Genomic DNA, 115,343 nt, shown 5'->3' on the forward strand with positions numbered 1-115,343 from the left:
GATCGTGGCCATTACCGAGGGGGCGCGTCGGGAGCTGTTCCATTGGTGAGCGTAAACAGGCCGGGACGACCCTACCAAGGTCTATGGTAAAGTCACGCCCTTTCAAGATACCGAGATAGCGCAGCACATGTCCCCCCTCCTTCGCGTCCTCAACCGCACCAGCCTGGTGACCCAGATCGTCATCGGCCTGATCGCCGGTATTGTCCTGGCCTTGCTTGCGCCAGCCATCGCCCTCGACCTGGGCTTTCTCGGCAAGGTGTTCGTCAGCGCCCTGAAAGCAGTCGCGCCGGTGCTGGTGTTCATTCTGGTCATGGCCTCGATCGCCAACCATCGCCATGGCCAGGAAACCCACATCCGCCCGATTCTCTGGCTGTACCTGCTGGGCACCTTCTCGGCTGCGGTGGTGGCCGTTGTCGCCAGCATGCTGTTCCCTTCGCAACTTGCCCTGAGCGCCAGCGATGTGACCCTGAGCGCGCCTGGCGGCATTGGTGAAGTGCTGCAAAACCTGGTGCTGAGCGCCGTCGACAACCCGATCAACGCCCTGCTCAACGCCAATTTCATTGGTGTGCTGACCTGGGCCATTGGTTTGGGCGTGGCGCTGCGCCATGCCGGCGAAACCACCCGAACCGTGGTCGAGGACCTGTCCAATGGCGTAACCCTGATCGTGCGGGTAGTCATCCGCTTCGCCCCGCTGGGCATTTTCGGCCTGGTCAGTTCGACACTCGCCCAGTCTGGCCTCGATGCCCTGCTTGGCTACCTGCACCTGCTGGGGGTGCTGATCGGCTGCATGCTGTTCGTGGCGCTGGTGATGAACCCGCTGATCGTGTTCTGCAAGATCCGCCGCAACCCTTACCCATTGACGCTGCTGTGCCTGCGCGAAAGTGGTATCACGGCCTTCTTCACCCGCAGCTCGGCGGCCAACATTCCGGTCAACCTGGCACTGTCCGAGCGCCTGGGCCTGCATGAGGACACCTACTCGGTGTCGATCCCGCTGGGTGCGACCATCAATATGGCGGGCGCGGCCATCACAATCACCGTGCTGACCCTGGCAGCCGTGCACACGCTGGGCATCCCGGTAGACCTGCCTACTGCGGTGCTGCTGAGCATGGTGGCGGCGGTCTGCGCCTGTGGTGCGTCGGGCGTGGCTGGCGGTTCGCTGCTGCTGATCCCGCTGGCATGCAGCCTGTTCGGCATTCCAAGCGAGATTGCCATGCAGGTGGTTGCTGTGGGCTTCATCATTGGCGTGCTGCAGGATTCGGCAGAGACTGCGCTGAATTCTTCGACCGATGTGCTGTTCACGGCGGCGGCCTGCCAGGCGCAAGAGCGCCGTAGTGTTTGAGATAGCCAGGGCCGCGTAGCGGCCCATTCGCCGGCAAGCCGGCGCCCACAGACTGGCGATGAACTCAAGGCATGTGCAGTGCCCGTGAAAGCGGTTGTGTTGCTTGATTTCAAACCTTGACGCCATCCATATCGTGGGCGCCGGCTTGCCGGCGATGGGGCAGTGATTGCTTAAGCCAGGCGCTTTACCTACGCTAGTGGCCTTTTCCTCGCAATGAGACTTGGCCATGTCAGAAAATCAAACCGCAGACGAAGGCCGCTTCAGCAGTACCGAGATCCGCATTCTCGGCGCGCTGATCGAAAAACAGGCCACCAGCCCTGAAAGTTACCCACTGACCCTCAATGCCCTGGTGCTGGCCTGCAACCAGAAGACCAGCCGTGAGCCGGTGATGAACCTGTCCCAGGGCCAGGTCGGCCAGGCGCTGCGTGCCCTGGAAAGCCAGGGCATGACCCGGCTGCAGATGGGCAGCCGCGCAGACCGTTGGGAACAGCGGGTGGACAAGGCACTGGAGCTGGTACCGGCCCAGCTGATACTGATGGGCCTGATGTTCCTGCGTGGGCCGCAAACCCTCAACGAGCTGTTGACCCGCAGCAACCGCTTGCACGACTTCGATGACACCGAACAGATCCAGCACCAGCTGGAGCGCCTGATCTCGCGTGGTTTGGCACTGCATCTGCCACGCCAGGCCGGGCAGCGCGAAGACCGCTACACCCATGCACTGGGGGATCCGGCAGAAATCGAGGCGATTCTTGCCGCTCGCCAGCAGGAAGGTGGGGCGCGCAACAGTGGCGGCAATGTGTCGGAAGAAAGGATCGAAGCCCTGGAGGCCCGGATTGCCGCGCTGGAGGCGCGCCTGGCCGAGCTTGAAGGCTAAGCCACTCAGTGTTCCGGTTCAGGGAAGTTGCGGCAGCTTTTGCGCTCGGCCATTTCCCGCTCACTGGGGCGCTGGTCGACGAACACGGTACGGCCGTCTGCGTAGATTTCCAGGTAACCCCAGTGCAGGTCCTGCTCCTGCTGCCCGGGCTGGGGTGGCACTAGCCACCAGGGTTCGCGGCTGATCAGGGTCATGGCTTGAATTCCCGAGGGTGTCGGCAGTAAGCATAGACACCCCCGGGTTTCAGGTTTACGCCGGCGCCGAGGTGCGGATCAGGTGATCGAAGGCCGCCAGCGATGCCTTGGCACCCTCGCCCACCGCAATGACGATCTGCTTGTACGGCACGGTGGTCACATCACCGGCTGCGAACACGCCCGGGATGCTGGTCGCACCTTTGGCATCGACGATGATCTCGCCACGCGGCGACAGCTCGATCGTCCCCTTGAGCCAGTCGGTGTTGGGCAACAGGCCGATCTGCACGAAGATACCTTCCAGCGCCAGCTCATGCTGCTCGTCGGTGGTGCGGTCCTTGTAGCGCAAGCCGGTCACCTTCTCACCATTGCCCACCACCTCGGTGGTCAGCGCGCTGGTGATCACCTTGACGTTCGGCAGGCTGTGCAGCTTGCGCTGCAGCACGGCATCGGCACGCAGCTGGCTGTCGAACTCGATCAACGTCACCTGCGCGACGATGCCGGCCAGGTCAATGGCTGCTTCCACGCCGGAGTTGCCGCCACCGATCACCGCCACACGCTTGCCCTTGAACAGCGGGCCGTCGCAGTGCGGGCAGTAGGCCACGCCACGGGCACGGTACTCCTGTTCACCCGGCACGTTCATTTCGCGCCAGCGGGCGCCAGTGGCGAGGATCACGGTCTTGGCTTTGAGCGAGGCGCCGCCGGCCAGGCGTACTTCGTGCAGGCCGCCGTCGGTGGCCGGAATCAGTGCTTCGCCGCGCTGCAGGTTCATGATGTCGACGTCGTACTGCTTGACGTGCTCTTCCAGTGCAGTAGCCAGTTTCGGCCCTTCGGTTTCCTGCACCGAGATGAAGTTCTCGATGGCCATGGTATCGAGCACCTGGCCGCCGAAACGCTCGGCAGCGACACCGGTACGGATGCCTTTGCGTGCTGCGTAGATGGCAGCCGCGGCACCGGCGGGGCCGCCGCCGACCACCAGCACGTCAAAGGCGTCCTTGGCATTGATCTTCTCGGCCTGGCGGGCGCCGGCGTTGGTGTCGATCTTGCCGAGGATTTCCTCAAGGCCCATGCGCCCCTGGCCGAACACTTCGCCGTTCAGGTAGATGCTGGGCACGGCCATGATCTTGCGCGACTCGACTTCGTCCTGGAACAGCGCACCGTCGATGGCCACGTGGCGTACGTTAGGGTTGAGCACCGCCATCAGGTTCAGCGCCTGGACCACGTCCGGGCAGTTCTGGCACGACAGCGAGAAGTAGGTCTCGAAGGTGAACTCGCCTTCCAAGGCCTGGATCTGCTCGATCACTTCGGCACTGGCCTTGGAGGGGTGGCCGCCGACTTGCAGCAGCGCCAGCACCAGGGAGGTGAATTCGTGGCCCATGGGGATGCCGGCAAAACGCAGGCTGATGTCAGCGCCCGGGCGGTTGAGCGAGAACGAAGGCCGACGGGCGTCGGTACCGTCCGCGCTCAAGGTAATGAGGTTCGACAGGCTGGCAATTTCTACCAGCAGGTCGTGCAATTCGCGGGACTTCGCGCCGTCGTCGAGGGAAGCAACGATCTCGATCGGCTGGGTGACCCGCTCCAGGTAGGTTTTCAGTTGCGATTTAAGCGTGGCGTCCAACATACGGGCGATTCCTTTTTCAATCTTCGGATACAAAAACGCCCAGGCAATAACGCCCGGGCGTTTGGCGGGGCAGTGAGTACTTCAGCTTTGGCGGCTGCTCACCGCCCACGACTGGCGCACGGTCTTAGATTTTGCCGACCAGGTCCAGGGATGGCGCGAGGGTAGCTTCGCCTTCTTTCCACTTGGCTGGGCAGACTTCGCCTGGGTGAGCGGCGATGTACTGGGCAGCCTTGACCTTGCGCAGCAGCTCGCTAGCGTCGCGGCCTACACCACCGTCGTTGATTTCGACGATCTTGATCTGGCCTTCCGGGTTGATCACGAAAGTACCGCGGTCGGCCATACCGGCTTCTTCGATCAGCACGTCGAAGTTGCGCGAGATGACGTGGGTCGGGTCACCGATCAGCGGGTACTTGATCTTGCTGATGGTGTCGGAAGTGTCGTGCCAGGCTTTGTGGGTGAAGTGGGTGTCGGTGGACACACCGTAGATTTCCACGCCCAGCTTCTGGAACTCGGCGTAGTTGTCAGCAAGGTCACCCAGCTCGGTCGGGCAGACGAAAGTGAAGTCGGCCGGGTAGAAGAACACGACAGACCACTTGCCCTTCAGGTCGGCTTCGCTTACCTGAACGAATTCGCCGTTGTGGAAGGCGGTGGCGTTGAACGGTTTGACCTGGCTGTTGATGATAGGCATGAGAGACGCTCCTTCATGGGGTTGAAATCAGTTGACGGAGAGAATCCTAACCGCTGGTCGCCACGAAGGCTCATTGGCAAACCTCATGCTTGCGATTGGTTTTGGCTATAAGCGAGGTTTATTAATAGAAGGGATTGGGCTGAGCAAAGGATTGCGCAAGCATTTGAGGGGCCTATCACTGGCACACCAGGACACACAGGTACAGCGCCGAGCTTGAGAGCTGGGCCGTACCCGTGAGAGCCGGCTTGCCGGCGATAGGGTCAGTGAGGTTTAGCGCGTAACGGTCCGCATGGTGACGAACTCTTCCGCCGCCGTCGGGTGCACGCCAATGGTCTCGTCGAACTGCTGCTTGGTAGCGCCTGCCTTCAGGGCAACACCCAACCCCTGAATGATCTCGCCGGCATCAGGGCCGACCATGTGGCAGCCCAGCACCTTGTCGGTCTCGGCGTCCACCACCAGCTTCATCAGGGTCTTTTCCTGGATGTCGGTGAGGGTCAGTTTCATGGCGCGGAAGCGGCTCTCGAAGACCTGCACCTTGTGCCCGGCTTCCAGCGCCTGCTCTTCAGTCAGGCCCACGGTACCGATCGGCGGCTGGCTGAACACCGCGGTGGGGATGTTCTGGTAATCCACCGGGCGGTACTGCTCGGGTTTGAACAGGCGCCGCGCCACGGCCATGCCTTCGGCCAGGGCGACCGGGGTGAGCTGCACGCGGCCAATCACATCGCCAATGGCCAGGATCGACGGGGCGGTGGTCTGGTACTGCTCGTCGACGCGAATATAACCGCGGGCATCCAGCTCCACACCGGTGTTTTCCAGGCCCAGGCTGTCGAGCATCGGGCGTCGGCCGGTGGCGTAGAACACACAATCGGTGAGCAGCTCGCGGCCATCCTTGAGCGTGGCCTTCAGGCTGCCGTCCTCAAGCTGCTCGATGCGCTGGATATCGGCATTGAACTGCAAGTCCATGCCGCGTTTTTCCAGTTCTTCCTTCAGGTGGGTACGCACCGAGCCGTCGAAGCCGCGCAGGAACATCTCGCCGCGGTACAGTAACGTGGTGGCGGCGCCCAGGCCCTGGAAAATGCCGGCGAACTCGACCGCGATGTAGCCGCCCCCCACCACCAGCACCCGGCGTGGCAGTTCTTTGAGGTAGAACGCCTCGTTGGAGGTGATGGCCAGTTCCTTGCCCGGGATGTCCGGCACCTGAGGCCAGCCACCGGTGGCGATGAGGATGTGCCCGGCGCTGTAGCGCTGGCCTTGCACTTCCACTTCGTTGGCGCCGGTGATGCGTGCATGGCCTTCCAGCAAGGTCACGCCGCTGTTGACCAGCAGGTTGCGATAGATGCCGTTGAGGCGCTCGATTTCGCGGTTCTTGTTGGCGATCAGGGTACCCCAGTCGAAGTGGCCCTCTTCCAGGGACCAGCCGTAGCCGGCAGCCTGCTCCAGCTCATCGGCGACGTGGGCGCCATACACCAGCAACTTCTTGGGCACGCAACCGACGTTGACGCAGGTACCACCCAGGTAGCGGCTCTCGGCCACCGCCACTTTTGCACCAAAGCCCGCTGCGAAGCGTGCCGCTCGCACACCACCGGACCCGGCACCAATCACGAACAGATCAAAATCGTAGGCCATGTATTCAGTCTCCTTGGCTGGCGCTCAGCATACCGCCGTTGGCCGCCACAAACAAAAAAGCCACCCCGAAGGGTGGCTCGTCGACCTGTAGGGGCTTATCAGTAAGCCTTGCCGGTCTTGTAGTAGTTCTCGAAGCAGAAGTTGGTGGCGTCGATGTAGCCTTCGGCGCCGCCGCAGTCGAAACGCTGGCCCTTGAACTTGTAGGCAATCACGCAGCCGTTCTGTGCCTGCTGCATCAGTGCGTCGGTGATCTGGATCTCGCCGCCTTTGCCCGGTGGGGTGTTGCGGATGATATCGAAGATATCCGGGGTCAGGATGTAGCGGCCGATGATCGCCAGGTTCGATGGCGCGTCTTCCGGCGCAGGCTTTTCGACCATGTTGGTCACACGGAAGATGTCGTCGCGGATCATGTCGCCGGCAATCACGCCGTACTTGTTGGTTTCCTGCGGGTCGACTTCCTGGATGGCGATGATCGAGCAGCGGAACTGGTTGTACAGTTTGACCATCTGGGTCAGTACGCCGTCACCTTCCGGGTTTACGCACAGGTCGTCCGCCAGCACCACAGCAAACGGTTCGTCACCGATCAGCGGCTGGCCGGTCAGGATGGCGTGGCCCAGGCCTTTCATTTCGGTCTGGCGGGTGTAGGAGAACGAGCACTCGTTGAGCAGGCGGCGGATGCCGACCAGGTATTTTTCCTTGTCGGTGCCCTTGATCTGGTTTTCCAGCTCGTAGCTGATGTCGAAGTGGTCTTCCAGGGCGCGCTTGCCGCGGCCGGTGACGATGGAAATCTCGTTCAGGCCAGCGTCCAGGGCCTCTTCAACGCCATACTGGATCAGTGGCTTGTTGACCACTGGCAGCATTTCCTTGGGCATGGCTTTGGTAGCAGGCAGGAAGCGAGTGCCGTAACCGGCTGCCGGGAACAAGCATTTCTTGATCATAAACGTCCTTAAACAAAGGCAGAGCCTGTGGAATTCGGCGCAGTCTAATCAGGCGGCTGTCACCTTACAATGCCCCGCCTGCGGCCGACCGATGCCATGATAGAGATAACCCAGTGTAGATAGTTCCAAGGGATCGTAAATATTACGGCCATCAAATATCACCGGCATGCGCATCAACCCGCGCACACGGCTGAAGTCCGGCTGGCGGAACTGCTTCCATTCAGTCACCAGGGCCAGTGCATCGGCACCCTCCACGCAGGCGTAGGGGTCATCGGTCAGTTTCAGTTGGCCACTGGCCAGCGCCTGCGCATAGCGCTCGGCAACCCCGGCCAGCGCCACCGGATCGCAGGCCTGCACGCGCGTCCCTGCGGCCAGCAAGGCATCGAGCAGCACCAGGCTGGGGGCCTCGCGCAGGTCATCGGTGCCCGGTTTGAAAGCCAGCCCCCACACCGCCACGGTACGCCCGCGCATGAACCCACCGAAATGCTGCTGCAACGCAGTGAACAACAGGGTCTTCTGCTGATCGTTGCGGGCTTGTACTGCCCGCAGGATGGCAGGCTGATAACCTTGCTGCTCGGCGGTGCGGACCAGCGCGCGAATATCCTTCGGGAAGCATGACCCCCCATAACCACAGCCGGCATAGATGAAATGGCTGCCGATGCGTCGGTCGCTACCGATGCCGTGGCGCACCTGTTCGATGTCCACCCCCAAGTGTGCGCACAGCCCGGCCAATTCATTGATGAACGATATCTTGGTCGCCAGGAAGGCATTGGCTGCGTACTTGCTGAATTCGGCCGCACGCGGGGACATCACCAGGATACGTTCGCGATTGCGCACAAAAGGCGCGTAGAGGCGTTGCAAGGACTGCTGTGCTGCCTCGTTGTCCGTGCCGATGATGATGCGGTCCGGGCGCATGAAATCGTCGATGGCGCTGCCTTCCTTGAGAAACTCCGGGTTGCTCGCCACCTCGACGGTAAAACCGGCACTGCGGTCGCGCAGGCCCTGCATCACGTGCCGGGCCACGCGCTCTGCGGTGCCGACCGGCACGGTCGACTTGTTGACCACCAGGCAACTGCGCGGCAAATGGCGGCCAAGGCTGTCGGCCACGGCCAGCACGTGCTGCAGGTCGGCCGAGCCGTCTTCCAGGCTGGGCGTGCCGACGGCGATGAACACCACCTGAGCCTTGGCCAGCGAAGGCTGCCACTGGTCGCTGAAGCTCAGCAGCCCTTGGCCGATCCCAGATTGCAACAGTGCCTGCAGCCCCGGTTCATGGATCGGACACTGGCCCTGACGCAGTTGTGCCAGGCGCTGCGGGTCGCGTTCCAGGCACACCACCCGGTTGCCCATCCCGGCGAAACAGGCTGCCGTCACCAACCCTACATACCCTGCCCCGATCACACAGAGGTCCATGGCCGCGCTCCTTGAGTGAGATAGCGGACATTGCTACCCCGCAGGGGTTGCAAAGCGGTGACGGCCGGATGACAGAACCGTGAGGCCAACGGTGAGCGCGTCAGCTACCTGTTCCCTGCCCGATCAGCACCCCCTCGACCTTCTGCCCATACAGGTTGACCCCGTCGTTGGCATGGAACTTCAGCCGGGTCTTCTCGACAGAGCCCTCCACCAGCCGAGGGTCCTGCGGCCGTTCGTGGCGATTGACCCAGGCTGCCACATCCCACGCCTGCTGATCACTCAGGCTGCCTGGCCGGCCCAGCGGCATGTTGTGCTTGATGAAGGAGGCCGCGGTGTTGATCCGGTGCATGCCGGCACCCCAGTTGTAGGAATCCTTGCCCCACAAGGGCGGCATCACGTATTCGCCGGCCACTTTCTGCCCTTCACCATTGTCCCCGTGACAGATGGCGCACTGCTCGCGGTAGACCTGCTGGCCGCGCTTGAAGTCGTAGCCACCCTGGGGTTGTGGTACTTCAGGGTAGCCACGCCCGGCGATCTCCACACCGGTAGGCGCTTTGGTGGACAGCCAGTAGGCATAGGCCGACAGCGCAGTCATCTGCGGGCTGTCGGCGGCCGGGGGCTTGCCGTTCATGCTGAACTGGAAGCAGCCCTGGATACGTTCGGCGTAGGTGTTGACCTTGTCGTTCTTCTTGCGATAGGCCGGGTACATAGGGTACGCACCCCACATCGGCGCGGAGTTTGCCAGGCGGCCCTGGTCGAGGTGGCAGTTACTGCAGTTCATGCCATTACCCACCGCCTCGGGCATCAGTCGGCGGGTGTCGACGAACAGCGCATGGCCCTCGCGTACCATTTTGCCGAAGGCGTTGTCCGGCAGCTCACTCTCAGCGGGAGGCGCGAACTGCGCTGAGGCCTGGGCAGCAGGAACGTTCAACTGCGACTGGTCTTCCATGGCGATGGGCGCCGCAACGGCGTGCCCCATGGCCGACAGCAGCAACGCTGGCATCAATGCTTTCATGGCTTTCATGGCTTTCATGGCTTTCATGGCTTTCATGGCTTTCATGGCTTGACCTCCTGGCTGGCAGGGTTGGCAAAGAATTCTGCGATTGCCTGGACCTCTTGGTCGGTCATGGCCTTGGCCACACCGACCATCAGCTGATTGGGGTCGTTGCTGCGGCTGCCGTCGCGCCAGCCGTTGAGTTGCGCCACCAGGTAGCTGGCAGGCTGCCCTGCCAGGGGCGGAAAGTGCTCGCCGACACCACTGCCACCGGGGCCATGGCATTGCACACAACCGGGGATGTTGCGGCTCCAGTCGCCGTAAAGGGCCAGCCGGGTGGTGGGGTCGTCTGCGATTTGCTGGCGGCGCAAGCCGGGGGCCGGCTCGCCAGGCAGGCTGGCCAGGTAGTCGCTGACGGCCGTGATCTCATCCTCGGTCAAGGCTTTGGCCAGCGGCTCCATCACCGCCTGTTTGCGGCTGCCGGCACGCCAGTCATGCAACTGCTTGCTCAGGTAGCCGGCCGGCAGGCCGGCCAGGCGGGGGAACCCAGCGGCGGCTATACCCTTGCCGTCCGGGCCATGGCAGCCCAGGCATGCCATGGCGGCAGGGTTGGCGCCACCCTGGGTGAAGATTTTCTGGCCATCGGCGGCGTGCGCCATGGGCCAGGCCAGGATCAGCAGGCTGCCGACCAGGACTCGACTCAACGGGGTCATCACGAATCTCCATTTCTTTTGTTATAAGCTTAGGCTTAAAACACATAAGCAAATGGATACTAGCCCCGCCAGGGAATTGCCAACAACGCCAACCCGACCAACAGATGGCAATTGGCCTGTTAAGCGCGTTTTACTTGAGCCAGATCAACCGCCAGAGATGCACTTGGTCGCCGCCGTACGCACATCACCCAGGCGCAGCGGGAAGTTGTTCAAGCGTTCATGCAGCTTGATGCTGCTGCCGCTGCCACGTTCCTCGATGTCCACCAGTGCCGCTGGCCCGGCGCCGGCAGTCAACTTTTGCGGCACGATCAACCGCAGGCAATCGTCGCGCTGCTCTTCGACCAAGGGATCACGGGTGTTCGCCAGCTCTGCCTTGACACAGTCGGCATACTCGCGGGGCGTCTTGCCAGAGATCACATCCATCGTTTCGTGCGACTGCTCCAGCTCGGAAACGCTGACACAACCACCCAGCGTCAGGGACAACGCCGCCACCATCCACTTCATTTGGCACACCTCACCTATCAGGAATGCATCAGACCACGGCCAGGCACTTTTGCTCCGTGCTTTGGCAGATTTATCTAGCCCCATGCCATCAGGCGCGCCAGCCAATCCCGACATCGTGGTATCGTTCGCGTTTGCAGAACCCGACTTTGCGGAGCACCCCATGAAATTCGTACACCAGCGCGAGCATCTCAACGAGGACGACATCGTTGTCGTCGAGTGCTCTCAACGCTGCAACATCCGCCTGATGAACGACGCCAACTTCCGCAGCTTCAAAAATGGCGGCCGACACACTTACCACGGCGGCCACTTCGAGCGGTTCCCGGCCAAGATCACGGTACCCAGCACCGGTTTCTGGAACATCACCATCGACACCGTCACCACCCGTCCCATCTCGGTAACGCGCAAGCCGACCTTGACCCACAAGATCAAGATCATCCGTCGTTCGTCGTCCAAACTCAGATAAGACCGCCATGACCCAGAACATCAAGTACGTCATCAAATACAAGCTCGACGGCGAACGCCGCTGGGATTTCGCCGTCATGCCCGATGCCTCGCACGAGCAGGCACTCGATGCCCTGCGCAAGATCCACGGCGACGACGCCGACAAGATCAGCGACATCCAGGTCAGCAAGGCACTGTAAAACCGCAGGGAGGACTGCATGAGCAACTGGCCCGACCATCGTATTCTCGATCTGCTGGGCATCGAGTTGCCCATCCTCCAGGCGCCTATGGCCGGCGCCAGCGGCTCGCCCCTGGCAATCGCCGTGGCCAAAGCCGGTGGCCTGGGCGCCCTGCCCTGCGCCATGCTCACGGGCGAGCAGGTGCGCGGCGAGATTGCAGCCTTTCGCAGCGCTTGCCCGGGCGCCCCGCTTAACCTGAATTTTTTCTGCCACCAGCCGCCCACCCCAGACATCGACCGCGAAACGCGCTGGAAGCTGGCACTCAAACCGTATTACACAGAAGTTGGCGCCGACTTCGAGGCTCCCACTCCGGTTTCCAACCGTGCACCGTTCGACGAGCACAGCTGCCGGCTGGTCGAACAATTGCGCCCTGAGGTGGTGAGTTTCCACTTCGGCCTGCCTGAGGCTGCATTGCTGCAGCGGGTAAAAGCAGCCGGGGCCAAGGTGCTGTCCAGTGCCACCACGGTGGAAGAAGCGCTGTGGCTGGAGGCCAAGGGTTGCGACGCGATCATTGCCATGGGCAGTGAAGCCGGTGGCCATCGCGGCATGTTCCTCAGCGAAGACATCAACAGCCAGATCGGCACCTTCGCCCTGGTGCCGCAGGTTGCCGATGCAGTGGGCGTGCCGGTGATCGCCGCTGGCGGCATCGCTGACCACCGTGGCCTGGTTGCAGCACTGGCCCTGGGCGCCAGCGCCGTGCAAATCGGCACGGCCTACCTGTTCTGCCCCCAAGCCAAGGTGTCTGCGGCCCATCGACGCGCGCTGGACAGTGCACCGGCCAGCGACACGGCCCTGACCAACCTGTTCACCGGGCGCCCGGCGCGCGGCATCAACAACCGCGTCATGCGCGAGCTGGGGCCAATGAGTGAACTGGCGCCACGCTTCCCCCTGGCAGGCGGCGCGCTGATGCCGTTGCGGGCAATCACCGACCCGCAAGGCAACAGCGACTTCAGCAACTTGTGGGCGGGGCAAGCGTTGCGGCTGGGCAAGGCAATGCCGGCTGAACAGTTGACCCGGGAGATTGCAGAGAGGGCGTTGGCGCTGGTTGGGCGTTAGGAATTTATCTAGGGCACCGGCTGTGCCGGTGATTACCGGCAAGCCGGCTCCTGCAAGGATTGCAAGCCAGACAGCACCTTCCGGCTCGGGGCCTATCGCTATATAGTTACCGCTATAACGATAACCTGCACTCCTAGGGAGCTGTTTTCATGCGTATCCGCCTGCCCCACCTCACCGCCACTGCCCTCGCCTGCCTGCTATCACTCAACAGCGCCTGGGCAGACGAGGTGCAGGTTGCGGTCGCGGCAAACTTCACCGCGCCGATCCAGGCCATCGCCAAGGACTTCGAGAAAGACACCGGCCACAAGCTGATCGCCGCCTATGGCGCCACGGGGCAGTTCTACGCACAGATCAAGAACGGCGCACCGTTCGAGGTGTTCCTCGCCGCCGATGACAGCACCCCGGCCAAGCTGGAGCAGGAAAAGGACATCGTCCCCGGCTCGCGCTTCACCTACGCCATCGGCACCCTTGCGCTGTGGTCGGCCAAGGAAGGCTATGTTGACGCCCATGGTGAGGTACTGAAGAAAAACCAGTACAAGCACCTGTCCATCGCCAACCCGAAGACGGCACCCTACGGCCTGGCCGCCACTCAGGTGCTGGCCAAGCTTGGCCTGGCCGAAGCCACCCAGGGCAAGATCGTCGAAGGCCAGAACATCACCCAGGCCTTCCAGTTCGTCTCCACCGGCAATGCCGAGCTGGGCTTCGTCGCCCTGTCGCAGATCTACAAAGACGGCAAAGTCACCAGTGGTTCGGCCTGGGTCGTACCGCCCGAACTGCACGACCCTATCCGCCAGGACGCCGTCATTCTCAACAAGGGCAAAGACAACCCGGCGGCCAAGGCACTGGTTGAATACCTCAAAGGCCCAAAAGCTGCTGCGCTGATCAAATCCTATGGTTATGAACGCTGATGCCGCTGGACGCCAGTGACCTGGGTGCCATCTGGCTGACGGTGAAACTGGCCAGCCTGACCACCCTGATCTTGCTGCTCATCGGCACGCCCATAGCCTGGTGGCTGGCGCGCACGCGCTCTTGGCTGCGCGGGCCGGTGGGTGCGGTGGTGGCGCTACCACTGGTGCTGCCGCCGACGGTGATCGGTTTTTACCTGCTGATCGCCCTCGGCCCGCAGGGTTGGATAGGCCAGGCCACCGAGGCGCTGGGCCTGGGAAGCGTGGTGTTCAGTTTCACTGGCCTGGTGATCGGCTCGACGGTGTACTCCCTGCCGTTCGTGGTGCAACCGCTGCAGAACGCCTTCGCAGCAATCGGCCAGCGCCCGCTGGAAGTTGCCGCCACCTTGCGCGCCAGCCCGTGGGACACCTTCGTGCATGTGGTACTGCCACTGGCGCGGCCTGGCTTCATCACCGCCAGCATCCTTGGCTTTGCCCACACCGTAGGCGAGTTTGGCGTGGTGCTGATGATTGGCGGCAACATCCCCGACAAGACCCGCGTGGTCTCGGTGCAGATCTTCGATCACGTCGAAGCCATGGAGTATACGCAAGCCCACTGGCTGGCAGGTGCCATGCTGGTGTTCTCGTTCCTGGTGCTGCTCCTGCTGTACGCGGGGCGCCGTGGCAAGCCTGGCTGGAGCTGAAATGACCGGATCGATTGTGGCGCGCCTCAAGCTTGCGCGTGACGACTTCACCCTGGATGTCGACCTGCAACTGCCAGGGCGCGGCATCAGCGCGCTGTTCGGCCATTCCGGCTCGGGCAAAACCTCGTGCCTGCGCTGCCTGGCCGGGCTGGAACGGGCTGCGAGCGCGTACATCGAGGTCAACGGTGAAGTCTGGGAAGACAGCACACGTGGCCACTTCCTGGCGCCGCACCTGCGCCCGGTCGGCTACGTATTCCAGGAGGCCAGCCTGTTCCCGCACTTGTCGGTGCGCGGCAACCTGGAATTCGGCTGGCGGCGAATTGCACCAGGCCAGCGCAAGGTCAGCCTCGACCAGGCCTGCCAGCTGCTGGGCATCGGCCACCTGCTCGAGCGCAGGCCCGCGACCCTGTCCGGCGGCGAGGCCCAGCGTGTGGGTATCGCCCGGGCGCTGCTCAGCAGCCCGCGCCTGTTATTGATGGATGAGCCCCTGGCCGCACTGGACGGGCCGCGCAAGCGCGAGATCCTGCCCTACCTGGAGCGCCTGCACGAGGAACTGGACATCCCGCTGGTGTACGTCAGCCATGCCCAGGATGAAGTGGCGCGGTTGGCCGATCACCTGGTGCTGCTGGAGCAAGGCAAGGCCACGGCCAGTGGCCCGATTGGCCAGACGCTCGCGCGCCTGGACCTGTCGCTGGCCCAGGGCGACGATGCCGGCGTGGTGTTCGAGGGCCTTGTGGTTGGCCACGACCCGCAGTACGGCCTGCTGGACCTGCGCCTGGCTGGCCACGAAGCGCCTTTACTACGCATTGCCCACCCGGCACACAGCATGGGCAGCGCCTTGCGCGTGAAGGTTCAGGCCCGCGACGTCAGCCTCACGCTAACGGCAGATGGTACCTCCAGCATCCTCAACCGGCTGGCGGTGCGCGTACGCGAAGTGCACCCGGCGGATAACCCGGCGCATGTGCTGGTAAGCCTGGATGCCGGCGGCAATGCCCTGCTGGCGCGCATCACCCGCTTCTCGGCGGACCAGCTCGGCCTGCACCCGGGGCAGGCTTTGTTTGCGCAAATAAAGTCGGTAGCGCTATTGGGCTGAGCATCGCTCGCACGGCCGCTGTCCATTGATCAGTGACCTGAACGAGGCCTGCCGCCCATGCCTGACTGCAACTTGCCCGCCAGCCTGCATTACGTTGACGATAGCCAGCCCGGCCTGAGCCGGCGCCGCTGGCGTGACCGTTTCATCTATTTGGATGCCCAAGGCCAACGTGTGCGCGACAGTGAAACGCTGGCGCGCATCGCCGCCCTGGTGATCCCGCCGGCCTACACCGACGTGTGGATCTGCGCCGACCCGCAAGGCCACCTGCAAGCCACAGGGCGCGATGCGCGTGGCCGCAAGCAGTACCGCTACCACGCCCAGTGGCGCGAGCTGCGCGATCAACACAAATATGGGCGCATGCTGGCCTTTGCCCAGGCATTGCCCAAGCTTCGCGCACAGCTGGAGACACACCTGGCGCGCCCGGGGCTGGACCGGGAAAAGGTAATGGCACTGGTGGTCAGCCTGCTGGACCACACACTGATCCGCATCGGCAACGAGCGCTACCTGCGCGACAACAAATCCTACGGCCTGACCACGCTGCGCAACCGCCACGTCAAGGTCGAGGGCAGCACCATCCGCTTCCAGTTCCGCGGCAAGCGCGGCGTGGAACACAATGTCACCCTGCGCGACCGACGCCTGGCCAACCTGCTCAAACGCTGCATGGAGCTGCCGGGGCAGGCGCTGTTCCAGTATCTGGACGAAGAAGGCCAGCGGCACAGCATTGGGTCCAGTGAGATCAACCAGTTCCTGCAACAACTGACCGGGGCCGATTTCACTGCCAAGGATTACCGCACCTGGGCAGGTAGCAGCCTGGCGCTGAGCCTGCTCAGGCCGCTGGCCTGGGAGCCCGAGAGCGAGGCAAAGCGCCAGGTTGCGAGTATCGTCAAGCAGGTGGCCGCGCGCCTGGGCAATACCCCTGCCGTGTGCAGGCGCTGCTACATCCACCCTGCAGTGCTGGAGCATTACGCCTTGGGGCGCCTGGCAGAGCTGCCAGGCAGCCGTGTGCGCAAAGGCCTTGATCCCGAAGAGGTAGCGTTGCTGTTGTTTCTGCAGGCACTGGAGCAAGCGCAAGCCAATTGAGCGAACCTATGCCTGCAATCATGCAGAGAAATTTCCCATTAAGGCCGAAGCCCCCTATCCTTGCCACCGAGCACCTTCGCCGGGACGCTTACCGCGTTTTACAACGGCACCTGCAACTAAAGACACACAACAGAATTTGTCTGACGGGGAATTAATATCCGCCGAAAGCGTCTTTAATGAGAAGGAAGAGGGACAGGCTCCCACCACTGCGGCACTTGCCGGGTGGATTTTGATATCACCAAGGAGAACTACATGCTGATACTCACCCGTAAGGTTGGCGAAAGCATCGTCATCAACGATGACATCAAAGTCACCATTCTGGGCGTGAAGGGGATGCAGGTGAGGATTGGCATCGATGCACCAAAGGATGTCCAGGTGCACCGGGAAGAAATCTTCAAGCGTATCCAGGCCGGCAGCCCGGCCCCGGAAAAGCACGACGACCAACACTGATTGCGACACTTCAAGCCGCACGGACGCGCTTGATCGATTGGGTACACACACCGCAGCCCGAGCCTCAGGCGCCAAGCAGCTCGCGCACTTTGGCGATCAACTTGTCCACGTCGAACGGTTTGTCGAACGCCGCAGCGAACAGCTCCGGGCGTCCCTGGCTGGCCTGCGCGCCGCTCATGAGGATCACGGGCAGGTCGGGCAACTGCAACTCTTTGCGGATCGCCAGCACCAGCTCTTCGCCGTTGAGCACCGGCATCATGTAATCGGTGATCACCAGATCCACGCGTTTTTCCTGTAACGCTTCCAGGGCCTTGCGCCCATTGCTCGCCTTTTCCACCAAAAAGCCTTCGTCCTCCAGGGCAAAGCCCAGGATATCGGCGATCAGGTATTCGTCATCGACGATCAGGATAGTGTTCATCAGCAGGCCCTTCACCCGCTGCCTTGGGGCACCGGAGTACCCGAGAGCACACCGGATGAGCCCTCGAAAGTCTTGTCCAGGTGGATGCCCTGCGGCCCGATACGCAACTCATGCAGCGCGGGGTCGTGATGGCTGTCACGCACCTTGAGCACAGACAACATGCGCCGCAGTTGCGAATCCAGTTCGACAAAACGCATCAGCAAGAGGTTATCGACGATGCTCGACAGGTCGGGGGCCGGGGCGGTGATTTCCGAGCCGAAGAGGTCGCGCATCTCCCAGGTGAGCATGACGCTGATATCGCGTGCGCGCAGCTCGCCAGTCAAGGCGCGGAAGAACGCGTTGAGCCGTGCAGGATCAGTTGCCAGGCGGCTGAATGCGCCCAGGCTGTCTATCAGGACACGCTTGCTGCCCTGCTGCTGAACTTGTTCCAGCAGGCGCGCACCAACCTGGTCGAGCAAACCCTCGGTAGTCGGCTGCCAGCTCAGTTGCAAAGCACCTTGCCGTTCCAGCGCGGCGAAATCGTAACCCAAGGAGGTGGCCTTCAGGCGTAACCTTGCAGGTGTTTCATAGAAGCCAAAATGCAGCGCGGGGCTCTGGGCAGTTGCTGCGCCAAGAAAGGCCAGGCCCAGTGACGTCTTGCCAACGCCCGAGGGGCCCATCAACAAACTGACCGAGCCACTGGCCAGCCCGCCCCCCAGCATTTCATCCAGCGTGGATACGCCCGTGGTCACCTGGCTCAGCGTGGCCGAGCCCAGCTGGCTGGGGTGGCTGTACAGCGCCTCCAGGCGCGGATACACATGGATCCCGGCCTCGTCGATCAGGCATTCATGGCGCCCGGACAGCGCCCCACTACCCCGCGTTTTGCGCAGTTGCACATGGCGCACGGCGCGGCTGCCCAGCAGTTGTTCGCCCAGTTCGATCACGCCATCGACCATGGTGTGCTCGGGGCTGCCTTCATCGAGCCGGGCACTGGTCAGCAGCAGCACGGTACAGCCGGCAAAAGCGGCATGCCCCTGCAATTCGGAAACGAACTTCTTGGTGTCCAGTGCCGTTTCCGCGCGGACCCGGGCGTTGAGCACGCCGTCAACGATCAGCAGGCTGGCTTGCTGCCGGCCGATTTCCTGGCGGAGCAATTTGACCACCGCATCGAGCCCCTCTTGTTCAAGGGTATCGAAGGCGCTGACGAATTGGACCTGGTCACCGATCAGCGTCGAGTCGAAGAACCTCAAGGTCGCCAGGTACTGAAAAAGCCGTTCATGGGACTCGCTGAGCAAGGTGGCAACCAATACTCGGCCGCCGTTGCGCACATGACCACAGGCCAATTGGTTGGCGAGAATGGTCTTGCCGGCGCCAGGCGGCCCCTGAACGATGTATGAGCCACCTGCGACCAGGCCGCCCTTGAGTAGGGCATCGAGCCCTTCGATCCCCGTCAACAGCCGCTTGAGTGCCTGAACCATGAGGATTACCTGTGGAGTTGAGGGGCCGCAGCGCGCTCCGACGTTGGCAGGTAAAGGCGTATGCAGGTGCCCTTGCCGACCGTGCTCTGCACAGTGATTGCGCCGTTGCTTTGCTTGGCAAAGCCGTAGGCCTGACTGAGCCCAAGGCCTGTACCCTTGCCAAAAGGCTTGGTGGTGAAAAATGGCTCGAAGATGCGTGGCAGCACTTGGGGGTCGATGCCAGCACCGGTGTCGCGCACTTCAAAGCACACGAACGGGCCGTGCAGCCCGTCCACTTCGCCCGTCAGCACCACAGCATCAAGCGCAATGCAGATCGCGCCCCGCTCGCCAATTGCATCGCGGGCATTGAACAGCAAATTGAGCAATACCATCTGTAACTGCCCGGCATCCACTTCGATCACGGGCAAGTCAGGTTGCAGGTGCTCCTGCAACTCGACATCGCTCGGCAAGGCGTGCTCCAGCAAACTGCGCGTCGAAGCCAGCACAGTGGCGGGTGCGACCATCGTGACATCCATCTGCCGATGCCGAGCGAACGTCAGCAGTTGCTGAGTCAGCTGGGTACCACGCCGGCCCGCATCCACGATGTGCTCCAGCATACGCTGCACACGCGCCGGGTCCTGGCTATTGAGTGCCAACTTGGCCGAACTCATGATGATAGTGAGCAGGTTGTTGAAATCATGCGCCAACCCACCGGTCAACTGGCCCAGCGCCTCGAGCTTTTGCGCCTGGAACAGTTGGGCGCGGATGGCGTCCAGTTGCAGTGCCGATTCGCGCCGGTCTGTAATATCGCGCGTGACCTTGGCCAGGCCAATGATGTGCCCCAGATCATCGCGGATCACATCGAGGGCGGCCAACGCCCAGAATTGCGTACCGTCCTTGCGTACCCGCCAGCCCTCATCCTGCGCCACGCCCAGTTCAAGGGCTTGCTTGAGCAAATAGTCAGGACGCCCTTCGGCGCAGTCCTGGGGGGTGAAGAACAGCGAGAAATGCCGGCCTATAACTTCGTCAGCACGGTAACCCTTGATCCGCTCGGCGCCTGCATTCCACGACACCACATGGCCAGAGGGGTCGAGCATGTAGATGGCATAGTCCACCACAGCCTGCACCAACTGCTCGTAGCGGTTGGCGGTCATTACAGGCGAGGCGATGCAGTCGGCTGAAACCATGCAAACTCCACAGGCACAGCGGTTGGGCGGCAATGAGTTCGGCCAGAGTAGCCCCCAAGCATGGGCGGACGATGAACCCGTCAGCACGGTGAGGACAGGCTTGGGACATGGATGCAGCACTCATTGGATCCAGTCAGGAACGGCACAGTGGCCTAATGACAGTAAGGTGTCAATCGCCTGGGCCAAAGCCACCCCACTTCTTAGATCATAGGCGCTATAGTTGACTCAAATATAACAATGGGTTATAAAGCGCGCTTGATTGCCAGGGCCTTCTGCTTAGAAGCGTGCCGGCATCACGCGTGCGAGTGTGGTGGAATTGGTATACACAGCAGACTTAAAATCTGTCGGCGTGAGCCTTGCGGGTTCGAGTCCCGCCACTCGCACCATACTTCCAGGAAAGGCGCCCTTGCGGCGCCTTTTTGCTGCCCGGCGGAAATTCGCCATGCAGCTGCTAAAGTGGAGCTTGTCTGCATCCACTGGAATGCCACCATGCGCTACTCCCTGTTCGCTGGCCAACGCGACGTGATCATCCTGATCGCCCGTGTGTTATTGATGATCCTCTTCGTCATTTCCGGCTGGGCGAAGCTGACCGGCTTCGATGGCACGGTCGGCTACATGACCTCGCTGGGCGCCCCCGCGCCCATGGTTGCCGCAGCGATCGCCGTGATCATGGAGTTCTTCGTCGCCATCATCCTGATCCTCGGCTTCTACACCCGCCCGCTGGCCTTCCTGTTCGCCCTGTTCGTGCTGGGCACCGCGCTGATCGGACATCCATTCTGGAACATGGTCGACCCTGAACGGGCCGCCAACATGACCCAGTTCCTAAAAAACCTGAGCATTGTTGGCGGCTTGCTGCTCCTGGCGGTGAGCGGCCCGGGGCGCTTCTCGCTGGACGGGCGTTGAGTCAGTCTTCCAGGTCGTCGTGCCAGGCTGGGTGGTCGCGCTCGTCGTCATCGAGGTCATCCAGCAACGCATCGTCCTCCTCGACTTCATCCTCGGCACCCTGAGCGTCCGCTTCGGGTTCGAAGCCGTCGTAGAGAAATTCGTGGTCGAGCAGGTGATCGTGTTCAGGCTCGTGCAGGTCGTCTTCGTGGCGCATGATCGCTCCTGGGAAAGTGGCACGCCTGTATAAGCGCATCGGGTGGCATGGTCAATGGATGGGGCGGGGGTTAATGCTGACTTAACCGGTAACCTTCATCCTGCAAGCTCTCCCTTCAAACGTGACTTGCCCGCCTTAATGGCGGGCTTTTTTTGCACTGCCCTTCATCAGTGACAGACTTCTTCGATGGAACTTCTCCCCCACCTGCCACGCTCGCAAACCTTGCAGGACCCGGAATTTTCAAGGAGAAATCTCATGGCAGTAAACATCGACAGTCTCATCATTACCACTCCGGTGCCGAAATCCGCCTCCAACCCGGTCGCCTTGGAAGTCACTGGCGCACAGGCATTGGCTAGCCTGACCCACGTTGTTGCACGCCAGAGTGACGGCTCGATACGCATGACCGCGCCGACCAAGGGTGCTTCCAGCAAAAGTACTCACCGAACACGCTGCGAATGGAAAGAAGCCGTGTATTGGTCACTGGGCAGCGCAGCGCGCCACCGCAATCACCAGACAATGACCCTGGAGAAGGTAAATCTGGCGCGAAAGGTGGTAATTGCCCAGTTGCATGTGAAAGACAATAACAGCCCGCCAATCAAGGTGTTCTGGAACAAAGGCAAAATCACTGTCGGCTTTCGTTCAGATTTTAACCAGGCCACGCCAGTCAACAGCACCGTGCTGGCCGAGGTGCCGCTGGGTACGCGTTTCGATGTGAGCATCGAGGTGAGCGAAAGTGGCGCTTGCATGGTCAGTGCAAGCAGCAATGGCCGCAGCGGCACCACGACCGCACTGCAACTGGCGCCATCCTGGGCGACGCAGACGCTGAATTTTCACGGCGGCGTCTACAACCAGGTGGACTACAGCGATGACACGCCGGCAGAGGATGCCTCGGTGTGCGTGATCAGCGCACTTGAACTGAGCCATGAGTGAGCCAGGCATTACAGGCTAACGACATGCTCTTCACGAATTCATGACAAAAACCTTGGCACACTGACATTGTTTCTCACGTTCTTTGGGCCCGCCACTTGTTGGCGGGTTTTCTTTTTCTGGCGGACCAGTGCCGCCGGGCGCTCAATGCTAAGCGTCAAGCACGGTCACCCTTACACCCGTACCCACAATCTCGTACTCGGTTTCAGAAATCTTTTTCACATCCCCCCCGGCCTGCATTTCGAAATGCTTCAAACCCTCATGCCGAACCATGCCGTGCGGCGAGCGCTCAACGGTTTCGTCCTGATAAATGTTGATGACGTACCGCACGTTGTCCGTGCCGACGCCAATGATCTTTCCGACATATTTATCTGCCATGTCCGCATCCCCTTGATTACCTCACCGTAGCGGGTGCTCGTTGATCAAGCCACTCTGCTGGAGGAAGCAGCCGACTTTCAGACCACCGGGCGCCGCAGCGTGGGATCAGGTCGCGCACGACCCTTGGTCATCTTTTTGTACTAATCAGTACATTCCATGCGTAAAATTCCCCCCACTGGTAATTGCCCTACAAACCTACGATCTGGTTATGGAGTGTAGTAAGACGATGCAAACGGATTCAAATCGCCTGATGACCGCTCTGGAGCACAAGATGCTGCTTGAGAACTTCAACATCAGTTCGACCCAGGTTGAAGAGCAACTGAAATACATCGTCTGCGGGCAATCCACATCATGCGAGCTGGAGCGGCTGCTTGGCCCGTATGAGAACTGCGAGAGCCGGGGTGACTTGCGATTGCTTCGGTGGGCGTTTGTCTACACGGAGGGGGGGCTGGGCCTGAGCGACCCTCAAGTACTTACGGTGGCAATCGACGCAAAGGGCTGCGTAACTGATTTTGCCCTCGTCTAGCAGGCTGGGCCTGCTCAATGCGGGCCGTTGCTTTTTCGACCCGCAAAGAAAAACCCCGCAGACGTTAATCTGCGGGGCTTTCGAATGTGGAGGCCGAGGTCGGAATCGAACCGGCGTAGACGGATTTGCAATCCGGAGCATAACCACTTTGCTACTCGGCCTCAAAGTTCGGATCTAGTTGCTTGCGCTTCTATCTCCTTGAAACGTAGAACCTTTTTCAAAGTTTGCTGCGTTTCGATGGGCGCCATTATGTCTGCATTCCGCCAACCTTGCAACCCCCTGAACAGAAAAAATATTCAAGGGGTTCAAGGTGTTAGCGCAAGCGGCCAAGTTTGCTCCACAACCCTACCACGGCGTTCTCAACCGCACCGCTCGCCGCCATGCCGATTCGCTCCTGCAGGCTTTTGCGTTCGGCATAGTGCACATGGAACAGGCTGGCGTTGCGGGCGCGCTCGCTGAGGTACTCGTCGCTGGTCTGCAACTGATCCACCAGCTTGCGATTTAGCGCGGCGACACCCAACCAGACTTCGCCGGTGGCCACCTCGTCGATGTGCAACTGCGGGCGGTAGCGGGCGACGAAGTCCTTGAACAGCTGGTGCGTGATGTCCAGGTCTTCCTGGAACTTCTCGCGGCCCTTCTCGGTGTTCTCACCGAACACGGTCAGGGTGCGCTTGTACTCGCCGGCAGTCAGCACTTCGAAATCGATGTTGTGCTTTTTCAGCAGACGGTTGACGTTCGGCAACTGCGCCACGACGCCGATCGAGCCAAGCACGGCAAACGGCGCGCTGACGATTTTCTCGCCGATACAGGCCATCATGTAACCACCACTGGCGGCTACCTTGTCGATGCACACGGTCAGCGGGATGCCGGCCTGGCGGATGCGCGCCAGTTGCGAGGCCGCAAGGCCGTAGCTGTGCACCAGGCCGCCACCGCTTTCCAGGCGCAGCACGACTTCGTCACGCGGGGTGGCGAGGGTCAGCAATGCAGTGATTTCGTTACGCAGGCTTTCGGTGGCGGACGCCTTGATGTCGCCATCGAAGTCGAGCACGAACACCCGGCCTTTCTCTTCGGCCTTGCCTTTTTTCTGCTGTTTTTCCGCTTTGGCCTGCTGCTTGCGCAGGGCTTTGAGCTGGGCCTTGTCGAGCAAGCCGGATTCCAGCCGCTCGCGCAGCTCTTTATAGAACTCGTTGAGACGGGTGACCTGCAACTGCCCGCCAGCCTTGCGCCGCCCCTTGCCGCGCAAGCCGGCGATGGCAGACAGCACCACCAGGATGGCAATCACCAGGGTGGCGGTTTTAGCGAGAAAGCTTGCGTATTCGGCAAGAAACTCCACGTTGACTCCTTATGAACCTGCGCCTGTACGGCGCGAAACTGTAGCAAGCATACCGGTGCGCCCGTGGCGCTGCCAGCTGCGGTAAACGCTGGCAACACAGTTCAAACGACCTTTTCAAACGCTTGTATGTTTTTCGTTGACAGCCCGTGTGGCGCATCCTAACCTCGCAGCAACCTTCAAGCGGCCGGATACCTTCGTGGGCAACCTCTACCTCATCCGACATGGCCAAGCCTCATTCGGTGCCGACGACTATGACGTCCTGTCGCCGGTGGGTGTGCGGCAAAGCCAGGCACTGGGTGAACACCTCGCCCGGCTGGACCTGCGCCTGGACCGATGCGTGGCGGGTGACCTGCGCCGCCAGCAAGACACTGCGCGGCTGGCACTGCAGGCACTGCAGGGTAATGGCTGCGCAGTGCCCGCCATTGAGACCGACCCTGCGTTCAATGAGTTCGATGCCGACGGTGTTATCCGTGCCCTGCTGCCCGGCCTGCTGACCGAAGAGCCGCAGGCCCTGCACATCCTGCGCAATGGCGCGCAGAACCGCAGCGAATTCCAGCGTCTGTTCGCCCTGATGGTACAGCGCTGGCACGCCGGCGAACATGCCGACGACGGCGTGGAAACCTGGCAGGCGTTCACCACGCGAGTCCAGGGTGGCTTGCAACGTGTGCTGGACAGCGCCGGCAGTGGCGACAATATCGCGGTGTTCACCTCGGGCGGCACCATTGCCGCCCTGCTTCACCTGACTACCGGAATTACCCCCAGCCAGGCCTTCGCGCTGAACTGGCAGATCATCAACACGTCGCTCAGCCAGCTGAAGTTCCGCGGCCGTGACGTGGCACTGGCTTCCTTCAACAACCAGGCCCATGTGCAGCTGTTGAAGGTGCCGGAGCTCATTACCTATAGATGAGCCCGGCCTGTTGTGTCCCTGTTAGGGACGTGAAATCACTCAATAAGGAATGCGCCATGACCTCCGTAGCTGATGCCGTGAAAAAGATGCAAGAGAAGTTCAATCCGTCTGCAGCCGAAGGCCTTGACCTGGTGTTCGGCTTCGACATCACCGACGAAGGCAAGAAATACGCCCTGATCGTCAAGGACGGCACCTGCGACCTGCAGGAAGGCGAGAACCCGGACGCCAACTGCACCCTGGTCATGGACAGCGAAACCCTCAAAGGCATCGTCAGTGGCGAGACCGACGGCATGCAGGCGTTCATGGGCGGCAAGCTGCGCGTTGAAGGCGACATGATGCTGTCGATGAAGCTCAGCGAGCTGTTCCCTTCCTGAGTGATGGGCGCACCGCGCGAGACGAAAACCGAAGCCTGACCGGCTTCGGTTTTTTTTTGCCCGCCAGTGTGCATTCGGTGCAGTGATCGGCCGGCAACACCCAAACCTATATGGCATCTGGCACGCTTGTACCAGCGCATCGAGGCCATTAGATTAGCCAATAATCCTTGCGATCGATAATAAGGTAAACGCATGACGCTCACCGACCAGTCCACCCAGGTACGCCCCGGCGAAGAACTCGACGCGGCCGTCATCGACCCTTACCTCAAGGCCAATATCGCGGGCCTTGAAGGCGCACCGCGCATCAGCCAGTTCCCCGGGGGGGCTTCCAACCTGACCTACCTGGTCGCTTACCCAGGCCGTGAGTTCGTGCTGCGGCGCCCGCCTTTTGGCCAGAAAGCCAAGTCGGCCCACGACATGGGCCGGGAGTTCCGCATCCTCAACCAGCTCAACAGCGGCTTCCCTTACTGCCCCAAGGCCTACACCCACTGCACCGATGAAACCCTGATCGGCGGCGAGTTCTATGTAATGGAGCGGGTAAACGGCATCATCCTGCGTTCGGACATTCCCGCCGAACTGAACCTGGATGCCACCCGTACCGAGGCCCTGTGCAAAAGCTTCATCGACCGCCTGGTAGAGCTGCACCAGGTCGACTACCAAAGCTGCGGCCTCGCCGACCTGGGCAAGCCTGAAGGCTACGTGCAGCGCCAGATCGAAGGCTGGACCGGCCGCTACGAAAAGGCCCTGACACCCGATGCACCGCGCTGGGAGCAGGTCATTGCCTGGCTGCGTGAAAAGATGCCGGCCGACCACCCTCGCCCAGGCATCGTGCACAACGACTACCGCTTCGATAACGTGATCCTCGATGCTGAAAACCCCATGCGCATCATTGGCGTGCTGGACTGGGAGATGGCCACGATCGGCGACCCACTGATGGACCTGGGCAACAGCCTGGCCTACTGGATCGAGGCAGGCGACCCGGCGCCGGTGCAATTGATGCGACGCCAGCCGAGCAATGCCCCCGGCATGCTGACTCGCCGCCAGTTCGTCGATTACTACGCCGAGCGTGCGGGCATACGCCTGGACAACTTCGATTACTACTATTGCTATGGCCTGTTCCGCCTGGCGGGCATCGTGCAGCAGATCTACTACCGCTTCTACCACGGCCAGACCCAGGACAAGCGCTTCGCCCAGTTCATCCACATGAACCGGCTGCTGGAGCAGATGAGCTTGCAGGTAATGGCCAAGTCCACGCTCTGACGACAGACAACAAGGAAAACAGCATGTCCAAGACCCACCTGTTCGACCTCGATGGCAAGATCGCTTTCGTCTCCGGCGCCAGCCGTGGCATTGGCGAAGCCATCGCGCACCTGCTGGCCCAGCAAGGCGCCCATGTGATCGTCTCCAGCCGCAAGCTGGAGGGCTGCCAGCAGGTGGCCGATGCGATCATCGCCGCAGGCGGCAAGGCCACTGCAGTGGCCTGCCACATCGGTGAACTGGAACAGATCCAGCAGGTGTTCGCCAGTATCCGCGAACAGTTCGGGCGCCTGGACGTGCTGGTCAACAACGCTGCCACCAACCCGCAGTTCTGCAATGTGCTGGACACCGACGCAGGTGCGTTCCAGAAGACCGTCGACGTCAATATCCGCGGCTATTTCTTCATGTCGGTCGAAGCCGGCAAGCTGATGCGTGAAAACGGCGCTGGCAGCATCATCAACGTGGCGTCGATCAATGGGGTTTCACCGGGCCACTTCCAAGGTATCTACTCGGTGACCAAGGCAGCGGTGATCAACATGACCAAGGTCTTCGCCAAGGAATGCGCGCAATTCGGCATCCGCTGCAATGCCTTGCTGCCGGGCCTGACCGACACCAAATTCGCGTCGGCGCTGGTGAAAAACGATGCAATCCTCAACGCCGCACTGCAGCAGATCCCGCTCAAACGCGTGGCCGACCCCAAGGAAATGGCCGGCGCCGTGCTGTACCTGGCCAGCGATGCCTCCAGCTACACCACCGGCACCGCACTCAATGTCGACGGTGGTTACCTGTCCTGATCAGGCCTTGATCGCCTGCAGGGTGTAACTCAGCGGCAAGCGCTCGGGCTGCAGGTGCAGGCGCCATTCGCCGTCGGCGCCTTTGTCCATCTGCCCGGGTAACGCCTCCCAGGGGATGCTCTGGTGCTCGACCAAGGCCGTCAGTTGCAGCCCTTGCGCCAGCAAGGCACTGATGACTTCACCCAGGCCATGGTTCCACTCATGGGTTTCGGTCTGGGTGAGGCGTTGATCGCTGTCGACGTAGGTCTGGTCGCTGTGCCAAACCGTCGGTGCTTCTTGTTCGAAGTAGGGATACTCCAGTTGCAGCCGGTCCTGGTGGTCTTCATTGACGGCCATCAGCATCGGGTGCCCATCGCGCAGAAACAGCCGTCCGCCAGGTTTGAGCAAGGCCGCCACTGCACGGGCCCAAGGCTCGATGCGCGGTAGCCAGCACAATGCACCGATACCGGTGTAGACTAGGTCGAAGGTGCCTGCCTGCAGTGCCTGATCGGCCTGATAGACATCGGCTTCTACGTAGTCGATGGCCGTATTGCAACGCCCGGCAAGGCGCCGCGCCTGCATCAGCGAAGCTGCCGAATAGTCCAGGCCGCAGACCAGCGCGCCCAACCGCGCCAGCGACAAGGTGTCGGTGCCGATATGGCATTGCAGATGAGCTGTGCGCAGGCCTCGAATATCGCCAAGGCGTGGCAAGTCGAAGCGTACGGTCTCGGAAAGGTGCGCGGGCTGCTGGACCAGCAGCTCGACCTCGTAGTCCTTCGAGGCGGCATGCAGCGGCGCGCGCTCATCCCAGCTGGCGCGGTTGAGTTGATGCGATCGGTCCATGATTGTACGTCCTTGTTGTTTAGGTTGCGGTCCCCGGCCCCTTGGCGGGCTTGCCAGCGAGGCGCCGGCAAAGCCCCCAATAGCTCCAAGCGTTACAGGCAGGTGGCCGCCGCCGCCCGCCGCTGCAAGGCCACGCCGTCGTTCTTCTGCGCGTAGTAATCCACCCGCGTGCCACCCGCCTGCGGGTAGACATCCACGAACGACTCCGCTTCGCGGGTATACACCGTCAGCCCACCTTGCTTGCGCGGCTCCAGGTAGCCACTGGCGTCGTCCCCGAACACATCCTCCTTCTGCCAACTGAACTGGATGCATTGGGCCACCCGCTCCGGCGCCTTTTGCGAATCGAGCTGTGCAGTCGGCTTGCCGCCACGGGCCGTATCCATGGTTGCAGAAGCGCAACCGACCAACACCAACGCCGCAGCCATCGGCAGAATTGCTCGCATGTTCCATCCTCGGGGCAAAAAAGAAAGCGACTCTAGCACTGCGCAGCATTGCGAGTGAATTGTCACACGGGGGCTGTTGTCGCAGATAAGGCATGCCGCCAACAGGAGATTGTCATGAAAGTACCTCGTCTTTTGCCTTCGCTGCTACTCGCCGCCCTGCCCTGCCTGCCGATGATGGCGTCAGCAGCTCCCTCGGCTGAAGAGAGCGTTACCGCACCAGAAACTCACAACCGCGAACTCAAAGTGGGCGACAAGGCCCCCGACCAGTACAAACGCGACGAAGAAGCCTTGACCGACTGGAAGGCCAAGGGCCTGCCAGCACCGGAGAAAGAAAGCCATTGGGTACGCATGGGCGACCACTATGTGCTTGTGCAGATCACCAACGGCGTAGTGCTGGCCATCCACCCGGCGTCCTGACTCACCCGGCAGCGGTCAACGCCACCATGTGCACTGTGTTGCGCCCGGCTGCCTTGGCCTGATACAGCGCCGCGTCAGCCTGGGCAAGCAGGCTCGCGGTAGTGTCGTGCGGGCCAGGCACACCGCACCACAGCCCTACGCTGAAGCGCAGCGTGATCTGGTCACCGGCAAAGTGCGCCGGGCTGAGGGCAATGGCCTCCCTCAGGCCCTGCAAGGCCACCATCGCGCCGTCACAATCGGCGTGTGGCAATAGCAACAGGAATTCCTCCCCCCCATAGCGGCCGAGACTGTCGCCGTTGCGCAGGCGTTGCTCCAACTGACGCACGCAATGGCACAACACCTCGTCCCCGGCCAGGTGCCCGTACAGGTCATTGATACGCTTGAAATGGTCGAGGTCGATCATCGCCACGGCCAAGCTGCTGCGTTCGCCACGGGCGCGGTCTAGCTCGCAGGCAAAGCGCTCGAGAATCGCCCGCCGGTTGTAGGTACCCGTCAGCACATCGCGCAAGGCCAGGTGCTTAAGGCGGGATTCGCTGCGCTCCTTGGCCATCAGCACCAGGCCGATGGAGTACATCATCACCGTTACCGTACCGATGGCGACGGAAATGCTCTGCTTGAGGTTGCTGGTGTCGTAGCGCATTTCCACGGCCGTGCCATTGACCACTGCAAGCGCACGCATGCCCAGCCCGACCAAGCTGACAACGGCGCCAATCTGAAGCAACAGGTGCGCCCTGCCCGGCCGCTCGACGTGACGCCGCACCCAGTACAGGATCAGCGCGCACTGCAGCATCAGTACCAGCGTCGCCAGCAGCATCCGCGGCTCCAGCGTGTCGAGCAGAAGCATCAGGCCCACCAACATGCAGGCGGGAATGATGAATACTTGCCGCCACGGCACAGCCTGCTCACGCACGCGAAACAGGCTGGCCGAATAGAACGCCAGGGCCAGTGATAGCAGGCTGTTGCCCACCCCATAGCTGAGCCACAGCGGGGCATGCCCATAAACGGTGTAGCAAACGTAGGCCAACGCGTGGGCGAGCAAGCCGCAAGCGGTAAGCCAGAGATTGTCTTGGCGATTGGACTGGCCAACCAGCAACAGGCAGAACGCCAGGATGGTCGCGACCAGCGCAACGGCGGCGAACAGCGTGGGTGTATGGGCGATCATCATGATTCACCGTGTGGCAGATGGCCGTCTTCTTTGCGGCCTGTGCGCAAGTCTAAGCGCCCAACCGCAGGCGAGCCATGACCGAGCGGGACAGAACAGCAGCCGGCAGGCACGCCATTCATCGTCGGCGCAGCAAAAAAATGCCCGTTCAGGAAACCAAACTGATCGATCACAGTCTCAGAAAGTGCCCCGTAAACCTATGCGGATCAAGGACCTATATCGTGATGACCCGCCTTGCAAGCCTTTCTCTGATCGCCGCTTTTCTGTTAGTTGCCGGCTGCCACCATCATCGCTACCACGATGATGACGGCGGATGGCGCGATGGCGACCGCGACCACCGTCACCATCAGCGGCATGACCGCGACGATAACGATCGCCGCCACCGTGACCACGACTACCGCTGACACGTCTTTGCAACCCACTCTTAACCTGATGAATCTCCGAGGCTCCCTATCATGCGTCTGACTTTGCCTTCCCTTGCCCTTGGCCTGCTGCTGTGCCAAGGCGCTTTCGCCGGTGACGGTACCGCCGCCATTGGCGGTGGCCTGGGTGGCGTCCTGGGTAATGTTGTCGGCCAACAGCTCGGCGGCAGCACTGGTGCAGCTGTCGGCGCAGGCCTTGGCGGCGCCGCGGGCAGCGCGGTGGCTGCGCGCAAGGGCAACCGCACCGAAGCCGCCATCGGCGGTGGCCTGGGCTCGGCCGGCGGTTCGCTGTTGGGCGGCAAGGTCGGCGGTTCGGCCGGCTCGACCATCGGCGCCGGCCTGGGCGGCGCGGCCGGTGGTGCCATTGGCAACCACCTGGGTGACAACAACGGCAAGAAGCATCGCCGTCACCGTCACTGATTCAGCGCAGCCTTTGCAGGGGCCCGGCTTGCCGCCCCCTGCATCGACCCCGCAAGTTCCAGCCGCCTGAATAAGGCAGACTCGCTCCCCGCTGACCCTCATCAACACCCTCTTCACCACAAGCTGCCACACTGACTGCTACTGTCTTTCGTGCCCCCTTGAGTGAAGGAACACCCCCGCCCCATGAACCAGGAACTGCTCTGGGTCCTCGGCCTGCTGGCTGTCGTCATCGCCCTCTTCGTCATCAACCGACCACGCATGGACGTGGTCGCGCTGCTGGTGATTCTCGCCCTGCCACTGTCGGGCATCCTCACCGTGGAGCAGGCCCTGGCCGGCTTCAGCGACCCCAACGTTGTATTGATCGCTGCCTTGTTCGTGATCGGCGAAGGGCTGGTGCGTACCGGCATCGCTTATCGCATCGGCGAATGGATGAGCGACCGCGCCGGCAATAGCGAAGCACGCCTGCTGGTGTTGCTGATGGTGTCGGTGGCCGGACTGGGCTCGGTTATGAGTTCGACTGGCGTGGTTGCGATCTTTATCCCGGTGGTACTGAGCATTGCCGCACGCCTGCAGATTTCGCCAAGCCGCCTGATGATGCCGCTGAGCTTTGCCGGCCTGATCAGCGGCATGCTCAGCCTGGTGGCCACACCGCCCAACGTGGTGGTGCACAGCGAGCTGGTGCGCCACGGCGAGCAAGGTTTCAGCTTCTTCAGCTTCACGCCGTTCGGCCTGGTGGTGCTGGTGCTGGGGATTGGCTACATGCTGCTGACACGCCACTGGCTCAACGGCGAAGTACGCAAGGATGGCCGGGTGGAAAGCCGCCGTACCCTGCTCGACCTGGTATTGGACTATAAGCTCAACGGCCGGGAGCGGCGTCTGCGCATTCGCGCGCAATCGCCGCTGATCGGCCATACCCTTGGCGAGTTGGAGCTGCGCACCCGGCATGGCGCCAACGTGATCGGTATCGAACGCCAGCACAAGTTCACCACGCGGGTGATCGCCGCCGATTCGAGCACCGTCCTGCAGCAGGGTGATGTGCTGCTGCTCGACCTGTTCGCCAACCGCGACGACCTACGCAACCTGTGCCAGACCATGCAACTGGAACCGCTGCACTTCAAGGCTGCCTATTTCATCGACCAGTCCCAGGAGCTGGGCATGGCCGAAGTCTCCCTGCCCCCCGGCTCGCAACTGGTCGGCAAAAGTATCCTGGACCTCGCCTTTCGTACCCGCTACGGCCTTAACGTGGTTGGCTTGCGCCGTGAGCAGACGGCGATCGACGAGCGCCTGGTGGAAGAGCCGCTGCGCCTTGGCGACACGCTGCTTGTTGTCGGCCCCTGGAAAGCGGTGCGGCAGCTGCAAAGCCAGCCAAAGGATTTCTTGGTACTGAGCTTGCCTGCCGAGATCGACCAAGTGGCACCAGCCCGTACCCGGGCACCCTATGCCCTGATCAGCCTGGCGGTGATGGTCGGGCTGATGGTCAGCGGCGTGGTACCCAATGTGATCGCCGCGTTGATCGGCTGCCTGCTGATGGGGGCCGGGCGCTGCATCGACATGAACAGCGCTTACCGCGCCGTTCACTGGCCAAGCCTGATATTGATCGTCGGTATGCTGCCCTTCGCCCAGGCGCTGCAGCAGACCGGGGGTATCGACCTGGCAGTGGGCGGGCTGGTCAGCCTGCTGGGCGGCGCCGGGCCGATCGCCATGCTCGCCTGCCTGTTCACGGTCACAGCGGTGATCGGCCTGTTCATCTCCAACACCGCCACCGCCGTACTGATGGCGCCCGTTGCCATCAGCACGGCAACACAGTTGGGCCTTTCGCCCTATCCGTTCGCCATGACTGTGGCCTTGGCGGCATCCGCGGCGTTCATGACCCCGGTTTCCTCACCGGTGAATACCTTGGTGCTCGGCCCGGGCCAGTACCGCTTTGCCGACTTCGTCAAGGTGGGCGTGCCCTTCACAGTGCTGGTGATGCTGGTGACGGTACTGATGGTGCCATGGTTCCACGGTTTATGACGCCAGAGGATATTGGCCATTATCCTGCGCGATCTCGGCAGATTGACATTGAGTGGCCTGCGCAAACAAACTGGGGTGTTATTGCCCCAGGTGCCCACAGCCGTTGTCCTGGATTTCGTCTCCGCTTGTCGGTCGAGCCTATGGTTTTTCCAGCCCAGTCGCGCTTGTTGCCCTATTTCGCCGTGTTCGGCCTGACCTTCGCCCTGACCCTGGGCGGCATCCTGGCACGGCCAATCGAATCCTTGTCCCTGTTCTGGCCCGTCAATGCAGTGCTGGCCGGTGTGCTGTTGCGCTACCCGCGCCACGCCACCCCGGTGAGTTTCACCCTGGCCTGGCTGGCCATGATCGCCGCCGACCTGGCTTGCGGCAGCGCCTGGCTCTCGGCGCTGTGGCTCAACCTGTGCAACCTGAGCGTAGTGGTGACGGTGTGGCTCTTGCTGTCACGCTTACCGCGCCTGCACCGGCGCATGCGCAGCCCGCAGGGAGTGCTCAGCGTATTCGGTGCCTGCGCGGCCGGTGCCATGGTGGCGGCTTGCATGGCCTGCGTGGTGGCTGCCCCGTGGTTCGAGCAATCGCTGCGCACCACCTGGCTGGCGTGGTTCAGCGAGCAGTTCTCGACCGCAGTGCTGGTGCTGCCGGTGCTGCTGACGGCGCCATCGGCGCGCGCGCTGGTCCGCAGTGGAGCCCAGGCCGTAAGCCTGCCCCCCTTGCTGGTGCTGCTGGCCTCGCTGGTCTTCAGTATCGCCTTCGGCGGACCGGGGGCCATTGCCTTCCCGATCGCAGCACTGCTGTGGTGCGCATGGACCTACTCACCGTTTCTGGTTTCATTGCTGACACTGACTACCGGCAGTACGCTGATCGTTGCGGTGGCGCAGAACCTGATGCATTTCAGCGCGCCGCAAAGCGAGCTTGGGGTCACCACATTGATGTCGGCCCGTCTGGGCATCGCCATGCTGGTGCTCGGGCCGCTGGTGGTTTCTTGCGTCAGCCAGGCCAACCGTAGCCTGCTGGCGCGCCTGGCGCATCAGGCCACCATCGATCACCTGACCGGAGCACTGACCCGCAGCGCCTTCACCCGCCGCGCCAATGCCCTGCTCGACAGCCGCCAGCAACATGCCCAGGCATTGCCGCTGACCTTGATGATGCTCGACATCGACCATTTCAAGTCGATCAACGATCGCCATGGCCACGCCGTAGGCGACCAGGTGCTGCGCCAGTTCGCCCACACCCTGCAAGACCAGTTGCATGAAGGCGAGCTGCTGGCGCGCATGGGCGGTGAAGAGTTTGTAATCCTGCTGCCGGGCCTCGCGCCAGACCGGGCCAACTTCACCGCTGAGCGCTTGCGCAGAGCGGTCCAGGACCTACACCTGGCGCAGGGCGACGAGCGCCTGCAGATCACCGTCAGCATCGGCCTGGACGGCTGCGCCGGGCATGAACCGGCGCCGGGTCTGGACGAACTGTTGGCCCGTGCGGACCAGGCGCTGTACCGCGCCAAGGCCCACGGCCGCAACCGTGTCGAACTGGCAGAGGCACAGGGCGCCGGGTAATTTGACTCACCCCATCAGCAAATCCCAGGACAACTTGGCGATCAGCACGCACAGCAAGACCAGGAACAGCCCGCGCACAAAGGCTGCGCCCTTGCGCACGGCCAGCCAGGTCCCGGTCAGCGCCCCAAGCACGTTGCATGCGGCCATGGGCAAGGCAATGGCATAAAGCACATTGCCCGATGGCACGAAGAACACCAGCGCCGCGAGGTTGGTGGCGATGTTGACCACCTTGGCAGAGGCCGAGGCGTGCAGGAAGTCCAACGCGAAAAAGCGAATGAACAGGAAGATCAGGAAGCTGCCGGTTCCTGGCCCGAACAGGCCGTCGTAGAAGCCAATGGCGCCACCGATCAGTACCGCCAGGCATTGCTCCTTGCGGCCGATCTTCGCCGGCGCGTGCAAGGTGCCGAAATCCTTCTTGCAAAAGGTGTAGATCGCCATCAGCACGATCAGCACCAGCACTGCCGGGCGCATCACGCTGGGCGGCACCAGCGACACCGTGGCCGCCCCTGCAAACGACATGATGAACGCACTGAGCGCCGCCGGCACGATCAACCCCCAGTCCAGGGTGACCTTGCGAATGAACGAGCGCGCCGCGAAAGCCGTACCGCACACCGATGCCAGTTTGTTGCTGCCAAGCAAGGCCGCAGGTTGCGCCGTGGGCAATACGTTGAACAGCGCCGGGATCTGAATGAGCCCACCACCTCCTACCGCAGCATCGATCAGGCCGGCGGCAAAAGCGAACAGGGAGAGTACGGCGATATCCATCATGGCGCGGTTCCAGGCAGTGAAAGCAGACCGCAAGGCTAATCAAATCGGCGCGCCTGTGTTGAAATGCCATATTGCAAAAACTGCAACCAGGAGACCTTCATGGCATTGGACATGCTGCGCGAAATCCAGGCCTTCGTCAGCGTCGCGCACAAACGCAGCTTCGTCGCCGCCGCCCGCGCCCTGGGCCGCTCGCCCAGCGCCGTGACGCGGGCAGTACAGGCTTTGGAAGACAACAGCGGGTGCAAGCTGCTCAACCGCAATGCCAATGCGGTGACTCTCACCGAAGCCGGCGAGCGGTTATTGCCCCACGCCGAACGCTTGCTCGATGTGCAACGTGATGCCGCCGATGAATTGGCCGCACTCAGTGGCAGCGCACAGGGCTGGATCCGCTTCGGCGTGCCGCAATTGCTTGGCGAACATGTGCTGCCCGGTGTGCTGGCGGCGTTTTCCCGCCGCCACCCCCAGGTAACGCTGGACGTCCACTACCGTGACGAGGCGCTTGACCCTTTGCTGGGCAAGCTCGATTTCGTGGTCCGCGGTGCGTTTCCACAATCAAGCGAGCTGATCGGTTACCCACTGTGGCGCTACCAGCGCCATCTGTACGCCAGCCCGGACTACCTGGCGCGCCATGGCATGCCCAAGCGGCCAGAGGACCTGGCTGACCATTCGCTGATCCTGCATACCGCCCCGCGCATTCTCAAGGCCTGGCACTTTTGCCAAGGTGACCGAATCACCAGCCTGCGCCCCCATCCAAGGCTGCGACTGAGCTCAGGCGATGCGGTCTACCACAGTACACTGGCCGGTGCCGGCATTGCCCGTCTGGCCGACTGGGTGGGCGAGGCACAAGTCAGTGCCGGCCGGCTGGTGCGTGTTTGCGCAGATTACCGACTGACATCCAGTACCGGCCAAGACCCGCAAATGCACGCTGTCTATCCTGCCGGCGAGTTGCCAGCGCGGGTCCGTGAGCTGCTGCTGGCCCTGCGCCAGGCGGGCAATGGGGGCAACCGGCAGGCTCGCTGACATCTGTTCAAATTCTGCTCAATTCAACAGAAGCCGCAAACGGCTTGGCTTACAGCATTTTATCCACAGACCTACCCACGTTTTTTGTGGACAGATTTCCCCGCGTAAAGAAGGACTTATCGCACGCGCAGTAGCGCTGCATTCGCCGCCTTGACCAGCTCGATCCACTCAACCGCACTGATCACGCCTGATTGCTCAAGCGCATCGGCACTGCGCAACGCCTGGTCGTATTCATTTTCTTCGAGAATGCCTGCGGTCAGGAAGCGGCTACGCCACTCCAGCAGCGCTGAAGGGTCCTTCTTGCATTCCATCTATATATCGACTCCAAGGTAAAAGGCCGGCCCACTGCCGCGACTCATTATGACGCGAGCGGGAGAGTACACGAGGCCTTTTCACTTGAGAACGACTTGCAGCTACCGCCAGTCTAACGGTATACCAAGGACCACTGCCGCAACGGCACGACGCTGGCCCCCTGGCAAAAGAGGCGGGCCGGAGGGGGGAGTTTTGTCAGCCTGGAGGGATGGTGCCCAGTAGGCCTACCAAAAGGGTGAGCAGAAGAAAACCACCCAGAAATAGCGCGAGCTTGCCCATCAGAACCTCTTCAATGTGATAGCAGGGATGAAAAGCATTATCGGCGCAGCGCTGATACGGATACAGATTCAGGTTTGATGAAAAAAGGCGTATCAGATGCGATCGGCCACGCATCCAGCCAAGCGTGCTCACCATGTGGCAGTGGTCGTGGGAGGTCACAAGAGCGCGTTTGACTTGTCGACACCGGCATACAATTGCAACTTTAAGTTTCAGTGCATAGCTGGCCAGCCTGCCAGCAGCATGATGCCTCTTTCAACGGTCAGGTCATCACAGGCTCAGCAATTACGGGCATCAGACGCAAGCCTGATCTACACGAATAGAAACAGCCTCTAAATTAATTTGTAGGAAGTTCTCCCCCTTACTGTAGGCCGCATCTTGGTGCCGAGTACCTGCTGTATGAAACCTCAGTTTCCGCAGCAATATCGAACTGCTAGGGTCCATTTTTCCTACAACGGCACGGAAGCCTTCAGCATGAGGGAAACATGGACCAGTTCAATACTTCTGGCCTGGGTCTGCAAAAATGCCTGCTCGCATTACGCAAAGAGCGGGATCTTCTGAAAGCACAGGGCAAAGATGAGGAGGCGCAACGGCTTACGCGAAAAATTGCGGGGATGGAGGCTACGCTGGCAGGGATGCCCCTGGAGATGAAGCCGCCGACGCTGCAGTAGCACTGCCCTTCCCTGTGCCGATGTTCGCTCGTCAACCACTGCGGGCTGAATATCGATTTGGGGCCGCTTTGCGGCCCATCGCCGGCAAGCCAGCTCCCACAGGCACAGTGCAGACCTCAAGAACTGCATGGTATCTGTGTGGCCGGCTTGCCGGCGATTGGCTGCGTAGCAGCCCTGATAACGCTAACTGACAGGCATTACCCCTAGCGCTGCCTGCATCCAGAAATGCACTGCAATCGATCCTGATAATTAATTTGTGGCGTGTGCGGATCCTGCCTACCGTGTGTCATCACTCAAGCCTGGGAAAAAGGCCCGACCATGAATGACCGCGAGTTCATCAATGCCATCGACGCCGATGGCCTGCCCCTGCACATTGCCGTAAAGAACGGGCGCATCACCCATATCGGCCCGCAGCGCGCCAGTGAGCCGGCCCGCGAAACCATCGACCTTGAAGGGCTGCTGGCGTTGCCTGGGTTCGTCGATGGCCACATTCACCTGGACAAGAGTTTCGTCGGCGACCGTTGGCGCCCGCACCAGAGCGTGGCCTCCCTGCGTGAACGGCTGGCGGTGGAAAAGCGCGAGCTCGCCAGCGCCCCGCCTATTGTCGAACGCGCCGATGCCCTGATTCGTCAGGCCGCCGCCTTCGGCACCCTGGCCATGCGCTGCCATGTGGATGTGGACGCCACCACCGGCCTTGCCAATCTGCGCGCCATCCTCGAAGCCCGCGAGAAGTGGAAAGACCTGATCGACATCGAGCTGGTGGCTTTCCCCCAGGCCGGCGTGGTGACCTGCCCCGGCACTGCCGAAGTAATGGAGGCTGCCGTACGCGAAGGTGTGCAGGTGGTGGGCGGTATCGACCCGACCACCCTGGACGGTGACGCCGAAGCGCAGCTGGACATTGTTTTCGGCATCGCCGACCGGCACGGGGTGAAGGTAGATATCCACCTGCACGAGCCAGGTGACATCTGCATAGCCCAGCTCGAACGCATCGCCGCGCGTACCCAGGCACTGGGCATGCAAGGTTTGGTGGTGGTGAGCCATGCCTATGGCCTGGGTGATGTTGTCGACAGCGTGGTGGACCGCACCGCCGAAGTGCTGGCCGGTGCAGGCGTGTCGATCATGACCAACGCCCCGGGCGAGCACGCTTTCCCGCCCGTGCTGCGCCTGCGCGCAGGCGGTGTGCGAGTGTTCACCGGCAACGACAACATCCAGGACGCCTGGTGGCCCTACGGCAATGGCGACATGCTGCAACGGGCCATGTTGGTCAGCTATCGCTCGGGCTTCAACACTGACGAGGAACTGCGGGTAGCGCTGCACATGGCGACCGAAGCCAGTGCCGGGGTGATGGGTAAAAAGGGCTATGGGCTGAAGGTAGGCAACGAAGCGAGTTTTGTGCTGTTCAAAGCCCCGAATGCTGCCGCTGCGGTGGCGGCAGCGCTGCATGAACGGGTGATCGTGCGCCACGGCGCGTTCTGGGGCGGGCCTGCGCAGTTGCAACTCAAGGCGTCGCAGTTTGCTGCAGAACTTCGCCGCAGGTGATGTAGGTGATCCCAGGACTAGAACTCCACCTTGCCCCGACCCGCCTTGACATTGCTCCGCCTGGCTTTGCCTTCCAGGCGGCGGGTCTTCGAGCCGAGGGTCGGCTTGGTGGGGCGGCGTTTCTTCTCGGTCTTGCCGGCTGTGGTGATCAACTCGGCAAGACGCGCCAGTGCGTCAGCACGGTTCTGCTCCTGGGTGCGGTACTGCTGGCCCTTGATGATCAACACGCCCTCGCCGGTGATGCGACTGTCGCGCAGCGCCAGCAGCCGCTCTTTATAGAACTCGGGCAACGATGAGGCAGGGATGTCGAAGCGCAGGTGCACGGCGCTGGACACCTTGTTGACATTCTGCCCACCCGCGCCCTGCGCGCGGATGTATGTCAGTTCGATTTCGGCATCCGGTAGATGCACGTTATTGGAGATGGTCAGCATGACATGGCCCTTGTAATTGCGCCCATTATCACAGGGTTCTCCGTTCTCCCATAGAAAACCCCGGTTTCTGGATAGGTGTCGGCCGTGCCGGCTTTCCGGCGATGTGGCCCATACTGATTACAGAGCATTGGATTGCTGCCCGCCATAGGCTGACATAGACCGATCAAAACACCCACATCTTGAGCGCTGGAAACACCAGGAAATCAGATTTTCCCTCGTCCTTGTAGCCCATTTCCCAAACATACTCGCACTGCGCTTTTTTCCGTCGCGGCCACTGTAGCTGCGCTCCAGTCTCGGCATGTCGTTGCTCATCAACGATACAGCTTTGACAGGCTGTGACGGTAAATCCCACAGACAGTCTCAGTTTTATGGTGGCTGTGTGTGTGGGCACGCTTGCGTGCGCCGGAGTTTTTCGTGATTTTACCGCCGGTCTGTCAACCCACGTACAGCTGCCCCCCCCCGCGACGCAGATGCCCTCAGGAGAAGCGTGAAGATCTCCCGCAGCGTGCGAACCGCTTCGAGGCGCCTCAACCTAAGTAAGTGGTTGTTGAAGAACAGCGGCTTGCCCTTAGCCTTACGCTTCTTGTTCAGCAGACTCGGGGCAGCGATGTCAGCAATGCTGCACATTGGCGCAGTTCAGCATTACATCGCCTTGCAGGTACGCCATCACGCAGCCTCTCTTCCCCGAAACGAACGCCCTACGGCCTCCAGCTCGCCACATGCATCTCCCTGAGGTACCAATCGAATGTCCACCCGACGATTTTCTGCGCGACCATTCACGGTGTCGTTGCTGCTGACCGGTTGACTGGCGGCAACACCTTGGACAGCAAAGCAACTGTCCGGGATATCGCCCATACGCTGCATCCAGTCGCGAACAGCGGAAGCGCGGGCACGAGAAAGATCGAGATTCTTGGCTGCATCGCCTCGCGCATCCGCATGCCCGGAGATAACGATCAACCAGCCAGGCTGGGCCTTGATTCCAACCAGTGCATTGACCAGCAGCTTGGTTGAACCCGGCTTGAGTTCGGCACTGCCAGGATCGAACAGGTTCAAGCTGTCGAGTTGGATTGGATCGGACGTAGGGGGTTCTTTGGCTTGCCTGGATGACCACTCTTGCCAACCTAACCACCCCAAGCATGCAATAGTGACCATCAGCAGCAGCAACCACGGCAACACGACACGCTTCTGCGCCGGAGGCTCGACTACAAATGTGTAGGTCGAAGGGGCAGAAACGGCAGCAGCCATTTGAGGCGTGATGGATGGCTCAGCAATCGTCGCCCAGGATTGCAGAGGAAGCGGCATCGCCGCCACCCGGCCTCCTGGCATACGCTGCAGGAGGCTGGCCAGTTGGTTTCGGAAGACCTGCAGCGCAACCAAAGGTGCATGGCCAAGGCGTTCCAAGCGGTGCTCCAGGCGGTTCAACTCGACAATCAGTTCGCTCAACCCCGCCGAACTCGACCTGCCCCACGCCACCATGCGAACCAAGGGATGCAACTGAGTAAACAGCCATGCAATGAGATCGATGCGAGCTGACGCCTGCACTGGCCATACGCGCGGCCACTCATCGCTCAGTGTAGCGAGCAGCGCCACACCCTCGGTCAAGCCCGTCACACCCGTGCGGTAGCTACGCGCCAGTACGAACGCCACCGCCGTCTGCAGCTCAATCCCGTTCAGCTCGAAGAGTCGCAAAGACAACCCCTCAACTTTTGCCCAGTCCACATCGGGACAGGCGGGGTGCGTGAGCTTGGCCAGCTCACCGTGCAACACCTTGAACTCATCGAAGTTGCCTGGATCCCCACCCAAGCGAACACGCATCCCAAAAAGTGCCGTCATCTGGCCCCCTGTCAGTTCCATTGCACGGGAAGGTAGCCTTCCTGCTTGAGGTGACGCACCACAACCCTGCCTTCGGCGCCGAGTGTGGTCCCAAAGGACGCCCTGCCGCCGCCCTTGATGACCACGTCAAGGGCATAGTCAAGATGGCCAGGGCGAGACTGAGGTATCAGCTGAACGCTCACCTGCGCCAGCCGGGGCTCGTAGCGGCGCAACGTGCGGGCGATGTCGTTCATCAAGCCATGTGCTGAAGCCGGTAGCCCTTGCAGCACTGTGCCCATGTCCGGCAAGCCATAGTCGGGCAGATGCGAGAGTGATCCTGCACGGCTGTTGAGAATGCGCTGAATGTTGTCCAGCACCGAGAGGGTCAGCTGGTCATCTTCATTCACCTGGTCCAGCGCTAGCTCACCGCAAAAGTTCCGCAACAGGATTTCGTAAAGAGAAGGACTGGTTTCAGGCATGCAGTCAGCCCTCCACGCGCTGTCGGAGCGTCAATCGGTTATCACCCAGTTCGAGTACTCTGGCCTGATCCGGTTCGAGCTCGTCCCGCTGCAAGACAACGCGCCACGTATTTTCGATAACGTCTGGACTTCGGAACAGCGCAACCACAGCAACATACCGAGCGTCGCCTTGTAGAGGTGTACTCAGCTGCGCCGCCTCGCCGGGCTTTATCACCACCACGCGCTCATCGAGCAGATCATCGCGAAGCACTCGCTCACCTTGACTTACCAGTTCGTCATAGGTGGCGTTCTCCAACGCCTTGCTGTCCTTCAACTGGTAGACCCGCACCAGCACCGGCACCGACAATCCGCTCATCTCTTCGACATCGGTATTTATCGCTGACCGGCCGTTGAGATCCAGATGCAGCGTCTTTACTTGCTTGTAGAAGATCGCTTGGGCAGTAGACGCCGTACCGTCTGCAACCTTTTGTGCAAGGCCACACCCACTCAGTACTGCAACAAGTGTCGATGCCGTGAAGCATTTAAAAACGGTACGCCACATGCTGTACCTCCTTCCTGCAAGGGTTCGGCTGCAGACCTTGATATCGGCCCAGGTTAATCGTGATCGTGTCGTCTTGAGCCAATGCGAGTACGCCCTCTGCCCGCGTCAACACAGCGGTCATGCCAAGCATCGACCGAGTGCGTCCTAGTACAGGAGCCGGCACCATCTCACGTGGAATTGAGAGCTGCAGCAGCGCTGTACAACGCCACCCCAGATACACTTCAAGCAACACGCGCAGATCGGCTATCAGCCGGCCACCAGGAAGCCACTCACGCGCTTCATCCTGGTCCTCGGTATACAGCCGCAGGCGCAGCTGGCTGTTCGCGTCGTGCCCGACAGCGCCCAACGGCATGCCCTGGCCCAAAGTCACCGGACGCTCTGGTGCAAGGCTGGCGGGCTGCTCAAGCACAACACTCTGCGGCCAATGCCCGGTCACGTGCGTATCCGTGTGTGGCGCCAGCAACTTCACCAACGCACCAATCCCCTCCACGTTGCGCGTGGGAAGACGCATGACGCTAAGCAGGGCCAGAAAACGTGACATCGGTGTGGCGATACGCTCTGCCGTACCGGGAATGCCCAACCCGATCAAGCCCAATAAACACTGTGAAGTGGCATCGCGCCCACCCGGTTCGAACGTTGCCGGGTAGGAGTACTTGCGCCAGATCCGGTAGAACTGGGTGAATATTCGATGGTTGAAGATATCGAGGAAGTGCTCCAGCGCCTCATGGCCTTCGCGTCGCAGGGCGATATCGTCCAGATAGGCCGTGGGCAAAGGAGAGTCGACGCCATACAAACCCAGCAGCCGGGTGCGCACTGTCAGCGGTCGGTGTGGAGCAGACTCGTCGATTTCAATGGCCTTCAACTCGCCTGCTGGAAATCCCATTCCAGGATCTGGCCGTAACCTGATTAGGTCATCGCCGGGATGTGCAGTGCTGCCCAACGGTGGTTGTTCAGCCAGCACCTGTTCCAGCACTTGGCAGAAGCGGTAGACGTTAGCCGTCGACACCTGTTCAGCCAACACATGCACAATGCCCTCGGCCTTCAACCGGGAATACGCTGACTGTGATGTTCGCTCCATCGCAGGCACCTCCCCGTCGGCTGCAAAATCATCGTCAGTTGAGTGCACAAATGAATGTCCGCATACAGAGCGAAGAACCGGCTGAGCATTTCACCAAACAGGCAGATATCCCCCTCGCCTGAAAAGCCATTGCTATCGACCGTCACTTCGATATCCACACCTCGCAGCAAGAAGCCTTTTTCAAAGCGCTGGATCAGGTGATGCTTGACGTCGACAATGGCCTCCAGACGGCGGCGGTTGGTTTCGCTACCCGTCCACTCGTACAAGGCCAACGTGCCACGCAGTACTTCTGCACTGTTGAGCATCGGTAGAAAATTCGACCCCAGGTGACTGAGTACCCGCCAGTGAAAACGGTCGCGATTCGGCGGGTAGTACGGTAGGGTCGGCGCGGTCAGGTTGCGGACTCGCAAGCCTGCCTGTGTGGACTGCGCCGCAGCGTCGAGCAACGTACTGCGCAATGCTTTGCGCGGCAGCTGGCCATTGGTACCGGTCAGGCGCAACGACAGGCTTTTGCGATTGAGCAATACATCCTTGTCAAAGCCCTCCCCGCCAAGAATCAGCCAAGTGTCATGAAGACCATTGGCGCCGCGTCTCAGGCGGGTATGAAAATAGCGCTCAGGGGCCTCATCGCGAAGCATCCCCCCTTTGTGACGAAAGCTGCTGAACGGCACGTAATCCTGACGAACGCTGTCTTTCGCTCCAGAAACCTTGTCTACCGAGTAGATCTCTGTATGACCGTCCTGCAAGCGCATTGGGCGAAGCAAGTATTCATTCTGCAACGGGTCCAAGATGAGTGGATCGGCCTCTAGTGCAAATAAGTTGATCACGGGGACCGCGTGCAAACGAATGTGCTCTTGCGTCGGCGTAAACGTATGCGACCAGGGCTCACTGAGTACTACTTCAAGCTCGAACCACGGCGCGTGCGCAGGCAGCACGAGCGATTCCAGGCCGCAGAGCGTCACGAACATGAACTTCTCGCGGAACGTAAAGTACTCCAGCAACAACTGATAACCGCTGAAGGCGCTGTCGCCTTTAGGCCAAAGGCGATCATCGTCCGCAAACCCCTTTGGCTTGAATTGCCCCGCAAATGCCTTGCGCTGCGCCGCGCCTGGCAAGCGCACATGCAGCGCCTGCACGTTCAATGTCAGCGCCTGGTGCAACACACTGGCAAGCGCCGCGTCGGCATTCAGATACAAGGGAATGTGCGCAAGATCGAGTTGATCCCAGTCGGCCAGTGCTCCACGCGCGAAGCGTAGGCGTAGAACTGCACGTCCATCGGGCTCATGGTCAAGTCGCACGGTTTCCAGATTGAGCGGCCGTAGCGTCAAATCCTGCGTGGTGGAGTAGCGGCAGCGGGTACGGTGCTGCCCCACCGGCTGTGACAGCACCTGAAAGCCTCTTGCGACCTCCTCGCTGCCCTTCATCTGATTGACATCTGGCATCAGCTCGACGATGGCCAGCGATGGGATGGTACGCAGGTAATGCGGCCACAGCAGGCTGACCAGCCCCTCCGTCAGCTCAGGCAGGTCATCGTCCAATTTCTCACGCAGACGCCCCATCAAGAACGCAAAGCCTTCGAACAAGCGCTCCACATAGGGATCTTCAGCGCCGGGTTTATCCAGGTTGAGCTGCGCCGCCCGATCCGGGAAAGCTTGGGCAAACTCCTTACCTGCTTCCCGCAAGTAGCGCATTTCAGCGTCGAAGTAACGCAGGGTTAGGTTGTCCGTAGTCAAAACAGATTCCTGATCAAAGTGAATTAACTGCACAGGATTGCAGCGCGTACCGGGTCAATGGATACGAGTGCTGCCAACTGGTGTTCCATTTGCCGCGCCAGCGCAGGCCGGTCTGCGTCGTTGCGCTGGGCCTTCAAACGCAGCAGCTTGAGTAAACGCGCCTTGACCTCGAAGAGCAGGTCGGGCTCCCAGTCGGCAAATGTGTGGCGTTGCGCGGCAGCGTCCAGCTCAGTGAACAAATGAATGGCCAGCTCGGCCTTGCCGCACTGTTCGGCCACTCGCGCCATCAGCAAACGCAGTAACCAACGTTGCCGCCCGATCTGCACGTCTGGACGGCTCGCCAGCCACGCCAGCGCGTGCTCCACGCCATTAGCATCCGCTTGCGCCAGTGCCTCGGGCTCCAAGGCGAATATTTCGCATGCAGCCGCCGACGATGCGGGGGCCGCTGTGGGCAGCCATTGTTCTGGGCGATTACCGCTGACCTGCTGGTTGATCCACTCACGCGTGGCTTCATCGGCGAATGGCGAGCCATCGCTCCAACACAGTAACTCCACGCCCGGCAGGCGTTGCAGCAGCATGCCCAGATCGTGTTTGACCACATCCGCCCAGCTCTTGGAGGGTTCAGCTGATTTGCTCAGGGCCTGATGGAGATACCATTGCAAATCCAACCAGAAGTGGTTGACGCCTTCGGCATACATTTGCTCGACCTGATCAATCAGCTCGTTCCAGCTTTGCTGCAAGTGCAAGCGCTTGAGCTGAGCGCGATACTCGCCGCGAGGCGGTGCCAGACGGGTAACCCCCTGCGCAGTTTGCGGCGGCAGTTGATGCACGGTGTCCCAACGCAAACTCTTCATCAGCCGATGCGCCGCCAACCACCCTTCTGGTTGATCACGTAGATAGCTGGCTAGCCCTCTACCACTGTCCAGCAGATCTCGGCCCGACTTTATGGGTGTTGGGCTCGGGCCTGCCGTCCTACTGTCTACGGGTGAATCACTGCCAGTCTGAGGGACGATTGCATCGACACCTCCCGACACAGCGAGTCGGGCAGTGAGGGCACCGTACAACGCGTCCAGTCCTGGCCGTTGGTCTTCAGGCCAATGGCTGAAGCAGTGCTCCAACCATACCAAAGCAGCCACCGTTCGCTCGGTTTCAGCCTTGACCACCTGTGGGTACAGCGACAGGCTTTCCAGGACCCTGCTGCCGGCAAGCCACTCCAAGGCCATCTTGCGGCTGTTGCCACGCACAGGCAGGATGCCGTCGGCATAACGTTCCATTAACGCTGCCAACAAGTTCAAGCCATCCGCCAAGCCTGCCTCACCGTCCCGGTGCAAGCGTGCCCAGAGGTAGTAAGTGGCAACGCGAAGGTCTTTACACGAGTGCTGGAGCAGCTTCTGCCCCAGTTGCGCCACCAGCTCCACATCCGCCCCGGAAAGCTTGTTGACCTCCTCGCGCATACGCTGGAAGTCGTCGTCATAAACCGGATCCTCGCCTACGGGCGCGTCATCACGGATGGGGGTCAACCAGGTTTTCCAGCACTCGCTGTGCTCGCGCGCCACGGCCAGTGGCTCGCAACCGGGTAAACAGCTTTCGATCAGGCTTTTCAGACTCATTCGATGCCCCCATTCTGCGCGTACTGCGGCGTGTTACGGCCATCGACCAGAAAGATCTCTCGCGGCAAGCTGAACCCTCGCAATTTGAGCAGCGCAAGCGGGCCTTCCCCCAACTCGGTGCGCAAGTGCCAAGTGAGGCGCAAACCATCTGGCGCATCCAACACGATCCGGAAGCGGCTATCGCCGTCGTCCAACGCCGTGACATTGGCCTGCTCCAGCAGACGAATCAGTCCCCAGGTGCCCTGGTAGTCCGCAAAGAGACGTTCGCCGGTATAGACACTGCTCCACGTAAGGCTGATGCCGGGGTGGCCACCCTGCCCGGGCCAGTGAAAGCGTTGCCAGCTTTCTCGCTGGTTGAAGTAATGGTGCTTTTCACCATTGAGCACGAACGTGGTCTGCACCACATCACGCACAGGTTTGCCTTGCAGCTCGAAGCTCAAGCCCATACCGCCATCGGTGTACAGCACATCGGCCAGACGACTGAGCTGATTGATCGCTGTCAGAAAGTCCGGGTTGAAACGCAGCCCCTGGCTTTGCCGCGGGTCTGCCACCCAGCGGCTACCTTCTTTTCGTAGAAGCCCCGTGAGCTGCTGGGCCAGAAACTGTTCGATCCGCCCGGAGTCGGCGCGGATCATCTGCCCCAGCATGGGCAACGAGGCGCCACTGCTGGTGGCCGCGAAGGGATACCGGCCGCTGAAAGCACCCTGCCACTCGTCGACGATCGAGCGCTGCCACGCCCTGTTGAGGCCTGCCGACGACGGCTGCAGAATCTGTTGCCAGGCCTGATCCAGCGGCTGCACGAAGAGCGTATTGGCAGCCGCGCCCCAGTCGGCGCCCAGGCTGGCGGCGATCAGGTTGCCATAGGCCTGGGTATCGGTCAGGTCCACGCTTTTACCTTGGAATACCGTCTGCGCCAAGGCCTGGATCATTGCTTCAGGATCGGGCGCATTGACCACCTGCTGCAGCTTCAAGCGCACGCCGGTGACCCGCGTGAGGAAGGTTTGCAGGCTCAAACGGTCATCGCCCGATCGCCCTTCCGCCTCCTTTCCCAGCAACGCCATCAAGGGGCCAAAGGTGCTGTCGAGCGGGCCGTTTGGTGTTTGGGGAAGTTGATCGACTATCGGCGCTGCTTTTTGCCCCACCAACTTCTGTGCGGATTCAATCAGGGAATCGGCCAAGGCCTGGCCACGAACGCCTGCCTGGCCCTGGTAACTCAACGTGTTCATCAGGGCGATAAATGGCGACTGACGCACATCGCTCATCAGCGTCAACTGTGCAATCACATCGCTCAGGCCATGGCTCTGCTGCCAGCGCAGGCTGTTGAGGAAGCCCAGCCAGGCACTGCTGTAATCCTGGAAGTAGCGCGTGGTCAACCGCTCGCTGAGTTCGTCGGGGCTCAGCTCCTTGGCAATGTCGTTGGGGTTGTCGCTGAGCACCCAGTCGATCTCTTCGCGGCGCGCCTGCGCCGCCTCTTCAATGGCTGCACGTACCCGCCCTTCCCACGCTTGGCGGGTGAACACACCGGGGACCTGTTCAGCACTGGCGAACAAGGCGGTTGCATCGGTGTCGCCGACCATCTGCTGCAAGCCCAACGCCGGGTAGTGGTTCGCCGCGGTGTCGAGGACCTGCTGATACAGGCTGCTTTCGGCGTTTCGCTGGCCCAGTTCGCGCAGCAGCACGTGACGCGTTTGGGCGATCAACCTGGGGTCGGCCTTGATCGCCCAATCCGGGTGATCGGGCAGATGCTGGCCGTAGAACGTCCACAGTGCCGGTTCGGCAGCGCCCAAGGTCTCGGCCAAGAAAGCCGCATCGGCTTTTTCCGGGCGCGCCAGCATCAGATAGGCTTTGAGGTAGTTGTACGTCAGCTGGGCCCGCTTGGCGCGCTGGGGACTCGCCGGAGGTAAGTTGACCAACGCCTTGAGCCGTTTTTCCAGTTCAGAGACGGCGGGGTCACGGAGCAGTTGGTTATTGGCTTGCGTATAGAGCGGCCACACCGCTTCGCGCAGGTCGTGGGACCGGTTCAGGCCAAAACGCTGGTACCACGGTGCGCCGTGTTCTGATCGATAGTCCAGGCGGGAGAGTTCGCGTACAAGCTCGCCCAGTGCCTGTTGAGTGTCGGTGCCTGTTACAGGTTGCTGAAGCGCCCTGTACGCCACCGCTATCTGACCGACCTCGGCACGGTTGCTGGCAAACGACAACAGCAAGCCGATGCCCCAGATGGAAGCTAGGCCCAGCGCAGAAACGTAGGCGACTCTGCCTGGGTGCCAACCCAGTCGTCGGGCTCGGGCAGAGCGATCGCTGAGGATCCCTGACCATGCAGGGTCTTCTGGCCAGTGATGATCCACGCGAAGGTTGTTCTGGAGTCGCAGCGGTAAGCTGAACCACACTCCACGCAACCAAACGTCGCGTCGCCGGAACAGCGCGGACAATGCAGCGCTCCATCCGGAGACACCCTCGGTCGCAACATCGCGAGACAACCGAAGCAAGAAATCATGATCAGAGTCTTTTTGAAGCTGCGATAGACCCTGCTCACGTAAGGGTTGTGCGAGCATGCCTAAGTGGTCGGCGAGCCGCACTGGCGTTAATGGTACCGGGAGCATGCAGCCTACCGCTCCGATTTCGCGCGCGTGCTGCGGCCACATACTGTCGCAGACCTGCCACACATGCAGCAGCAATTGGCAGCGAAGGGTTTTGGCCAGATTCTGCAAACGACGAACGCTATCGTTCATCGCGCTCACGTTATTGCTTTGGTCTTTGTTCAACACCCAGACCACCCCATTGAGCGCACGGCTGCGACATAGGCCGCGCCACTGCAAAAGCAACGCGTCTTGCGGTTCACCTTGGATGCTGCCGGCCCACAGCAGCACGGTGTTTTGCCCTTCCAGCCAACGCTGCTCGCTCAACCCAGGGGCAATCGCCTCGATCTGCTCAGACTCACCGACCACCAACAACAGTCGAATTTTGCGCCGCCAGAAGAAGCCGTAGCGTCCATTCAAATGCGCCCTCAACTCGGGTACGCCGAATGGATCCTCAGCATTAGAAACCACGTTACTGCCAGTCGAACGAGTCCAGTTGACTCCGAGCTTTTGTCCCATCAGAGCAATAAAATCTCTCGCGCCCAACATTCGGATAGCCAATTCGCCGACGCCATCGAGAAAGAGAAATATCAAACAGCCGATCAACAACACTGCTGACCATTGCAAGCGTGCAGTCTCACTCCTCACCTGCACTACGGGATTATCGACCCAGATCAATACCCCACCCGCAACGAGCAAACACAGGATCACTATCCAGACGCTGATTCTCTTCTTTTTCACGATCAATCCCTATTTCAAGATCTCATGCAGGCCGGACAATAAAAATTTGAGCAGAGGCATCCTGTAGCAGGACCACCTGAGGACCGTCTTCTGCCTTGGCACACTCACTAGCAACGATTAATGCGACATTACCTACTGCACATCCCGGCAAACCAAACGAATCATCCAATCTATGACACCTGGCCACGTTAAAAGGGAAACGTGCTGCATTCACAGCGATACTTGTCTCACGTAAAACGTCACCAGGCACCTGAGCCTGCCAACTGAAGTACGTTTCTTCTCCGGCACGCAGTTGCCCCCAAAGAAATGCATCGGTAACTGCATCCTTGATCGAGCGACCAGGGCATTCAAGTTGGACAGGGCGATGAACCAGAGCGATCGAATCAATTTTTTGCGTGTTACACCACTGCGAAGAGCCCAACAACACAGCTGTCACGGTCTCAGCCTGTTCAGCAACGGGGTTTAGAAAAAGATTAATCTCGACGGACACTAACAATGGATGTCGTTCCGGCGCATCCAACCAAGCGTCCAGCCACATTATGCCATCATCGTCCATCGCAAAGACCACGCTATCAGTTAAACGGTGGTTGGTGGTAACTGCAGACCAAATGGACAGAAGCTCTTCATTGCAAAGTACTTTGTTATGCCTGATACGAACATCCACAGCAAGACTGCGCGCCCCCATCTCTAAATCAGACTCCAACCCACGTACAACTTGCTGTAAAAATCCACGTAAACGCTTAGCGTATTCGGACTTTGAGTTATTTTGTACCGGCGGTTTTAATTGGCTCAACCGCATTGTCAAGGCTTGTCCTTCCAGATAAATAGGTTGGAGAGGCTTACTACCCAAACGCAGGGCCTGAGCAAGTTTATTATTACCCGCCCCTGAACAATAGGACACGGCCAATACGGCAACCGTACGCTGGCCGCGCCGAATGAGTGACTGCTCCAACTCATCGCGGCTCTCATTCCAACTCCCTATATAATCTCGATGTTTCTCGTACGCCAACAAACGCAGTGCGTAGAACACTAACCCGGTAATCAAAGCGCCTAATAAAGCGCAGATCCAAAACCAAAATGATGTATGCCAACTGTCCACCCGCCAAAGCAGGACCATCAACCCGCCAACTACGAGCGAACAAAGCAAGATGACCACACCCCATCGCCAGTGCCGAGGTTGCCGGGGTAGCATTCGCCTCTCGGGTAATGAGCTCAGGTCAACTGCCATCTCACAGCCTACCTGCTTGAGGAAGCGACGTGATTAACTCACAACCACAGGAACAGCAATGACCGTCTAAAGCAATGGGCCGACCTTTAACTTTCGAACCTGTATCCCCCTCTGCTATTTCATTCACGCCGTGCCCAGGTATTGGACAAAAAACAGCATCACCTACGCAAGCGACATCAAGCTGCATAAATTTCAATCCACTGGTACCGGCAAGTACCTTGCCTCCCGAAGACAGTTTGTCGCCAACACGAATAACTCCGCGCATATAATTAATCACCAAATAATAAAATCATCACCCGCCTTTCAGGCAGCCTACATTTAAATGCTCTCTCTGAAATATAGAACTCACTACTACTCAATCCGCTTGTAACTATTAACAACACATCGAGCCGTTTTATCGCGCAACACAATCATTTTATGTTCAAATGCATAACCATGCGGATTCGCAGAGGTTCTGTGCACATTCACTCCTCCTCCCCAGCTTGGATTGGCATTTGCCTGACCACGTACAACTTTTGTATCCCGGCCAAAGTAGTCCTTGGTAACTGGTGTCTCCGGCCCCTGGGGGTCAATTTCAGGGGAGTACTGATAATAGTTTTCGTCATACCAATCCTTAACCCACTCCAGCCCATTATCCGACATGGCATAAAGGCCCAACGGATTGGGAGGAAACCTGTCTACCGGCAAGGGCGTAAGCACGCCCGTTCTCCACCCCATTTTTCTAGCAAACTCCTTACGATCTCGAGAAGTAGAAATGTTAATTCCTTTTGGCCCTCCCCCATCTTTAGTAAAACCATCATTTGTCTGCCTATAAGTACCGTCATCAGTGGCGACCATCAAAAACTGACCACGGCTGCGTGCCGCGTACTCCCACTGGGCCTCAGTGGGTAATGAGAAAGGAAGATTGGACACTTTAGCCAGCCAGTTGCAATAGCGGTCGGCCTCATACCAGTCCATATGCGCTGGCAAATTAGGTAAAGAATGAATGTTCTTCCAATCCTCCTGTCTATCCCCCTCCTCAAAAGAACGCAAATCAAGACCATTGCTTTTAAGATACATCTCAAATTCTTTATTTGAGACCTTAAATCTTGCAATAGAAAAGGTGCTCAACTTGACCTTATGTACTGGCCGACTGTCTTCATCACCATCATAAGACATTTGCTCCGCCCCATACTGCAAGCCATAATCCCCCATCAAATATTCACCACCCTCAACAAACACCAAGTCCCTTTTTACTTCTTCGACAAAATGCTTCATTTCTATCGAAGTTATCCTGACCTCCTTATAACCAACACCACTCGCCAACTGGTCACAGCCTGACAGACTAAAAAAAACCAAGAAAAATATAGGCGCCTTAAAAATCTTCACGACCACTCCAATTAGATTCCCTCAGACAACATCCGCACCACAAGGACCAAACTTGCAGCGTCGCGAATAATTCGGATTACGACCAACACTTAGCTTACAATAAACTGTATCATTCATAGCGAGCGCATAACCAGAAGAACTAAACTCTTTCAACCGATCATAAATTATGGCCAGTTCGCTTCGCTCATATTTTATTTTATATAATCCTCTATCTCGATCCTTCCCTAACTTAAGAAAGTCTACCAAGCTTCGCTCATGCCGCTCGACGGCCTCCAACTCAAAGTAACCTTATACCCTTAGCTTCAGGTGTGTAGCGCAACAGATCCGTTTCTCGCTCTATAATATTTTTAGCTAACAGATTCCTTCGCTTTGAAGCGTCAACATTCGTCTTCGCCTCATCAGCCGGCTCACGAACTTATTCAAATCCCCCTGAGGCACAGCCCTCATTACTGTTAAATTTGATCAGAACTATTAACAACACATCTAGCCGCTTTATCGTCCAATACAATCATGTCATGTTCAAATGCATAACCATGCGGATTCGCAGAGGTTCTGTGCACATTCACTCCTCCTCCCCAGCTTGGATTGGCATTTGCCTGACCACGTACAACTTTTGTATCCCGGCCAAAGTAGTCCTTGGTAACTGGTGTCTCCGGCCCCTGGGGGTCAATTTCAGGGGAGTACTGATAATAATTTTCGTCATACCAATCCTTAACCCACTCCAGCCCATTATCCGACATGGCATAAAGGCCCAACGGATTGGGAGGAAACCTGTCTACCGGCAAGGGCGTAAGCACGCCCGTTCTCCACCCCATTTTTCTAGCAAACTCCTTACGATCTCGAGAAGTAGAAATGTTAATTCCTTTTGGCCCTCCCCCATCTTTAGTAAAACCATCATTTGTCTGCCTATAAGTACCGTCATCAGTGGCCACCATCAAAAACTGACCGCGGCTGCGTGCCGCGTACTCCCACTGAGCCTCAGTGGGTAATGAGAAAGGAAGATTGGACACTTTAGCCAGCCAGTTGCAATAGCGATCGGCCTCATACCAGTCCATATGCGCTGGCAAATTAGGTAAAGAATGAATATTCTTCCAATCCTCCTGTCTATCCCCTTCCTCAAAAGAACGCAAATCAAGACCATTGCTTTTAAGATACATCTCAAACTCTTTATTTGAGACCTTAAATCTTGCAATAGAAAAGGTGCTCAACTTGACCTTATGTACTGGCCGACTGTCTTCATCACCATCATAAGACATTTGCTCCGCCCCATACTGCAAGCCATAATCCCCCATCAAATACTCACCACCCTCAACAAACACCAAGTCCCTTTTTACTTCTTCAACAAAATGCTTCATCTCTATCGGAGTTATCTTGAGCTCCTTATAATCAATATCACTCGCCAACTGGTCACAGCCTGACAAACTCAAAAAAACCAAAAAAAATATAGACACCTTAAAAATCTTCACGACCACTCCAATTAGATTTACTCAGACAATATCAGCACCACAATCACCAAACTTGCAGCGTCGCGGGTAATTCGGATTACGACCAACGTTTAGCTTATAATAGACCGTATCATTCATAGCGAGCGCATAACCAGAAGAACTAAATTCCTTCAGCCGATCATAAATTATGGCCAGTTCGCTTCGCTCATATTTTATTTTATAGAGTTCTCTATCTCGATCCTTTAATCCTAACCTAAGAAAGTCAACCAAGCTTCGCTCATGCCGCTCGACGGCATCCAACTCAGAGTAACCTTCTGATGGGCCGTGCCCTTGCGAATTGACACGAGACAATACTTTATGCCACTCCGGCTTGGTCTGAATACTTCTAAGCACACAAAGCACCGCTTCTTTTCGTTCACCGTAACGATCGAGAAATTCTATGTTCCCTGGATCTATATTATCCCATTTACCATGCCGCGTTAGAAGGTAAAGCAATATACCCTTAGCTTCAGGTGTGTAGCGCAACAGATCCGACTCTCGGGTGATAATATTTTTAGCTAACTGATTCCGTCGTTGCGAAGCATCAATACTCTTTTTCGTCTCATCAGCCAATTCACCAATCTTTTTTTTGAAATCATTTGCAACTTTTTCAATCGACCCCTTTGCGAATGAGTAATACTCATACACATTCTTTTCCACGACTTCCATTTGCATGACACAATACTTCGTATACACACTAAATGCGGCCTCATCCATTACTTTAAAAAAACCATAATCCCTTTGATTCAGTTGATAAATCAACCAAGCACCAAACTCCAGAAAAGTATTGCCATTCACCTCACAAATAAAGCCACCTTTGGCCCCCAACCCTTTGCATAGAGAGGCTGCAAAACGAAAACAAAACTTCCCATTAATAAAAGTACAATGAAAACTTAAGCCGGCACCCACCCCCGCCAACCCTGCAATACTGGGTCCTATTTTACAAAAATCGACGTACTCTCCAGTAGTCTCCAGTATACCGCCATTTGTTTCCCCTGCCGCTGTCGGCTTTAACCATTGCAGTGAGCCCGTCAGTGTTCCTTCCGCCCTCGCACCCGCAAAAGCTTCTGCGGAAAGTTTTATCCCTTCATCTTCACTATTCATCTGCTGATGAAAATCGTAAGCTCGGCTTCTTCTTTCACTGAAACGTCTCAAACGACCAGGTTGGCCCATGACGGTTTGCTGGTCACCACTACTGACTACCTGGAATTGCGCCTCCACCTGAAGCGTCGCTCCAATAAATGCGGCCAAGCGAACGTTCAAACTTAGGCGCATCATTCCTAAATCAAACGGGACCTCGTTCTCATCAGAGGGATTAACTGTAAGCGCCCATCCGATGCGATCCGGGGCGTAAATTGAAAAGGACGCTATGCCGGCAGCCGCAGTTAAGCTGCCGCCACCCTCTCCTTTGATGGAGAATTGTTGCTTACGTGGATCAACTTCAACATTTGCGCCGAAATTGGAAACAAAGCGCATAAACTGTGCTCCGCCCTCAAAATCAATATGATCCCCCCAGCTTGCCTCACCTTGTGCGGCAGCATTCCAGCTATCTGCCCAGTCAAAAAGTGAACAATCCCTACTCAGCGCCTCAGGATCAAAACCAAGGCCTGCCCATTTAACAACATCCTTCAGATCAATTTTTATTTTTGGCCAATTCAATCCGGCAAGTTGCCTTTGAAGCTTCTTGTCGTCTATGCGTCGAATTTTTCCATCACTGCGTCGTTCAAAGATACTTTCAGCGCCGCCTTTTTTGTCACGACTTTTCAACGACACAGTATGGAGTTTTCTGCCATCCTTGCCTTGACTGTAGTAACCTTTTTTTACATAAACTACAGGCGCTCGTTTCTCACCAGCTTTTCTTTTGGCAGACTGACCACTAACAGGAACAAGCTCCACAACATCATTATATTTCATGCCTTGGGTAGAAAACTCACCAATTTTTTCTTTTAACTCTTTCCGCTTCAACTCCAAATCTTCCTCAGCTCGCACTACAGCGTCATGAAATGACGCCTCAGGCGCTGCTGTGGTTTCTGCAGCAATTCCATATTTTTCAATTGCAACGGAGTAATTAATTTTTTCCTGATGAAAATCATTTACGCACTGCTGCATTTCCTTCCAATGCGCCTCAAACTCTGCAGCCTCACTATCAGCAATAAAAACCAACTCCTCGGTTTCCGGACAAAAATAACACTGTGCCGATTGATGGTGAGCCACTACAACGGGTTTACTTTTGCAAATCCTGCTCTCTGCTACTGAGATATCCGCATCGCTCATCGATTATCGCTCCGAAGTTACTCAAAGAATAACTTTATGCTTTGAAGATCAATTCCATAGTGGGATTGTGTATAACCATTCCCATCTGTCATGCCTCTCAGCACGCTGCCATCGGCAGCTTCAATTCGATACCGTACGTAAGGTTTTGGCTTGTCACTAACTTTATCTCTAACTTGAAAGCCACCTTGCATGGGACTGCTGTAAACAGGATCTTCCAGAATCATCGGTGCCAGGGCCTTTTCCAATGAGGCAGTGCCTCCCCAAGCGATATTGTCATTCTTGATATGCAGTTCACCCGGGGCACCGATCTCAACAGATCCGTCTTTTATCTTGATATAGGCACCTCTGCTAACCAGAGTGATGCCGTGTTGGGCATTGAGAACGATCTCGCCATTACTGCTATTTAAAGCGAGTTCCTTGTCTGCTTGTAACGTCATCGCATCGCTTTGTGCCTGAATGTCCACAGGGCCACGAGCCGCAATTAATCTGAGCCCTAACTTTTGAGCGAACAGACTGATAGCCTCACCTGCGGCTACGCTAAAACGTTTGAATAGGCTGAAGTCAGCACTGTCACCAGCCGTAGCTGTAATAGAGTTTTCTGCCGATAGTTGGATGTTTGCAGGTGTAACCATAGCTATCCCGGCAGGTGCCGAGGCAAGGAGTCCCGCATCTTTGAGCCGCGCCAATGCCTCCCGCAGGCTCTGTTGGGCCTGATTATCAGCTGGTAATGCTCCCGACACAGCTGCGCTTTGCGCCAGTGCGTTCACCAATGCCAGAGCGTTATTGAGCTGAGCCAACGCTGCTCCCATCTCCAGCATTGTCCCTTGGGCTTGAGGCTGAGCGTCAGCACTGATGAAGATGCCACTGCCGCCACGGATCGCGGCATGCCCATCAGTGCGCAGTTCCGCGCCCTCCCCGCGAGGCCGGCGCTCGGCATCGACCAGATGCCCGAGATTTAGTTGAGTCTTGCCACTGTGCTCCGTACTGAGCTTGATGTGCTCCTGCCCGCGGGCGTCGTCCATGCGCAGTTTGTTGTTGGCCGGGGTGCGCAGCACGTTGCGCTTGTCGTTGCGTAGGGTAACGTGGTCCACATGCCGGCTGTCGTGCAGGGCATGGGCGATGTAGGGCCGGTCCGGGTCCCCCTGTTCGAAGGCGATAGCCACCTCAGTGCCGGCGATAAGTGGTAAATGCAGGCCATGAGTGTCGCCGGCGTAGGGTCGGGCCAGGCGTAGCCAGGCACTTTCCTCACCGGCTTTCCAGCTGTCGCGATCGAACAGAAAACTCACCCGATAGCGCCCTTCCAGGTCGATATGCGCGTAGGGATCGTTAGCCTGTGGGCTGGTGACGCGGGCCGGCACCGTACCGGCGATCTGTGGCTTGCCCAGCAATCTAGGCCGAAAGCCTATCGACTCCGAATAGGGAATCGCGTCGAACCTGGCCTCCAAACTCCGGTCGCGTGCGGCCTCGACGGTCAAATGTGTAATGACCACCCCAGGCTCGAACACCTGTGGTGCCCCGTCAGAGACCGTCAGCACTTGCCCTGGGGCAAGCGTTACGCTGCTGCTGACGCCATTGCAACGCGTCTGGTCGTTGAGAAAGCGTTCATGATTCAGGCGCGCATAGAAGTAGCCACTTTCGCTGAGCAGGTCCTCATCTTGGTCAATGGCGTCACCCAGCGCGGCATAGGGTTCACCGTAGTGATAGCCTTCGCCGTAAGTAGTGGTGGCCCCCCGGCTGTGATCAACCTCACCATCCAGGAAAGCGGCCGCGTCCCGGTGGTGATAAGCCCGCACATTGATGTGCTGCTCCACCACCTGATGCTCAACTTGGAGCGCCCATACGCCCTCCTGCCCATTGCTGGTCAAACCCGACAGCGGGCGATGTGGCAGCGTGAGTCCAAACTGGTAATGGCGTTGATGGTCGTGAAACTCGACCACATCGATGGAAAGGCGATCATCGTGGGTAAAGCGATACCAAATGCCGACCTCCGCCAGCAGACGGCTGATGAAGGCCAGATCGCTCTCACCGTACTGCATGACCTGTTCACGCTTGGGATACTCGCGCGCCAGGTCAAACAAGAAGTGCTGCCCTTCGAACTGGTGGCGACTACGGAGGACACTTTCAACGATTTCCGGCACCGACTGATGCTGGTAGATCCGGTACTGCTTGCCACGCCCGAGCAATGCCAGGTGCGCTTCGAGTGTGACTTGGTAGCGGGCTTCATCCCGGGAACCGGAGACACGCTTGAAACCGGTGATCACGCCATGCAGCGTACGTGAAGCAGCGTTGATCATTGAGAGCTGGACGGTGGGTTGAGACTTGCCCAGATAAAAGCTGGCATCCTTCCCGAGGATCTGCGCAGCCTCGATATCCTGCTCCGGGGAAGTGAATGCCACGGTGTACTTGAACGGTTTGCTCAGCCACTCTTCACCTTTGAACGACAGTACATCAAGCTCAACAGCAAGCTGGTCGACTTCAAGCTGGTAGTGGTTATGGGTGAAACCCATTATTGGCTTCGACATCATCAAACCCCCTCGGCAGCCGCCACGGCTGCGTGGTGTTCATCTGCAAAGCTCAAGCTGATGCCGGCGTCTTCGCAGTATCCAAGCGTCACGGCTTGGGTTGGCTGTCCGAGCGCTTGGCGCTGGAGTAACTGCTGACTGAGCACCGGCAGGATCTGTTGATTGAGCAAGCTATCGATATTGCGAGCGCCGGTATCGGGCAAAAGGCAGGCAGCTACCAGCGCTTCGTAGAGCGAGTCATCAACCTCACATTGCAGGCCGTAATGACGCAGCAAGCGCTTGGCCACTTGATCGAGTTTGATGGCGACAATGCGCTTGAGTGCATCGGCCCCCAATGGGCGGTAGATCAATGTCTGGAAGCGTGCCAACAGTGCAGCCTGGAAGTGCTCGCGTAACACGGGACGCAATAGTTCATGCAGAGCAGCTTCCTCAATGTCTGGCTGCCGCTCAACCCACCCCTGCAGCAGGTCACTGCCCAGGTTGGAAGTCATGAGAATGACCGTGTTGCGAAAATCGATCTCCCTTCCTTCTCCATCACGCATGAAGCCCCGGTCGAACACCTGATAGAACAGGTTGAGCACATCACGGTGGGCCTTTTCGACTTCGTCCAGCAACACCACGCTATAGGGATGCTGGCGAACGGCTTCGGTGAGTACGCCGCCCTGGCCGTAACCTACGTAGCCAGGCGGCGAGCCCTTGAGTTGGCTAACGGTATGCGCCTCTTGGTACTCCGACATGTTGAGCGTGATCAAGGACTTCTCACCACCGAACAAACTGCTGGCTAATGCATGCGCCGTCTGCGTTTTACCAATACCGCTGGTTCCTACCAGCAGGAAGACGCCCGTCGGTGCACTGTCGTCAGTGAGGCCCGTTCGGGCGGCGCGCAACCGTTGTGCAAGTGCAAGCAGTGCTGGGTCTTGACCAACAATACGCTCGGCCAACTTATCTTCCAGGTTCAACAAGCTGGCGTGTTCGTCTTTGAGCAGGCTCCCAAGGGGCACACCGGTCCAGTCAGCAATCACCTCACCAACACTGCGGGCGCAAACGTCGAGTGACAGTAGCGGCCGACTACCCTGCACGTAGCTGAGGTCTTTTTGAAGCTGAGCGCAGGCGGCTGTATCAACCTGCTCTGCCTGACGAGCATGTAGCAGCTGGTGGGTGAGATTGAGCTCTTGCTGGTATTGCAGCTCCAACGCGCCTTGCTGACCTTCAAGTTGGACCAGTTGTGCATTGATCTTTACCAGGCGCGGCTCAGTCAGGCTGCCGGTTAACTGCGCATCCTCTTCCAGCGCCATTCGCTCGGCGGTCAGCGCCGACTTTTGCGACTTCAGCTGGACCAGTGCGTGAGGCTCACAATCCAAACTCATGCGAACCCGCGCACAGGCGGTATCAACCAGATCAACCGCTTTGTCTGGCAAGCGTCGCCCCGTCAGAAAGCGGCGAGACAAGCTGACCGCCGCCTGCACTGCGGCGTCTTGAACATGCACGCCGTGGTAGCTGGCATAACGGGCTTTAAGCCCTCGCAGCATCACACAGGCATTGGCATCATCCGGCTCATCGACCTTGATCATCTGGAAGCGACGCTCTAACGCCGCATCGCGCTCGAAGTACTGCTTGTATTCACTCCACGTGGTGGCAGCGATGGTGCGCAGCTCGCCACGCGCCAAAGCCGGTTTCAGCAGATTCGCCGCATCTGCGCCCCCTGCCTGATTGCCAGCACCGATCAAGGTGTGCGCTTCATCGATGAACAGCAGCACCGGCGTCTCTGACCGCTGGACGGCATCAATTACGTTCTTCAGCCGTTGCTCGAACTCGCCTTTGACCCCTGCGCCCGCCTGGAGCAACCCTAGGTCCAGAGTACGGATACACACCGGTTTCAAGCTATCGGGGACATCCCCGCTGGCGATGCGTAAAGCAAGCCCCTCGACCAGAGCGGTTTTTCCAACACCTGGATCGCCAACAAGGATAGGGTTGTTCTTGCGCCGACGGCTCAGCACATCGATCATTTGACGGATCTCATCGTCGCGGCCGAACACCGGGTCGATTTGCCCCGCTGCTGCCTGGGTAGTGACGTCATGGCTAAACTGATCGAGGACAGCGACTGATGCTTCGTCCCCCTTCAAGACGACTGCCGCCTTAGCCTCTCCTGACACTTCTGGCTTGAACAGTGATGTCTGCCCCGGTTGACGTTCTTCGGAGTCAAACTCAAGCAGCGTTTCCATTTGCTTGAACTGCGTCGGACCGACGCTCAATAGAGACCAGGCGGCGGAACATTTGAGCAAGTTAGGCGTTTCAAATAACGCCCCCAGCAAGTGAACGGATCGCAATTGCTCACAGTCACGATCCAGCGATGCCAACAACCAGGCATTGGTGATCAGCTGCTGCACCTCACCGCTCAACTGAGGTTTGCTGAGAACGCTGCGCGGCAATGTATGGAAGTGGTCAAGCAGCCCTTGCCAGATGGCATCCATATCCCACTCGTATCGGCGGGCGAGGACCACGAGATCGCCCTCGCCCTGCTCAAACAACTTCAACAGCCAATGTTCAACAGTGATATGACTGTGCCCGCGCGCCTGACAAAGTGAAGCCGCTGCCGTGAGTGCCTGGGTACAGTAGGCGTTTAGCCGGCGAAGCAGGCGGGTAGGATCGTGTGCCATACAGGGCATCCTTGTCGTCAATAATCAACATGCCGCCACAAGTGCGAGCGCATCTGAATAGCTGAGGTGTATTTGGCTGAACGCCCGCGCACGGACGCTCAACCCAAGACACTGGAGGCTGTCAACCAACCTCGGTTGACAGTCCGGTTTCATCCAGCGGCAGCGGCGCTAGGGCGCTCATTCCAGGAGTCTGAATGGATGATGTTCCCATCCTTGAATGCCCAAGTAATTTTTTCGTAGCGCAGCTCGACTAGTTCCAAGTGATTGTGTTTTTCTTTCGCCGGATCTTTGACATCGTGCATCTTCGGTGCAACTTTCACGACCTTTACGTTTTCCAGTTTGGTGTTGAAATACTCCACCTCCTGCCCGGCATCATTAATCTTGTACCATTTGAACTCCGCCTCTTTAAGCGTCTGCCCAGTCGTCACGGCCTTGTAGAGATAAGGAGAGGAGGCGTCTATCTCCTTGGTAAAAACAAAAGGCGTATGGATACGCGTACCCGTTAATTTGCCGGTATTGTTATCGGTAGGGATATACAAATCATGATCTTGACCGACTACTTCAACACTACCCTCACGGCCCTTTACATCCACCGAGCCTTTGATATCGGCTCCACCATCGTCTTTCAGCCACAGATAAACAGGAATAGCCATTTAGAAGCTCCTCATTTCAAACTTTGGGAGTCGCAGAGTGCGACTTGGGTTGCAGTCCTGAGGCCGTAGCCGAGGGCTGACAAGCCCCCGCCTCCGGCACCAGGCGAATTTCAACTCGGCGATTAGCCGACCGTCCTTGTTCCGTGTCATTACTTGCAACGGGCTCGCTTGCACCCAAGCCTTGAACTGCGAAGCAGTTGCTGGGTATGTCACCCATGTGTTGTATCCAGTCATGAACCGCCGCCGCGCGTGTTCGCGACAAACGCAAATTCTGTTCGTCACTACCCGTCGCGTCCGTATGGCCCGTGATCACGATCAACCAGCCTGGCTGGGCCTTGATGTCTGCAAGTGCATTCACCAAAAACTTGGTCGATCCTGGCTTCAACTGCGCGCTACCACTGTTGAAGAGCGACAGGCTGTCCAGGCGAACCGTGCGTGGCTTGTCAGCCACTCCCTGAGGCATCGTCGGGATGTGATGGCCGTTGATTGCGGCCAACAACGAAGGACGCAGCCTTTCGCCCTGATAGAGCCCAATCCCCAACGACCACGGTTCCCCTTGGCGATAGTAGCGGTCCAGTCGCTGCGCCTCCTGGCGAAGCACCATCAGTGCCTCCTGGCGTTGCGATACTTTGTCCGAATCGGGGCTCAGCGAAGCCGTGCTGTAGCGTCGCAAATCATCGGTGACCTGACGGATCAAGAGCGTGTTCTGCCTCGCCGAACTAATCAGCGCAACGCAAGCCGTCAGTACGAACAACCAGACTCCAATCACCACAGCCCTGCTTCGCCGACTGTGTGGAGTACTGCCAGGCAACACATGGAGCAGTGCATCAGGAAAGGGTAACGACGCGTTTGTATGTTTAGGCCCACTACCTGCGAAGGAAAGGCCAGTCCGCTCCTGTAGCCAACGGTGCCAGAGGTTGCCATCACGCGCGCCCTCAGACTTGGGACAAAATGCAACCGCAACGGCGTCCGCTGTTACGATCCCCTCGCGGGAATTACGTTTGCCAATTTCCGGCAAGCACGCTTGATTCAACCAACCCACAGCAGCGCTCAACTGCACCGTGGTTCGGAATCGATCAGCCTGGTTCTCAGGTTCTGTGCCCCTGCGCTCCCATTCGGCCAGCGTCAGGCACTCACCCACCTCACGCGCTCGCACACTTGATGCTTCAGTTTCCCAGCTGAACCAGGGCGACACCCCAACTGCGCTCGGGAAGTAGCCCACAATCAGCAGCGGCAGCGGTCTACCTCGCTTGCGCAATATCGCAACCTGGTGGCACAAGCTTTGTATCTGGTTCGCAAGCACTGCGCCGTCAGTATGGGCGCTGGGATTGACCAGCCACATGACACTGAGCTGCCCGTCCCACTCTGGCCGCTCCAGCAGCAGATCGGCCACGGCTGCGGACAACTTCAAGAGATCGGGCACTGGCACATAACACCCCTCCACTGTTACCCGTGGCGCCAACTGCTCAGCAGACGAGGCCCCAAACAGCTCAGCCAAGCAATCGCCGACCGCTAGAACGACAGGATGACGATACGAGCCAGCAGGCAGGCGGACACCGCTGCCCCACTGCAACGGTGTACGTTTCTTGGCAGTACGCTGAGTCCGGCGCCAACCCAACACCAGCAAGGCAGTGACTACCAGAGTAGCGATCGCTTGAACCTCTACAGCCAGCGGCAACGTGGCAATCAACAACCAGGACAGCGCACCGGCCCATAGCCAAAGCCCCTGTTTGTGTACCTGCGCCATTGCGCTCATCTCTGCACCGGCAAGAGCGAGGCCACTGCCTCACCTAACGCGTGATCAAGCGCCCACCAAGCACCTACCAAAAGAGCAGCTGCCATCACGATGTGAAGCAGAGGAGATCGCAACCAACCCCACATCGGCATCCGTGGGCCACTGCCTAACTGAACGACCAGCGACTGACTTGTATCCAGAGGCGGCACTTGCGCGGAGATGGCAGTCAACAACTGCTGCCGCTCCGGGTGGTTTGCCTCTCGGTAGCGCCCCAGGAATCCAAGCATCAGGACTCGATGAAATACTGTGAGTACGCAAGGGGACACAGAGGCTTCCTGCAGCGCAGAGCGCATATCTTCGTAGAGCGACTCCCCCGCCTGATGGCTGCTGAAAAACCTTGCCTGTAAGGTCTCCATCGCCCAATCCTCATGGGCACTGCCTTCGGCGCGGGCAAGTACTGTTTCGTCCAGAAGCGCACACTGCGCATGACTGATCAGATCGACGCTGCGGCGGTCCAGACCCTCCTGCTGAAGCATGGCTCGTACATGCTCGACATCAGCCACGCACCTTGACCACAGCTGCGGACTACTGTGCGCATCGGTACCGTGTCGCAACTCGACAACCAACAGATAGGTGTCCTGCAGCAACGCGTCGATGTCCACCTTGGCTGCGGTGTGCTTCTGCACTGTGCGACTCATGAGCGAAGCACCGCGAACAATTCGAGCTGGACACCCTGAAACACACTCGGGACATAGAGGGCACAGACCCCATCAGCCAGCATGGCGCGGCCCTTTGCATGGCTGAGATCGAGCGCGAAGTACTGATTCTCTAGCCGCAGCGGTATCGCGGCGGGCACATGGCTCAAAGGTTTCAGTGGAACGCCATCGAGTGCCGCATTGACGAGATGGTCCACATCATCGGGGCAACCGATCTTGCACAGCCGTGGGAATTGGCTTTGAACTTGTACGGCTGGCAGCCGGCAACGGACCGATAAATAGAAGTCAGCCCCTTCAGGCTCAAGCAGACGTGGATCGCTCAGAGAAACCTGCCAGCGGTTTGCGCTACGCGCCTCCAGGATCAGCGCCAGCACGCGGGACGGCAGGCTCGCCTCCAGCAATGTGGATAGGGTACGCATCAAGGGCGGGAAAACCGCCTCAAGGTCCGCGTGCTGGTAGGCGGGTATGTCCTCTATGTGCTGGTCTAACGAGAAGGTCAGCAGGCCACCTGCAAACTTCACCAACTGTTGATATACCTGCTCCGGATGGCGAGCAGGCTGCGCTTTTATGTCTGCCAACACCGGCTGATAAGTGTTCAGTGCGTTGAGCAACCAGAACAACGTGACATCTGCAACAGCGAAATCCGCCATTCGCTGGTTGCTCTCCCGGCGCATTCCCATCAAACGCTCACGCTTGGCGGACAGCTGGGTGAGCAGGTTGTCGAGTTGAAGCAACAACCCAGCATGAGCATCAAACTTCAGCAACGGCGGGATGTAGGTATCATCAATGCCCCACCCATCCTTGCCATCACGCAGCAAACGCCCCACCGGGCAGGTCAGATAATCCGCATTATCGTCATCAGCCAGACGCAAGCTCAGCGCATGTTCGAGCACGCTGATTGACTGTATTTCACTGGTGTAGAGATCCTTGGTATCACGCCATACCTGGTGATATCTGACGGGCCGCTCAGCGCTGCCACCCTCAAACAGGCAGTTGTTACCATTGGCCTGTTCCAGTGGCAAAGCGATCACAACCGTTGCCGTCTGGATATCTCCGGGCACTACCCGAGAGAGTTCCAGGGCACTGGGTAGTCGATCCAGCCGATCGGTGTCGATCAAAGTACCGTCTGGTAGGCACAACTGAAGCCGAGTGGCCTTCAGCTTACCCAACCTCAGCGCATCTGCATCAAACGCCACATTTTGGATGCCCCAAGGGTGGACCAAGCCCAGTGAGGCAATACTCTGGTTGGTCCACGATTCAAAGCGGGCCTGCTGTTGAAACTGCTGCGCAGACAACACCACTCCGGACGCCCATAAAGGCCGGTCGATTTTCACGACATACACTCCTGCAACCGCAATCAAGATTTTGCTTTGGGCATCTGCGAAACCAATGAGAGGTTGATGTCCATACCTTCAACCTGGAAATGCGGCACAGCGAACAACTTGACCCTGAAGAAGCCCGGGTTGTCATCAATGTCCTCGACAACCACTTTTGCCTCTCTCAGCGGGTGGGAAGCTTGCAAGTCATCTCCCGGATCGGTCATCTCGGTGACCAGGCCACTGACCCACCTATTGAGTTCCAACTCCAACAGGCGACGGTCTTTAGTTGTACCGATATTCTCCCGCTGGATAACCTTCAAATAATGTGCAATGCGAGAAAGCAGGAACACATAGGGCAACCTCGAATTGATACGACTATTTGCCGTGGCCTCCGCCGTGTCATAGATTGCCGGCTTGTGCGCTGAGTTGGCCGAGAAGAAACATGCGTAGTCACGATTCTTGTAATACGAGAGCGGAATCAAGCCCAAATTGGCAAACTCAAACTCTCGGGTCTCCGGAATCATAACTTCCGAGGGGATCTTGACTTGACTACCCGTCCCCATGTCGTACAAATGAATCGGCAGGTCGGTAACCGCGCCACCCGACTGTGGCCCTCGAATCTGCACGCACCAGCCATTGGCAATAAAGCTCTTGACCATGTTCGCCGCGAACGCGAATGTCGAGCTTACCCACAAATACTTGCTGTGATCCGGCCCCTTGACTCGCTCCACATAGTTGAAAGATCGCACAGGGTTCGTATCAGGCCCATAAGGCAAGCGCCCTAATGTGCGGGGTGTTATCCCGCCCGCATAACGAGCATCGTCAGTTTGCCTGAAGCCGTGCCACTTAATATACTCCGCACGATCCATGTAGTTACCGATATCTTTGATCGCGGACACTTCCTCCATGGTGTTTTTTCCGAAGAAGGCCGGACCAACCGAGTACAAAAACGGCATGTGGGATGCAGCCGCCACTTTCGAAACATTGCGCAACAATGCGATATCTTGCGCCCCTCGCCCAAACTCATAATTCGAAACTGCCGCCGCGATAGGCTCACCACCAGGCGTATCGTATTCCTGGGTATAGGTATGCAGATACAAACCGCTTTGCGCGATCTCCGGCGCGTCTTCAAAGTCCTGCGTCAGATGCTCCTTACTGATATCGAGCAGCTCAATTCGGACGTTTTGACGGAAATCCGTTTGGTCAATCAACGACTTCGCGCCGCGCCAGATTGATTCGACCCGTTGAAAATCCGGGTGATGCATGACCGCGTCCAGCTGGCTGCTGATCTGAGCGTCAATCGAGGCGATGTGCTCATCCAGCAGAGCCCTGTCCAGCTTCTCCACCTTGGGAGAGACTTGTTTGAGACGGTCCAGAAAAACGCTCACCGAAGCAGTAACGCGCTCATTAGCTGTCGCTTCTGACAACGCATCGATACTTTGGAACACCTCAATGCCACCCATCTGATCAAGCGGCTCAAGGTTTATTCTTTCAAACAGCGCGTGATAGACGCTCTGGTTTTCTTCCACCTGCACGGTGGCGCCACGCGATTGCGCAGAAGATTGTTCTTCGGACATTTATTAGCTTCCAGTCTGTCGAGATGATGGTTTTCTAGCGCTCGCTTGGCGGTGCAAGGGCAGCAAGTTCCTTACGCAACTCGTCACTCAGTGCTTCATCTTTAAGTATCCGCTCCAATTCAGCACGGAACGTTGCGTTATCCAGAAGATTGGCCTTCAATTCGCGCAGCAAATTTCGCATCGCCAACATTGCACGCAACTGAGGAATTTGCAGAGCAACCTGTTCTGGCTCGAAGTCCTTCATGCGCTGAAAGCTCAGTTCGACCGGTGTTTCCCCACCCTCGCCCGACAGCGTATCGTCAACAATAACCTTGAGACTCGGAGAGAGATCGGACAGCACGCTGTCAAAATTATTCTTGTTGATATTTACCTTCGGCCGCTCTGATAGCTGGCGCTTTTCCTTCCCGTTGCTGTAGTCTCCCATCAGAATGAGTTTAAGGGGAAGTTCCACCTTGCGCTGGGCGCCACCTGTATGCAGATCAAGCTTGATATTGACACGTGCCTTCGGCACTTCATTCTGAAAGCTATTTGAAGCCATACCACCTCCTGCGAACCGGGATTTCTAGCGGGAGCCAACGCCCAAATGAGCGCCACCGAACCCCAACAAAATTAATCAAGGCCAGTCGAACCACTGCGTACGACTACTTGGGCGGAAGCGCTACCCGGAAGTGCCTCCCCGATAACCATGGCGCATCTTTTGGCGCCGCGCCACCCCCTTTCTAAAATAAGGAAGCGTCCTACAAGGCATACCTAAGATGACAACAAATGTTCGAAGCCGCACACTAGAGCGCCAACATTGATGCATTTAATAAGAGCAACCCGACCGCCATCGACGCATTGACCCAAATCAACAAAAACAACCTCAGACGAAATAATGATCAACATGCATAAAATGCAAGTTATTTCCACCAAGCCGCACCAGAACAGAAAATTCCTACAAGTTCAAAAGCGCCACCCCAAACCAAAGCCGCAAATAGCAAACATGTACTAGCGCCGTGAGCGGTTAGTTAATTTTCTAACGAATATTGATATACTGTCTGCCTTCATACCTCGCCTGGTTTCTCGGATGCCCCGACCCATCGCTTCCTTTTCACTGCAACCTGCTGACGCCATTACGCTTCAACATTGGTTACGCAGGAGGACGCTGGAGCGAAGCCTCGGGCAACGGGCGCGGATACTTCTTTTACTCGCTGAAGGGGTGACCCCAAGGCCATCTGTGAGCAGTTAGAGATCACTTCAACCACAGTGTTCAAGTGGCGAAAACGCTACCTTTGAATCGACGGCTGTTTCCACCGGCAGCGCCAGTGCCGACCGATCAGCGACCGATGCCTGAATGAGCATGGGTACACACCGGATTGCGTCGCCCTGGGGCCAGGGCCTTGCCCGCAGCGACGGTCGCTTCGCCAAATTGATGGCCGGATACGCCAAGACTGACCTGCTGATCCTGGACGACCGGGGCTTGGCACCGTTTACCGCAGCGCAACGTCGCGACATGCTCGAACTGCTGGACGACCGCTACGGCAACAGCTCGACGCTGGTCACCAGCCAGATGCCGGTGGACAAATGGCATGCGTTGATCGGCTATCCGACCTTGGGCGATGCGATCCTCGACCGGCTGGTGCAAAACGCTTATCGGATCGAACTGAAGGGCGAATCGATGCGCAGGCGCGCAACAAAATTGACGGCGGCAGCGGCTTCAGACTAACAATTCAAACCTGCGTCGCTGCGCTCCGACTGCCTGTCCAAGCGAGCGTGGAATGAGCGTCCAAATGATCGTGGGCTGGGTGTCCAAGAGTCGTGGAATCCGCATGCAGCTGCCGACCGAGCCGCGTACCGTGCGCTAGGCCGTTAAGCCTGTTTCACCTGGGCGGGCGCTGTCGCCGGCACGCAGGCAAGCTGCCAAATCGCAGGCACAAAAAAAAGAGGCCCTTAGGCCTCTTTTTTGTGATCTCAGCGACGCACTGAGGATCGAATTTGGAGCGGGAAACGAGACTCGAACTCGCGACCCCGACCTTGGCAAGGTCGTGCTCTACCAACTGAGCTATTCCCGCGTCGTGATGGGTGCCATTCTAGCGATATCTAAAACGGCGTCAACCCCTTGATTCAAAAAAGTTTTATTTTTGTTCCGAACCTTCACGCAGGTGCGGCCAGGCGGCCAGCAGGTAATGGGCCATGGACCACAGCGTCAGCGCAGCGGCAACCAGCAGCAACCCGTAGCCCAGAATCACCCAGAAGGTCACCAGCGGCGGGTTGGCCAGCAAGATGATCAGCGCCAGCATTTGCGCTGCGGTTTTCCACTTGCCGAGGTTGGACACCGCCACATGCGCCCGCGCCCCCAGTTCAGCCATCCACTCGCGCAGGGCCGAAACGACGATTTCGCGGCCGATGATCACGGCGGCCGGCAGGGTCAGCCAGAAGTTGGCGTGCACCTGCACCAGCAGCACCAGGGCTACGGCGACCATCAGCTTGTCGGCCACAGGGTCGAGGAACGCGCCGAACGGCGTGCTCTGCTGCAGGCGACGGGCCAGGTAGCCGTCCAGCCAGTCGGTGGCGGCGGCGATGGCGAACACCGTGCTGGCGGCCATATAGCTCCAGTGATAGGGCATATAGAACAGCAAGATGAAGATCGGAATGAGCAGGACGCGTAGAACGGTGAGCAGGTTTGGAATATTCATCGGTACGACTGGCTGCGGGTTGAGCCCGCATTCTACTCGCTATGCAGGCTGGCATAAATCGACTCGGCAAGCTTTTTACTGATGCCGGGGGCTTTGGCGATTTCATCGATACTGGCGCGGTTGAGCTCCTGCAGGCCGCCGAAATGTTTCAGCAGGTCGCGACGGCGCTTGGGCCCTACCCCGGCAACGTCTTCCAGGCTGGACACACGGCGGGCCTTGCCGCGGCGGGCGCGGTGGCCGGTGATGGCAAAACGGTGGGCTTCGTCGCGGATCTGCTGGATCAGGTGCAGCGCCGGGTTGTCGCCCTTGAGGGTGAACTCGTGAGCTACGTCATTCAGGTAAAGGGTCTCGAAACCGGCCTTGCGGGTCACGCCCTTGGCCACGCCGAGCAGGGTCAGGTCGGTGAACGCCAGCTCCTGCATCACTTCGCGAGCCATGTTCAGCTGGCCCTTGCCGCCGTCAACCAGCAGCACGTCAGGCAATTTGCCCTCGCCGTCCTTGATACGCCCGTAGCGGCGCGTCAGGGCCTGGTGCATGGCGGCGTAGTCGTCGCCGGCGGTCACGCCTTCGATATTGAAGCGACGGTAATCGGACTTGAGCGGGCCTTCGGGGCCGAATACCACGCAACTGGCTACCGTCGCCTCGCCGCTGGAGTGGCTGATGTCGTAGCACTCCAGGCGCTGGGGCACTTCGTCCAGGCCCAGCACCTCGGCCAGGGCCTCGAACCGCGAAGCCATGTGCTGGCGGTTGGCCAGGCGGGCATTGAGCGCCTGTTCGGCGTTGGTCACCGCGAGTTGCTGCCAACGGGCACGGGTGCCACGCACGCGGTGGCTGATGGTCAGCTCGCGGCCACGCAAGGTTTGCAGCGCCTCGCTGATGGCAGCGAAGTCCTCGTGCACCACGTTGACGATCAACTCACCCGGCAATTCGCGCTCGGCATTGCCCAGGTAGTACTGGGACAGGAAAGCGGCCATCACTTCGGCCACCTCTTCTTCAATACCGACCTGCGGGAAGAAGTTCTTGCTGCCCAGCACCCGCCCACCGCGCACGCTGATCAGGTGCACGCAGGCGCCACCGGGGTTGACGAAGGCGGCGACCACATCCACATCACCAGACCCGCCTTCCATGTATTGCTGGTCCTGGACCCGGCGCAGCAAGGCGATCTGGTCGCGCAGCTCGGCTGCCTTCTCGAAGTTCAGGGCCATCGCGGCCTTTTCCATCTCGGCATTGAGCTCATTGCCCAACTGCTGGCTGCGGCCCTCGAGGAACATCACCGAATGGCGCACATCCTCGGCATATTCCTCTGCGTCGACCAGCCCCACACACGGCCCCTTGCAGCGCTTGATCTGGTACTGCAGGCATGGGCGGGTACGGTTGGCGTAGTAGCTGTCCTCGCATTGGCGTACCGAGAAGGCTTTTTGCAGCAGGCTGAGGCTTTCGCGGATGGCCCCAGCGCTGGGGTATGGACCAAAGTAGCGCCCCTTGGCTTTTTTCGCGCCACGGTGAATGCCCAGCCGTGGGAATTGGCCGTCGGACAGAAACACATACGGGTAGGATTTATCGTCGCGCAGCAGAATGTTGTACGGCGGCCGCCACTGCTTGATGAGGTTCTGCTCGAGCAGCAGCGCCTCGGTCTCATTGGCAGTGATGGTGGTTTCGACCTGGGCGATGCGCCCTACCAGCGCAGCGGTTTTAGGCGCCAGGCCGGTCTTGCGGAAATAGCTGGCCAGACGCTTCTTGAGGTTCTTGGCCTTGCCCACATAGAGCAGCCGAGTCTCGCTATCGAACATCCGGTAGACGCCCGGGCGAGCGCTACAGGTCGCCAGGAACGCGCTGGCATCAAAGACTTGGGACATGAGGTTCAGAGGCTTGCGTCGACCATACCGTGGCGAACGGCCAGCAAGGTCAGTTCGACGTCGCTGGTGACCGAGAGTTTTTCAAAGATCCGATACCGGTAAGTATTGACGGTCTTGGGCGACAGGCACAACTTGTCCGAGATGAGCTGAACCTTCTGGCAACCGACGATCATCAGGGCGATCTGGATTTCCCGCTCCGACAGGGCGTCGAACGGCGACCCTTGCGGTTGGAACGACTTGAGCGCCAGTTGCTGAGCAATCTGCGGGCTGATGTAACGCTGCCCGGCAAACGCCAGACGGATGGCCTGGACCATCTCGTCCAGCCCCGCGCCCTTGGTCAGGTAGCCGGCCGCCCCGGCCTGCATCAGGCGCGTGGGGAACGGGTCTTCTTCACACACGGTCACGGCCACCACCTTGGTGTCAGGGTGGCTGCGCAACAATTTGCGGGTAGCCTCAAGGCCACCGATACCAGGCATCTTGACGTCCATCAGCACGACATCCGGCTTGAGCTCCCGGACCAGCTTGAGCGCCGACTCGCCCGAATCCGCCTCCCCCACTACCTGCAAGCCGTCGATATCGGCCAGCATGCGTGTAATACCGGTTCGCACCAGATCGTGGTCGTCGACCACTAGGACCCTAATCAAGCAGACACCTCGTCAACAGGGCGATTGGATCCCGCCACCTTAACAAAATTTTTCAAGACGGGCCTAGCGTAAAACTTCCTTCGGAAATGTCCTACGCTCACGCCACTGTGGCCGCATCGCTTCACTGCGGCCTGCATCGCCCATCAGGCGCTCCAGCAAATGCCTAAACGCCGCTTTGTCGTCGGCCGCCAGGCGCCTGAACGCGGCCACTAAACCGGTTTCATCCGCCGTCAGGCTTTCCAGCGGCGCCGGGGTGCGCACACCGCTGAGCACATAGAGCGCGTCGACTCCTCTGGCCGTCAGGGCAGCCAGGTAATCGACCCTCGGTGTGCGCTCGCCACTTTCATATTTGCCCTGGGCATTGGGCTCGACGCCGCCGATATCACCAAACACCCGCTGGGTCATCCCCAGCCGTTCACGCTCTTCCCTAAGACGCGTACCGAGCCCATTCATACTGATGCTTCTCCTGCTTCCCTAGCCATCGTCGGATACTGCTCACAACCCTGTGGGCTCTTGCAGACTGCTCGGTCACTATGCCCATCGCACGCCGGGGTCGCAAGCCAGTATTGAGCCAGCACCTAGGGCCGCAAGCTCGATCAGCAAAGATCAGGCGACCACCTTCTGCATACGCACAAAACACTCATCCTCGCCCATTACGACAAACCCCTGGCGCCGGTACAGCCGCCGCGCCGGGTTGCTCTTGAACACCATCAAGCGCAGCAGCGGCAGCCTCTGCTGCGCCGCCTTGGCAGCCAGCGCTTGCAGCACCCAACTGCCAACCCCTTGCCCGCGATGCTCAGGCAGCAGGTGCAGCTCGCGAATGAACAATGCCTGGCGGTCCTTGCTGAGGCTGCAGAAGCCCAGCACGCGGTCCCCGTCTACGACCAGCCACTGCTCGCGCCAATCCCAGGCCTGATCGAACGCTTCTTCGATCCACAACAGATCGAACTCCCGGTAGTACGCCAGCATGGCCCGACGCGTGAGGTCACGGGCGAAGGTGCGGTGGGCATCGGTGGCAGGTATCAGCTCAATGGGCATCACACACCGTCCAGGTGCACAACCAACGGTGGCCGGGCAGCGCGCGCTTGCAGCGGATCATGGGGCTCTCCTGCCGTTGTCAGCTCACCTGGCCATGGGCCTTGAACTTGAGCTTTTCGGTATCCACACGGACGAACACCGAATCGGCGCAGACGGTCAGCACATCCCCCGCCCAGACCTCGCAGACTACCCGTGTCTTGCGTCCGACTTCACCTTCCACACGCGCCTTGAGCAGCAGCTCGACCCCCATGGGTGTGGGCTTGAGGTAGTTCAGGCCCAGGCTGCCGGTGACACAGTCGATACGCGGCAGGCTGCCGGGGGTACGCCCTTCGGCCCGGTGTTGGTAAGCCATGGCAGCCCAGTTGGAGTGGCAATCGACCAGCATCGCCAGCAGGCCGCCGTAGACGAGCCCCGGCCAGCCGGTGAAGGTGGTGTCGGGCGTGTGACGGCACAGCAGATGGATACCGTCGGCGTCCCAATGGCTCTGCACATGCAGGCCGCTGGGGTGGGCAACGCCGCAGCCGTAGCAAATGCCGTCGGGTGCGGCCAGCGCCTGCAGGGAGAGAGCTTGTTCGGTCATACGCTTCCTGTGCTTTTTGGAATGGGAAGGGATGCAAGCTGCATGGTAGCGCCGCGTTGGGCATGGGCCAATGAAAATGCGGGGCGCAAAGCGCCCCGCAAGGGTCAGGCAGGCTGCGCCACCGCCCTGGCACGCCGCTGGGTCAGCGAAACCAGCACGATGAACAACGTCACCCCGGCCGTCATCAGCGTCTCATAACGGTACGCATCACTGAACAGCATGTAGCCCAGTACCATCACGATGGTGCCGATCACCAGCCAGGTCAGCCAGGGGAACAACCACATCTTCAACTCCAGCGGCCGCCCCTCTCGATCAGCCCGGGCCCGCATGCGTAGCTGCGAGACGGCAATCACCAGGTACACCAGCAAGGCAATCGCACCGGTGGTCGACAGCAGGAAGCCGAACACCTTGCCGGGGAATACATAGTTGACGAAGCAGCCGGCAAAGCCTGCCAGGGTCGAGAGGATAACCGCCACCGTCGGCACGCCGGCACCGGAGATACGCTTGGTCATGCTCAGTGCCTGGCCGCGGGCACCCAGGGAATACAGCATCCGCGAAGCAGTGTAGAGGCCGGAGTTCATGCAACTGGTGACCGCCACCAGCACCACCAGGTCGACCAGCAGTTTCGCCCCGGGCACATTCAGCACCTCAAGTACCCGCTGGAACGAGCCCACGGCCTTGAGTTGCGGATCGTTCCAGGCCACCAGCGACACCACCAGGAAGATCGAGGCCAGGTAGAAGATCGCGATGCGGTACACCACCAGGTTGGTGGCGCGGCGGATCTTGTCTTTCGGGTTGGCGGTCTCGTCAGCGGCAATGGTGACGATCTCGGCGCCGAAGAACGAGAAGATGGTGATCAGCACGCCACCGAGCACCGTACCGAAGCCATTGGGCATGAACCCGCCGCTGTCCCAAAGCCGGCTCACCCCTGAGACTTCGGCCAGCGGCCAGAAGCCGAACACAGCCAGGCTGCAGACCACGATGAAGGCAATGATCGCGATTACCTTGACCAGGGCAAACCAGTACTCGAACGCACCGAAGTTCTTCACGCTGACCAGGTTGGTGCCCGACAGCAAGAACATGATCAGGAAGGCGAACAGCCAGGACGGTACCGCCGGGAAGTAGGCATGCAGGATGTCAGCCCCGGCGATGGCTTCGACCGGGATGATCAGCACCCAGAACCACCAGTACAGCCAGCCGATGGTGAACCCTGCCCAGGGGCCGATGGCCTCGGAGGCGTACGTGGAGAAGGAGCCGCTGTTGGGGTTGGCGATGGCCATTTCGCCAAGCATGCGCATCACCAGCAACACCAGCAGGCCAGTCATGGCGTAGGAGATGAGAATGGCCGGGCCAGCGGTGGCAATGGCGTTGGAGGAACCGATGAACAGGCCGGCGCCAATGATGCCGGCAATGGAAATCATCGACACCTGACGGGAGGTCAGGCCGTGCTGCAGGGAACGCTGCTTGTTTTCTAGCGAAGCCATGGAGAACCCTCGAATGGGTCGGCCGCCGCAGGGACGGCTGAAAAAGTTGGAGCAGAATTCTTGTAAGTGGTGATGCTCTTTTTTCTTGTTTTGAAGTCGCCGGCGGTGCACTTGCCTCCTCTTCGCAGTACCGGTTGTAATCGTTGATCCAGGTCAGTATTAATCTATAGGGCGAGGTCAACAAACGACCTTTTCGAAGCACATGATTCCAATATGGAATGAACTCCTTCCTTTTTTGCTCGGTACGCGCCTGCCATGTCCAAACGCCTGATGCCCTCGACTACCGCCCTGCAGTGCTTCGAAGCGGCCGCCCGCCACCTGAGCTTCACCCGGGCGGCACAGGAACTGCACCTGACCCAGAGCGCCGTCAGCAAGCAGGTCGCGCAACTTGAAGAAATGCTGGCGCACTCGCTGTTCCAGCGCATTCGCCGGCGCCTGCACCTGACGCCGGCGGGCGCCCTGTACCTGACCGAAGTGAACAAGATCCTTAACCAGATCGACATTTCCAGCCGCTACATCCTCAGCTATGGCGACGAAACCGAAGTGCTGCGCATCGCCACCCAGCCCACCTTCGGTGCGCGCTGGCTGGTGCCCAGGCTCAAAGGCTTCGGTGACCGCTACCCGCGCATCCACCTGGACATCCGCAACGAACTGGAGCCGTTCGACCTGGTGCAGGCCAAGGCCGACATCGCCTTCTTTTTCGGCCAGGGCACCTGGCCAGGGGCGACCTGCATCGAACTGTTCAGCGAAGAGGTGGTGCCGGTGTGTACCCCGCAGCTACAGACCAGGCACCGCTTCGACAGTGCCCAAGCCCTCACCGAACACCGCTTGCTGCAATGCGCATCACGCCCGGAGGCCTGGCACGAATGGTTTCTGGGGCTGGGCCTGCACAGCCAGAACAGCTACCACGGGCCGCGCTTCGACACGTTCTACCTGTGCATCCGTGCGGCCATCGCCGGTTGCGGCATCGCCCTGATCCCGCGCTATCTGGTGGCCGAGGAGTTGAGCGAAGGCAAGCTGGTAGTGGCGTGGGACCACCCGGTGGCGAGCAATGGCCGGCACTTCATCGCCCATGCCGAGCATGCGGCAGAGGTGCCGAAGATCAGGGCCTTCGTGCAGTGGATTGGTGAACGCGTGGCAGAGGGAGATTGACCAAGTTCGCGAATCCAGGGAATGAACGCAATCGAATAATTCGTTTGCGGAACGACACTTCGGCGCGCTTCGATATTAAGAAACTCGAACAAGGTCCGCGTGCCCATGAATCTGGAAAGTATCAGCCAATCCATTGCCATCGTTCATCCGATTACACTTTCCCATGGCCGTAATGCCGAAGTCTGGGATACCGACGGCAAACGTTACATCGACTTCGTCGGCGGCATCGGCGTGCTCAACCTGGGCCACTGCAACCCGGCCGTGGTCGCGGCCATCCAGGCCCAGGCCACGCGCCTGACCCACTATGCTTTCAACGCGGCGCCTCACGGCCCTTACCTGGAGCTCATGGAGCGCCTGCGCGCGTTCGTGCCGGTCAGCTACCCGCTGGCCGGCATGCTTACCAACAGCGGCGCAGAAGCGGCGGAAAACGCCCTCAAAGTCGCCCGCGGTGCCACCGGCAAGCGCGCCATCATCGCTTTCGATGGCGGCTTTCATGGCCGCACCCTGGCAACCCTGAACCTCAACGGCAAGGTCGCCCCCTACAAACAACGCGTCGGTGAACTGCCGGGGCCGGTGTACCACCTGCCCTACCCCAGCGCCGATACCGGCGTCACTTGCGAGCAGGCGCTCAAGGCCATGGACCGCCTGTTCAGCGTCGAGCTGGCAGTAGAGGACGTGGCGGCGTTCATCCTGGAGCCCGTGCAAGGTGAAGGTGGCTTCCTCGCCCTGGACCCGGCCTTTGCTCAGGCGCTGCGCCGTTTCTGCGACGAGCGCGGGATCCTGATCATCATCGACGAGATCCAGTCGGGTTTCGGCCGCACCGGCCAGCGCTTCGCCTTCCCGCGGCTGGGCATCGAGCCAGACCTGCTGCTGTTGGCCAAGAGTATCGCCGGCGGCATGCCGCTGGGGGCGATGGTCGGGCGCCAGGGGTTGATGGCGGCGCTGCCCAAGGGCGGCCTCGGCGGAACCTATTCGGGCAATCCGATTGCCTGTGCAGCGGCGCTGGCGAGCCTGGCGCAGATGACCGATGAGAACGTCGCCACATGGGGCGAGCGCCAGGAGCAGGCCATCGTCAGCCGGGTTGGACACTGGCAGCAACGCTTCCCGTTCATCGGGCGCCTGACAGGCGTGGGTGCGATGCGCGGGATCGAGTTCGTCAATGCCGACGGCAGCCCTGCCCCCGCTCAGCTGGCCAAGGTCATGGACGCAGCGAGGGCCAAAGGCCTGTTGCTGATGCCCAGCGGCAAGGCGCGACACATCATTCGCCTGCTGGCGCCACTGACCATCGAAGCCGAGGTGCTCGAAGAAGGGTTGAACATCTTCGAGCAGTGCCTGGTCGAGTTGAACTGAGGCTTACAGGCCCAGCTCTTCCGGGGTGAGCATGTCGGATTCGAAAGCGATCCAGCCGCCTTCGAGTTCGGCGTGGCCGTTGACGATCGGGCCGTAGTAGGTCAGGCCGTTCTCCAGCGTCACGCAGATATGCGTGGCCGGTTTTTCCGGGGCCGCCAGCGTGCCGACGAAATGCACCTTCTTCAGGGTTTCGGTCACGGCTTCCAGGCCAACACGCATGCTGGGGTTTTCCGAGGCCTCGATATCGCCCCCACGGTCTTCGGCGCTGATGGTGACGGTGGCGGTGTACGGGAACTGGGTGCTCAAGCGGGGTTACCTCGGTGTTGGATGCAGGCTTGCGGGCGCGTAGAGTACGGCAGCTGTGCGCAGTTGTCTCTAATGGCCTCCCCCGCCCTGATCTGTTAGGGTGCCCGCCGATGCACGCCACACCACACGAGGACACCGAGTGAGCGCCGAAGAACCCCTGATCGCCGACCTGTTCGAGGTCGACAAACGCCTGACCCTCAAGCCCGTCGTGGATTTCAACGCTTACCTGCGCAACGCCTTCGGCGAAGGCCCGTGCCGCTGCCACCGCTGCACCGAAGGTGGCGACGAAAGCACCTATACCCACGCCCACAGCTTCACCCTCGATGGTCGCCAATGGCACCGCCGTTTCGCCACCACAGCCGGCAGCGACGTGGCGCAGGTACTGAAAAAAGCCTGGCTGTCGTACACCAAGGCAGACCTGAACCCGGTCGGTGCCCTGGACCTGACCACCCTCAAGACCTTCACCGAAGCGGCTCTGCACGAGCGCCTGCTGGCCCTGCTGCCCGCCAGCGGCGTTGCCCGCGAAGTGGACGGCCAGTGGCTGCTGCAAGCCCAGGCCGACTGACGGCCCGGCGGTAAAGCAGGATTCTCCCGCTCTGCTACCTTGGGAGAATCCGCTCATCCGCAGGTAGTCCGTCATGGCCCGCACAACGCCCATCGAGCTGTACCGCAACATTGGTATCGTCGCCCACGTGGATGCCGGCAAGACCACGACCACCGAGCGCATCCTGTTCTACACCGGGGTCAACCACAAGATGGGCGAGGTGCACGATGGCGCCGCGACCATGGACTGGATGGCCCAGGAACAGGAACGCGGCATCACCATCACCTCGGCGGCGACCACGGCCTTCTGGCAGGGCTCGACCAAGCAGTTCGCCGACAAGTACCGTTTCAACATCATCGATACCCCCGGCCACGTCGACTTCACCATCGAGGTGGAACGTTCGCTGCGCGTGCTCGATGGCGCCGTGGTGGTGTTCAGCGGTGCCGACGGGGTAGAGCCGCAGTCCGAGACGGTGTGGCGCCAGGCCAACAAGTATCACGTCCCGCGCCTGGCCTATATCAACAAGATGGACCGCCAAGGCGCAGACTTCCTGCGCGTGGTCAAACAGATCGACAAGCGCCTGGGGCATCACCCGGTACCCATCCAGCTGGCCATCGGCAGCGAAGAGAACTTCATCGGCCAGATCGACCTGGTGAAGATGAAGGCGATCTACTGGAACGACGCCGACCATGGCACCACCTACCGCGAAGAAGAAATCCCGGACGAACTCAAGGCACTGGCCGACGAATGGCGTGCGCACATGGTCGAAGCGGCGGCCGAGGCCAATGATGAGTTGACCACCAAGTTTCTCGATGGCGAGGAGCTGAGCATCGACGAGATCAAGGCCGCCCTGCGCCAGCGCACCATTGCCAACGAAATCGTGCCGACCATCCTTGGCTCCTCGTTCAAGAACAAAGGCGTGCCGCTGATGCTCGATGCGGTGATCGACTACCTGCCCGCGCCCTCCGAAATCCCGGCAATCAAGGGCACCGACCCGGACGACGAAGAGAAACACCTGGAGCGCCACGCCGACGACAACGAGCCGTTTTCGGCCCTGGCGTTCAAGATCGCGACCGACCCGTTCGTCGGCACGCTCACGTTTGCCCGGGTGTACTCCGGGGTGCTCAGTTCCGGCAACGCAGTGCTCAACTCGGTCAAAGGCAAGAAAGAGCGCATCGGCCGAATGGTGCAGATGCACGCCAACCAACGTGCAGAAATCAAGGATGTATGCGCCGGCGACATCGCCGCCCTGATCGGCATGAAGGACGTGACGACCGGCGACACGCTGTGCGACATGGACAAACCGATCATCCTCGAGCGCATGGACTTCCCGGACCCGGTGATCTCCGTGGCCGTAGAACCCAAAACCAAAGCCGACCAGGAGAAAATGGGCATCGCCCTGGGCAAGCTGGCCCAGGAAGACCCCTCGTTCCGCGTGCGCACTGATGAGGAGACCGGCCAGACCATCATTTCAGGCATGGGCGAACTGCACCTGGACATCATCGTCGACCGCATGCGGCGTGAGTTCAACGTCGAGGCCAATATCGGCAAGCCCCAAGTGGCCTACCGCGAGAAGATCCGCAACACCTGCGAGATCGAGGGCCGCTTCGTTCGCCAGTCCGGCGGGCGCGGCCAGTATGGGCACTGCTGGATCCGCTTTGCGCCGGGCGATGAAGGCAAGGAAGGCCTGGAGTTCATCAACGAGATCGTTGGCGGTGTAGTACCCCGCGAGTACATCCCGGCGATCCAGAAAGGCATCGAGGAGCAGATGAAGAACGGCGTGCTTGCCGGCTACCCGCTGATCAGCCTCAAGGCTGCGGTGTTCGACGGCTCCTATCACGACGTCGACTCCAACGAGATGGCCTACAAGATCGCCGCTTCCATGGCCACCAAGCAGCTGTCGCAAAAAGGCGGAGCGGTGTTGCTGGAGCCGGTGATGAAGGTCGAAGTGGTCACGCCCGAGGAATACCAAGGCGACATCATGGGCGACCTGAGCCGGCGCCGCGGCATGATCCAGGATGGCGACGAGACCCCCGCCGGCAAGGTGATCCGTGCCGAGGTGCCGCTGGGAGAAATGTTCGGCTACGCCACCTCGATGCGCTCGATGACCCAAGGGCGGGCCAGCTACACGATGGAGTTCACCCGTTATGCCGAGGCGCCGGCGAGCATTGCTGACGGCATTGTGAAGAAGAATCGCGGGGAGTGAAGCCGCGAGGGCTATGCCGGCGATAGGGCCAGCACAGCCCCCGCAAGAACTCAGTGCTGCTCGCCTGCCCGCTTCAACAGTTTCTTGCAGCGCTCGGACAGATGCACCACCCGCAGCTGCTTGCCCGCCTTGGCATACCGCTCGCGCAAGGTCTTCAATGCAGCAATTGCCGAATAATCGACGAAGCTCACATGTTGGCAGTCCAAGGTAACCTTGGCCGGGTCACCCGCTGGGTCGAACTGGTTTAGAAACGGCGTGACCGAGGCGAAGAACAGCGTGCCATGCACCTGGTAATGCTTGACCCCCTCGGCGTCCTCATGGCTGTCGGCGTACAGCTCCCGCGCATGCTGCCAGGCAAAATTCACCGCCGCGATGACGATGCCGAACAGTACGGCCGTGGCCAGGTCGGTGAACACCGTGACCACCGTCACGGCAATGATCGCCAGCACATCGCTCACCGGCACTTTGTGCAGCACGCGCAAGGACGCCCACGCGAATGTCTGCTGGGCGACCACGAACATCACCCCGACCAGCGCCGCCAACGGGATACGCTCGATCAGCGGCGACAGGAACAGCACGAACAGCAGGATCATCACCCCCGCCACCACGCCGGACAGCCGGCCGCGGCCATTGGAGCTGAGGTTGATCACCGTCTGGCCGATCATCGCGCAGCCGCCCATGCCACCGCACAAGCCGGAAACCATGTTGGCCGCACCCAAGGCCACGCACTCGCGGTCCGGGTAGCCGCGGCTCTCGGTGATCTCGTCGGTGAGGTTCAGGGTCAGCAGGGTCTCCAGCAAGCCGACCATGGCCATCAGCACCGCGTAAGGGGCGATGATCTTCAGCGTTTCAAGGTTCCAGGGCACATCCGGCAGGGCCAGCGCCGGCAACCCACCGGCGATGTGCGCCATGTCGCCAAGGGTGCGGGTTGGCAGGTCGAGCAGGTACACCAAAAGGCCAACGCCGAGGATCGCCACCAGCGCTGGCGGCACGGCGCGGGTCAGCTTTGGCAGCACGTATACCACCAGCATGGTCAGTGCCACCAGGCCGATCATCAGCCAAAGGGGCGTGCCGCTGAGCCACTGCTCACCCGTTTTGAAGTGCTCCAGCTGGGCCATTGCAATGACGATCGCCAGGCCGTTGACGAAGCCAAGCATCACCGGGTAGGGCACCAGGCGCACCAGCTTGCCCAGGCGCAGCAGGCCGAACAAGATCATCACCACACCGCCCAACAGTACGGTGGCCAGCAGATACTGCGCACCGTGTTGCACCACCAGGGCGACGATCACCACCGCCATCGAGCCGGCAGCACCGGAGATCATGCCCGGGCGACCACCGAACAGCGCGGTGAGGGTACAGATGATGAAGGCGCCGTACAGGCCCATCAGCGGGTTGAGGTGCGCCACCAGGGCGAAAGCGATGCACTCGGGCACCAGAGCGAATGAAGTGGTCAGGCCGGCGAGCAGGTCGGCGCGAAGTCGGGCGGGTTTCATGGGTGTCCTGTGATGCAGGGCCAGGCGGCCGGTACTGAAAACAATCGAAGGGCGGGATGTTACGGAATTTGTCTGGCAGTGACCACCGCGAGCGGGCCAGCCCTAGCCGCGCGCCAGCCACTCGGCCATTGCCACATCCTCCAGCGCGTACTCGCCGCGATTGGCCTTCCACACCAGCTCCTTTTCCCGCAAGGCATCCAGGGCTTTTTGCACATTGGGTGTCGTGGCGTTGGCTTCGGCAGCAGCCTGTTCCAGCTTGCGATTGACGTCGATGAAGGTCTGTTCGGTGAAGGGCGAGAACGGCTGCCGGGCCCGCGTGCGCTCGGCCATCACTGCCAGCACCGCCTGTTGCAAGGCAGACAGCTCGTTCCAGGCACTTTCGTAGTCGCTCCACACCCCGGCCTGATGGTTCAGCGCACCGGTGCGCAGCAGCTCGCCAAGGTTGCCTGCCTCGCCCAGCCCGATACTCACCTCGGTGAGCAACTTGCCGAGCATCTCCGGGCGCCGGCCAACACGCTCAAAGGCATACTCCAGGTCCTCGGCCTTGAACTGGTTGCTGGCCGCCAGACGGCCATTCCAGACACCGGTCACGAAGTCGACGAAGTCCCGCCCCAACAGCGGAAACGCAGTGATGCTGGCGCCATAAAATGGCTGCTTGCTCTTGAGCACCAGATTGGCCAGCTTGTCCCGGCTGGACCCGGTAAACACCAGGCGCAGGCCATCGGGGCGGTCACCCCGGTTGAGGTGGTCGCGCGCCGCCTTGAGCGCGAACATGGCGTTCAGCCCACCCTCGCTGTTGAGGGCATGCTGCGCTTCATCCACCACCAGCACCACCATTTGCCCACACACCTGATGCAGCACCGCAAGTGCCTGGGCCAGCGTGGTACCGGCGGGCAGTTGCGGGCGGGTGAAATCCCAGCTGAGCGTACGCAGCAGGTTGATCTTGTCGATACCCGCCTTCTTCGCGGTTTTGGCCAAGGTACTTTCAAAACGCGCCAGAGCGCTGCCGATGGCACCGCTGATCAACTCGGCAGGGTCGGCATCACGGTCAGACCACAGGTCGACATACACCGGCAGCCAGCCACGCTCCAGGCAGGCTGGAATGAAGTCGTTATTCAGGAAGGTGCTCTTGCCCGTGCGCCTTGGTGCAGCGAGGAACATACCCGAGCTGTAGTCGACGAACGATTCGCCGGCCAGGTCCCGTACCAGGGCTTGAGCCAACTGTTCGCGGCGGAAGATCGGGCGGGCAAGGCTCATGTCAATATCCTTAATTATCCAGATGACTATAATTTATATCTTATAGAATAAAAGCAGGATAAAAGACACCTTGTGATGGACAACCGGCACGAGTCGCACAATTTTGCCATCATGTTGATTCCACCTGCGGAGATCATGGACATGGCGCTACGCCCCTTTCTAACTTCCCTGCTGCTGGCCGCCAGCCTGGCCGCCCAAGCCGCCACAGAAGTGCTGCCGCTGCAGCACCGCAGCAGCGCCGAACTGCTGCCCGCCGCCCAGTCGTTCATTGGCAAGGACGGTAGCGTCAGCGCCTTCGAGAACAAGTTGATCGTCACTGCCAGCCCCGAACGCGTAGACGACCTGCGCGCCCTGCTGCAACAGCTGGACACCGCGCCCAAGCGCCTGATGATCAGCGTCGACAACAACGACAGCAACTATCAGGACAACCGAGGCAATGCGCGCATCATCCATTACGGCACCAGCAACCGGGATGGTGGCCTGCAACAGGTCCAGGCCAGCGAAGGCCAACCGGCGCTGATCCAGGTCGGCCAGAGCATCCCGGTCACCAGTACCAGCACCGACGGCTATGGGCGCATCCAGAGCAACACCGAATACCGTAATGTGACCCAGGGTTTCTACGTGACCCCAAGCCTGATCGGCGAAACCGTTCGCCTGCAAATAAGCACCAATAATGACCGAATGAGCCATGAACGTGCTGATGTAGTGAAAGTACAAAGTACCGACACGACGGTCACCGGCAAGCTCGGTGAGTGGATTACCCTGGCTGGGTTCAACCAGCAGAGCCAGGCCGATCTCAGCCCGTCAAGCCGCACTTACAGCACCCAACGGGGTGAAAACATGACTTTACGTGTCAAAGTCGACCTTCTCGACTGATCCCAGGCAAATCAAGGCCTCGACCAAAGGCCTTGAAACTGACCAGCAAGTCGCATTAGACCAAAGATGTAGTAAGCCCAAAAAAGCACTACAAAACATTTGACAGGCTCTTTTTCCCAAGGGCATGATGGCCTCGCTCCCGCTAATCAGGGGCCCTGGCAAGGGCCTTCGAGGCGCCCTCCTCCCACCCTTGGAGGCACCTCGTGTCTATACGGCCCACAAGGCGGTTCGACGGGATTGCGACTGCAACGAAGAAGTTGTCCCGAGGGACGGAAGCGCATCACCGCAGTTCTGGCAATCGCGTAGCACCGCAGCAAGGCATCCACGAGCCGACCTGCCGGCGCATGCCCTCGCCCAGGCTGCAACTCCTTCCCCCTTCGAGCCTTCGCGTTCGCCGCCGCACTCCCCCGAACAGGACAGCCGCCACACCCCTGATTCGCTTCGTGAGCATCAGCACAATTACCCCAAGATCGATGCGACGAGGTTTATTTCCATGGCACTGACACGCGAACAGCAAATTGCAGCCCTCGAGAAAGACTGGGCCGAAAACCCGCGCTGGAAAGGCGTGACCCGTACCTACACCGCCGCCGATGTCGTTCGCCTGCGTGGCTCCCTGCAGCCGGAGCACACCCTGGCCCGCCTGGGTGCAGAAAAACTGTGGAAGCTGGTCACCGAGGGTGCCCACCCGTCCTTCCGCCCAGAAAAAGATTTCGTCAACTGCATGGGCGCCCTGACCGGCGGCCAGGCAGTGCAGCAGGTCAAGGCCGGCATCCAGGCCATCTACCTGTCTGGCTGGCAGGTGGCCGCCGACAACAACTCGGCCGAGTCCATGTACCCTGACCAGTCGCTGTACCCGGTCGACTCCGTACCGACAGTGGTCAAGCGCATCAACAACTCGTTCCGCCGCGCCGACCAGATCCAGTGGAAAGCCGGCAAGAACCCGGGCGACGAAGGCTACATCGACTACTTCGCGCCAATCGTGGCGGACGCTGAGGCCGGTTTCGGCGGCGTGCTGAACGCCTACGAGCTGATGAAGAACATGATCGAAGCGGGCGCCGCCGGCGTGCACTTCGAAGACCAGCTGGCCTCGGTGAAAAAGTGTGGCCACATGGGCGGCAAGGTCCTGGTACCTACCCAGGAAGCCGTGCAGAAGCTGGTTGCAGCGCGCCTGGCCGCTGACGTATCGGGCGTACCGACCATCATCCTGGCCCGTACCGACGCCAACGCCGCCGACCTGCTGACCAGCGACTGCGACCCGTACGACCAGCCGTTCGTGATCGGTGAGCGTACCCGTGAAGGCTTCTACAAGGTCCGCGCCGGCCTCGACCAGGCCATCGCCCGCGGCCTTGCCTACGCGCCGTACGCCGACCTGATCTGGTGCGAAACCGCCAAGCCGGACCTGGACGAAGCCCGCCGCTTCGCCGAAGCGATCAAGAAGGAATACCCGGACCAACTGCTGTCGTACAACTGCTCGCCTTCCTTCAACTGGAAGAAGAACCTGGACGACGCCACCATCGCCAAATTCCAGCGCGAGCTGTCGGCCATGGGCTACAAACACCAGTTCATCACCCTGGCTGGTATCCACAACATGTGGCACGGCATGTTCAACCTGGCGCACGACTACGCCCGCAACGACATGACCGCCTACGTGAAGCTGCAGGAGCAGGAATTCGCCGACGCCAGCAAAGGCTACACCTTCGTGGCGCACCAGCAGGAAGTGGGCACCGGCTACTTCGACGACATGACCACCGTGATTCAAGGTGGTGCATCGTCGGTGACGGCACTGACCGGTTCGACCGAAGAAGAGCAGTTCCACTGATAGTGGTTTGCTGCTGAAGAAAGGGCCCGGGGCTTGTGAAAGCCCCGGGCTTTTTAGTTCAGCCTGGTTGTTTTCAGAAAGTCGGTTTTCCCCGGCTCGAATGAGCCCACACAGGCCCTTCATGCCAGAGAGGTTTTGGCACTGCGCTGCAGCAGCGCCAAGAGCGATGACAGGTGCAGCAGGCGTTATGGGAGTGACGCCCGTCACATCGCACTGACTTTTCTTTCACTCAATTTTCACGGCGCCAAGCAGAGACTAAAGCCATCCCTACGTGATAGACGCTCCTTTGCCCGCCCCTCCCGGCGGGCTTTCTTTTGCTCACGATTTGCAGTGGCTTGTCTCATCGCCCATTGCACCGTCCATTTCAAAAGCGCTACCCATCGGCGCACCGCAATAACTGACAGATAGCCAAACCGGGCCAAAAATTTTTCAAATCTCTTTGCCAGCCGGGTCACACTGGCTGCCACTGAACCTTCGTGGCTTTCCGGGCTCAGTTGTGCAGACAACGCTTGCGCCATCTAGAAAGGGATTTGTAATGGGACATGCTCCAGCCGCCGCCCTCCCAAGGGTTCGCATCGAACGTGAGCTGAGCCTGCGGGCTGTGCTCACCGGCGCGATGCTGGGCGTTGTGCTCACGCCTTCGAATGTCTATGCCGGGCTCAAGATCGGCTGGTCATTCAACATGTCGATCATCGCTTTGCTGGTCGGCTTCGCCCTGTGGCAGGGTATCGCGGGCCGCAAGAAGGAGCGGCCCGTTTGGACGCTGCACGAAAGCAACATCAACCAGACCATGGCTTCGGCCGCCGCTTCCATCATTTCCGGCGGGCTGGTGGCACCGATCCCGGCCTATACGCTGCTCACCGGCCACCAACTGGACCCGGTGCCGATGATGGCCTGGGTTTTCTCCGTAAGCTTCCTGGGCATCTGGATCGCCTGGTATCTGCGCCCCGCCTTGCTCAACGACCATGACCTGAAGTTCCCCGAAGGCATGGCGACCCTGGAAACGCTGCAGCAGATCTACCATCATGGGCGCGAAGCCATGTCTCGCATCAAGGTTCTGTGCAGTGCCGCGCTGCTGTCAGGGCTGGTGAAGTGGATTGACGGCTTCGTCTGGGCGATACCACGCTGGGCACCCACGCCTGCGCTCGAGCGCCTGACCTTTACTGTCGATCCTTCGCTGTTGCTCATCGGCTTTGGCGGCATCATCGGAATTCGAGTTGGCCTGACGTTGCTGTTCGGCGCCGCGCTGGCCTGGGGCGGGCTAGCGCCGTGGCTGATCGACCACGCATTGGTAGTGATCGCCCCGAACGCCAGCGGCCCCCAGTTCGCCGCGCTGGTGGAGTGGCTGTTGTGGCCGGGCGTTAGCCTGATGGTCTGTGCGACCTTGACTTCATTGGCAGTTCGTCTGTTCCGAGTGTCACGGCGGTTGCCTGCAAATGCGCTTGCACATCGGGCGCCGCGCGCCAGGATACGGTTTTCGCCAGGGCCTGCATCCGGCCTGCTGCTATCCGTCGCTCTGGTCGTCGCCCTGCAGGCGCTGCTGTTCGGGATCGACTGGTGGATGGCGTTGTTGAGCATTCCTTTGGCGATTTGCCTTGCCGTCGTCGCCGCGCGCGTCGTGGGGGCCACCGGCATCGCACCGATTGGCGCCATTGGCAAACTGTCGCAGCTCGGCTTCGGCTTGATCGCCCCCGGCCAGGTGGCCATCAACCTGATGAGCGCCAACACGGCGGGGGGCGCGGCCGGGCAATCCACAGACCTGATGAACGACTTCAAGGTTGGCTTGGCGATCGGCGCGACCCCGCACAAGCAACTCGTTGCCCAATGCATCGGTATTTTCATCGGCAGCGCGGTCGGCGTGCTGGTTTACCTGATGCTGATACCGGATCCGCAGGCCATGCTGCTTACCGAGGAGTGGCCTGCGCCGGCTGTCGCGACCTGGAAAGCGGTGGCCCAGACGCTGACAGTTGGGCTGGGAGCGCTGTCGTCGGAGATTCGCTGGGCGATTTTGGCTGGCAGCGCTGTAGGCGTGCTGTTGGGCACGCTGGACAGCCTGCTACCGCAACGGGTGGCCCGCTGGCTGCCGAGTACCGCCGCACTGGGGCTGGCATTCATATTGCCGGCGTCGATCGCGATGATGATGGGTTTTGGCGCAGTACTTACCTGGCTGGTCAACTGCCGATGGCCGAGCGTCACGGAGCGCTTTGCGATCACAGCGGCAGCTGGGTTGATTGCAGGTGAAAGTATCACGGGCGTAGGGGCATCGTTCTGGGAGATGCTACGGACGCTGTAGCTGTACGAAACAGCGTCGCGAACACGGCATGAGGCAGCGCTTGTACCTTTGGCTGCCCTGAGTAAAGGTCAGTTCTGGGTCCGGCTGGTTTCTGTTTGTGTTCGGAAATCAGATTTTTTCCCTTTCTTGTAGTCCATTTCCCAAACATACTTCAGCCGCCTGTTTTCCGTTGCGGTCGCCCTGCTGGCGCTCTAGTCTCGGCCTGTTGCTGCACATCAGCGACATGGCTTTGACAGGCCGCGACGGTATTTGGCATACAGCTATCTTTATGGCGGCTGTACGTGTGGGCACGCTTGCGTGCGCCGGAACTTGCCAATTCCACCGGTCTGTCAACCCACGTACCGCTGCCACCCTTCTGTTTGACAGCAGAGAGGTCGCCGCACTTACAAGGAATTGGATAATGTTAAAGATAGTCCCCGATCCACCCCATGCCCTCCACGCTCTCGAAGACACTCTGATTCAGGCCGCAGACTTCGCTAACTGCGCGCTAGCCGTTACGCATCAGGCGATACTGGTTCAGCCGCGGTCGCCTGCGTCGGCCCTGATGATGGCGTCAACACATGAACTCGAGTCGCTGCGTGTGCTGCTCGAGGCGGCATTGATTCAGGTCCAGATGCCGACTGAGCCGCGAACGCTGCACTAAATCGACAAACCTGTGTTGCCTGGGCTGGCTCTATCGCCGGTACGCCGGCTGCCACAGGTGCGCGGCATTGAGTGAGGCCGGTGTCGCGACAAAGGGCGCAGCTTACCCGCGAAGGTGCCCGCCCAGGCCCTGGATGCTTGGGAGAGATCAATGACTAGCGATGAGCCGAACGTAAAAACCACTGTGGGCAAGACCACGTTCTTTCAAGGTGAGAACCAGACCCATCCACTGTTTCGCATCGAAGCCGGCATTCCCTGCCAGGATGCCCGGGAGCAAGCTTCGGAACTGATGGGTTATGTGCGGGAATTGACGGTCATCGGTGTGATGGATGAGAAACCGATGATGGTCTGGGCAGCGCATTACCTGAGTGCGTTGGCCAAGGCGCTGATGGATGATGCCGAGTTGGGGATGATGCGCTGATATCCTGATGTGCCAGGCGGTACGCCAAATGCGTCCGCCTCCGCAATGAAATGGCTGTATTGGCAGCCTCAAGCTCTGTAAATGAGCGTAACTGTAGATGCCAATGGATACCAGGCGCGATACCGGTTTGTCTTTGTGTCAGAAAATCAGATTTTTTCCCTTTCTTGTAGTCCATTTCCCAAACATACTTCAGGCGCCTATTTTCCGTTGCGGTCGCCCTGCTGGCGCTCTAGTCTCGGCCTGTTGCTGCACATCAGCGACACGGCTTTGACAGGCCGTAACGGTTTAAGCACATGGCTTTCCTTCTATGGTGGCTGTGCGTGGGGCACGCTTGCGTGCGCCGGAACTTTGCTTATTCCGCCGGTCTGTCAACCCACGTACAGCTGCCACCCTTCTGTTTGACAGCGGCGAGGTGACGGCATCCATAGAGGTAATAAGCGATGTTGAAGATGGTTCCCGATCCACCCCACGCCCTTCACTCTCTAGAAGATACGCTCATCCAGGCCGCAGACTTCGCTAACTGCGCGCTAGCTGTTACGCATCAGGCGATACTGGTTCAGCCGCGGTCGCCTGCGTCGGCCCTGATGATGGCGTCGACCCATGAACTCGAGTCGCTGCGTGTGCTGCTCGAGGCGGCATTGATTCAGGTCCAGATGCCGACTGAGCCGCGAACGCTGCACTAAGTCGACAACCCTGTGTTGCCTGGGCTGGCCCTATCGCCGGCAAGCCGGCTGCCACGGGTGCGCGGCATTGAGTGAGGCCGGTGTCGCGACAAAGGGCGCAGCTTACCCGCGAAGGTGCCCGCCCAGGCCCTGGATGCTTGGGAGAGATCAATGACTAGCGATGAGCCGAACGTAAAAACCACTGTAGGCAAAACCACGTTCTTTCAAGGTGAAAACCAGACCCATCCACTGTTTCGCATCGAAGCCGGCATTCCCTGCCAGGATGCGCGTGAGCAAGCTTCGGAACTGATGGGCTATGTGCGGGAATTGACGGTCATCGGTGTGATGGATGAGAAACCGATGATGGTCTGGGCAGCGCACTACCTGAGTGCGTTGGCGAAGGCACTGATGGATGATGCCGAGTTGGGGATGATGCACTGATTCCCTGACGTGCCAGGCGGTACGTCAAATGCGTCCGCCTCCGCATTGAAATGGCTGTATTGGCAGCCCCCAAACTCTGTAAATGAGCGTAACTGTGGATGCCAATGGATAACAGGCGCGATACCGGTTTGTCTTTGTGTCAGAAAATCAGATTTTTTCCCTTTCTTGTAGTCCATTTCCCAAACATACTTCAGCCGCCTGTTTTCCGTTGCGGTCGCCCTGCTGGCGCTCTAGTCTCGGCCTGTTGCTGCACGTCAGCGACATGGCTTTGACAGGCCGTAACGGTATGTAGGTAGGCAGCGCCTTCAATGGCGGCTGTGTGTGGGGCACGCTTGCGTGCGCCGGAACTTCCTATGTCCGCCGGTCTGTCAACCTGCACACAGCTGCCACCCAAACTGTTTGACAGCAGGATAGGTGCGCTTCCTTTGGAGATATAGGAATGTTAAAGATAGTCCCTGATCCACCCCACACCCTTCACTCTCTCGAAGATACGCTCATCCAGGCCGCAGACTTCGCTAACTGCGCGCTAGCCGTTACGCATCAGGCAATGCTGGTTCAGCCGCGGTCGCCTGCGTCGGCCCTGCTGATGGCGTCGACACATGAACTCGACTCGCTGCGTGTGCTGCTCGAGGCGGCATTGATTCAGGTCCAGATGCCGACTGAGCCGCGAACGCTGCACTAAGTCGACAACCCTGTGTTGCCTGGGCTGGCCCTATCGCCGGCAAGCCGGCTGCCACGGGTGCGCGGCATTGAGTGAGGCCGGTGTCGCGACAAAGGGCGCAGCTTACCCGCGAAGGTGCCCGCCCAGGCCCTGGATGCTTGGGAGAGATCAATGACTAGCGATGAGCCGAACGTAAAAACCACTGTAGGCAAAACCACGTTCTTTCAAGGTGAAAACCAGACCCATCCACTGTTTCGCATCGAAGCCGGCATTCCCTGCCAGGATGCGCGTGAGCAAGCTTCGGAACTGATGGGCTATGTGCGGGAATTGACGGTCATCGGTGTGATGGATGAGAAACCGATGATGGTCTGGGCAGCGCATTACCTGAGTGCGTTGGCCAAGGCGCTGATGGATGATGCCGAGTTGGGCATGATGCGCTGAGAAAGAGGCACGACACGAGATGTGTAGACAAAGCATTTCCCGCCTTTAACTTAAAGGCCCACGCCTATCGGCATCCCCAACCCCAGAAACGCAAAAGCCCCGAATAATCGGGGCTTTTGCTGAGAATATGGCGGAAGCGTAGAGATTCGAACCCTTATCCAAGGTACCCTTCCTCCAAGAAAACGTATACCTGACAAAGCAACAAATACGAAACCCTTCAACCCCCACGATTCCGGGGCTGCCTGGCAGCCCTTCGCTTTAGAGCCTAGTGCGCATCCGACTGCACACTAGGGAAACCTAGTAGAAACATGATCTTAGAATGAAACCTGGGTGTCCGACATCCCCCAAGGGCAATTTTAGCCCCTCATCGCAACTAGAGAACCTCATAAGCCAATCCTCAACTTGAGCCCAGACCTTCGACCAGGCTCACACCCGCATTCGTACCAAACCCTCCCCTGGATGACGATCGACGGAAGAACGCGACATCACACGAAAGCGCTCGAAGCCAGATGCGGCTAATGCCTCCTGCCGCCAATTGATTCCCTCGGATATTCTGCTTCGAGGGGCGATTCACCCATCATCTACGATGCCGCTCTCCAAGCGCTCGATGTATCACCCACACCTCATGATGTTTTTCCTCATGGCGTCGCGATGATTGGTGACTCGACTCGATGCGACCGAAACGGGCTGAGAGCATTTGCCATACAAAGCTTACACTTGGATCGCACAAGCACAGGCGGACTTCAGAATCAGTTGTACCGTGCACAACTGATGACCAGAAGCGAGGTACAGACACGTAGTTGGATAGCATAATCATCATGCCCCTTAACGGCAGGAGCAGTTCATCGCTTTCTCTTTGACAGCGATGACTAAAGAAAGGGCCGGAAGCGATCTAAAAGACAGTTAAATGGAGTGCATTGCCCAGTGGTGGCCACCAGGCACGAGTCCGTTTCTGAACGCAGGCACCAGAGAGGGGCCTTAGCCCCTCCCCTTGTAAATCATGCGTGCTCAGGCTCAGCCTTGTAAAACTTCACGGCGGATGGTGGGAGCTGACGACCGAGTATCATGTCAGCCGCTTTTTCAGCGATCATGATCGTCGGCGCGTTGGTATTCCCGTTGGTCACCTCGGGCATGACAGAGGCATCCACTACTCGCAAGCCGCGCACGCCTTTGACACGAAGCTGCCCATCGACAACTGCATCATCGCCGCTACCCATTTTGCAGGTACCGCAGAAGTGGTAACCGCTTTCCGCATGGTCACGAATAAAGTCGTTGAGTCCCTCATCATGCATCGCCGTCTTCAATGGCTTGAGCATTTTTCCACGGTACGGCTTGAACGCGTCCTGCTCCATTATCTCGATGGTCGAGCGAATGGCATTCCTGGAGTCAATCCAGTCCTGCTCCTTCGTCAACCAGTTTGGCTGAATGAGCGGGTAGTCCTCTGGATTTGAAGAAGCGAGATTGATCCACCCACGGCTCTGTGGCCGCTGAGGGCCGAGGTGCACCTGATAACTATGCCCCTCAGCGGCCATTCGGCCACTGTACTCCGCAGCAACTCCCACAAAGTGACACTGGACGTCAGGCCAAGGCTTATCAGGGGTAGATCGAAGGAAACCTCCTGCCTCGAAGAAGTTAGAAGCTCCCAACCCGGTGTGCTTTGCAAGCCACTCGGCACCGATCGCTGCCTGGCGATGCAGCTTCAGTTCCTTGTAGTAGGAAACCGGCTTCAAGCAGTCATACGCCACGATGTACTCAATGTGGTCACCGAGGTTTCTGCCAACCCCAGGAGAATTACATACCACTGGAATGCCGTGCTTCTTCAGCTCTTCCTCCGGGCCAACGCCGGACAGCATCAACAGCTGCGGGGACTGGATGGCGCCTGCCGAAAGAATGACCTCACGGTCGCATCGGATAACCTGCTCTTGGTTTTCGCTGCGCAGTGCAATACCAACCGCTTTATCACCGTCGAAAACCACACGACGGACGAGTGCGCCCGTGATCACCGTCAGATTCGGGCGGGTCATCGCCGGGTGAAGGTATGCGCGCGCAGCACTTTCCCTGACTCCGTTATGAATGGTCATGTCCATCCGTCCGAAGCCTTCCTGGCGATAACCGTTCTGATCGTTGACGTGTGCATGACCCGCCTCTTGAGCGGCCTCTACGAAGACCTGGTACAGCGGGCTTGCACCGAAGCCCTTGGTCACATGAAGCGGCCCCGAACCACCACGGTACTCACTCTCGCCCTGGTCGTAGGTTTCCGATCGCTTGAAGTATGGGAGACAGTGTGCGTACGACCATTGGGAAAGCTCTGGGTCAGTTGCCCAGTTGTCGAAATCCATCGCGTTGCCACGAATGTAGACCATCCCATTGATCGTCGAAGACCCACCTAGCACCTTGCCCCTGAAATACGGAACCCTGCGATTTCGCAACTCCGGCACAGGCTCGGTTAGGAACTGCCAGTTATAGGTCTTCCCGACCAGCGGGTACGTAAGGGCTGCAGGCATCTGTATGCGGAAGTCCCATTTCCGATCAGGCCCACCAGCCTCGATGACCAGCACCTTGACGTTGGGATCTTCACTTAGACGGTTCGCCACGACACAACCCGCCGAGCCGGCGCCTACGATGATGTAGTCGTACCCGCCACCCTTTACTGCGCTCATTTTGCTCACCTTTTGTTCGAATTTTGCAGCCGGATCCGCGTTGCTTGAGCAGTGGATCGATCCTGGTTGCGTCACGGTTACGCTGAAAGCGACGTCCAGCAATCAAACCCCGCATGGCCTGAGCCCGCTCGCCCAAGCCTCACAACGCTACTCAAAACTCACGAAAAACCTTGAATTTGCAGGATTTGATCAGGAAATCGCTCAGGCCTACCAAATTTTTTTTACGCCTGACCACCCCTCAAAGCTACCAAGCAAAAAAGGACTTGTCTAAAAATATTTGTGGACGTAGATTTAAAACAGGCTCAGGTACATCTGCGCTCCACAAGAATAAGAGGCATGAAAATGGCAACGATCACCGTCATCGCGGGCGGCGCATTGCAACCCGTTCAGCACGCTAGCCGTCAGAGCGAGCTTGGAGCGAGCCTTGCGCGCAGCGGCATGTGCGAAGAGTCGGTCAGGGATGTCCAACAGCACATCAATAAAACAAAAACAAGTTCTGCCAACCAATTGACCACGAAGGCCAACGGTTGCTACGCCATCGATTTTCTTCCCCTACTGCCCGGGCATTGGCTCCAGCGGATCAATCCCCTAACGCAACTGAACACCTGAACGGGCTGACATCCGCCGTACAGCGTCTTCATTTGCATTTAGCCCACACACCTTGGCAGCACCTCTGCGTAGACGGGGATAAAATCTATGAGTTATTCAGAACCTGCGGGACTTTCCATGACGTCCCAACAGCGGCAGCAGGCGGCACAACGGTTGCGCGGCAACCTCGGCACATTCGATATCGTCTTCACGGTGCTGGCTTACAACGCGCCCTTGACGATCATCATCGGCCTGATCCCAGTCATCATTGGCATGGGCAACGGCCTAGGCGCACCACTCACATATCTCGCAGCCGGCGGGCTGATGCTGCTGTTCGCCGTTGGTTTTACGACAATGGCCCGCCACGTACCCAACGCAGGTGCGTACTACGCGTACATCACTGCAGGTCTGGGTCGCTCGCTCGGATTGGGTAGTGCGTTCATGGCCATCCTGGCCTACACCTTCATGCTCATCGGGGCATATCTCTATGTTGGTGTTACCTTCTCGACGATCTCGCTGTCTTTCGTTGGTCTAGGAAAGTTGCCCTGGTGGCAATGGTCACTCGCGTTCGCCGTGATCGTTGCGGTGCTTGGGCACTTCCGGATTTCGCTTTCGGCAAAGGTGCTCTCGCTGGCACTGGTGTGCGAAGTCATCATCACTTTTGTTTGGGAGGCTGCCGTCTTGCAGGACGGCGGGGCCAAGAGCCTATCCATGTCCTGGCTGACGCCAGAGGTCATGACATCTGGCTCTATTGGCCTGGCAGTCTTGTTCGGCGTGACCTGCTTTGCCGGTTTTGAGGCGACGGCTGTTTTCCGGGAAGAAGCCCGTAACCCCGAAGTGACCGTACCTCGCGCGACCTACATTTCGATCATTGCCATGACGGTGATTTTTGCCTCCGCTACCTTCTGCTTCATTTTGGGATGGGGCCCAGAGGCAGCGCTGGACAAATCCATCAATGACCCGTCGAACGCAGGGATGGCGGTTATCGAGATGTACCTCGGAAACGTCGGCGTCAGCATCGTTCACACCTTGGTGTGCAGCAGCATCTTCGCTTGCGTGCTGGCTATCCATAACATCCTGGCGCGATATATCTACTCCCTCAGTGTTGACGGTGTGCTGTTCAAATCTCTGAGCGTGGTACATCCCGCTCACGAGTCGCCCTACAGGGCTTCCGGCCTCGTCGCCGTAATCACGATCCTCAGCCTCATTGCGGCCATCTACTCCGGAGTCGAACCCTACGCAGGGTATGCCTCGCTGATTGGCATTGCGGGTTACACCCTGTTGATCCTGCAAATCCTCACTACCGTAGCTGTCATCGTCTTCTTTATTAAGACACGCAACAGTGTGAGCAACATGAAGACCAAGGTTGCTCCAGCTCTGGCGCTCATCGGCCTGTCGGCAACCGCCTGGCTGGCGACCGAGAACATTGGTTTGCTGACTGGTAGCGAAAGCGTCGCCCACATCCTCCTGGCGTTCCTTTTTGGCTCCCTGCTGTTCGGTTGCGTATATGCGATCAGGCTGAAACGCTCCGCCCCGCAGGTCTACAAAGCTATCGGACGCCAGAACATTTGAGCCCTCGCGCCGGGCTGCGACAAGGCGCAGCCCTGTGCCCAATTTCTTGGAATGGATGTTTAGTACCATGCAGAAATATACGAAATTCTTCATTGATGGTCAGTGGGTCGCGCCGGCTATGCCCACTCCATCTCTGCTCACAGTTGTTGATCCAGCGACCGAACAACCGTTCGCGCAAATCGCGATGGGCTCGGAAGAAGATGTCGACCTCGCCGTTCAAGCGGCCAGTAAAGCGTTTCTCACTTTCTCCAACACCAGCATCGAAGAGCGCATTTCGTTACTCGATGGCATTCGACTCGGCCTGGTGGAGCGCCGTGAAGAAATTGCTCAGATCATCAGCCGTGAGATGGGCGCGCCCATAACCTTCGCTCGCGAAGCTCAGACCTATACGTGCATTGCCCACGTAGAAGCGATGATCGACATTCTACGCAGCTACAAATTTGAGGAAGCATTGGGCAGCACCAGGATCTTTAAAGAACCTATCGGCGTAGTAGGCCTGATCACTCCTTGGAACTGGCCTCTGAACCAGATTATCTGCAAAGTGATTCCGGCCATCGCCGCGGGCTGCACTGTCGTTATCAAACCCAGCGAGATCGCGCCGCTGGATGCCATCATCTTTGCAGAAATTCTGGAAAAAGCTGGCTTGCCAGCGGGTGTATTCAACCTTGTGAATGGTGACGGCCCGACGGTAGGTGATGCGATCTCTCGCCACCCCGGTATTCACATGGTGTCCTTTACCGGCTCTACCCGCGCGGGCATCCAGGTGGCCAAATCCGCTGCCGATACCGTTAAGCGAGTGACTCAAGAGCTCGGTGGCAAATCGGCGAACATCATTCTTCGCGATGCCGACCTCGAACAAGCAGTTGCTACTGGCGTTGCGGTCTGCATGAGCAACAGCGGACAGTCTTGCGATGCTCCTACCCATATGCTCGTTCCAGCCGAAAGCTACGAACAAGCATTGGTGGTAGCCGCAAAAATCGCAAACGAAGCAGTAATTGGCCTGCCAAGTGTAGCCTCGACAGAATACGGCCCACTTGCCAGCCGCATGCAATTCGACAAAGTCCAGACACTCATTGAGTCTGGAATTCAGGATGGCGCTCGCCTGGTAGCAGGCGGCCCGGGCCGCCCTGACCATTTGCCAGTCGGTTTCTACGCCAAGCCGACCATTTTCGCTGACGCGAACAAGGACATGGCTATCGTCCGAGAAGAGATCTTTGGGCCTGTGCTGGTCATCTCCCCGTATGATACCGAGGAGCAGGCGATCGCGTACGCAAACTCCGGCAACTACGGCCTGGCGGCTTACGTCCAGTCTTCGGACAAGGAGAAAGCAAATGCAGTCGCCAAGCAGCTGCGAGCAGGTTCAGTGTTCGTCAATTATCCGGACTGGGACGTCATGGCTCCGTTCGGTGGATACAAGCACTCCGGTAACGGTCGAGAAGGCGGGCCTCATGCGCTAACGGAGTACCTGGAAATCAAAGCAGTTGTGGGGTACAGCGCTTAAACGAGCTGCTTTTCCAGCCTCCTTCGCGAAGCTGGCCGGGGCATGGCGCGCTGGCATCGACCTCGGGCATGAGTTAGGTAGAATAGACGCTAGCTTTAATGCACTGCCTATGAGGACTCAATGATCAGTGGTGTCAACCATCCCCAGCGCTTAACAATGTTTGCTCTGCGTGCAGAGCAAACATTTGGCGTGGATTCCGTGATCGCGCGGCTGCGCACTGCCATCGATCTTGGTTTTCTCCAACATGGCGAGATGCTGCCCAAGGAAGCACTCCTGGCAAAGGAACTCCACGTCACCGCCTTCACGTTGAGAGAAGCGCTGGCTCAGCTTCGAGAAGAAGGCCTGGTAGACACCAAGCCTGGCCGAGGCGGCGGCACATTTGTGAATCACGCGACTAAACTGGTCAGGGAGAAAGCCACCAACCGACTAAGAGAACTATCGGCGGTGACGCTTAGAGACCTCGCCGACTGGAAGGCCATGCTACTGGGCGAGTCTGCCGAACTCGCTGCCAACCGTGCCTCTCCGGCAAACATTGCCCGCCTTCTTCAATACAAGACAAGGATCGCTGAGGCCAAGGATGCGTTGACTGCATGCCGTGCTCACGCGCGCTTCGACGTCGAGCTCGCCTCCGTTGCACAGTCTGTCCGTTTGAGTGCTGCTGCCCTGCAAGTCTATGAAGATTTTGGATGGCTTATGGCCTTGGCGCATGAGGAGCAGGAATACACCAATCTTTGCGCCAATACCGTTGGCGAAATTTTGAATAAAATCACTCAGGGCGAAGGTATCGAAGCCGGCAATGTGGCCAGGTCACGAACTCGGGTGTCTTTTGACAATATCGTACGCTTAAGGTTAAAGCTTATTGCAGAAAGCACTAAGCTCCGATTAAGCGACAAGTTAGAGACCGCATGATGCTTCAGCCCCTTGCGCAATCAGCCAGCACCGTATTCGACTCGACGTTCATTGAACTGGAAAAGTTAGCACGTCGCTTTGGAATTCTGGCATCCACAGCAAAAAAAAACCCAAAGGGCATATCCGAAACAGGCTTGGCAAAAATCCGCCCTGACATGGTTCGCTCGCTGGCAGCGCTCGAAAACTACGCCTATGCGCTGGGAATAGTTCTTGATGAAGACATCATCGACAATGCGCCATTTTGGTTGAACTGGATCGAGATTGACCGCGACGGGATTATTCAAGATGACTCGAACATCAAATACCCATGGCGCGGTAATTTTTACGAGTATCCAAACGCTGACTGGATGGTGATACCTAAGACCAAAAGGTGTCCCGTAATAGTCGGCCCATACGTCGACTTCGACAAACACATCATCACGCTTGCAACCCCAATCATGCTTGATGAGCAGTTCATTGGAGTCAGCGCCGCCGATATCCGCTTAAGTGATTTTGAGCGAATTGTTTCAGTGCCATTGTCCCTGGTAGAGCACGACTGCTTACTGTGCAATCACGAAGGCCGTGTAGTGGTCTCGAATACTGCCAACGCCCCTGTAGGCTCTTTGAACCACTCCTATCTTGAAGTCGGCGAACCTGTATCAAACACCGGCTGGAGAGCAGTTCTGCTCGACTGACACCCCTCCCCCTGTCCCACCTCCTCAGCGGCCCCAGGCTTGGGCCGCTTCGCGCTTCCCCCGATCGTAGAAGTCTGTTTGCCAATACCAATAATATGTGTTGACAAATATTTTGCCGCAGAGATACTGACTACCGGGTACGACAAAATACCTCTAGGTATTCATTGCGAGGTGAACCCTTGCAGCCCTGGGCACAGAGACCGCCCGCTCACTAGAAATCTGCCACAATCAAAATAATAGGATGCTACAGTGAAATACACCCTCAAGATGGCGGCGGCTGTGACGCTTAGCGCTTCGTCCAGCTTCGCGAGCGCTGTTCAATTAAATGATGATTTCACCTTGGCGCTAAATGCTGGGCTATTCAGCAATTACTGGTCACGCGGCGTCTCACAGACTAAGGGCGATCCTGCTGTACAGGGTTCTGTCACCCTCATACATTCGAGCGGCCTGTATGCGGGCATATGGTCGTCGAATGTCGACTTTGGCAACGGAAGCAAAACCCGACAAGAAATTGACTACTACGCTGGCTACTTTTGGCAGGCGACCGATCACGTATCGCTGGATGTCGCCTATTACAAGTACGAATACCCAAAAGAGTCGTCACTGAACTACTCGGAGTACTATGCCAAGCTGACAGCATATGGCTTTAACGTCGGCGGCTATTACTCAGACAACTTGTATGATGATCAGTCCTATCTATATAGCTTCGCCGGTTATACCCTAGAGCTCCCCTACGAAACTAAGCTTGATTTGAGTTACGGCAAGGTTGATTATAAAGACCCAGTATTCGTAAGTGGCAGTGGTCATACCCGGGACAGTTACAACCTCTGGATGGCCAAGGTAAGTAAACCGCTATTTGGCTTTACTTGGTCGGCAGCTTACGGGGACACGAACCTGTCACGGCAAGAATGCATGAGCTTCAATGGCTACGATGACATTTGCTCAAGCACAGTCATCTTCGGCGTTGAGAAATCGTTCTAAACCCTGAGAGGGCGTCGAAAGCGCCCTCCCCTCCTCCTGCGCTCTCAGCTAGAGCTCATGGGCAAGCGCCCAAAACGCCAACAAGGGCTTCGGCCCTTAACGCATCGCATGAACGATGTGTGATGGATTATATAGAGTGCCCCGATTGCCAGGAGAAACCCACTCTCCCTCGCCTTGACGGAACTCACCCTCGGAAACAACTAAATACATTTCCTTCGCGCGGTGACGGTGGTCGGGGTGCCGAACAAACGGTGCCAGTGGGCTCACGCCCACTCTCAGCTTTTCGGACAGCACTAACCCAGTAGGGCCATAAATCATCGCATTCACATGTCCCATGGGGAAATTATCCGATGCAGTCTGGGCGTAGCAAGGCATCTCACTGCGGTACCAAACCAAGTCTTCACCAATCCCCTTGAACGCCTCGCATATCTCTCTGATTTCCTCCTCACTCGATATTGCTGCCCGAGGTACGCGCACGCTGGCAAACGTTCAGGAACATCGCACGCGCGGCGTGGGCTTGTCTGAATACCTCTGAAGGCATCGGCCACAACCGCCGTGACCCGAGGATCCGTAGCAGATTTTTCAAACGCGCCCTGGAGAGCTCGGATGAATCTCTCCGTGGTAGCTGGGCAGGCCATATGAACACCTCCTCTGATCCAAAGTGGACTGCTCATAGAACGTAAAGCTCCTTTCCACTGCCCTCGGATGCTTCAGGTGATGAACCGTGCAAAAGCACCAAACCCAGTGGTATCATTTTTTGACCAACCGGTATGAGCAGATTAAAGCAGGCCCGCCGGCATCCGCAACCCAACGCAGACGAATCATGATTTCGCTGAAAAAGATTGAACTGAGACTCGGTACGAAAGTGCTGCTGCAGGACGCCAGCGTCATCGTTCACGCAGGCGAGAAAGCCTCCCTGGTCGGGCGAAACGGAGCAGGCAAATCCACCCTTTTTGCGCTCATAAGTGGAAAGCTCAAAGAGGACGCGGGGGAATTCGACATGCCCAATCAGTGGCGGATCTCCCAGGTTGATCAGAACATGCCTGAGACCACTGATAGCGCCACGGACTTCGTTCTGCAAGGCGATGCATTCCTTATGCAGGCCCGAGAACACCTGGTGGAGGCGACTTCAGGCGACGATGGGATGGCGATTGCCCAAGCGTACAGTGACCTGGCGGACGCAGGTGATCATGATGCAGTTGCCCGGGCGCAGGCACTTATCCTGGGACTTGGCTTCAGGCCAGAGGAGCTTGATCAGCCAGTGAATAGCTTTTCTGGGGGATGGAGAATGCGCCTGCAGCTGGCTCGCGCGCTGATGAGCCCTTCTGATTTGCTACTTCTGGACGAGCCGACCAACCACCTGGATCTCGATGCGTTGATCTGGCTTGAGGCCTGGCTGAAAAAGTACGAAGGAACGATGGTGGTCATCAGCCATGATCGTGAATTCCTCGACTCGGTAACCCAGGTAACTTTCCACCTAGAACATGCCCAGCTCCATCGCTACAGCGGCAACTACAGTGCCTTTGAACGCCTGCGTGCGGAAAAGCTTGAGCAGCAGCAAGCTGCCCATGAAAAGCAGCAGGAGAAGATGCAGCACCTCCAGAAGTACATTGATCGGTTCCGCTACAAGGCGACCAAAGCCAGGCAAGCTCAGAGCCGCATCAAGGCGCTGGATCGTATTGAGAAAATCACTGCGGTAGTCGCCGAAGCCGAGTTTACGTTCACATTCAGAGAGCCCGACCAACTCCCGAACCCCATGATCGCGATCGACGATGCAGACTTTGGCTATTTGTCGCCCAACGGCGACCCTGCTCGTAGAGTCCTCACCCGCGTTCGCAAAACCGTATTGGCCGGACAGCGGATTGGGGTCTTGGGTGCTAATGGTCAAGGCAAGTCGACTTTCATCAAGTCCATCGCGCGTGACCTAGAGCCTCTTGCTGGATCTATCACCGAGGGTAAAGGGCTGACGATTGGCTATTTTGCCCAGCAAGAGTTGGACGTCTTGGAACCTGAGCAGACCCCACTCCACCATATGCTGGAGCTTGCACGCCGATCAGGGCAAACGGGCCAGAGCGCCCGGGAGCAGGGGCTGCGGAATTTCCTTGGCACATTCAACATCAGCGGAGACATGGTCACCCAGACCGTAGGGACACTAAGTGGTGGCGAGAAAGCACGCCTCGTGCTTTGCATGATCGTCTGGCAGAAGCCAAACCTGTTGTTACTTGATGAGCCGACCAACCACCTGGATCTTGCCACTCGTGATGCTCTCTCCCTCGCACTCAACCAGTTCGAGGGAAGCGTGATGCTTGTAAGCCACGATCGGGCTCTGCTCCGAGCTGTCTGCGACGAATTCTGGCTAGTAGGTCGAGGAGACGTGACTCCTTTTGAGGGTGACCTCGATGACTATCAAGGCTACCTCATCGATGAGTCCAAACGTAACGCTGCGATTAAGCGGGCCGAGCATCCCGTTGCCGAGGCGCAAGGCAAACTGAAACGCCAGCCACACGGCGTAAACTCGAAGCGCCTGAAAAGCATCAAGCGAGAGTTGGAAGAAATAGAGCAGAGCCTGGCCCAAGCACAGAGGAACAAAGCTCAGGTTGAAGGTCGACTGTGCCCAATGTTGCCCTACACAGAAGTACAGACAATCGCCCTGGAGCTGGAGAGCATTGGCAAGCTCATTAGCAGTCTCGAAGAACAATGGTTATCCCTTCAAGACCAGGCTGAAGAGCTAAGCGCCACGGGCTAGAAAATTTATACGATCAAGCCGAAGCCGATAGACCTATAAGCCAATTAGAAATAACCCGTGCGCGCGGGGTTCGCCCCGCTCCCATGATCGTTGCAACCATTAGAAGAATCACGCTGCCGTTCCAGAATAACAAACACAGGGGCCAGAATCAGATGCTTCACAACCTTGCAATCAAAACAAAGATCACCTTAGCCTCACTAACAATCATACTGACCGTGATCATCCTGATCACTTCGATAGGTATTTCAAAAAACTCCGAGAACAACGAGCAGACCTACCGCAACAGCAACCAGATAATCACTAAGAATATTCAGCAAGTTCTAGAGTCGAAGTCAGCCGAACAGACCGAGAAAATCAGGGGCACTTTTAACAGCCAGATCAACCTCGTTGAGTTCCTGGCTCATCAAACCTCATCCATGCATGACCTAATCAACATCGGAGCTGACTCCCGAAGAATCCGGCAGCAGCAGAACGCTCTATTGAAGGAGCTATTCGAAGCCCACCCTGGCATTTTGGGCCTTTGGATTATCATGTACCCCAACCAACTGGGTGAGGACAGCAGCTTCATCAATTCCCTGACTGCGGGCTCCAATGAGGCTGGCAGGTTCTCAAGCTATTGGGTGAGACCTGAAGGGCGATCCGTAAACATAGCAACAAAAGAAGAAAGTATAATTAACTCTTCGGCCGGTGATTCTGGCTTTCCCGCCAACTACTACATGACCTGCCCAGAGAAGAACAGAAGCACGTGTGTTCTTGAGCCATTTTATGGTTCAGACTCTGGCACCAGGATTTTAATGACCAGTATTTCGACACCCATCATGGTGGATGGAAAGGTCATAGGTGTGGCCGGCATCGATGTATCACTCTCGTCGTTGCAGACGATTGCCGAAGAGGCAAAACGCCAACTCTATGATGGAAAAGGTGACCTGCTCATCACCACCGGAGAGGGGTTGATGGCCGCCAACAGCGCCGATGCTGCGACTGTTGGCAAGAAAACCCAGACCCTCAGTAGGCCTAACCTAAGCGCCCCTTCTTCTGGACAACCCGAGTCACTAAGGTTCATCAAAGACCTGAAGTTGAGTAGCAATGCAGCGTGGAAGATCAGCGTTGAGCTCCCGAGCGAGGTAGCCAGCGCTGACTCACTCGCGCTGAAGAAAGCCCAATCCGATCTCCTGCGAGACTCCACCGTGTTTTCGACCCTAATTGCCGTGATAGCGGCCCTGCTTGGTGCCGTGGCTATGTGGTTCATTGCAGCTGGGCTGACCAAGCCGATGAGCGGCGTGGCTGCCATGCTGAAGGACATCGCTGAGGGCGAGGGAGACCTGACCAAGCGTTTGCATTACACCAGTAAAAACGAGCTCGGTGACCTAGTGCGGTGGTTCAATCTCTTCCTGGACAAGTTGCAGCCCACCATTCAGAAGATACGATCAGCAACAGTCGAGACCCGCTCTACTGCAAGCCGGTCAAACCAGATAGCCAAAGAGACCAGCATGGGTATGCAATCGCAGCTTCGAGAGATCGAGCAGGTCGCTACTGCCTCCCACGAAATGAGCGCCACAGCGCATGAGGTAGCGGCCAGTGCAGCCAGAGCAGCGAACGCAGCCCAGGGTGCCGATGAGTCTGCCAAGAATGGCCTGCAGGCGATCGCTCGCAGCACTGAAGACATTACCGACTTGGTGGAGAACCTTTCTGCCGCCATGTCTGAAGCCCGGTCACTGTCAGACAACAGCGAAGAGATTGGAAGCGTGCTGGAAGTGATCCGAAGCATCGCTCAGCAAACCAACCTTCTCGCTCTCAATGCCGCGATCGAGGCCGCCCGAGCAGGAGAAAGCGGGAGAGGTTTCGCCGTCGTGGCGGATGAGGTACGGAACCTGGCCATGCGCACACAGGAATCCATTGAGCAGATCCGGGAGGTAATAGAGCGCCTGCAGTCCGGAACTGAGGGCGTGGTCAACTCAATGCAGAGCAGCTACAGCAAGGCCGAGGTCAGCCAGGAGACAATCCAGGCGACAGCGCTCTCATTCAGAACCATCAGTGATGCTGTCTCTGTCATCAGCGAGATGAACCTCCAGATTGCGGCCGCCGCTGAGGAACAGAGCGCCGTCGCGGAGGACGTCAATCGCAACATCACCAACATCCGGCAGGTTACCGATGAGTTGAGTGTCAGTGCCACCGAAACGGCGGCGATCAGCGAACACCTTAGCTCCCAAGCAGACCTTCAGTTCAGCCTGGCCGAGCAATTTAAATCCTGAAAATCCAAGGGCCCTGGCGGGCCCTTTCACACGGTGTGCTCTCGCGTCAGAGAGCTCACCCAAGACGTGACCCCCACCGCCACAACCACCAAGAAGATCGTCAACCAGAGTAAGGGGTTTAGGCCCAAGCCATCCTCTGCGTCGTGTGCAGTGAAGAAAGTCGCAATACCGAAACAGACGCCAAATTGGCGACAAGTGTTGAATACCCCGTTGGCCACCCCGACCACCTCTGAAGTCGCCTGCGCAAGCACGATCCCCGTGACGATTGGGGTGATGAGCGCCAATCCAAACGACACCAGCGAAAGACCAGTCATGAGGAAGACCAAACCACTGCCGAGGTTGAATAGGGTGAAGATCATCAGTCCGAAAATGGTGATCAACCCGCCGGCGCCGAGGAAGTGACTGAACCTGGATGGGGATGCGTACCGACCTGTAAGCATGTAGCCCACGATCAGTACGCCAGTACCTGGTAGCAATGCCAACGCGGTCGAGATGGGGGTTACGCTGGAATCACGTGCCAAGCTCAAGCTGAAGTAGAAAAGAACGCCATAGAAACTGAAGTTAATGACGGTTCCTGCGAAATAGCAGGCCAGGAGCGAAGGTTTGAAAACCAAGGGGCGGTGGAAAACCTTGATTGAGCCTCGGCTTTCTCTAATCACGATCATGAGGAGAGCTGTCAGAACAAGGGCGCACAACCAGTATGACGGCGAACCTCGATCAGTCAGCAATACAACCAATCCCCCCGTGAAAGTGACACATAGGCAATGCGTCACAGCATCGAAAGGAGCAACGTCCCTGCGACGCCTGGCCATTGGCAATGGTGCCAGCAAAATCAGGATGATGACGGATAAAACGACGTTCAAGTAGAACAGCGTGGCCCAATCCACATGGCTGAGCAAAAGCCCGGCGCACAAAGGCGAAAGCGCCATAGCAATGCTGCCGAATCCTCCCCACCATCCGATCGCCTTCATCTTTTCGCGTGGGCTTTGGAAAATGTCATTCAACAGTGACAGGGAGCCTGGGATCAACAAAGACGCCCCGACTCCCTGCCCTGCACGGGCCAGAAGCAGCAAAGAGAGGTCTTCGGACAAGGAAAACATGGCGGAGCCACCAGCGTAGAGCACCACACCAACAAGGAGGGCGCGCTTGGAGCCGATGTGGTCGCAAAGTGATCCCGCCAAAATCAAGCACGAGGCCAAGGCGACGTTGTATATGCTGACGATGTGGCGTAGATCCGTACCGCTTAAAACTAGGTCACGCTGAATAGCACCTAGCGCGACGCTGATGAACCCTGGATCCATGAGCACTAGGCCGTAGGCCAGTGAGCAAGCGATGAGGGTTGGAATCTGGTGATCGGAGCGCATCAATCGTCCTTTTTATGTTGCGCCTGCCAACCTGAGCGCCATTCCTTGCAACTCTTGTATTGAATCTTGAAGCTTATCGCCGCTAACGGTAGCGTTATTTATCAACTCATCGAGCATTGCCACGATAGCCTTTGCCGCAAAACGGGCATCTTGGACAGCAAAAATTTGCTTGGCCTGCCCAACAGCCAAGACCTCCCATAGGCGGGTAATTTTCTGATCCCTAAGTTCATTCAGGGTGGTGCGAACATCGCCGCCCAAGAGATGACCTTCTCTCCGGAACAGCATATGGTGCAGCCTATACTGCAGCCCACACCGCACATACGACTCCACGTAATTTGAGATGGCCTTTGGCACAGACATGTTTCTTGGGTTAGCAGCGCTAACCTCTTCTAATAGACTCGTGGCCGCACTCATGAACAAGGTGGCAAATACCTGCTCCTTTCCCCCGCTTACCTTATGAATTGACCCCTGCTTGATGTTAGCAAGGTCTGCAATCTGGCGAAGGCTGACTGAGGCGTACCCAAATTCCAGGAACAGAGACAGTGCTGCTTGCAATACTTCACTCTTGCTGTCCGACTCGCGCTCAGGCTCGTTGCGATCGACCAAATAGTGAAGGTATGCCTTCGGAAGAAAATGCATTAAAACCCCGTTCAAAAAAAATGGGCTACCTACGTCAACGAACATTAACGCAGGAGCCCTAAAACGAAGATAGAGACTAGCAGCGACAAGCAGAAGCCCAGTCTGTATGCTGGTACATAAGACAGGAAAAAGCCACAGACCAATACGCCAACGCAGTTGTGACGCATACCAACAATATCAATTAATATTTTTGTTAGTCAAGCTTATCAATCACAATTGTTCAGGCACCTTCGTACCGAGATAAATGTTTCTCATAACGCCCAACGAAGATAGTTGCAGGTACGCACACAGCCGCGTACATAAGCCCTGTCAATAACAATACTGACATATATTCAAAGGTTGCAGACCCAATGTCATTGGCGACACCAACAAGCTCCGGCAGCGCGATGGTGAAGCACAGCGACGTGGTTTGCAGGATCACTAAGGAGAAGCCGAGCAAGGGAGGGAGCGCAATTCTCAATCCTTGAGGAAGGATGATGATCCTCAATGCGTCCCAGCTACTGAGCCCTAGCGTCCGAGCCGCCTCTCTCTGCCCCTGGGGCACTGCCCCGAGTCCCCCACGAATAATCTCGCTGGTGTATGAGCCGGTGCTCCAGGCCAAAGCAAGAATCGAAGCGGTGAAAGAAGACAAGGTGAGCCCAGTCGTTGGCAATCCAAAATAGAAGAACTGCAGAAGAATCAGTACCGGCCCACCACGGCCCACCTCAATGAAGATGAGCGCGAGCGCACGATTAAGCCGCTTCTTCGACCCTACCCACAGCGCGAACAATAGGCCCAGTGGAATGCCGATCAGAAGGCTGACAGCGGTGACCTGCAAGCTCAGCCAATAGCCATCCATCAACTGAGGGAACCACTCAATCCAGCGGTCAATGATCTCCATTACCGTTCAACCTTTGCACGAAGGTGGATATCAAGCTGTCGCGACAACAGAGCCATAACGACACTGACAGCGAAGTACAGTAGGCCAGCGATGGCGTACACACTCAGGCCTCGGAACGTCTCCTGAGAGATATGGTTCGCTACCTGGGCTAGCTCAGACACGCCAATCGTGGAAGCGATGGCGGTGTCTTTGAGCAAGCCAATGCAATAGGTACTTGCCGCTGGAACCGAGATCCTGACCACCTGCGGAACAATCACGTGCACGTACTTCTGCCAAGTGCTCAAACCCAGCACCTTGGTCGCCTCGTACTGCCCTTTTGGCACCGCGCTCAAAGCCCCGCGATAGATCTCAGCCATGTTCGCGGAGGTAATCAGCGCCAGGCCGATGATCGCGGCCACGAACGGACTCAACTGAACCACGTACTGACTGAACGCGAAGAAAATGAAGAAGAGCCAGACAATAGGCGGAATTGAGCGCAGCGTCAGAATGAGCGCGATCGCGATATTTCGAAGGATCTTGTGCTTGGAAATCCTCATGGCGCAGATTGGAATGCCGAGAAGTGCTCCACCGACGAACGACCCGAACGTGAGCGCGATTGTCCAAGGTAAGGCGGCCAACATCGCCGCCAGAATTTGGCTCGTCTCCATCACCGATCCCTCACAGCGGTCAGGAACTGCTGAACACGGGGATGCTGTGGGTTACGCATGACATCGGCACTACGCCCTTGTTCGATGATCCCACCATCCGCCATCACGACGACTCGGTCAGAGACGTTCTCAGCGAAGCGCATCTCATGGGTGACAACGATCATTGTCATGCCCTCATTGGCCAACTCACGCATAACCGCGAGCACTTCCAGGCCTACCTCAGGGTCGAGTGCGGAGGTGGGCTCGTCGAACAGCATGACTTCGGGATCCAGGGCCAGGGCACGCGAGATCGCGATACGCTGCTGCTGGCCACCAGAGCACCGTGATGGGTACATGTTGGCTTTGGACGCCAGGCCCACGCGAGTCAACAACTGCATGGAGCGCTCGTCAGCTTCCTTGGCGCTGCGCTTCAGAACGCGGCGCTGGGCCAGACTCACATTCTCCAAGACGGTGAGGTGAGGGAAGAGATTGAAAGACTGAAATACCATACCGAGCTTCCGGTTCAAGAAAGCCAGCTGCTGCTTCGTTGCCCCTTTGCTCGCATTGATCGTTTGCCCACCAATGCAGATGGTACCTTCGGTTGGTGGCTCAAGCTGATTGATGCAGCGCAAGAACGTACTCTTGCCTGAACCGCTCGGGCCGATGATGGCAACCACTTCACCGGAAGCCATTGAGAAATCGACATTATGCAGGACACGAACGGAACCAAAGGATTTGCCCAGACCTTGAACAGTCAGGATTGGCGAGACGCTTTCTCGGCGACTCACATCTTTTATCTGCGCGACTTTAGTCATTTTTTTCTCTATCTTATTAACTGAATCTAAACGCCCGACCATAACCGGCGTACATCACGGCAGCACTGTAAAAGTAAAATTCCTGTTCGATATTATAGCGAAGCTATTATCGTATCTTTGATGCGGGGCATACCTGCCCCGCGTGCTAGCTAAAACTACTCAGCCACCAACTTCTTATAAAGTTCAGGCCTGCGGTCTTTCAGGTGTCGAACTTCCCCACGCTCCCGCGACAGTCGTAACGTGGCGAGATTGAGGTCTGCATGAATCAGCCCTTCCTCACCCTCGCTGAAGTCGGAGACCGCGTAAGTACCGTCGACCACATTCATCCGGTTATCGATCGGACACGCGATGAATGCCTCACCCGTACCGCAAACAGGGTAGTCGTTTGGAATACCCAGGTTGCCCACAAGTGGCGAGACGCACACGAAAATCTGGTTCTCCAGGGCTCGGGCGTGTGCGCTATACCAGCTGCGCCATGCTCCACGTTTTTCCGTCAAGGTCGGCACGAACAAGACTTCGATGCCTTCGGCCACCAACGCCTGGGTGAGCTCTGGGTATTGCACGTCGTAGCAGACGAACAGACCACATTTCACGCCATCGATCTCGAACGCCGACAGGGTTTCTCCACCAGAGCTCTTGATAGCGCGCTCGCCACGGGTCAGGTGAATCTTGTCCTGACGCAACTGCGACCCGTCCGGGCTGAAAACAAAGGCACTGTTGAGGCCCTTACCGTCTTCCTCATGCCAGAAGGTGCCGCCTACCAGATAAATGTCGTGTTTCTTCGCCAAACCAGACATCAGGCTCTGGAAGTCCGGAAGCATCGGGCTGAAGACTTCCCGGTAGAAATCCGACACCTTGGCGTTATCGATTTCAGCAGCAGTGGCATGAGTCCACAGCAAGCCCATTGCCAGAAACTCGGGCAACACCAGCACGCGGCTGCCTGCTGCTTTAGCATCGATAACAAAGCACTCAACGTGCTCAGCAAACTGCTCGAACTGCTGATAATGCTGGATGCGGAATACCGAAACAGATACTTTCAAGTTGTCAGACATTTGCTTTCTCCTTCCACATCTTCAACAGCACCTTCTTATCAATTTTCCCAGTGTTCCCGAGCGGCATTTCCGCAAGTGCAATGAACTCGCTAGGCACTTTGAATTCAGCCAGCATCAGACGGCAGTATTCAGCCAAGTCTTCTGGCGTGGGCTGAGCACCTTGCGCCGGCACAAAGTAAGCAACCGGCAGCTCACCGAACTTCTGGTCAGCAACGCCGACGACAGAAGCCTGCACGACTTTAGGATGAGACAGCAGCGCCTCCTCCACCTCAGCCGGGGCGATGTTGGCTCCGCCTTTGATGATGATGTCCTTGATCCGGCCAGTCAGGTAATAGAAACCTTGAGCATCGACATGCCCAAGGTCGCCGGTGCGGAAGAAACCGTCGATAAAGGCCGCAGCACTGACCTCAGGCGCCTTGTAGTAACCCGAGGTGGTAGCGGGAGCACGCACCAGGATTTCGCCAGTGACGCCTGGGCCAACCTCATGGCCATCACCGTCGACGATCTTGATCACAACGCATGGGCTTGCTTTGCCGATCGCGCCTGTAGGCACTGGAGTGCTATCCCCGGCAAATTTGCCAAAGACCGGGCGCACCTCGGTGAGGGCGTAATAGTCCTGGATCTCGACACCGAACTTGCTTTTAAAGCGGGTGCGCAGGTCACTTGCCAGAGGAGCGCCCGCCGAGATGACAGCGCGCATGGAGGACAGGTCAAAGTCCAGGCCGTTCTGCTCTGCGTACTCCAGCATCATGGAGAACATGGTAGGCACACCCTGGAATACGGTGACACCGTGCTCAACGAAGGCCTCAAGAGCCTCACGCGGGTGGAATCGACGTTGGATGATGGTCTCGCACCCGGCCTGCAGTGCCATGGAGGCAGCGGTCGAGAGCCCATACAGGAAGCCCAGCGGGAGAGCGACCAGCAGCTTGTCATTTGGGGTGACCTCCCACATGTCGATGAGGGAAGCGTTACCTGCAACCTCAGCCGGCTGGCTGTAGAGCACTGCCTTTGGTACCCCAGTGGAGCCCGAGGTGTAGATGATCAAGAAGTCGTTCTTGATCGCCTCAGCCTGTTCGACCTGTTCAGTGCCAGGCAGGATGTTGCTAAAGAATTCACTGACTTCAATCAGGCTGCATGCTGTATCGCCGACCGCCGTCACGGCGTTCTCATGCAGTTTTTTGTCAGTGAACAAGAATTTTACATCTGCGTGGCCCAGGATATAGCTGACTTCCGCTGCACTGAGCACCGCATTGATCGGAACGAATGTTCCGCCGAGCTTCGACATGGCGTAGTACAACACCATGATCTCAATATTATTCTCGCAGTATACTGCGATGGTGGTATCAGCACTGACGCCTGCTTTTTTCAACAGGACAACAGTTCGATCAATTTCGCGCGCCAACGCACTATAACTGAGCACTTTGTTATCAAACCGCAAAGCAACACTATCGCTTCGCTCAGTAGCGTGCTCTTCAACAAAACCTACGATCATCTTGCAAAACCTCAAAAATAGTACGTTAGCGGGCGGGCAAACCGATTACTCTGGTTTGCAGTGCATCATGACCTTCCACTCACCCTCTTGAACCGACTCGCCGCGCTGGTTTACCAGAGAAACTTGGAAGTTGACGATGCCGACGCCTGGCTTCTTGGTTTCACGCTTGGAGCCGACCTTCTGGTTGACGTGAATGGTGTCGCCGATCTTGATCGGGCCACGCAGATCCCAGGTCATGCCCAGGAATGCAATTGCCGTGCCTTCCTTGATACCCAGACGGCTTTCCAGACCGGTTGCGATTGCGAAACCAGCTGGGCCATGCAGGATACGACCGCCGAATACGGTGTTCTTGGCGAACTCCTCGTCAGTGTGCACCGGGTTATGGTCACCGGTGAGTGCTGCAAACATCACGATGTCAGCTTCGGTGATGGTGCGACGTGGGGAGTTCCACTCTTGGCCTTCATACAGCTCATCGAAGTAGAGAGCATTTTGGCCGATACCAGCTTCTTGTTTAACAGCAGCAGTCATGATTATCTCCAGCCTTTATTTATTAATCAGGGGTACAGCGTTGATCATGGTCGAGAACACAACATCATCGAAGCTCTGCATGTACTCGATCAATTCTTCCAACATCTTGATACGTGGGCCGCGCCCAATAATTTCCGGATGGCAAGTCAAAGTGAACACACCGTTTTGAGCGCGTGCGGCATCAAATTCGGCAGCCCAATACTTGTAAACATCCGAAGGCAGGCGATTGCCGGTGTTCATCGGCTTCACCATGAACTGGAAGTACGGATAGTCATCAAGCTCCCAAGCAACAGGGAATTCGACTACCGAACTTTCAGGGCCTTTTTTGAAACTTTCTTCGGTAAGGACATCACCAGTGCGCGCATAGAACAGTTCAAAATCGTTCGACATCATGCTGCTGTCGTAGCGAAGCTCGAACTCTTCTAGCAAAGGAATGGTGTTCGGGCTCAAGTCCCAAGCCGGCGAACGGTAACCCTGAGGCCGCACGCCTGTGACGTCCTGCAGAACCTTGATGCTTTTGGCCAGCAGCTCACGCTCATCGGCCAGTTCCAGGTTCACAGGAGACTCATGCAAGAATCCATGGCACGCGACCTCGTGACCGTCCGATACGACCTGCTTCACCAGGTCTGGATAGGAGGTCGCCGTGTGCGCTGGCACGAAGAAGGTGGCCGGCACCTCACGACGTTTCAGAACATCCAGAAGCCTCGGCATACCCACGTTAGCGCCGTACTCACCCCGCGAAAGCGGAGTGGGCGAAACCTGTTTGAAGGTGCTGAGCCAGATGGCCACACCATCGAAGTCGAAGGTCAAGCAGACGGTCGTGGTCATGCTGGCAGCCCCAGAGCGTCCACTTCGCTACCATCGATGATGCGACGCGCGATGACGATCTTTTGAATATCGTTGGTGCCTTCACCCACGATGTAGAGCGGCGCTTCGCGGTACAGGCGCTCTACCGGGAACTCGTTGATGTAGCCGTAACCGCCGTGGATACGCAGCGCGTCTTCACAGATTTCCTTGGCCGATTCGCTGGCCAGGAGCTTGGCCATACCCGACAGCATGTCCGCACGATGACCCGCTTCTTTCGCACGAGCCGCCTCTGCGGTCATCAGGCGAGCAGCGACCAGCTTGGTGGCCATGTCGGCCATACGCAGCTGAACGGCCTGGTGCTTGTCGATGGTCACGCCAAACGAGCTACGCTCGCTTGCATAACGCTTGGCTTCGGCAAGGGCATTCGCGGCCAAGCCAACTGCACTGGCAGCGATAGCGATACGACCCACTTCGAGCGAGTCCAACAGGTGGCGCATGCCCAGGCCAGTTTTACCACCGACAACCGCAGTCGCCGGCACTTTGACCTTGGAAAGCAGGATCTCGACGGT

The 115,343-nt window shown here is 58.6% G+C and carries 111 protein-coding genes, 3 tRNA genes and 2 pseudogenes (2 of these 116 only partly in view); 51 read left to right on the forward strand and 65 right to left on the reverse strand.

The genetic code is table 11. The features are described from left to right. The 3 genes from nhaR to JOE27_RS06705 form a co-directional block, all read left to right on the forward strand. A protein-coding gene (gene nhaR / locus JOE27_RS06695) for a transcriptional activator NhaR (RefSeq protein WP_119687339.1) crosses the window boundary here: on the forward strand, positions 1-49 show its final stretch. The gene continues 845 nt to the left of window position 1, outside the view; only the last 49 of its 894 coding nucleotides appear in the window; the start codon falls outside the window, past its left edge; its stop codon occupies positions 47-49. A gap of 78 nt (positions 50-127) precedes the next feature. Then, complete coding sequence (gene sstT / locus JOE27_RS06700; protein WP_046785741.1) at positions 128-1,339, forward strand: serine/threonine transporter SstT; 1,212 nt, start codon at positions 128-130, stop codon at positions 1,337-1,339. 226 nt (positions 1,340-1,565) lie between these two features. Next, on the forward strand, positions 1,566-2,213 hold the full coding sequence (locus JOE27_RS06705; protein ID WP_115274404.1) for a DUF480 domain-containing protein: 648 nt from the start codon (positions 1,566-1,568) through the stop codon (positions 2,211-2,213). A gap of 5 nt (positions 2,214-2,218) precedes the next feature. On the opposite strand, the gene JOE27_RS06710 is transcribed toward JOE27_RS06705, so the two are convergent. The 9 genes from JOE27_RS06710 to JOE27_RS06750 form a co-directional block, all read right to left on the reverse strand. Further along, on the reverse strand, positions 2,219-2,407 hold the full coding sequence (locus JOE27_RS06710; protein ID WP_046785739.1) for a hypothetical protein: 189 nt from the start codon (positions 2,405-2,407) through the stop codon (positions 2,219-2,221). Positions 2,408-2,462: 55 nt separating this feature from the next. Further along, positions 2,463-4,025 carry an alkyl hydroperoxide reductase subunit F gene (gene ahpF, locus JOE27_RS06715; protein WP_119687341.1) on the reverse strand — a complete coding sequence of 521 codons (1,563 nt, stop codon included), beginning with the start codon at positions 4,023-4,025 and terminating at the stop codon, positions 2,463-2,465. Positions 4,026-4,149: 124 nt separating this feature from the next. Further along, positions 4,150-4,713 carry an alkyl hydroperoxide reductase subunit C gene (ahpC, locus tag JOE27_RS06720; protein ID WP_012315033.1) on the reverse strand — a complete coding sequence of 188 codons (564 nt, stop codon included), beginning with the start codon at positions 4,711-4,713 and terminating at the stop codon, positions 4,150-4,152. Between the two features lie 270 nt (positions 4,714-4,983). Further along, positions 4,984-6,339: a glutathione-disulfide reductase gene (gene gorA / locus JOE27_RS06725; RefSeq protein ID WP_204918342.1), complete on the reverse strand. Its 1,356-nt coding sequence runs from the start codon at positions 6,337-6,339 to the stop codon at positions 4,984-4,986. A 98-nt stretch (positions 6,340-6,437) separates the two neighbouring features. After that, positions 6,438-7,277 carry a UTP--glucose-1-phosphate uridylyltransferase GalU gene (galU, locus tag JOE27_RS06730; RefSeq protein WP_012315035.1) on the reverse strand — a complete coding sequence of 280 codons (840 nt, stop codon included), beginning with the start codon at positions 7,275-7,277 and terminating at the stop codon, positions 6,438-6,440. A gap of 48 nt (positions 7,278-7,325) precedes the next feature. Continuing rightward, positions 7,326-8,687, reverse strand: coding sequence for a UDP-glucose/GDP-mannose dehydrogenase family protein (locus tag JOE27_RS06735; protein ID WP_204918344.1), 1,362 nt, complete (start codon positions 8,685-8,687; stop codon positions 7,326-7,328). Positions 8,688-8,787: 100 nt separating this feature from the next. Then, on the reverse strand, positions 8,788-9,702 hold the full coding sequence (locus JOE27_RS06740; protein ID WP_119689064.1) for a c-type cytochrome: 915 nt from the start codon (positions 9,700-9,702) through the stop codon (positions 8,788-8,790). A gap of 41 nt (positions 9,703-9,743) precedes the next feature. After that, positions 9,744-10,394, reverse strand: a complete 651-nt coding sequence (locus JOE27_RS06745) for a c-type cytochrome (RefSeq protein ID WP_115274400.1) — start codon at positions 10,392-10,394, stop codon at positions 9,744-9,746. Between the two features lie 144 nt (positions 10,395-10,538). Further along, entirely contained in the window at positions 10,539-10,898 is a 360-nt protein-coding gene (locus JOE27_RS06750) for a hypothetical protein (RefSeq protein WP_204918346.1), read from the reverse strand. A 160-nt stretch (positions 10,899-11,058) separates the two neighbouring features. Between JOE27_RS06750 and JOE27_RS06755 the strand changes: the two genes are divergently transcribed. The 8 genes from JOE27_RS06755 to csrA all read left to right on the forward strand — a co-directional run bounded on the left by JOE27_RS06755 (position 11,059) and on the right by csrA (position 16,845). After that, positions 11,059-11,361 (forward strand): DUF1883 domain-containing protein, encoded by a 303-nt coding sequence (locus tag JOE27_RS06755; protein ID WP_046785735.1) that lies wholly within the window; start codon positions 11,059-11,061, stop codon positions 11,359-11,361. Between the two features lie 7 nt (positions 11,362-11,368). Then, positions 11,369-11,539 (forward strand): hypothetical protein, encoded by a 171-nt coding sequence (locus JOE27_RS06760; protein ID WP_012315041.1) that lies wholly within the window; start codon positions 11,369-11,371, stop codon positions 11,537-11,539. Between the two features lie 18 nt (positions 11,540-11,557). After that, positions 11,558-12,634, forward strand: a complete 1,077-nt coding sequence (locus JOE27_RS06765; RefSeq protein ID WP_125923988.1) for a nitronate monooxygenase — start codon at positions 11,558-11,560, stop codon at positions 12,632-12,634. Positions 12,635-12,783: 149 nt separating this feature from the next. After that, positions 12,784-13,542, forward strand: coding sequence for a molybdate ABC transporter substrate-binding protein (modA, locus tag JOE27_RS06770; protein ID WP_204918348.1), 759 nt, complete (start codon positions 12,784-12,786; stop codon positions 13,540-13,542). Beyond that, positions 13,542-14,222 (forward strand): molybdate ABC transporter permease subunit, encoded by a 681-nt coding sequence (modB, locus tag JOE27_RS06775; RefSeq protein WP_119687344.1) that lies wholly within the window; start codon positions 13,542-13,544, stop codon positions 14,220-14,222. Before modA ends, modB begins: the two co-directional genes overlap by 1 nt. A gap of 1 nt (position 14,223) precedes the next feature. After that, positions 14,224-15,315, forward strand: coding sequence for a molybdenum ABC transporter ATP-binding protein (modC, locus tag JOE27_RS06780; RefSeq protein ID WP_046785732.1), 1,092 nt, complete (start codon positions 14,224-14,226; stop codon positions 15,313-15,315). Positions 15,316-15,372: 57 nt separating this feature from the next. Then, positions 15,373-16,395 carry a DNA topoisomerase IB gene (locus JOE27_RS06785; protein WP_046785731.1) on the forward strand — a complete coding sequence of 341 codons (1,023 nt, stop codon included), beginning with the start codon at positions 15,373-15,375 and terminating at the stop codon, positions 16,393-16,395. Between the two features lie 252 nt (positions 16,396-16,647). After that, complete coding sequence (gene csrA, locus JOE27_RS06790) at positions 16,648-16,845, forward strand: carbon storage regulator CsrA (RefSeq protein ID WP_012315047.1); 198 nt, start codon at positions 16,648-16,650, stop codon at positions 16,843-16,845. A gap of 64 nt (positions 16,846-16,909) precedes the next feature. Here csrA and JOE27_RS06795 read toward each other — a convergent pair whose 3' ends face one another. The 3 genes from JOE27_RS06795 to JOE27_RS06805 are packed head-to-tail and all read right to left on the reverse strand — an operon-like array spanning position 16,910 to position 19,886. Beyond that, positions 16,910-17,263 (reverse strand): response regulator, encoded by a 354-nt coding sequence (locus JOE27_RS06795; RefSeq protein WP_012315048.1) that lies wholly within the window; start codon positions 17,261-17,263, stop codon positions 16,910-16,912. Between the two features lie 11 nt (positions 17,264-17,274). Beyond that, a complete protein-coding gene (locus tag JOE27_RS06800; protein WP_115274396.1) occupies positions 17,275-18,720 on the reverse strand; it encodes an ATPase domain-containing protein in 1,446 nt (481 codons plus the stop codon). A gap of 5 nt (positions 18,721-18,725) precedes the next feature. After that, a complete protein-coding gene (locus JOE27_RS06805; RefSeq protein WP_115274395.1) occupies positions 18,726-19,886 on the reverse strand; it encodes an ATP-binding protein in 1,161 nt (386 codons plus the stop codon). Positions 19,887-20,187: 301 nt separating this feature from the next. Here JOE27_RS06805 and JOE27_RS06810 point away from each other — a divergent pair. Next, positions 20,188-20,272: transfer RNA gene (locus tag JOE27_RS06810), tRNA-Leu, on the forward strand. 103 nt (positions 20,273-20,375) lie between these two features. Next, positions 20,376-20,789, forward strand: a complete 414-nt coding sequence (locus JOE27_RS06815) for a DoxX family protein (protein ID WP_115274394.1) — start codon at positions 20,376-20,378, stop codon at positions 20,787-20,789. A gap of 1 nt (position 20,790) precedes the next feature. Here the strand turns inward: JOE27_RS06815 and JOE27_RS06820 are convergent, their stop codons facing one another. After that, positions 20,791-20,985: a hypothetical protein gene (locus JOE27_RS06820; RefSeq protein WP_115274393.1), complete on the reverse strand. Its 195-nt coding sequence runs from the start codon at positions 20,983-20,985 to the stop codon at positions 20,791-20,793. A gap of 255 nt (positions 20,986-21,240) precedes the next feature. Here JOE27_RS06820 and JOE27_RS06825 point away from each other — a divergent pair, with 255 nt between their 5' ends. Next, positions 21,241-21,915: a polysaccharide lyase family 7 protein gene (locus tag JOE27_RS06825; RefSeq protein ID WP_119687347.1), complete on the forward strand. Its 675-nt coding sequence runs from the start codon at positions 21,241-21,243 to the stop codon at positions 21,913-21,915. A 147-nt stretch (positions 21,916-22,062) separates the two neighbouring features. On the opposite strand, the gene JOE27_RS06830 is transcribed toward JOE27_RS06825, so the two are convergent. Next, entirely contained in the window at positions 22,063-22,290 is a 228-nt protein-coding gene (locus JOE27_RS06830) for a hypothetical protein (protein WP_204918350.1), read from the reverse strand. 250 nt (positions 22,291-22,540) lie between these two features. Between JOE27_RS06830 and JOE27_RS06835 the strand changes: the two genes are divergently transcribed. After that, the gene (locus JOE27_RS06835) at positions 22,541-22,816 is read left to right on the forward strand and encodes a hypothetical protein (protein ID WP_012315054.1); all 276 of its coding nucleotides are present in this window, start codon (positions 22,541-22,543) and stop codon (positions 22,814-22,816) included. 87 nt (positions 22,817-22,903) lie between these two features. Here the strand turns inward: JOE27_RS06835 and JOE27_RS06840 are convergent. Continuing rightward, positions 22,904-22,977 (reverse strand) — tRNA-Cys (locus JOE27_RS06840). 152 nt (positions 22,978-23,129) lie between these two features. Next, complete coding sequence (sohB, locus tag JOE27_RS06845) at positions 23,130-24,149, reverse strand: protease SohB (RefSeq protein WP_204918352.1); 1,020 nt, start codon at positions 24,147-24,149, stop codon at positions 23,130-23,132. A gap of 196 nt (positions 24,150-24,345) precedes the next feature. Between sohB and JOE27_RS06850 the strand changes: the two genes are divergently transcribed. The 4 genes from JOE27_RS06850 to JOE27_RS06865 all read left to right on the forward strand — a co-directional run bounded on the left by JOE27_RS06850 (position 24,346) and on the right by JOE27_RS06865 (position 27,481). Beyond that, entirely contained in the window at positions 24,346-25,056 is a 711-nt protein-coding gene (locus JOE27_RS06850; RefSeq protein ID WP_204918354.1) for a histidine phosphatase family protein, read from the forward strand. A gap of 56 nt (positions 25,057-25,112) precedes the next feature. Then, positions 25,113-25,430 carry an SCP2 sterol-binding domain-containing protein gene (locus tag JOE27_RS06855; RefSeq protein ID WP_039601984.1) on the forward strand — a complete coding sequence of 106 codons (318 nt, stop codon included), beginning with the start codon at positions 25,113-25,115 and terminating at the stop codon, positions 25,428-25,430. Between the two features lie 192 nt (positions 25,431-25,622). Next, on the forward strand, positions 25,623-26,690 hold the full coding sequence (locus JOE27_RS06860) for a phosphotransferase family protein (RefSeq protein ID WP_046785721.1): 1,068 nt from the start codon (positions 25,623-25,625) through the stop codon (positions 26,688-26,690). 23 nt (positions 26,691-26,713) lie between these two features. Continuing rightward, on the forward strand, positions 26,714-27,481 hold the full coding sequence (locus tag JOE27_RS06865) for an SDR family oxidoreductase (protein WP_046785720.1): 768 nt from the start codon (positions 26,714-26,716) through the stop codon (positions 27,479-27,481). On the opposite strand, the gene JOE27_RS06870 is transcribed toward JOE27_RS06865, so the two are convergent. Beyond that, a complete protein-coding gene (locus tag JOE27_RS06870; protein WP_204918356.1) occupies positions 27,482-28,303 on the reverse strand; it encodes a class I SAM-dependent methyltransferase in 822 nt (273 codons plus the stop codon). A 92-nt stretch (positions 28,304-28,395) separates the two neighbouring features. Next, positions 28,396-28,746: a hypothetical protein gene (locus JOE27_RS06875; RefSeq protein WP_125923966.1), complete on the reverse strand. Its 351-nt coding sequence runs from the start codon at positions 28,744-28,746 to the stop codon at positions 28,396-28,398. A 114-nt stretch (positions 28,747-28,860) separates the two neighbouring features. Between JOE27_RS06875 and JOE27_RS06880 the strand changes: the two genes are divergently transcribed. After that, on the forward strand, positions 28,861-29,163 hold the full coding sequence (locus JOE27_RS06880) for an RcnB family protein (RefSeq protein WP_046785718.1): 303 nt from the start codon (positions 28,861-28,863) through the stop codon (positions 29,161-29,163). 1 nt (position 29,164) lies between these two features. On the opposite strand, the gene JOE27_RS06885 is transcribed toward JOE27_RS06880, so the two are convergent. Further along, entirely contained in the window at positions 29,165-30,325 is a 1,161-nt protein-coding gene (locus tag JOE27_RS06885; protein WP_204920625.1) for a diguanylate cyclase, read from the reverse strand. Between the two features lie 224 nt (positions 30,326-30,549). Between JOE27_RS06885 and JOE27_RS24805 the strand changes: the two genes are divergently transcribed. The 4 genes from JOE27_RS24805 (at position 30,550) to JOE27_RS06905 (ending at position 34,727) form a co-directional block, all read left to right on the forward strand. Beyond that, complete coding sequence (locus tag JOE27_RS24805; protein ID WP_080516485.1) at positions 30,550-30,729, forward strand: hypothetical protein; 180 nt, start codon at positions 30,550-30,552, stop codon at positions 30,727-30,729. Positions 30,730-30,780: 51 nt separating this feature from the next. Then, positions 30,781-31,167, forward strand: a complete 387-nt coding sequence (locus JOE27_RS06895; protein WP_012315066.1) for a glycine zipper domain-containing protein — start codon at positions 30,781-30,783, stop codon at positions 31,165-31,167. A gap of 183 nt (positions 31,168-31,350) precedes the next feature. Next, positions 31,351-33,180, forward strand: coding sequence for an SLC13 family permease (locus JOE27_RS06900; RefSeq protein ID WP_204918358.1), 1,830 nt, complete (start codon positions 31,351-31,353; stop codon positions 33,178-33,180). 125 nt (positions 33,181-33,305) lie between these two features. After that, positions 33,306-34,727 (forward strand): GGDEF domain-containing protein, encoded by a 1,422-nt coding sequence (locus JOE27_RS06905; RefSeq protein ID WP_204918360.1) that lies wholly within the window; start codon positions 33,306-33,308, stop codon positions 34,725-34,727. A gap of 6 nt (positions 34,728-34,733) precedes the next feature. Here the strand turns inward: JOE27_RS06905 and JOE27_RS06910 are convergent, their stop codons facing one another. Then, the gene (locus JOE27_RS06910; protein ID WP_115274382.1) at positions 34,734-35,495 is read right to left on the reverse strand and encodes a TSUP family transporter; all 762 of its coding nucleotides are present in this window, start codon (positions 35,493-35,495) and stop codon (positions 34,734-34,736) included. 99 nt (positions 35,496-35,594) lie between these two features. Here JOE27_RS06910 and JOE27_RS06915 point away from each other — a divergent pair, with 99 nt between their 5' ends. Then, positions 35,595-36,515, forward strand: coding sequence for a LysR family transcriptional regulator (locus JOE27_RS06915; RefSeq protein ID WP_161872265.1), 921 nt, complete (start codon positions 35,595-35,597; stop codon positions 36,513-36,515). A 116-nt stretch (positions 36,516-36,631) separates the two neighbouring features. Here JOE27_RS06915 and JOE27_RS06920 read toward each other — a convergent pair whose 3' ends face one another. Then, a complete protein-coding gene (locus JOE27_RS06920) occupies positions 36,632-36,826 on the reverse strand; it encodes a hypothetical protein (protein WP_115274380.1) in 195 nt (64 codons plus the stop codon). Positions 36,827-37,022: 196 nt separating this feature from the next. Then, positions 37,023-37,241 (reverse strand): hypothetical protein, encoded by a 219-nt coding sequence (locus tag JOE27_RS06925; RefSeq protein WP_174142157.1) that lies wholly within the window; start codon positions 37,239-37,241, stop codon positions 37,023-37,025. A gap of 347 nt (positions 37,242-37,588) precedes the next feature. Between JOE27_RS06925 and JOE27_RS06930 the strand changes: the two genes are divergently transcribed. Continuing rightward, complete coding sequence (locus JOE27_RS06930) at positions 37,589-37,774, forward strand: hypothetical protein (protein ID WP_046785709.1); 186 nt, start codon at positions 37,589-37,591, stop codon at positions 37,772-37,774. 318 nt (positions 37,775-38,092) lie between these two features. Beyond that, positions 38,093-39,313 carry an amidohydrolase family protein gene (locus tag JOE27_RS06935; protein WP_119687431.1) on the forward strand — a complete coding sequence of 407 codons (1,221 nt, stop codon included), beginning with the start codon at positions 38,093-38,095 and terminating at the stop codon, positions 39,311-39,313. Between the two features lie 17 nt (positions 39,314-39,330). Here the strand turns inward: JOE27_RS06935 and arfB are convergent, their stop codons facing one another. The 21 genes from arfB to tssB form a co-directional block, all read right to left on the reverse strand. Next, positions 39,331-39,744 (reverse strand): alternative ribosome rescue aminoacyl-tRNA hydrolase ArfB, encoded by a 414-nt coding sequence (gene arfB / locus JOE27_RS06940; RefSeq protein ID WP_046785705.1) that lies wholly within the window; start codon positions 39,742-39,744, stop codon positions 39,331-39,333. Positions 39,745-40,410: 666 nt separating this feature from the next. Further along, entirely contained in the window at positions 40,411-41,577 is a 1,167-nt protein-coding gene (locus tag JOE27_RS06945; RefSeq protein ID WP_115275510.1) for an OmpA family protein, read from the reverse strand. 11 nt (positions 41,578-41,588) lie between these two features. Beyond that, the gene (gene tssE, locus JOE27_RS06950; protein WP_115274377.1) at positions 41,589-42,035 is read right to left on the reverse strand and encodes a type VI secretion system baseplate subunit TssE; all 447 of its coding nucleotides are present in this window, start codon (positions 42,033-42,035) and stop codon (positions 41,589-41,591) included. Between the two features lie 4 nt (positions 42,036-42,039). Beyond that, positions 42,040-42,576: a type VI secretion system lipoprotein TssJ gene (gene tssJ / locus JOE27_RS06955; protein WP_115274376.1), complete on the reverse strand. Its 537-nt coding sequence runs from the start codon at positions 42,574-42,576 to the stop codon at positions 42,040-42,042. Next, complete coding sequence (gene tssG, locus JOE27_RS06960) at positions 42,557-43,654, reverse strand: type VI secretion system baseplate subunit TssG (RefSeq protein ID WP_204918363.1); 1,098 nt, start codon at positions 43,652-43,654, stop codon at positions 42,557-42,559. Before tssG ends, tssJ begins: the two co-directional genes overlap by 20 nt. After that, positions 43,618-45,387 (reverse strand): type VI secretion system baseplate subunit TssF, encoded by a 1,770-nt coding sequence (tssF, locus tag JOE27_RS06965; protein WP_204918365.1) that lies wholly within the window; start codon positions 45,385-45,387, stop codon positions 43,618-43,620. The genes tssG and tssF overlap by 37 nt, the downstream gene beginning before the upstream one ends. A gap of 23 nt (positions 45,388-45,410) precedes the next feature. Next, positions 45,411-46,997: a type VI secretion system protein TssA gene (gene tssA / locus JOE27_RS06970; RefSeq protein ID WP_204918367.1), complete on the reverse strand. Its 1,587-nt coding sequence runs from the start codon at positions 46,995-46,997 to the stop codon at positions 45,411-45,413. Next, complete coding sequence (locus tag JOE27_RS06975; protein ID WP_204918371.1) at positions 46,994-50,314, reverse strand: ImcF-related family protein; 3,321 nt, start codon at positions 50,312-50,314, stop codon at positions 46,994-46,996. Before JOE27_RS06975 ends, tssA begins: the two co-directional genes overlap by 4 nt. 22 nt (positions 50,315-50,336) lie before the next feature. Then, the gene (locus JOE27_RS06980; protein WP_204918373.1) at positions 50,337-51,431 is read right to left on the reverse strand and encodes a hypothetical protein; all 1,095 of its coding nucleotides are present in this window, start codon (positions 51,429-51,431) and stop codon (positions 50,337-50,339) included. Positions 51,432-51,543: 112 nt separating this feature from the next. Beyond that, positions 51,544-51,807: a PAAR domain-containing protein gene (locus JOE27_RS06985; RefSeq protein WP_115274372.1), complete on the reverse strand. Its 264-nt coding sequence runs from the start codon at positions 51,805-51,807 to the stop codon at positions 51,544-51,546. A gap of 86 nt (positions 51,808-51,893) precedes the next feature. Beyond that, positions 51,894-52,910, reverse strand: a complete 1,017-nt coding sequence (locus JOE27_RS06990) for an SUMF1/EgtB/PvdO family nonheme iron enzyme (protein ID WP_204918375.1) — start codon at positions 52,908-52,910, stop codon at positions 51,894-51,896. 452 nt (positions 52,911-53,362) lie between these two features. Further along, positions 53,363-54,376 (reverse strand): SUMF1/EgtB/PvdO family nonheme iron enzyme, encoded by a 1,014-nt coding sequence (locus JOE27_RS06995; RefSeq protein ID WP_204918378.1) that lies wholly within the window; start codon positions 54,374-54,376, stop codon positions 53,363-53,365. Positions 54,377-54,397: 21 nt separating this feature from the next. Further along, positions 54,398-56,668: an ATPase gene (locus JOE27_RS07000; RefSeq protein WP_148708302.1), complete on the reverse strand. Its 2,271-nt coding sequence runs from the start codon at positions 56,666-56,668 to the stop codon at positions 54,398-54,400. A 17-nt stretch (positions 56,669-56,685) separates the two neighbouring features. Further along, positions 56,686-59,193 carry a type VI secretion system tip protein VgrG gene (gene vgrG / locus JOE27_RS07005; RefSeq protein ID WP_239539309.1) on the reverse strand — a complete coding sequence of 836 codons (2,508 nt, stop codon included), beginning with the start codon at positions 59,191-59,193 and terminating at the stop codon, positions 56,686-56,688. After that, the gene (gene tssH / locus JOE27_RS07010; protein ID WP_204918380.1) at positions 59,193-61,847 is read right to left on the reverse strand and encodes a type VI secretion system ATPase TssH; all 2,655 of its coding nucleotides are present in this window, start codon (positions 61,845-61,847) and stop codon (positions 59,193-59,195) included. Before tssH ends, vgrG begins: the two co-directional genes overlap by 1 nt. A 149-nt stretch (positions 61,848-61,996) precedes the next feature. Next, positions 61,997-62,500 carry an Hcp family type VI secretion system effector gene (locus JOE27_RS07015; RefSeq protein ID WP_012315100.1) on the reverse strand — a complete coding sequence of 168 codons (504 nt, stop codon included), beginning with the start codon at positions 62,498-62,500 and terminating at the stop codon, positions 61,997-61,999. 16 nt (positions 62,501-62,516) lie between these two features. After that, positions 62,517-64,256 (reverse strand): OmpA family protein, encoded by a 1,740-nt coding sequence (locus tag JOE27_RS07020; protein ID WP_177011155.1) that lies wholly within the window; start codon positions 64,254-64,256, stop codon positions 62,517-62,519. After that, positions 64,253-64,933 (reverse strand): type VI secretion system protein TssL, short form, encoded by a 681-nt coding sequence (gene tssL / locus JOE27_RS07025; protein ID WP_177433156.1) that lies wholly within the window; start codon positions 64,931-64,933, stop codon positions 64,253-64,255. The genes JOE27_RS07020 and tssL overlap by 4 nt, the downstream gene beginning before the upstream one ends. Then, positions 64,930-66,285 carry a type VI secretion system baseplate subunit TssK gene (tssK, locus tag JOE27_RS07030; protein ID WP_204918382.1) on the reverse strand — a complete coding sequence of 452 codons (1,356 nt, stop codon included), beginning with the start codon at positions 66,283-66,285 and terminating at the stop codon, positions 64,930-64,932. The genes tssL and tssK overlap by 4 nt, the downstream gene beginning before the upstream one ends. Positions 66,286-66,308: 23 nt before the next feature. Next, positions 66,309-67,847 carry a type VI secretion system contractile sheath large subunit gene (tssC, locus tag JOE27_RS07035; RefSeq protein WP_204918385.1) on the reverse strand — a complete coding sequence of 513 codons (1,539 nt, stop codon included), beginning with the start codon at positions 67,845-67,847 and terminating at the stop codon, positions 66,309-66,311. 34 nt (positions 67,848-67,881) lie between these two features. After that, complete coding sequence (tssB, locus tag JOE27_RS07040) at positions 67,882-68,385, reverse strand: type VI secretion system contractile sheath small subunit (RefSeq protein WP_177011151.1); 504 nt, start codon at positions 68,383-68,385, stop codon at positions 67,882-67,884. 528 nt (positions 68,386-68,913) lie between these two features. Here tssB and JOE27_RS24810 point away from each other — a divergent pair. After that, positions 68,914-69,119 (forward strand): annotated as a pseudogene (locus tag JOE27_RS24810) (helix-turn-helix domain-containing protein); the annotation flags it as partial. A 100-nt stretch (positions 69,120-69,219) separates the two neighbouring features. Then, positions 69,220-69,552 (forward strand): annotated as a pseudogene (locus tag JOE27_RS07045) (ATP-binding protein); the annotation flags it as partial. Between the two features lie 270 nt (positions 69,553-69,822). Here JOE27_RS07045 and JOE27_RS07050 read toward each other — a convergent pair. The 8 genes from JOE27_RS07050 to JOE27_RS07085 all read right to left on the reverse strand — a co-directional run bounded on the left by JOE27_RS07050 (position 69,823) and on the right by JOE27_RS07085 (position 76,124). Continuing rightward, positions 69,823-69,898 (reverse strand) — tRNA-Gly (locus JOE27_RS07050). Positions 69,899-69,961: 63 nt separating this feature from the next. Continuing rightward, positions 69,962-70,522 (reverse strand): CDP-diacylglycerol--glycerol-3-phosphate 3-phosphatidyltransferase, encoded by a 561-nt coding sequence (pgsA, locus tag JOE27_RS07055; RefSeq protein ID WP_046785681.1) that lies wholly within the window; start codon positions 70,520-70,522, stop codon positions 69,962-69,964. A 32-nt stretch (positions 70,523-70,554) separates the two neighbouring features. Continuing rightward, complete coding sequence (gene uvrC, locus JOE27_RS07060) at positions 70,555-72,378, reverse strand: excinuclease ABC subunit UvrC (protein ID WP_115274360.1); 1,824 nt, start codon at positions 72,376-72,378, stop codon at positions 70,555-70,557. 5 nt (positions 72,379-72,383) lie between these two features. Beyond that, on the reverse strand, positions 72,384-73,022 hold the full coding sequence (uvrY, locus tag JOE27_RS07065) for a UvrY/SirA/GacA family response regulator transcription factor (RefSeq protein WP_012315215.1): 639 nt from the start codon (positions 73,020-73,022) through the stop codon (positions 72,384-72,386). A 63-nt stretch (positions 73,023-73,085) separates the two neighbouring features. Beyond that, complete coding sequence (locus tag JOE27_RS07070) at positions 73,086-73,475, reverse strand: helix-turn-helix domain-containing protein (protein ID WP_115274359.1); 390 nt, start codon at positions 73,473-73,475, stop codon at positions 73,086-73,088. A gap of 153 nt (positions 73,476-73,628) precedes the next feature. Next, positions 73,629-74,060: a GNAT family N-acetyltransferase gene (locus JOE27_RS07075; protein WP_204918389.1), complete on the reverse strand. Its 432-nt coding sequence runs from the start codon at positions 74,058-74,060 to the stop codon at positions 73,629-73,631. A 79-nt stretch (positions 74,061-74,139) separates the two neighbouring features. Then, the gene (locus JOE27_RS07080) at positions 74,140-74,640 is read right to left on the reverse strand and encodes a PaaI family thioesterase (protein WP_204918391.1); all 501 of its coding nucleotides are present in this window, start codon (positions 74,638-74,640) and stop codon (positions 74,140-74,142) included. A gap of 104 nt (positions 74,641-74,744) precedes the next feature. Continuing rightward, positions 74,745-76,124 (reverse strand): amino acid permease, encoded by a 1,380-nt coding sequence (locus JOE27_RS07085; RefSeq protein ID WP_204918393.1) that lies wholly within the window; start codon positions 76,122-76,124, stop codon positions 74,745-74,747. Positions 76,125-76,379: 255 nt separating this feature from the next. Here JOE27_RS07085 and JOE27_RS07090 point away from each other — a divergent pair, with 255 nt between their 5' ends. After that, entirely contained in the window at positions 76,380-77,276 is an 897-nt protein-coding gene (locus tag JOE27_RS07090; protein WP_119687445.1) for a LysR substrate-binding domain-containing protein, read from the forward strand. Positions 77,277-77,381: 105 nt separating this feature from the next. Beyond that, positions 77,382-78,626, forward strand: a complete 1,245-nt coding sequence (locus JOE27_RS07095; protein WP_119687446.1) for an aspartate aminotransferase family protein — start codon at positions 77,382-77,384, stop codon at positions 78,624-78,626. A 3-nt stretch (positions 78,627-78,629) separates the two neighbouring features. Here the strand turns inward: JOE27_RS07095 and JOE27_RS07100 are convergent, their stop codons facing one another. Further along, on the reverse strand, positions 78,630-78,932 hold the full coding sequence (locus JOE27_RS07100; RefSeq protein WP_012315223.1) for a hypothetical protein: 303 nt from the start codon (positions 78,930-78,932) through the stop codon (positions 78,630-78,632). A gap of 139 nt (positions 78,933-79,071) precedes the next feature. Between JOE27_RS07100 and JOE27_RS07105 the strand changes: the two genes are divergently transcribed. Further along, positions 79,072-79,497 carry a hypothetical protein gene (locus JOE27_RS07105; protein WP_046785675.1) on the forward strand — a complete coding sequence of 142 codons (426 nt, stop codon included), beginning with the start codon at positions 79,072-79,074 and terminating at the stop codon, positions 79,495-79,497. 73 nt (positions 79,498-79,570) lie between these two features. Further along, positions 79,571-81,682 carry an elongation factor G gene (fusA, locus tag JOE27_RS07110; protein ID WP_046785674.1) on the forward strand — a complete coding sequence of 704 codons (2,112 nt, stop codon included), beginning with the start codon at positions 79,571-79,573 and terminating at the stop codon, positions 81,680-81,682. Positions 81,683-81,732: 50 nt separating this feature from the next. On the opposite strand, the gene JOE27_RS07115 is transcribed toward fusA, so the two are convergent. Beyond that, complete coding sequence (locus JOE27_RS07115; protein WP_125923937.1) at positions 81,733-83,175, reverse strand: SulP family inorganic anion transporter; 1,443 nt, start codon at positions 83,173-83,175, stop codon at positions 81,733-81,735. 102 nt (positions 83,176-83,277) lie between these two features. Then, positions 83,278-84,432 carry a hypothetical protein gene (locus JOE27_RS07120; RefSeq protein WP_046785672.1) on the reverse strand — a complete coding sequence of 385 codons (1,155 nt, stop codon included), beginning with the start codon at positions 84,430-84,432 and terminating at the stop codon, positions 83,278-83,280. 141 nt (positions 84,433-84,573) lie between these two features. On the opposite strand from JOE27_RS07120, the gene JOE27_RS07125 reads away from it, so the two are divergent. The 9 genes from JOE27_RS07125 to JOE27_RS07155 all read left to right on the forward strand — a co-directional run bounded on the left by JOE27_RS07125 (position 84,574) and on the right by JOE27_RS07155 (position 92,688). Then, positions 84,574-85,308, forward strand: coding sequence for a secretin N-terminal domain-containing protein (locus JOE27_RS07125; protein WP_039603676.1), 735 nt, complete (start codon positions 84,574-84,576; stop codon positions 85,306-85,308). 493 nt (positions 85,309-85,801) lie between these two features. Then, positions 85,802-87,127 carry an isocitrate lyase gene (gene aceA, locus JOE27_RS07130; RefSeq protein ID WP_012315229.1) on the forward strand — a complete coding sequence of 442 codons (1,326 nt, stop codon included), beginning with the start codon at positions 85,802-85,804 and terminating at the stop codon, positions 87,125-87,127. Between the two features lie 535 nt (positions 87,128-87,662). Continuing rightward, positions 87,663-89,420: an OPT family oligopeptide transporter gene (locus tag JOE27_RS07135; RefSeq protein WP_204920626.1), complete on the forward strand. Its 1,758-nt coding sequence runs from the start codon at positions 87,663-87,665 to the stop codon at positions 89,418-89,420. A 400-nt stretch (positions 89,421-89,820) separates the two neighbouring features. Beyond that, a complete protein-coding gene (locus tag JOE27_RS24815; RefSeq protein ID WP_046788353.1) occupies positions 89,821-90,063 on the forward strand; it encodes a hypothetical protein in 243 nt (80 codons plus the stop codon). 150 nt (positions 90,064-90,213) lie between these two features. Beyond that, positions 90,214-90,483: a DUF3077 domain-containing protein gene (locus JOE27_RS07140; RefSeq protein ID WP_012315232.1), complete on the forward strand. Its 270-nt coding sequence runs from the start codon at positions 90,214-90,216 to the stop codon at positions 90,481-90,483. Between the two features lie 440 nt (positions 90,484-90,923). Next, positions 90,924-91,166 carry a hypothetical protein gene (locus JOE27_RS07145; RefSeq protein ID WP_115274350.1) on the forward strand — a complete coding sequence of 81 codons (243 nt, stop codon included), beginning with the start codon at positions 90,924-90,926 and terminating at the stop codon, positions 91,164-91,166. Positions 91,167-91,316: 150 nt separating this feature from the next. Beyond that, entirely contained in the window at positions 91,317-91,586 is a 270-nt protein-coding gene (locus JOE27_RS07150; protein ID WP_012315234.1) for a DUF3077 domain-containing protein, read from the forward strand. A 439-nt stretch (positions 91,587-92,025) separates the two neighbouring features. Next, positions 92,026-92,268 (forward strand): hypothetical protein, encoded by a 243-nt coding sequence (locus JOE27_RS24820; RefSeq protein ID WP_231386172.1) that lies wholly within the window; start codon positions 92,026-92,028, stop codon positions 92,266-92,268. 150 nt (positions 92,269-92,418) lie between these two features. Further along, complete coding sequence (locus JOE27_RS07155) at positions 92,419-92,688, forward strand: DUF3077 domain-containing protein (protein WP_012315232.1); 270 nt, start codon at positions 92,419-92,421, stop codon at positions 92,686-92,688. A gap of 998 nt (positions 92,689-93,686) precedes the next feature. Here the strand turns inward: JOE27_RS07155 and JOE27_RS07160 are convergent. After that, on the reverse strand, positions 93,687-95,348 hold the full coding sequence (locus JOE27_RS07160) for a choline dehydrogenase (protein WP_204918395.1): 1,662 nt from the start codon (positions 95,346-95,348) through the stop codon (positions 93,687-93,689). A 40-nt stretch (positions 95,349-95,388) separates the two neighbouring features. On the opposite strand from JOE27_RS07160, the gene JOE27_RS07165 reads away from it, so the two are divergent. From JOE27_RS07165 to JOE27_RS07210, 9 genes are all read left to right on the forward strand, one after another. Next, on the forward strand, positions 95,389-95,619 hold the full coding sequence (locus JOE27_RS07165) for a hypothetical protein (protein WP_204918397.1): 231 nt from the start codon (positions 95,389-95,391) through the stop codon (positions 95,617-95,619). Positions 95,620-95,684: 65 nt separating this feature from the next. Next, positions 95,685-95,957, forward strand: a complete 273-nt coding sequence (locus JOE27_RS07170; RefSeq protein ID WP_204918399.1) for a hypothetical protein — start codon at positions 95,685-95,687, stop codon at positions 95,955-95,957. Positions 95,958-96,074: 117 nt separating this feature from the next. Then, on the forward strand, positions 96,075-97,508 hold the full coding sequence (locus JOE27_RS07175) for an APC family permease (protein ID WP_201193510.1): 1,434 nt from the start codon (positions 96,075-96,077) through the stop codon (positions 97,506-97,508). Positions 97,509-97,575: 67 nt separating this feature from the next. Beyond that, entirely contained in the window at positions 97,576-99,009 is a 1,434-nt protein-coding gene (locus JOE27_RS07180) for an aldehyde dehydrogenase family protein (protein WP_204918401.1), read from the forward strand. A 120-nt stretch (positions 99,010-99,129) separates the two neighbouring features. Beyond that, positions 99,130-99,918 (forward strand): GntR family transcriptional regulator, encoded by a 789-nt coding sequence (locus JOE27_RS07185; protein WP_014590607.1) that lies wholly within the window; start codon positions 99,130-99,132, stop codon positions 99,916-99,918. After that, positions 99,915-100,592, forward strand: coding sequence for a cache domain-containing protein (locus JOE27_RS07190; protein ID WP_204918404.1), 678 nt, complete (start codon positions 99,915-99,917; stop codon positions 100,590-100,592). Before JOE27_RS07185 ends, JOE27_RS07190 begins: the two co-directional genes overlap by 4 nt. 267 nt (positions 100,593-100,859) lie before the next feature. Then, the gene (locus tag JOE27_RS07195) at positions 100,860-101,573 is read left to right on the forward strand and encodes a TorF family putative porin (protein WP_041167149.1); all 714 of its coding nucleotides are present in this window, start codon (positions 100,860-100,862) and stop codon (positions 101,571-101,573) included. Positions 101,574-102,297: 724 nt separating this feature from the next. Further along, positions 102,298-104,319: an ATP-binding cassette domain-containing protein gene (locus JOE27_RS07205; protein WP_204918407.1), complete on the forward strand. Its 2,022-nt coding sequence runs from the start codon at positions 102,298-102,300 to the stop codon at positions 104,317-104,319. An 83-nt stretch (positions 104,320-104,402) separates the two neighbouring features. Next, positions 104,403-106,571: a methyl-accepting chemotaxis protein gene (locus JOE27_RS07210; RefSeq protein WP_204918410.1), complete on the forward strand. Its 2,169-nt coding sequence runs from the start codon at positions 104,403-104,405 to the stop codon at positions 106,569-106,571. Positions 106,572-106,597: 26 nt separating this feature from the next. On the opposite strand, the gene JOE27_RS07215 is transcribed toward JOE27_RS07210, so the two are convergent. From JOE27_RS07215 to JOE27_RS07260, 10 genes are all read right to left on the reverse strand, one after another. After that, the gene (locus JOE27_RS07215) at positions 106,598-107,935 is read right to left on the reverse strand and encodes an MFS transporter (protein ID WP_204918412.1); all 1,338 of its coding nucleotides are present in this window, start codon (positions 107,933-107,935) and stop codon (positions 106,598-106,600) included. 12 nt (positions 107,936-107,947) lie between these two features. Beyond that, positions 107,948-108,619: a TetR/AcrR family transcriptional regulator gene (locus JOE27_RS07220; protein WP_204918414.1), complete on the reverse strand. Its 672-nt coding sequence runs from the start codon at positions 108,617-108,619 to the stop codon at positions 107,948-107,950. A 175-nt stretch (positions 108,620-108,794) separates the two neighbouring features. Continuing rightward, positions 108,795-109,454, reverse strand: a complete 660-nt coding sequence (locus tag JOE27_RS07225; protein ID WP_014590601.1) for an amino acid ABC transporter permease — start codon at positions 109,452-109,454, stop codon at positions 108,795-108,797. After that, positions 109,454-110,101, reverse strand: a complete 648-nt coding sequence (locus JOE27_RS07230) for an amino acid ABC transporter permease (protein WP_201193140.1) — start codon at positions 110,099-110,101, stop codon at positions 109,454-109,456. Before JOE27_RS07230 ends, JOE27_RS07225 begins: the two co-directional genes overlap by 1 nt. After that, positions 110,101-110,895: an amino acid ABC transporter ATP-binding protein gene (locus JOE27_RS07235; protein WP_049870128.1), complete on the reverse strand. Its 795-nt coding sequence runs from the start codon at positions 110,893-110,895 to the stop codon at positions 110,101-110,103. The genes JOE27_RS07230 and JOE27_RS07235 overlap by 1 nt, the downstream gene beginning before the upstream one ends. A gap of 155 nt (positions 110,896-111,050) precedes the next feature. After that, positions 111,051-111,947, reverse strand: coding sequence for a nitrilase-related carbon-nitrogen hydrolase (locus tag JOE27_RS07240; protein ID WP_014590598.1), 897 nt, complete (start codon positions 111,945-111,947; stop codon positions 111,051-111,053). Further along, positions 111,940-113,439 carry a class I adenylate-forming enzyme family protein gene (locus tag JOE27_RS07245; RefSeq protein WP_014590597.1) on the reverse strand — a complete coding sequence of 500 codons (1,500 nt, stop codon included), beginning with the start codon at positions 113,437-113,439 and terminating at the stop codon, positions 111,940-111,942. Before JOE27_RS07245 ends, JOE27_RS07240 begins: the two co-directional genes overlap by 8 nt. Positions 113,440-113,484: 45 nt before the next feature. Beyond that, complete coding sequence (locus JOE27_RS07250; RefSeq protein WP_014590596.1) at positions 113,485-113,967, reverse strand: MaoC/PaaZ C-terminal domain-containing protein; 483 nt, start codon at positions 113,965-113,967, stop codon at positions 113,485-113,487. Between the two features lie 15 nt (positions 113,968-113,982). Beyond that, positions 113,983-114,795, reverse strand: coding sequence for a polysaccharide deacetylase (locus JOE27_RS07255; RefSeq protein WP_204918416.1), 813 nt, complete (start codon positions 114,793-114,795; stop codon positions 113,983-113,985). Further along, positions 114,792-115,343 carry the 3' portion of an acyl-CoA dehydrogenase family protein gene (locus tag JOE27_RS07260; protein WP_014590594.1) on the reverse strand. The gene runs 633 nt beyond the window's last position, so only the last 552 of its 1,185 coding nucleotides appear in the window; its start codon lies beyond the right edge, outside the window; its stop codon occupies positions 114,792-114,794. Before JOE27_RS07260 ends, JOE27_RS07255 begins: the two co-directional genes overlap by 4 nt.

Origin of the sequence: Pseudomonas sp. M5, assembly GCF_016907075.1 — a bacterium.
Classification (GTDB): Bacteria; Pseudomonadota; Gammaproteobacteria; order Pseudomonadales; family Pseudomonadaceae; genus Aquipseudomonas; species Aquipseudomonas putida_E.

Coding starts and splice junctions, on each gene's coding strand:
- JOE27_RS07195 (WP_041167149.1), top strand. CDS start 100,860: ATGGCGGCGGCTGTGACGCTTAGCGCTTCGTCCAGCTTCGCGAGCGCT.
- JOE27_RS06980 (WP_204918373.1), bottom strand. CDS start 51,431: ATGGTCCTGCTTTGGCGGGTGGACAGTTGGCATACATCATTTTGGTTT.
- gorA (WP_204918342.1), bottom strand. CDS start 6,339: ATGGCCTACGATTTTGATCTGTTCGTGATTGGTGCCGGGTCCGGTGGT.
- JOE27_RS06815 (WP_115274394.1), top strand. CDS start 20,376: ATGCGCTACTCCCTGTTCGCTGGCCAACGCGACGTGATCATCCTGATC.
- JOE27_RS06750 (WP_204918346.1), bottom strand. CDS start 10,898: ATGAAGTGGATGGTGGCGGCGTTGTCCCTGACGCTGGGTGGTTGTGTC.
- ahpC (WP_012315033.1), bottom strand. CDS start 4,713: ATGCCTATCATCAACAGCCAGGTCAAACCGTTCAACGCCACCGCCTTC.
- JOE27_RS06795 (WP_012315048.1), bottom strand. CDS start 17,263: ATGAACACTATCCTGATCGTCGATGACGAATACCTGATCGCCGATATC.
- JOE27_RS07210 (WP_204918410.1), top strand. CDS start 104,403: ATGATCGTTGCAACCATTAGAAGAATCACGCTGCCGTTCCAGAATAAC.
- JOE27_RS06900 (WP_204918358.1), top strand. CDS start 31,351: ATGAACCAGGAACTGCTCTGGGTCCTCGGCCTGCTGGCTGTCGTCATC.
- tssJ (WP_115274376.1), bottom strand. CDS start 42,576: ATGTGGCGTACCGTTTTTAAATGCTTCACGGCATCGACACTTGTTGCA.
- JOE27_RS07230 (WP_201193140.1), bottom strand. CDS start 110,101: ATGGAGACGAGCCAAATTCTGGCGGCGATGTTGGCCGCCTTACCTTGG.
- JOE27_RS07000 (WP_148708302.1), bottom strand. CDS start 56,668: ATGAGCGATGCGGATATCTCAGTAGCAGAGAGCAGGATTTGCAAAAGT.
- JOE27_RS07115 (WP_125923937.1), bottom strand. CDS start 83,175: ATGAAACCCGCCCGACTTCGCGCCGACCTGCTCGCCGGCCTGACCACT.
- JOE27_RS07145 (WP_115274350.1), top strand. CDS start 90,924: ATGTTGAAGATGGTTCCCGATCCACCCCACGCCCTTCACTCTCTAGAA.
- JOE27_RS06930 (WP_046785709.1), top strand. CDS start 37,589: ATGGACCAGTTCAATACTTCTGGCCTGGGTCTGCAAAAATGCCTGCTC.
- JOE27_RS07070 (WP_115274359.1), bottom strand. CDS start 73,475: ATGAATGGGCTCGGTACGCGTCTTAGGGAAGAGCGTGAACGGCTGGGG.
- JOE27_RS06805 (WP_115274395.1), bottom strand. CDS start 19,886: ATGGTTTCAGCCGACTGCATCGCCTCGCCTGTAATGACCGCCAACCGC.
- JOE27_RS06735 (WP_204918344.1), bottom strand. CDS start 8,687: ATGGACCTCTGTGTGATCGGGGCAGGGTATGTAGGGTTGGTGACGGCA.
- tssE (WP_115274377.1), bottom strand. CDS start 42,035: ATGCCTGAAACCAGTCCTTCTCTTTACGAAATCCTGTTGCGGAACTTT.
- JOE27_RS06910 (WP_115274382.1), bottom strand. CDS start 35,495: ATGATGGATATCGCCGTACTCTCCCTGTTCGCTTTTGCCGCCGGCCTG.
- JOE27_RS06835 (WP_012315054.1), top strand. CDS start 22,541: ATGACCGCTCTGGAGCACAAGATGCTGCTTGAGAACTTCAACATCAGT.
- JOE27_RS06830 (WP_204918350.1), bottom strand. CDS start 22,290: ATGGCAGATAAATATGTCGGAAAGATCATTGGCGTCGGCACGGACAAC.
- JOE27_RS06945 (WP_115275510.1), bottom strand. CDS start 41,577: ATGACGGCACTTTTTGGGATGCGTGTTCGCTTGGGTGGGGATCCAGGC.
- JOE27_RS06920 (WP_115274380.1), bottom strand. CDS start 36,826: ATGGAATGCAAGAAGGACCCTTCAGCGCTGCTGGAGTGGCGTAGCCGC.
- JOE27_RS07235 (WP_049870128.1), bottom strand. CDS start 110,895: ATGACTAAAGTCGCGCAGATAAAAGATGTGAGTCGCCGAGAAAGCGTC.
- JOE27_RS06865 (WP_046785720.1), top strand. CDS start 26,714: ATGTCCAAGACCCACCTGTTCGACCTCGATGGCAAGATCGCTTTCGTC.
- JOE27_RS07080 (WP_204918391.1), bottom strand. CDS start 74,640: ATGACCGAACAAGCTCTCTCCCTGCAGGCGCTGGCCGCACCCGACGGC.
- tssA (WP_204918367.1), bottom strand. CDS start 46,997: ATGAGTCTGAAAAGCCTGATCGAAAGCTGTTTACCCGGTTGCGAGCCA.
- JOE27_RS07095 (WP_119687446.1), top strand. CDS start 77,382: ATGAATCTGGAAAGTATCAGCCAATCCATTGCCATCGTTCATCCGATT.
- JOE27_RS07220 (WP_204918414.1), bottom strand. CDS start 108,619: ATGTTCGTTGACGTAGGTAGCCCATTTTTTTTGAACGGGGTTTTAATG.
- JOE27_RS06825 (WP_119687347.1), top strand. CDS start 21,241: ATGGCAGTAAACATCGACAGTCTCATCATTACCACTCCGGTGCCGAAA.
- JOE27_RS06875 (WP_125923966.1), bottom strand. CDS start 28,746: ATGCGAGCAATTCTGCCGATGGCTGCGGCGTTGGTGTTGGTCGGTTGC.
- JOE27_RS06985 (WP_115274372.1), bottom strand. CDS start 51,807: ATGCGCGGAGTTATTCGTGTTGGCGACAAACTGTCTTCGGGAGGCAAG.
- vgrG (WP_239539309.1), bottom strand. CDS start 59,193: ATGATGTCGAAGCCAATAATGGGTTTCACCCATAACCACTACCAGCTT.
- JOE27_RS06760 (WP_012315041.1), top strand. CDS start 11,369: ATGACCCAGAACATCAAGTACGTCATCAAATACAAGCTCGACGGCGAA.
- JOE27_RS06885 (WP_204920625.1), bottom strand. CDS start 30,325: ATGATCGCCCATACACCCACGCTGTTCGCCGCCGTTGCGCTGGTCGCG.
- JOE27_RS07180 (WP_204918401.1), top strand. CDS start 97,576: ATGCAGAAATATACGAAATTCTTCATTGATGGTCAGTGGGTCGCGCCG.
- JOE27_RS07015 (WP_012315100.1), bottom strand. CDS start 62,500: ATGGCTATTCCTGTTTATCTGTGGCTGAAAGACGATGGTGGAGCCGAT.
- sstT (WP_046785741.1), top strand. CDS start 128: ATGTCCCCCCTCCTTCGCGTCCTCAACCGCACCAGCCTGGTGACCCAG.
- JOE27_RS07245 (WP_014590597.1), bottom strand. CDS start 113,439: ATGATCGTAGGTTTTGTTGAAGAGCACGCTACTGAGCGAAGCGATAGT.
- JOE27_RS07175 (WP_201193510.1), top strand. CDS start 96,075: ATGACGTCCCAACAGCGGCAGCAGGCGGCACAACGGTTGCGCGGCAAC.
- JOE27_RS06870 (WP_204918356.1), bottom strand. CDS start 28,303: ATGGACCGATCGCATCAACTCAACCGCGCCAGCTGGGATGAGCGCGCG.
- JOE27_RS06895 (WP_012315066.1), top strand. CDS start 30,781: ATGCGTCTGACTTTGCCTTCCCTTGCCCTTGGCCTGCTGCTGTGCCAA.
- JOE27_RS07150 (WP_012315234.1), top strand. CDS start 91,317: ATGACTAGCGATGAGCCGAACGTAAAAACCACTGTAGGCAAAACCACG.
- JOE27_RS06705 (WP_115274404.1), top strand. CDS start 1,566: ATGTCAGAAAATCAAACCGCAGACGAAGGCCGCTTCAGCAGTACCGAG.
- JOE27_RS07140 (WP_012315232.1), top strand. CDS start 90,214: ATGACTAGCGATGAGCCGAACGTAAAAACCACTGTGGGCAAGACCACG.
- JOE27_RS06820 (WP_115274393.1), bottom strand. CDS start 20,985: ATGCGCCACGAAGACGACCTGCACGAGCCTGAACACGATCACCTGCTC.
- JOE27_RS06745 (WP_115274400.1), bottom strand. CDS start 10,394: ATGACCCCGTTGAGTCGAGTCCTGGTCGGCAGCCTGCTGATCCTGGCC.
- galU (WP_012315035.1), bottom strand. CDS start 7,277: ATGATCAAGAAATGCTTGTTCCCGGCAGCCGGTTACGGCACTCGCTTC.
- JOE27_RS07125 (WP_039603676.1), top strand. CDS start 84,574: ATGGCGCTACGCCCCTTTCTAACTTCCCTGCTGCTGGCCGCCAGCCTG.
- JOE27_RS07135 (WP_204920626.1), top strand. CDS start 87,663: ATGGGACATGCTCCAGCCGCCGCCCTCCCAAGGGTTCGCATCGAACGT.
- modC (WP_046785732.1), top strand. CDS start 14,224: ATGACCGGATCGATTGTGGCGCGCCTCAAGCTTGCGCGTGACGACTTC.
- JOE27_RS06855 (WP_039601984.1), top strand. CDS start 25,113: ATGACCTCCGTAGCTGATGCCGTGAAAAAGATGCAAGAGAAGTTCAAT.
- JOE27_RS06925 (WP_174142157.1), bottom strand. CDS start 37,241: ATGGTGAGCACGCTTGGCTGGATGCGTGGCCGATCGCATCTGATACGC.
- modA (WP_204918348.1), top strand. CDS start 12,784: ATGCGTATCCGCCTGCCCCACCTCACCGCCACTGCCCTCGCCTGCCTG.
- JOE27_RS07120 (WP_046785672.1), bottom strand. CDS start 84,432: ATGAGCCTTGCCCGCCCGATCTTCCGCCGCGAACAGTTGGCTCAAGCC.
- JOE27_RS07240 (WP_014590598.1), bottom strand. CDS start 111,947: ATGTCTGACAACTTGAAAGTATCTGTTTCGGTATTCCGCATCCAGCAT.
- JOE27_RS06765 (WP_125923988.1), top strand. CDS start 11,558: ATGAGCAACTGGCCCGACCATCGTATTCTCGATCTGCTGGGCATCGAG.
- tssB (WP_177011151.1), bottom strand. CDS start 68,385: ATGGCTTCAAATAGCTTTCAGAATGAAGTGCCGAAGGCACGTGTCAAT.
- uvrC (WP_115274360.1), bottom strand. CDS start 72,378: ATGTCCCAAGTCTTTGATGCCAGCGCGTTCCTGGCGACCTGTAGCGCT.
- JOE27_RS06785 (WP_046785731.1), top strand. CDS start 15,373: ATGCCTGACTGCAACTTGCCCGCCAGCCTGCATTACGTTGACGATAGC.
- pgsA (WP_046785681.1), bottom strand. CDS start 70,522: ATGAATATTCCAAACCTGCTCACCGTTCTACGCGTCCTGCTCATTCCG.
- JOE27_RS06880 (WP_046785718.1), top strand. CDS start 28,861: ATGAAAGTACCTCGTCTTTTGCCTTCGCTGCTACTCGCCGCCCTGCCC.
- tssL (WP_177433156.1), bottom strand. CDS start 64,933: ATGAGTCGCACAGTGCAGAAGCACACCGCAGCCAAGGTGGACATCGAC.
- JOE27_RS07225 (WP_014590601.1), bottom strand. CDS start 109,454: ATGGAGATCATTGACCGCTGGATTGAGTGGTTCCCTCAGTTGATGGAT.
- JOE27_RS06710 (WP_046785739.1), bottom strand. CDS start 2,407: ATGACCCTGATCAGCCGCGAACCCTGGTGGCTAGTGCCACCCCAGCCC.
- JOE27_RS24815 (WP_046788353.1), top strand. CDS start 89,821: ATGTTAAAGATAGTCCCCGATCCACCCCATGCCCTCCACGCTCTCGAA.
- JOE27_RS07190 (WP_204918404.1), top strand. CDS start 99,915: ATGATGCTTCAGCCCCTTGCGCAATCAGCCAGCACCGTATTCGACTCG.
- aceA (WP_012315229.1), top strand. CDS start 85,802: ATGGCACTGACACGCGAACAGCAAATTGCAGCCCTCGAGAAAGACTGG.
- JOE27_RS07185 (WP_014590607.1), top strand. CDS start 99,130: ATGATCAGTGGTGTCAACCATCCCCAGCGCTTAACAATGTTTGCTCTG.
- JOE27_RS07020 (WP_177011155.1), bottom strand. CDS start 64,256: ATGAGCGCAATGGCGCAGGTACACAAACAGGGGCTTTGGCTATGGGCC.
- tssH (WP_204918380.1), bottom strand. CDS start 61,847: ATGGCACACGATCCTACCCGCCTGCTTCGCCGGCTAAACGCCTACTGT.
- JOE27_RS24805 (WP_080516485.1), top strand. CDS start 30,550: ATGACCCGCCTTGCAAGCCTTTCTCTGATCGCCGCTTTTCTGTTAGTT.
- tssC (WP_204918385.1), bottom strand. CDS start 67,847: ATGTCCGAAGAACAATCTTCTGCGCAATCGCGTGGCGCCACCGTGCAG.
- JOE27_RS06915 (WP_161872265.1), top strand. CDS start 35,595: ATGGCATTGGACATGCTGCGCGAAATCCAGGCCTTCGTCAGCGTCGCG.
- JOE27_RS07170 (WP_204918399.1), top strand. CDS start 95,685: ATGAAAATGGCAACGATCACCGTCATCGCGGGCGGCGCATTGCAACCC.
- JOE27_RS07085 (WP_204918393.1), bottom strand. CDS start 76,124: ATGGCTTCGCTAGAAAACAAGCAGCGTTCCCTGCAGCACGGCCTGACC.
- JOE27_RS06935 (WP_119687431.1), top strand. CDS start 38,093: ATGAATGACCGCGAGTTCATCAATGCCATCGACGCCGATGGCCTGCCC.
- JOE27_RS07075 (WP_204918389.1), bottom strand. CDS start 74,060: ATGCCCATTGAGCTGATACCTGCCACCGATGCCCACCGCACCTTCGCC.
- tssG (WP_204918363.1), bottom strand. CDS start 43,654: ATGGAGCGAACATCACAGTCAGCGTATTCCCGGTTGAAGGCCGAGGGC.
- JOE27_RS06800 (WP_115274396.1), bottom strand. CDS start 18,720: ATGGTTCAGGCACTCAAGCGGCTGTTGACGGGGATCGAAGGGCTCGAT.
- JOE27_RS07215 (WP_204918412.1), bottom strand. CDS start 107,935: ATGCGCTCCGATCACCAGATTCCAACCCTCATCGCTTGCTCACTGGCC.
- JOE27_RS07160 (WP_204918395.1), bottom strand. CDS start 95,348: ATGAGCGCAGTAAAGGGTGGCGGGTACGACTACATCATCGTAGGCGCC.
- JOE27_RS07255 (WP_204918416.1), bottom strand. CDS start 114,795: ATGACCACGACCGTCTGCTTGACCTTCGACTTCGATGGTGTGGCCATC.
- JOE27_RS06755 (WP_046785735.1), top strand. CDS start 11,059: ATGAAATTCGTACACCAGCGCGAGCATCTCAACGAGGACGACATCGTT.
- JOE27_RS07155 (WP_012315232.1), top strand. CDS start 92,419: ATGACTAGCGATGAGCCGAACGTAAAAACCACTGTAGGCAAAACCACG.
- JOE27_RS06740 (WP_119689064.1), bottom strand. CDS start 9,702: ATGAAAGCATTGATGCCAGCGTTGCTGCTGTCGGCCATGGGGCACGCC.
- modB (WP_119687344.1), top strand. CDS start 13,542: ATGCCGCTGGACGCCAGTGACCTGGGTGCCATCTGGCTGACGGTGAAA.
- fusA (WP_046785674.1), top strand. CDS start 79,571: ATGGCCCGCACAACGCCCATCGAGCTGTACCGCAACATTGGTATCGTC.
- csrA (WP_012315047.1), top strand. CDS start 16,648: ATGCTGATACTCACCCGTAAGGTTGGCGAAAGCATCGTCATCAACGAT.
- ahpF (WP_119687341.1), bottom strand. CDS start 4,025: ATGTTGGACGCCACGCTTAAATCGCAACTGAAAACCTACCTGGAGCGG.
- JOE27_RS06860 (WP_046785721.1), top strand. CDS start 25,623: ATGACGCTCACCGACCAGTCCACCCAGGTACGCCCCGGCGAAGAACTC.
- JOE27_RS07250 (WP_014590596.1), bottom strand. CDS start 113,967: ATGACTGCTGCTGTTAAACAAGAAGCTGGTATCGGCCAAAATGCTCTC.
- JOE27_RS24820 (WP_231386172.1), top strand. CDS start 92,026: ATGTTAAAGATAGTCCCTGATCCACCCCACACCCTTCACTCTCTCGAA.
- JOE27_RS07090 (WP_119687445.1), top strand. CDS start 76,380: ATGTCCAAACGCCTGATGCCCTCGACTACCGCCCTGCAGTGCTTCGAA.
- arfB (WP_046785705.1), bottom strand. CDS start 39,744: ATGCTGACCATCTCCAATAACGTGCATCTACCGGATGCCGAAATCGAA.